The organism is Dactylosporangium roseum (assembly GCF_025264685.1).
In the GTDB taxonomy this organism is placed as follows: Bacteria; Actinomycetota; Actinomycetes; order Mycobacteriales; family Micromonosporaceae; genus Dactylosporangium; species Dactylosporangium roseum.
Window position 1 is genome coordinate 285,856 of sequence record NZ_CP073721.1, and the last position, 115,343, is coordinate 401,198.

Annotated in this window: 100 protein-coding genes, 1 tRNA gene and 4 pseudogenes (2 of these 105 only partly in view); 51 read left to right on the forward strand and 54 right to left on the reverse strand. The window is 68.7% G+C overall.

All coding sequences use genetic code 11. The features are described from left to right. Positions 1–468 carry the 3' portion of a hypothetical protein gene (locus Drose_RS01300; RefSeq protein ID WP_260726343.1) on the forward strand. Its footprint begins 408 nt before the window's first position, so only the last 468 of its 876 coding nucleotides appear in the window; its start codon lies beyond the left edge, outside the window; its stop codon occupies positions 466–468. Here the strand turns inward: Drose_RS01300 and Drose_RS01305 are convergent. Together Drose_RS01305 and Drose_RS01310 are read right to left on the reverse strand one after the other, a co-directional pair. After that, entirely contained in the window at positions 456–1,385 is a 930-nt protein-coding gene (locus Drose_RS01305; protein ID WP_260726344.1) for a polysaccharide deacetylase family protein, read from the reverse strand. The two genes, Drose_RS01300 and Drose_RS01305, sit on opposite strands and share 13 nt — an antisense overlap. A gap of 86 nt (positions 1,386–1,471) precedes the next feature. Next, positions 1,472–2,350 (reverse strand): HhH-GPD family protein, encoded by an 879-nt coding sequence (locus Drose_RS01310; protein ID WP_260726345.1) that lies wholly within the window; start codon positions 2,348–2,350, stop codon positions 1,472–1,474. A 10-nt stretch (positions 2,351–2,360) separates the two neighbouring features. Between Drose_RS01310 and Drose_RS01315 the strand changes: the two genes are divergently transcribed. From Drose_RS01315 to Drose_RS01325, 3 genes are read left to right on the forward strand one after another with little or no spacing between them, the layout of a single operon-like run. Continuing rightward, a complete protein-coding gene (locus Drose_RS01315) occupies positions 2,361–2,879 on the forward strand; it encodes a glycine cleavage system protein R (protein WP_260726346.1) in 519 nt (172 codons plus the stop codon). Continuing rightward, on the forward strand, positions 2,876–3,394 hold the full coding sequence (locus Drose_RS01320; protein WP_260726347.1) for a peptide deformylase: 519 nt from the start codon (positions 2,876–2,878) through the stop codon (positions 3,392–3,394). Before Drose_RS01315 ends, Drose_RS01320 begins: the two co-directional genes overlap by 4 nt. 60 nt (positions 3,395–3,454) lie before the next feature. Further along, positions 3,455–4,117 carry a hypothetical protein gene (locus Drose_RS01325; RefSeq protein WP_260726348.1) on the forward strand — a complete coding sequence of 221 codons (663 nt, stop codon included), beginning with the start codon at positions 3,455–3,457 and terminating at the stop codon, positions 4,115–4,117. 3 nt (positions 4,118–4,120) lie between these two features. Here the strand turns inward: Drose_RS01325 and disA are convergent, their stop codons facing one another. Then, positions 4,121–5,173: a DNA integrity scanning diadenylate cyclase DisA gene (disA, locus tag Drose_RS01330; RefSeq protein WP_260729566.1), complete on the reverse strand. Its 1,053-nt coding sequence runs from the start codon at positions 5,171–5,173 to the stop codon at positions 4,121–4,123. A gap of 198 nt (positions 5,174–5,371) precedes the next feature. On the opposite strand from disA, the gene Drose_RS01335 reads away from it, so the two are divergent. After that, a complete protein-coding gene (locus Drose_RS01335; RefSeq protein ID WP_260726349.1) occupies positions 5,372–5,806 on the forward strand; it encodes a hypothetical protein in 435 nt (144 codons plus the stop codon). On the opposite strand, the gene radA is transcribed toward Drose_RS01335, so the two are convergent. The 3 genes from radA to Drose_RS01350 form a co-directional block, all read right to left on the reverse strand. Further along, on the reverse strand, positions 5,767–7,173 hold the full coding sequence (gene radA / locus Drose_RS01340; protein WP_260726350.1) for a DNA repair protein RadA: 1,407 nt from the start codon (positions 7,171–7,173) through the stop codon (positions 5,767–5,769). The two genes, Drose_RS01335 and radA, sit on opposite strands and share 40 nt — an antisense overlap. Before the next feature lie 37 nt (positions 7,174–7,210). Beyond that, the gene (locus Drose_RS01345; RefSeq protein ID WP_260726351.1) at positions 7,211–7,969 is read right to left on the reverse strand and encodes a hypothetical protein; all 759 of its coding nucleotides are present in this window, start codon (positions 7,967–7,969) and stop codon (positions 7,211–7,213) included. A gap of 119 nt (positions 7,970–8,088) precedes the next feature. Next, entirely contained in the window at positions 8,089–8,910 is an 822-nt protein-coding gene (locus Drose_RS01350) for a UbiA family prenyltransferase (protein ID WP_260726352.1), read from the reverse strand. Positions 8,911–8,955: 45 nt separating this feature from the next. Here Drose_RS01350 and Drose_RS01355 point away from each other — a divergent pair, with 45 nt between their 5' ends. Continuing rightward, positions 8,956–9,666, forward strand: a complete 711-nt coding sequence (locus Drose_RS01355; protein WP_260726353.1) for a methyltransferase domain-containing protein — start codon at positions 8,956–8,958, stop codon at positions 9,664–9,666. A 20-nt stretch (positions 9,667–9,686) separates the two neighbouring features. Next, the gene (locus Drose_RS01360) at positions 9,687–10,703 is read left to right on the forward strand and encodes a type III polyketide synthase (RefSeq protein ID WP_260729567.1); all 1,017 of its coding nucleotides are present in this window, start codon (positions 9,687–9,689) and stop codon (positions 10,701–10,703) included. A 5-nt stretch (positions 10,704–10,708) separates the two neighbouring features. Here the strand turns inward: Drose_RS01360 and Drose_RS01365 are convergent, their stop codons facing one another. Continuing rightward, positions 10,709–11,488 carry a hypothetical protein gene (locus tag Drose_RS01365; RefSeq protein ID WP_260726354.1) on the reverse strand — a complete coding sequence of 260 codons (780 nt, stop codon included), beginning with the start codon at positions 11,486–11,488 and terminating at the stop codon, positions 10,709–10,711. A 366-nt stretch (positions 11,489–11,854) separates the two neighbouring features. On the opposite strand from Drose_RS01365, the gene Drose_RS01370 reads away from it, so the two are divergent. Further along, the gene (locus Drose_RS01370; RefSeq protein WP_033363204.1) at positions 11,855–12,340 is read left to right on the forward strand and encodes a CarD family transcriptional regulator; all 486 of its coding nucleotides are present in this window, start codon (positions 11,855–11,857) and stop codon (positions 12,338–12,340) included. 39 nt (positions 12,341–12,379) lie between these two features. Further along, the gene (ispD, locus tag Drose_RS01375; RefSeq protein WP_260726355.1) at positions 12,380–13,063 is read left to right on the forward strand and encodes a 2-C-methyl-D-erythritol 4-phosphate cytidylyltransferase; all 684 of its coding nucleotides are present in this window, start codon (positions 12,380–12,382) and stop codon (positions 13,061–13,063) included. 502 nt (positions 13,064–13,565) lie between these two features. Here ispD and Drose_RS01380 read toward each other — a convergent pair. Then, positions 13,566–14,315 (reverse strand): TVP38/TMEM64 family protein, encoded by a 750-nt coding sequence (locus Drose_RS01380; protein ID WP_260726356.1) that lies wholly within the window; start codon positions 14,313–14,315, stop codon positions 13,566–13,568. Between the two features lie 102 nt (positions 14,316–14,417). Here Drose_RS01380 and ispF point away from each other — a divergent pair, with 102 nt between their 5' ends. Next, the gene (gene ispF / locus Drose_RS01385) at positions 14,418–14,894 is read left to right on the forward strand and encodes a 2-C-methyl-D-erythritol 2,4-cyclodiphosphate synthase (protein ID WP_260729568.1); all 477 of its coding nucleotides are present in this window, start codon (positions 14,418–14,420) and stop codon (positions 14,892–14,894) included. Next, entirely contained in the window at positions 14,895–15,272 is a 378-nt protein-coding gene (locus Drose_RS01390) for a PPOX class F420-dependent oxidoreductase (protein WP_260726357.1), read from the forward strand. A 301-nt stretch (positions 15,273–15,573) separates the two neighbouring features. On the opposite strand, the gene Drose_RS01395 is transcribed toward Drose_RS01390, so the two are convergent. Beyond that, entirely contained in the window at positions 15,574–16,743 is a 1,170-nt protein-coding gene (locus Drose_RS01395; RefSeq protein WP_260726358.1) for a homogentisate 1,2-dioxygenase, read from the reverse strand. An 85-nt stretch (positions 16,744–16,828) separates the two neighbouring features. Here Drose_RS01395 and Drose_RS01400 point away from each other — a divergent pair. From Drose_RS01400 to Drose_RS01410, 3 genes and pseudogenes are all read left to right on the forward strand, one after another. Next, a pseudogene (locus tag Drose_RS01400) lies at positions 16,829–17,647 on the forward strand (hypothetical protein); the annotation flags it as partial. A 200-nt stretch (positions 17,648–17,847) separates the two neighbouring features. Continuing rightward, entirely contained in the window at positions 17,848–19,050 is a 1,203-nt protein-coding gene (fahA, locus tag Drose_RS01405; protein ID WP_343871432.1) for a fumarylacetoacetase, read from the forward strand. Positions 19,051–19,194: 144 nt separating this feature from the next. Beyond that, positions 19,195–20,517 (forward strand): outer membrane protein assembly factor BamB family protein, encoded by a 1,323-nt coding sequence (locus Drose_RS01410; RefSeq protein ID WP_260726359.1) that lies wholly within the window; start codon positions 19,195–19,197, stop codon positions 20,515–20,517. 84 nt (positions 20,518–20,601) lie between these two features. On the opposite strand, the gene hisC is transcribed toward Drose_RS01410, so the two are convergent. From hisC to hppD, 5 genes and pseudogenes are all read right to left on the reverse strand, one after another. Continuing rightward, positions 20,602–21,639 carry a histidinol-phosphate transaminase gene (gene hisC, locus Drose_RS01415; RefSeq protein WP_260726360.1) on the reverse strand — a complete coding sequence of 346 codons (1,038 nt, stop codon included), beginning with the start codon at positions 21,637–21,639 and terminating at the stop codon, positions 20,602–20,604. After that, a complete protein-coding gene (locus Drose_RS01420; RefSeq protein WP_260729570.1) occupies positions 21,636–22,451 on the reverse strand; it encodes an RDD family protein in 816 nt (271 codons plus the stop codon). The genes hisC and Drose_RS01420 overlap by 4 nt, the downstream gene beginning before the upstream one ends. 351 nt (positions 22,452–22,802) lie before the next feature. After that, positions 22,803–22,913 (reverse strand): annotated as a pseudogene (locus tag Drose_RS39320) (DUF2510 domain-containing protein); the annotation flags it as partial. Then, positions 22,862–23,380 carry an RDD family protein gene (locus Drose_RS01430; protein WP_260726361.1) on the reverse strand — a complete coding sequence of 173 codons (519 nt, stop codon included), beginning with the start codon at positions 23,378–23,380 and terminating at the stop codon, positions 22,862–22,864. The gene Drose_RS01430 and the pseudogene Drose_RS39320, both read right to left, overlap by 52 nt. A 142-nt stretch (positions 23,381–23,522) precedes the next feature. Further along, positions 23,523–24,680, reverse strand: coding sequence for a 4-hydroxyphenylpyruvate dioxygenase (gene hppD, locus Drose_RS01435; protein ID WP_260726362.1), 1,158 nt, complete (start codon positions 24,678–24,680; stop codon positions 23,523–23,525). Between the two features lie 92 nt (positions 24,681–24,772). On the opposite strand from hppD, the gene Drose_RS01440 reads away from it, so the two are divergent. The 3 genes from Drose_RS01440 to Drose_RS01450 all read left to right on the forward strand — a co-directional run bounded on the left by Drose_RS01440 (position 24,773) and on the right by Drose_RS01450 (position 28,197). Further along, on the forward strand, positions 24,773–25,267 hold the full coding sequence (locus Drose_RS01440; protein WP_390891302.1) for an Lrp/AsnC family transcriptional regulator: 495 nt from the start codon (positions 24,773–24,775) through the stop codon (positions 25,265–25,267). A gap of 67 nt (positions 25,268–25,334) precedes the next feature. Continuing rightward, positions 25,335–26,660 carry a PQQ-like beta-propeller repeat protein gene (locus Drose_RS01445; protein ID WP_260726363.1) on the forward strand — a complete coding sequence of 442 codons (1,326 nt, stop codon included), beginning with the start codon at positions 25,335–25,337 and terminating at the stop codon, positions 26,658–26,660. A 127-nt stretch (positions 26,661–26,787) separates the two neighbouring features. After that, positions 26,788–28,197 carry an alpha,alpha-trehalose-phosphate synthase (UDP-forming) gene (locus tag Drose_RS01450; RefSeq protein WP_260726364.1) on the forward strand — a complete coding sequence of 470 codons (1,410 nt, stop codon included), beginning with the start codon at positions 26,788–26,790 and terminating at the stop codon, positions 28,195–28,197. A 128-nt stretch (positions 28,198–28,325) separates the two neighbouring features. On the opposite strand, the gene Drose_RS01455 is transcribed toward Drose_RS01450, so the two are convergent. From Drose_RS01455 to Drose_RS01470, 4 genes are all read right to left on the reverse strand, one after another. Then, positions 28,326–28,562, reverse strand: coding sequence for a hypothetical protein (locus Drose_RS01455; protein ID WP_260726365.1), 237 nt, complete (start codon positions 28,560–28,562; stop codon positions 28,326–28,328). 205 nt (positions 28,563–28,767) lie between these two features. Continuing rightward, positions 28,768–30,402 (reverse strand): fumarate hydratase, encoded by a 1,635-nt coding sequence (locus tag Drose_RS01460; protein WP_260726366.1) that lies wholly within the window; start codon positions 30,400–30,402, stop codon positions 28,768–28,770. 14 nt (positions 30,403–30,416) lie between these two features. Then, the gene (locus Drose_RS01465) at positions 30,417–30,725 is read right to left on the reverse strand and encodes an AzlD domain-containing protein (RefSeq protein ID WP_260726367.1); all 309 of its coding nucleotides are present in this window, start codon (positions 30,723–30,725) and stop codon (positions 30,417–30,419) included. After that, positions 30,722–31,408 (reverse strand): AzlC family ABC transporter permease, encoded by a 687-nt coding sequence (locus Drose_RS01470; RefSeq protein ID WP_260726368.1) that lies wholly within the window; start codon positions 31,406–31,408, stop codon positions 30,722–30,724. The genes Drose_RS01465 and Drose_RS01470 overlap by 4 nt, the downstream gene beginning before the upstream one ends. A 74-nt stretch (positions 31,409–31,482) precedes the next feature. On the opposite strand from Drose_RS01470, the gene Drose_RS01475 reads away from it, so the two are divergent. From Drose_RS01475 to Drose_RS01485, 3 genes are all read left to right on the forward strand, one after another. Next, on the forward strand, positions 31,483–32,040 hold the full coding sequence (locus Drose_RS01475) for an XRE family transcriptional regulator (RefSeq protein WP_260726369.1): 558 nt from the start codon (positions 31,483–31,485) through the stop codon (positions 32,038–32,040). 362 nt (positions 32,041–32,402) lie between these two features. Further along, positions 32,403–35,312, forward strand: coding sequence for an AfsR/SARP family transcriptional regulator (locus Drose_RS01480; RefSeq protein ID WP_260726370.1), 2,910 nt, complete (start codon positions 32,403–32,405; stop codon positions 35,310–35,312). Positions 35,313–35,341: 29 nt separating this feature from the next. Continuing rightward, positions 35,342–36,733: a class II fumarate hydratase gene (locus Drose_RS01485; protein WP_313899989.1), complete on the forward strand. Its 1,392-nt coding sequence runs from the start codon at positions 35,342–35,344 to the stop codon at positions 36,731–36,733. A 94-nt stretch (positions 36,734–36,827) separates the two neighbouring features. Here Drose_RS01485 and Drose_RS01490 read toward each other — a convergent pair whose 3' ends face one another. The 5 genes from Drose_RS01490 to Drose_RS01505 form a co-directional block, all read right to left on the reverse strand. Further along, positions 36,828–38,159, reverse strand: a complete 1,332-nt coding sequence (locus Drose_RS01490; protein WP_260726372.1) for a WD40 repeat domain-containing protein — start codon at positions 38,157–38,159, stop codon at positions 36,828–36,830. Beyond that, positions 38,156–38,650, reverse strand: coding sequence for a SigE family RNA polymerase sigma factor (locus tag Drose_RS01495; RefSeq protein WP_260726373.1), 495 nt, complete (start codon positions 38,648–38,650; stop codon positions 38,156–38,158). The genes Drose_RS01490 and Drose_RS01495 overlap by 4 nt, the downstream gene beginning before the upstream one ends. A gap of 372 nt (positions 38,651–39,022) precedes the next feature. Further along, the gene (locus Drose_RS01500; protein WP_260726374.1) at positions 39,023–39,904 is read right to left on the reverse strand and encodes a type IV toxin-antitoxin system AbiEi family antitoxin domain-containing protein; all 882 of its coding nucleotides are present in this window, start codon (positions 39,902–39,904) and stop codon (positions 39,023–39,025) included. A 75-nt stretch (positions 39,905–39,979) separates the two neighbouring features. Beyond that, positions 39,980–40,528 carry an SMI1/KNR4 family protein gene (locus Drose_RS38950; protein ID WP_343871434.1) on the reverse strand — a complete coding sequence of 183 codons (549 nt, stop codon included), beginning with the start codon at positions 40,526–40,528 and terminating at the stop codon, positions 39,980–39,982. Then, entirely contained in the window at positions 40,413–41,114 is a 702-nt protein-coding gene (locus Drose_RS01505) for an IclR family transcriptional regulator (protein WP_390891303.1), read from the reverse strand. The genes Drose_RS38950 and Drose_RS01505 overlap by 116 nt, the downstream gene beginning before the upstream one ends. 119 nt (positions 41,115–41,233) lie before the next feature. Between Drose_RS01505 and cysS the strand changes: the two genes are divergently transcribed. The 4 genes and pseudogenes from cysS to Drose_RS01525 all read left to right on the forward strand — a co-directional run. Then, positions 41,234–42,643 carry a cysteine--tRNA ligase gene (gene cysS, locus Drose_RS01510; protein WP_260726376.1) on the forward strand — a complete coding sequence of 470 codons (1,410 nt, stop codon included), beginning with the start codon at positions 41,234–41,236 and terminating at the stop codon, positions 42,641–42,643. Between the two features lie 5 nt (positions 42,644–42,648). After that, positions 42,649–43,737, forward strand: coding sequence for a 23S rRNA (guanosine(2251)-2'-O)-methyltransferase RlmB (gene rlmB / locus Drose_RS01515; RefSeq protein WP_260726377.1), 1,089 nt, complete (start codon positions 42,649–42,651; stop codon positions 43,735–43,737). A gap of 289 nt (positions 43,738–44,026) precedes the next feature. After that, the gene (locus Drose_RS01520; protein ID WP_260726378.1) at positions 44,027–46,804 is read left to right on the forward strand and encodes an Hsp70 family protein; all 2,778 of its coding nucleotides are present in this window, start codon (positions 44,027–44,029) and stop codon (positions 46,802–46,804) included. 87 nt (positions 46,805–46,891) lie between these two features. After that, positions 46,892–47,629 (forward strand): annotated as a pseudogene (locus Drose_RS01525) (class I SAM-dependent methyltransferase); the annotation flags it as partial. 231 nt (positions 47,630–47,860) lie between these two features. Here Drose_RS01525 and Drose_RS01530 read toward each other — a convergent pair. Further along, positions 47,861–48,952, reverse strand: coding sequence for an ABC transporter ATP-binding protein (locus tag Drose_RS01530; RefSeq protein WP_260726379.1), 1,092 nt, complete (start codon positions 48,950–48,952; stop codon positions 47,861–47,863). Positions 48,953–49,203: 251 nt separating this feature from the next. On the opposite strand from Drose_RS01530, the gene Drose_RS01535 reads away from it, so the two are divergent. Next, positions 49,204–49,276: transfer RNA gene (locus Drose_RS01535), tRNA-Thr, on the forward strand. A gap of 328 nt (positions 49,277–49,604) precedes the next feature. Next, on the forward strand, positions 49,605–51,308 hold the full coding sequence (locus tag Drose_RS01540) for an IS1634 family transposase (RefSeq protein WP_260726380.1): 1,704 nt from the start codon (positions 49,605–49,607) through the stop codon (positions 51,306–51,308). 183 nt (positions 51,309–51,491) lie between these two features. Here the strand turns inward: Drose_RS01540 and Drose_RS38955 are convergent, their stop codons facing one another. The 5 genes from Drose_RS38955 to Drose_RS01560 form a co-directional block, all read right to left on the reverse strand. Further along, positions 51,492–51,920 carry a very short patch repair endonuclease gene (locus Drose_RS38955; protein ID WP_390891304.1) on the reverse strand — a complete coding sequence of 143 codons (429 nt, stop codon included), beginning with the start codon at positions 51,918–51,920 and terminating at the stop codon, positions 51,492–51,494. After that, positions 51,898–52,995 (reverse strand): DNA cytosine methyltransferase, encoded by a 1,098-nt coding sequence (locus Drose_RS01545; RefSeq protein WP_260726381.1) that lies wholly within the window; start codon positions 52,993–52,995, stop codon positions 51,898–51,900. Before Drose_RS01545 ends, Drose_RS38955 begins: the two co-directional genes overlap by 23 nt. A 146-nt stretch (positions 52,996–53,141) precedes the next feature. Next, entirely contained in the window at positions 53,142–58,523 is a 5,382-nt protein-coding gene (locus Drose_RS01550; protein ID WP_260726382.1) for a DEAD/DEAH box helicase, read from the reverse strand. Beyond that, positions 58,480–59,493, reverse strand: coding sequence for a hypothetical protein (locus Drose_RS01555; RefSeq protein ID WP_260726383.1), 1,014 nt, complete (start codon positions 59,491–59,493; stop codon positions 58,480–58,482). The genes Drose_RS01550 and Drose_RS01555 overlap by 44 nt, the downstream gene beginning before the upstream one ends. Beyond that, complete coding sequence (locus Drose_RS01560) at positions 59,494–61,539, reverse strand: hypothetical protein (protein ID WP_260726384.1); 2,046 nt, start codon at positions 61,537–61,539, stop codon at positions 59,494–59,496. A 355-nt stretch (positions 61,540–61,894) separates the two neighbouring features. On the opposite strand from Drose_RS01560, the gene Drose_RS01565 reads away from it, so the two are divergent. The 6 genes from Drose_RS01565 to Drose_RS01590 all read left to right on the forward strand — a co-directional run bounded on the left by Drose_RS01565 (position 61,895) and on the right by Drose_RS01590 (position 68,012). Beyond that, on the forward strand, positions 61,895–63,088 hold the full coding sequence (locus Drose_RS01565; protein WP_260726385.1) for a hypothetical protein: 1,194 nt from the start codon (positions 61,895–61,897) through the stop codon (positions 63,086–63,088). Between the two features lie 166 nt (positions 63,089–63,254). Then, on the forward strand, positions 63,255–63,860 hold the full coding sequence (locus Drose_RS01570; protein WP_260726386.1) for a DUF6308 family protein: 606 nt from the start codon (positions 63,255–63,257) through the stop codon (positions 63,858–63,860). 10 nt (positions 63,861–63,870) lie between these two features. Next, positions 63,871–64,719: a DUF3883 domain-containing protein gene (locus Drose_RS01575; RefSeq protein WP_260726387.1), complete on the forward strand. Its 849-nt coding sequence runs from the start codon at positions 63,871–63,873 to the stop codon at positions 64,717–64,719. 159 nt (positions 64,720–64,878) lie between these two features. Beyond that, positions 64,879–65,694 (forward strand): hypothetical protein, encoded by an 816-nt coding sequence (locus Drose_RS01580; protein WP_260726388.1) that lies wholly within the window; start codon positions 64,879–64,881, stop codon positions 65,692–65,694. Then, positions 65,681–66,862, forward strand: coding sequence for an XRE family transcriptional regulator (locus tag Drose_RS01585; protein WP_260726389.1), 1,182 nt, complete (start codon positions 65,681–65,683; stop codon positions 66,860–66,862). The genes Drose_RS01580 and Drose_RS01585 overlap by 14 nt, the downstream gene beginning before the upstream one ends. Positions 66,863–67,025: 163 nt before the next feature. Further along, positions 67,026–68,012, forward strand: a complete 987-nt coding sequence (locus tag Drose_RS01590; protein WP_260726390.1) for a hypothetical protein — start codon at positions 67,026–67,028, stop codon at positions 68,010–68,012. 676 nt (positions 68,013–68,688) lie between these two features. Here the strand turns inward: Drose_RS01590 and Drose_RS01595 are convergent. Together Drose_RS01595 and Drose_RS01600 are read right to left on the reverse strand one after the other, a co-directional pair. Beyond that, complete coding sequence (locus tag Drose_RS01595) at positions 68,689–70,137, reverse strand: tyrosine-type recombinase/integrase (RefSeq protein WP_260726391.1); 1,449 nt, start codon at positions 70,135–70,137, stop codon at positions 68,689–68,691. Beyond that, positions 70,134–70,436, reverse strand: a complete 303-nt coding sequence (locus Drose_RS01600; protein ID WP_260726392.1) for a helix-turn-helix transcriptional regulator — start codon at positions 70,434–70,436, stop codon at positions 70,134–70,136. Before Drose_RS01600 ends, Drose_RS01595 begins: the two co-directional genes overlap by 4 nt. 430 nt (positions 70,437–70,866) lie before the next feature. Between Drose_RS01600 and Drose_RS01605 the strand changes: the two genes are divergently transcribed. Beyond that, positions 70,867–71,082: a hypothetical protein gene (locus Drose_RS01605; RefSeq protein ID WP_260726393.1), complete on the forward strand. Its 216-nt coding sequence runs from the start codon at positions 70,867–70,869 to the stop codon at positions 71,080–71,082. 149 nt (positions 71,083–71,231) lie between these two features. Further along, positions 71,232–71,840, forward strand: coding sequence for an AfsR/SARP family transcriptional regulator (locus Drose_RS01610; RefSeq protein ID WP_260726394.1), 609 nt, complete (start codon positions 71,232–71,234; stop codon positions 71,838–71,840). Between the two features lie 64 nt (positions 71,841–71,904). Here the strand turns inward: Drose_RS01610 and Drose_RS01615 are convergent, their stop codons facing one another. The 4 genes from Drose_RS01615 to Drose_RS01630 all read right to left on the reverse strand — a co-directional run bounded on the left by Drose_RS01615 (position 71,905) and on the right by Drose_RS01630 (position 75,775). Then, on the reverse strand, positions 71,905–72,438 hold the full coding sequence (locus tag Drose_RS01615) for a hypothetical protein (RefSeq protein ID WP_260726395.1): 534 nt from the start codon (positions 72,436–72,438) through the stop codon (positions 71,905–71,907). Positions 72,439–72,571: 133 nt separating this feature from the next. Further along, a complete protein-coding gene (locus Drose_RS01620; protein WP_260726396.1) occupies positions 72,572–73,282 on the reverse strand; it encodes a DUF2637 domain-containing protein in 711 nt (236 codons plus the stop codon). 343 nt (positions 73,283–73,625) lie between these two features. After that, on the reverse strand, positions 73,626–74,495 hold the full coding sequence (locus Drose_RS01625; protein ID WP_260726397.1) for a replication-relaxation family protein: 870 nt from the start codon (positions 74,493–74,495) through the stop codon (positions 73,626–73,628). Positions 74,496–75,466: 971 nt separating this feature from the next. Next, complete coding sequence (locus Drose_RS01630; RefSeq protein WP_260726398.1) at positions 75,467–75,775, reverse strand: helix-turn-helix domain-containing protein; 309 nt, start codon at positions 75,773–75,775, stop codon at positions 75,467–75,469. A 357-nt stretch (positions 75,776–76,132) separates the two neighbouring features. Here Drose_RS01630 and Drose_RS01635 point away from each other — a divergent pair, with 357 nt between their 5' ends. From Drose_RS01635 to Drose_RS01660, 6 genes are all read left to right on the forward strand, one after another. Further along, on the forward strand, positions 76,133–76,642 hold the full coding sequence (locus tag Drose_RS01635; RefSeq protein ID WP_260726399.1) for a hypothetical protein: 510 nt from the start codon (positions 76,133–76,135) through the stop codon (positions 76,640–76,642). A 3-nt stretch (positions 76,643–76,645) separates the two neighbouring features. Beyond that, complete coding sequence (locus Drose_RS01640) at positions 76,646–77,302, forward strand: nucleotidyl transferase AbiEii/AbiGii toxin family protein (RefSeq protein WP_260726400.1); 657 nt, start codon at positions 76,646–76,648, stop codon at positions 77,300–77,302. A gap of 477 nt (positions 77,303–77,779) precedes the next feature. Further along, entirely contained in the window at positions 77,780–78,091 is a 312-nt protein-coding gene (locus Drose_RS01645; RefSeq protein WP_260726401.1) for a hypothetical protein, read from the forward strand. After that, positions 78,070–78,654, forward strand: coding sequence for a hypothetical protein (locus tag Drose_RS01650; RefSeq protein ID WP_260726402.1), 585 nt, complete (start codon positions 78,070–78,072; stop codon positions 78,652–78,654). Before Drose_RS01645 ends, Drose_RS01650 begins: the two co-directional genes overlap by 22 nt. 453 nt (positions 78,655–79,107) lie before the next feature. After that, positions 79,108–79,404, forward strand: coding sequence for a hypothetical protein (locus tag Drose_RS01655; RefSeq protein ID WP_260726403.1), 297 nt, complete (start codon positions 79,108–79,110; stop codon positions 79,402–79,404). Between the two features lie 307 nt (positions 79,405–79,711). Then, a complete protein-coding gene (locus Drose_RS01660) occupies positions 79,712–80,260 on the forward strand; it encodes a DUF4352 domain-containing protein (protein ID WP_260726404.1) in 549 nt (182 codons plus the stop codon). Positions 80,261–80,463: 203 nt separating this feature from the next. Here the strand turns inward: Drose_RS01660 and Drose_RS01665 are convergent, their stop codons facing one another. The 5 genes from Drose_RS01665 to Drose_RS01685 form a co-directional block, all read right to left on the reverse strand. Then, entirely contained in the window at positions 80,464–81,297 is an 834-nt protein-coding gene (locus Drose_RS01665; RefSeq protein WP_260726405.1) for an HIRAN domain-containing protein, read from the reverse strand. Positions 81,298–81,801: 504 nt separating this feature from the next. Then, positions 81,802–82,356 (reverse strand): IS630 family transposase, encoded by a 555-nt coding sequence (locus Drose_RS01670; protein WP_260726406.1) that lies wholly within the window; start codon positions 82,354–82,356, stop codon positions 81,802–81,804. Continuing rightward, a complete protein-coding gene (locus Drose_RS01675) occupies positions 82,353–82,934 on the reverse strand; it encodes a helix-turn-helix domain-containing protein (RefSeq protein WP_260726407.1) in 582 nt (193 codons plus the stop codon). The genes Drose_RS01670 and Drose_RS01675 overlap by 4 nt, the downstream gene beginning before the upstream one ends. A 174-nt stretch (positions 82,935–83,108) precedes the next feature. After that, positions 83,109–84,266 (reverse strand): hypothetical protein, encoded by a 1,158-nt coding sequence (locus Drose_RS01680; RefSeq protein ID WP_260726408.1) that lies wholly within the window; start codon positions 84,264–84,266, stop codon positions 83,109–83,111. Beyond that, positions 84,263–86,053: a DEAD/DEAH box helicase gene (locus Drose_RS01685; RefSeq protein ID WP_260726409.1), complete on the reverse strand. Its 1,791-nt coding sequence runs from the start codon at positions 86,051–86,053 to the stop codon at positions 84,263–84,265. The genes Drose_RS01680 and Drose_RS01685 overlap by 4 nt, the downstream gene beginning before the upstream one ends. A gap of 169 nt (positions 86,054–86,222) precedes the next feature. Between Drose_RS01685 and Drose_RS01690 the strand changes: the two genes are divergently transcribed. Next, positions 86,223–87,926, forward strand: a complete 1,704-nt coding sequence (locus tag Drose_RS01690; RefSeq protein WP_260726380.1) for an IS1634 family transposase — start codon at positions 86,223–86,225, stop codon at positions 87,924–87,926. Between the two features lie 19 nt (positions 87,927–87,945). On the opposite strand, the gene Drose_RS01695 is transcribed toward Drose_RS01690, so the two are convergent. Continuing rightward, on the reverse strand, positions 87,946–89,232 hold the full coding sequence (locus tag Drose_RS01695) for an AAA domain-containing protein (protein ID WP_260726410.1): 1,287 nt from the start codon (positions 89,230–89,232) through the stop codon (positions 87,946–87,948). Then, positions 89,226–90,863 (reverse strand): serine/threonine-protein kinase, encoded by a 1,638-nt coding sequence (locus tag Drose_RS01700; RefSeq protein WP_260726411.1) that lies wholly within the window; start codon positions 90,861–90,863, stop codon positions 89,226–89,228. Before Drose_RS01700 ends, Drose_RS01695 begins: the two co-directional genes overlap by 7 nt. A 350-nt stretch (positions 90,864–91,213) precedes the next feature. On the opposite strand from Drose_RS01700, the gene Drose_RS01705 reads away from it, so the two are divergent. From Drose_RS01705 to Drose_RS01720, 4 genes and pseudogenes are all read left to right on the forward strand, one after another. Then, positions 91,214–91,339 (forward strand): hypothetical protein, encoded by a 126-nt coding sequence (locus Drose_RS01705; protein ID WP_260726412.1) that lies wholly within the window; start codon positions 91,214–91,216, stop codon positions 91,337–91,339. Next, positions 91,336–91,731 carry a hypothetical protein gene (locus tag Drose_RS01710; RefSeq protein ID WP_260726413.1) on the forward strand — a complete coding sequence of 132 codons (396 nt, stop codon included), beginning with the start codon at positions 91,336–91,338 and terminating at the stop codon, positions 91,729–91,731. Before Drose_RS01705 ends, Drose_RS01710 begins: the two co-directional genes overlap by 4 nt. Further along, entirely contained in the window at positions 91,724–92,101 is a 378-nt protein-coding gene (locus Drose_RS01715; protein WP_260726414.1) for a helix-turn-helix domain-containing protein, read from the forward strand. The genes Drose_RS01710 and Drose_RS01715 overlap by 8 nt, the downstream gene beginning before the upstream one ends. A 149-nt stretch (positions 92,102–92,250) precedes the next feature. Then, positions 92,251–92,639: pseudogene (locus Drose_RS01720) on the forward strand (transposase); the annotation flags it as partial. A gap of 535 nt (positions 92,640–93,174) precedes the next feature. Here Drose_RS01720 and Drose_RS01725 read toward each other — a convergent pair. From Drose_RS01725 to Drose_RS01740, 4 genes are all read right to left on the reverse strand, one after another. Next, the gene (locus tag Drose_RS01725; protein WP_260726415.1) at positions 93,175–94,227 is read right to left on the reverse strand and encodes a hypothetical protein; all 1,053 of its coding nucleotides are present in this window, start codon (positions 94,225–94,227) and stop codon (positions 93,175–93,177) included. Beyond that, on the reverse strand, positions 94,224–94,715 hold the full coding sequence (locus Drose_RS01730; RefSeq protein WP_260726416.1) for a SigE family RNA polymerase sigma factor: 492 nt from the start codon (positions 94,713–94,715) through the stop codon (positions 94,224–94,226). The genes Drose_RS01725 and Drose_RS01730 overlap by 4 nt, the downstream gene beginning before the upstream one ends. Positions 94,716–94,788: 73 nt before the next feature. Next, positions 94,789–95,613, reverse strand: coding sequence for a DUF4878 domain-containing protein (locus Drose_RS01735; RefSeq protein ID WP_260726417.1), 825 nt, complete (start codon positions 95,611–95,613; stop codon positions 94,789–94,791). Positions 95,614–95,685: 72 nt separating this feature from the next. Beyond that, entirely contained in the window at positions 95,686–96,459 is a 774-nt protein-coding gene (locus Drose_RS01740; RefSeq protein ID WP_260726418.1) for an SAM-dependent methyltransferase, read from the reverse strand. A 497-nt stretch (positions 96,460–96,956) separates the two neighbouring features. Between Drose_RS01740 and Drose_RS01745 the strand changes: the two genes are divergently transcribed. From Drose_RS01745 to Drose_RS01755, 3 genes are all read left to right on the forward strand, one after another. Next, the gene (locus Drose_RS01745; protein WP_260726419.1) at positions 96,957–97,307 is read left to right on the forward strand and encodes a hypothetical protein; all 351 of its coding nucleotides are present in this window, start codon (positions 96,957–96,959) and stop codon (positions 97,305–97,307) included. Further along, entirely contained in the window at positions 97,307–97,735 is a 429-nt protein-coding gene (locus Drose_RS01750) for a DUF7691 family protein (RefSeq protein ID WP_260726420.1), read from the forward strand. Before Drose_RS01745 ends, Drose_RS01750 begins: the two co-directional genes overlap by 1 nt. 131 nt (positions 97,736–97,866) lie before the next feature. Beyond that, the gene (locus tag Drose_RS01755) at positions 97,867–98,364 is read left to right on the forward strand and encodes a DUF6398 domain-containing protein (RefSeq protein ID WP_260726421.1); all 498 of its coding nucleotides are present in this window, start codon (positions 97,867–97,869) and stop codon (positions 98,362–98,364) included. A 102-nt stretch (positions 98,365–98,466) separates the two neighbouring features. On the opposite strand, the gene brxL is transcribed toward Drose_RS01755, so the two are convergent. From brxL to Drose_RS01790, 7 genes are read right to left on the reverse strand one after another with little or no spacing between them, the layout of a single operon-like run. Further along, positions 98,467–100,563: a BREX system Lon protease-like protein BrxL gene (gene brxL / locus Drose_RS01760; RefSeq protein ID WP_260726422.1), complete on the reverse strand. Its 2,097-nt coding sequence runs from the start codon at positions 100,561–100,563 to the stop codon at positions 98,467–98,469. A gap of 15 nt (positions 100,564–100,578) precedes the next feature. Then, the gene (gene pglZ / locus Drose_RS01765; protein WP_260726423.1) at positions 100,579–103,077 is read right to left on the reverse strand and encodes a BREX-1 system phosphatase PglZ type A; all 2,499 of its coding nucleotides are present in this window, start codon (positions 103,075–103,077) and stop codon (positions 100,579–100,581) included. Further along, positions 103,070–106,585, reverse strand: a complete 3,516-nt coding sequence (gene pglX, locus Drose_RS01770; protein WP_260726424.1) for a BREX-1 system adenine-specific DNA-methyltransferase PglX — start codon at positions 106,583–106,585, stop codon at positions 103,070–103,072. Before pglX ends, pglZ begins: the two co-directional genes overlap by 8 nt. After that, entirely contained in the window at positions 106,585–110,049 is a 3,465-nt protein-coding gene (gene brxC / locus Drose_RS01775) for a BREX system P-loop protein BrxC (protein WP_260726425.1), read from the reverse strand. Before brxC ends, pglX begins: the two co-directional genes overlap by 1 nt. A gap of 5 nt (positions 110,050–110,054) precedes the next feature. After that, positions 110,055–110,654: a DUF1788 domain-containing protein gene (locus Drose_RS01780; protein ID WP_260726426.1), complete on the reverse strand. Its 600-nt coding sequence runs from the start codon at positions 110,652–110,654 to the stop codon at positions 110,055–110,057. A gap of 10 nt (positions 110,655–110,664) precedes the next feature. Next, complete coding sequence (locus Drose_RS01785; protein WP_260726427.1) at positions 110,665–111,282, reverse strand: DUF1819 family protein; 618 nt, start codon at positions 111,280–111,282, stop codon at positions 110,665–110,667. 50 nt (positions 111,283–111,332) lie between these two features. Further along, positions 111,333–111,539 (reverse strand): helix-turn-helix domain-containing protein, encoded by a 207-nt coding sequence (locus Drose_RS01790; RefSeq protein ID WP_260726428.1) that lies wholly within the window; start codon positions 111,537–111,539, stop codon positions 111,333–111,335. Positions 111,540–111,972: 433 nt separating this feature from the next. Between Drose_RS01790 and Drose_RS01795 the strand changes: the two genes are divergently transcribed. The 3 genes from Drose_RS01795 (at position 111,973) to Drose_RS01805 (ending at position 115,280) form a co-directional block, all read left to right on the forward strand. Then, positions 111,973–113,529, forward strand: a complete 1,557-nt coding sequence (locus Drose_RS01795) for a methyl-accepting chemotaxis protein (protein WP_260726429.1) — start codon at positions 111,973–111,975, stop codon at positions 113,527–113,529. Positions 113,530–113,661: 132 nt separating this feature from the next. Then, complete coding sequence (locus Drose_RS01800; protein WP_260726430.1) at positions 113,662–114,078, forward strand: YciI family protein; 417 nt, start codon at positions 113,662–113,664, stop codon at positions 114,076–114,078. Beyond that, a complete protein-coding gene (locus Drose_RS01805) occupies positions 114,072–115,280 on the forward strand; it encodes an RNA polymerase sigma factor (RefSeq protein ID WP_260726431.1) in 1,209 nt (402 codons plus the stop codon). The genes Drose_RS01800 and Drose_RS01805 overlap by 7 nt, the downstream gene beginning before the upstream one ends. A gap of 26 nt (positions 115,281–115,306) precedes the next feature. On the opposite strand, the gene Drose_RS01810 is transcribed toward Drose_RS01805, so the two are convergent. After that, positions 115,307–115,343, reverse strand: partial view of a glycosyltransferase gene (locus Drose_RS01810; protein WP_260726432.1) — the final stretch only. 1,121 nt of this gene lie beyond the right edge of the window; only the last 37 of its 1,158 coding nucleotides appear in the window; its start codon lies beyond the right edge, outside the window; the stop codon is at positions 115,307–115,309.

Consider the following 115,343-nt stretch of genomic DNA (forward strand, 5'->3'; position numbering starts at 1 on the left):
GACGAGACGTATCAGGTGCTCGCCGCCGCCTTCGGGGACGCCGCCGCGGCCGATGCGCTGGCGCCGGACCTGCACCTGCTCACCAACGGATGGCCGGCGCTCGTCGGGCTGGCCGCCGCCTGGCTCGCGCAGCAGCCGGCCGGTGAACGGGCCGCGCGTCTGGCGGTGCTCGCCCGGGTCAGCGGGTCGTTGCAGGACCATCTCGTGGGCGCGGTACTCGACGGGCTCAACCGCGACGACCGTGACCTGGTGCGGCGGCTCGCGCAGCTACCGGGCGTCGACGCGGCCACCGCCGACCGGCTCGGCCTCACCGAGGATCTTGCCGCCATGCCGCCGTTCGTCCAGCCGGTGGCCGGCAGGCCGGACTGGTTCGCCGTACCGCGCGGATTCCGTGACGCGGTCCGGCGGCACCTGCCCATGTCGGAGGCCGCCCGGTTGGCTCTCACCACGGCGTATCAGGGAATGTAGTCCTCCAGCAGCGCCGGGGTGAGGCCCGCGGCGCTGATGGCCTGCAACGTGGCGATGAAGTCGTCGACGAAGCGGTCGCGGAAGTGCATGAGGATGATGTCGCCCCGCTGGACCGTGTGGCCCTCCTGGAAGCGCACGGTGCCTTTGTCGACCGTCTCCTTCCAGAAGAAGCCGGCTTTGAGCCCGCAGTCGTGCGCGACCTTGAGCGTGGTGGCGTCCTTCTCGCCGAACGGCGGGCGGAACAGCGTCGGGCGCTTGCCGAACATGTTGCCGAGCTGGTCCGCGGAGCCGCAGACCTCCTTGCGCTGGAAGCTGTACGGCTTGCCCCGCAGGCTCGGGTGGCTGACCGTGTGCGCCTCGATCCTCGCGCCGGCGTCCTGGAGGCGCTTGAAGTACGCGGGATCGTCCTTGATCGCGTTGATCGTCAGGAACAGCGTCACCGGTACGCCCGCCTCGCGGAACAGCTCGAGCGCCTCCGGCCGTTTGATCCAGCCGTCGTCGATGGTGATGAAGGCGACCGGCTGGTCGGTGGGAATCCGCGCGAAGTACGCCGCGCTCGTACTCTCCGGCAGGTTGACCCGCTGCGGCTGCGGCGGCTTGGCGAACTTCGGCAGCCGGCCCTGGTAGGTGCTGCCGGGCGGCGGCTGCGAGGACGCGGCGCCGGTCGGGCTCTTGCCGGGGTTCGTGGCGGTGACCGACGGTGCCCTGGACGGGTCACCGGACGGTTCGGCCGAGGTCGTCGCCGTTACCGACGGCGACGCGGTGACGGTAGGCCCGGCACCAGCGCCGAGCGACTTCGGGTCTTCGTTCTTCGGCGAACCACAGGCGGTGAGGGCGAGCGCAGTGACAAGCGCGAACACCGCCGTGAACCGCCGCGCCCGGGTCAGGCCCCCGGCGGGCGCGGGAGGGATCAGCACGAAGGGAGATTATCGGGATTTGTGTACGCCGAACCGGTGAATATGACCACCTGATCGGATGGCAACCGGCGAAATCACATTCGACGTCACCCCGGGAGGGTAACCATGGCGCCCCTCCGGCGGACCAACCCGTCGGCGAGCAACCCGTCGAGTGCCCGCTGCCGCTGCTGCGCGTCGGGCCAGACCTCGTCCAGCCGGCCGAGCGGCACCGGCTCGTCGCTGGCGCGCAGGACGGCCATCATGAGGCCACGCACGTAGCGGTCGGTCCCGTGGTACCGCTGGGTGCGGCGGCTCGGCCCGTCAGCAGGCGGCGAACCGGCCAACCGCCAGGCGCACACCGTCGTCAGTGGACAGGCGGCGCACCGTGGCGCACGCGCGGTGCAGATCATCGCGCCGAGTTCCATGAAGGCGACCGAGGCGCGGGCCGCGGCCTCGTGGTCGTCGGGCAGCAGCACCTCGACGGCGCGCAGGTCGGCCGGGGTCGTCGCGGCGCCGCCGTCGGCCGCGCCCTCGACCACCCGCGCGACCACGCGGCGCACGTTGGTGTCGACGACGGGGTGGCGCTGGCGGAAGGCGAACGCGGCGACGGCACGGGCCGTGTACATGCCGATGCCGGGCAGGGCCAGCAGCGCGTCGACGTCGTCCGGGACCTCGCCGTCGTGGCGCTCGACGATGGCGGTGGCGCAGGCGTGCAGCCGCAGCGCGCGGCGCGGGTAGCCGAGGCGGTCCCACGCCCGGATCGCCTCGCCGGGCGGGTCGGCGGCCAGGTGCGCCGGGGTCGGCCAGCGCTCCATCCAGCGGTGCCAGGCGGGCTCGACCCGCGAGACCTGGGTCTGTTGCAGCATGACCTCGCTGACCAGCACGCTCCACGGCGACGCGTCCGGCTGGCGCCAGGGCAGGTCGCGGGCGTTCGTGTCGTACCAGTCGGTGACGGTCTGTGCGATGGCTTCGGTAGCGATACGCAAGGATAAGCCGGTGAACGAGTACGCCGTCACCGTCATCGGGCACGACCGGCCCGGCATCATCGCCGACGTGACCGAGGTCCTCGCCCGTCTCGGGCTCAATCTCACCGACTCCACGATGACCCGCCTGCGTGGGCATTTCGCGATGACCCTGGTCTGCCTCGGGCCGCCGAGCGCCGAGGAGATCGAGGGGGCGCTGGAGTCGCTCACGGCCGAGCGGACGCTGCTGGTCACCGTGCGCCGGGTGGCCGAGGAGCCGGTCCACGAGACGACCGGGACCCACCACGTGCTGACCGTGCACGGGGCGGACCGGCTGGGGATCGTGGCGACGCTGAGCCGCACGATCGCCGAGTCGGGCGGCAACATCACCGACCTCACGACGCGGCTCGCCGGCACCCTGTACGTCGTGGTGGCCGAGGTCGACCTTCCCGAGGGGGTCGACGCCGACGCGCTCGGCACGGCGCTGTCCGCGGCGGCCCAGCGGCTCGGTGTCGAGGCCACGTTCCGCCCGGCCGAAGCGGACGTGTTGTGACGTTGCCCGAGGGCACCGTGCTGCCGGTGGTGCACGCGCCGGCCGCCGTGCTCGGCACGCCGAGTGAACCCGTCGACCCGGCCGCGCCGGACATCCTGCGGCTCGCCGCGGACCTGCTGGCGACGATGCGGGTCTCGCCCGGCTGTGTCGGGCTGGCGGCGCCGCAGGTCGGCGTCGGCGCCCAGGTGTTCGCCGTGGACGTGACCGGCCACCCCAAGGCCCGCACCGTCAACGGCGCGTTCGTGCTGTGCAACGCGCGCATCGTCGAGGCGTCGCAATGGCAGAAGGGCCGGGAGGGCTGCATGTCGGTGCGGGACCTCACCGGTGACGTGAAGCGGGCCAACCGGCTCGTGGTCGCCGGGTTCGTGCCCGGCAGTACCGAGGAGATGCAGATCACGACGGATGCCTTCGAGGCGAGGGCACTCCAGCATGAGATCGACCATTGCGCTGGGTTACTGTTCCTCGATCGTGTCGCCGGGGCACATGCCGTGTACGCCCGCAAGGTCTATCTCTGAGCGGATATCACGGCGCGCCGCCCCGATCACCCCCCGTTCCCCCGATACGGTGAGTGCATCATGAAGCTGACGGTTGGCCCGCTGCCTGCTGGCGTCTACTGGCGACGCCGGGCAATCGTGGGCGGCGTGCTTCTGGTCGTCGTCCTCATGCTGTGGGCCTCATGCGGCAACGACGCGGGCGACGAGAACAAGACGCCCATGGGCGCGTCCGTGCCGCCGGCGTCCGTCGAGCCGACCACGACGCTGCTGGTGCCGACCACCGGTGATCCCGCGTCGTCCGCGCCGTCGTCGGGAGCGTCCTCGTCCTCCGCGTCGCAGCCGTCGGTCGACTCGACGGTGCCGGCGTGCGCCGACGCCGACCTGTCGCTGATCGCCTCGCCGGAGCAGCCGGTGCAGTTCCGCGGGGCGTACCTCAAGTTCACGCTCAAGATCAAGAACATCTCGGCCCGCGACTGCGCGCGGGACCTCGGCGCCGATCACCAGGAGATGTACCTCCAGGTCGGCGCGGTGAAGATGTGGTCGTCGGACGACTGCGACGCGCCGCACGGCAGCAAGATGATCACGCTGAAGCCGAACATCGAGCAGTCGTTCAGCCTCGACTGGAACGGCAAGGCCTCGAACAACGGCTGTGCCAACCGGGAGATCCCGCCGGCCGGGAAGTATCAGCTCGTCGGTCGTCTCGACACCAAGATCAGCGAGCCGGCCCAGGTCCAGTTGACGTAGGCCTCAGACGTACCGTTCGAGGATCGACGCCTCGGCCAGGCGGGACAGCCCCTCGCGGATCCCGCGGGCCCGGGCGTCGCCGACGCCGTCGACGGCCTGGAGGTCCTCGACGGTGGCACCGAGCAGCCGCTGGAGACTGCCGAAGTGCTCGACCAGCCGGTCGACGACCAGGCTCGGCAGCCGCGGCACCTTGGCCAGCAGACGGAAGCCGCGCGGCGACACGGCCGCGTCGAGGGCGTCGCTGGCGCCCGGATAGCCCAGCGACTTCGCCACCGCGACCAGGTCGATCAGCTCGGTCGCGGAGAGCGCGTCGAGCTCTTCGAGCGCGTCGTCCGACGAACGGGTGCGCCGACCGGCGGGCAGGTAGTCGCGGATCACCAGCGTGCGGTCGGCCTCCACCCCCGCCATCAGCTCCTCGAGCTGCAGGGCCAGCAACCGCCCGTCGGTGCCCAGCTCGACGACGTAGCCGGCGATCTCGTCGGCGATGCGGCGGACCATTTCCAGGCGCTGCACCACGGCCACCGCGTCGCGCACCGTGACCAGGTCCTCGATCTCGAGCGCCGACAGGGTGCCGCTGACCTCGTCGAGGCGCAGTTTGTATCGCTCGAGCGTCGCCAGCGCCTGGTTGGCCTTCGACAGGATGGCCGCGGAGTCGTCGAGGACGTGCCGCTGGCCGTTAACGTAGAGCCCGATGATGCGCATCGACTGGCTGACCGAGATGACCGGATAGCCGGTCTGCTTGGCGACCCGCTCCGCGGTGCGGTGCCGGGTGCCAGACTCCTCGGACGGGATCGTCGGATCGGGCATGAGGTGCACGGCTGCCCGGACGATCCGCGTGCCGTCACTCGACAGGACGACGGCACCGTCCATCTTGCACAGCTCGCGCAGCCGGGTGGCGGAGAACTCGACGTCGAGCGGGAAGCCGCCGGTGCAGATCTGCTCGACCACACGGTCGTGGCCGAGAACGATCAGGGCGCCGGTGCGCCCACGCAGGATGCGCTCGAGCCCGTCACGCAGCACGGTTCCCGGCGCCATCAGGGCGAGCGTCGCGCGCATGGGGTCGGCGCCGGGCAGCGCGGCGGCCCAGCCCCCGATGAGGCCGGTGTTGCCGCTCCTGCCGGGCTCGCGGTCAATCGGCACCCGCACAGTCTACGGATCGTTGGTCGTTCGGTGCCGGTGCGGTGTCGATCCCCAGCCCCTAGAGTGGGCGGACGCGATCACTGTATGGATCGAAGTAGATGTCTGTGAGGTTCGGTGTCCCGTCCGGAACGGATCGAGTGGCCGCGCGGCTTCCCCTCCCGGTCGCTGTCGACCCTGGTGTGGTACGTCGTGTCCGCCGGCCTGGTCGTCCTCCTCGTCCGGGGCCTGTTCGCCGACGAGCCCGAGATCCTCGTCTCCGGCGCCGACAACCCGCTGGCCGACGCTCCCATGTGGACATTGGTCCTGGCCGTGGTCGGGGCGATCCCCATGCTCCTGGCCGTCGTCCGCCGTCCCCGGGTCGGTGCCGACCACTTCGCCCTGACGGTCCGCCCGGGCTGGATCCGCACCCTGGTCCTGCCGTGGTCCCGCGTCGCCGACGTGGCGATGGTCGAGATCGAGGAGGAGCGCTACCTCGTGGTGCGCCTGCGCGACAGCCTGGACAGTCGCCGTCAGCCGTCGTCGGACTCACTGGTCGCCTTCGCCGCGTAGTGCAGCGCCGTCCGCACGTCGCCCACCTCCAGGATCCGCATGCCCGGCGGGGTGACGCCCGTCGCGGCCGGGCCGCAGCCGGGCGGAACGAGGGCGAAGCGGAAACCCAGCCGGGCGGCCTCGGCCAGCCGCCGGGGGGCGGCGCCGATGCGGCGGACCTCGCCGGTCAGGCCCACCTCGCCGATCGCGACCAGGTCGGGCGGCATCGGCAGCTCGTGAGCGGCCGATGCCGCGGCCAGGGCGAGGGCCAGGTCGGCGGCGGGCTCGGTGACCCGCAGGCCGCCGACCGTCGCCGCATAGACCTCCCGGTCGTGCAGTTGGATGCCGGCGCGGCGCTGGAGGACGGCCAGGACCATGGCGAGGCGGGCCGAGTCGAGGCCGCTGACCGTGCGGCGCGGTGAGCCGGGCATCTGGGCGCCGATGAGGGCCTGGACCTCGGTGACCAGCGCGCGGCGGCCCTCCATGGCGACGGAGACGCAGGTGCCGGAGACCGCGTCCGCATATCGCGTCAGGAACAACCCGCTCGGGTCGGGCAGGCTCGTGATGCCGCCCTCGTGCATCTCGAAGCAGCCGACCTCGTCGGCGGCGCCGAACCGGTTCTTCAGGCCGCGGACCATGCGCAGTGAGGAGTGCTTGTCGCCCTCGAAGTTGAGCACCACGTCGACGAGGTGCTCGAGGACGCGGGGACCCGCGACGTTGCCGTCCTTGGTGACGTGGCCCACGAGCACCGTGGCCAGGCCGCGCTCCTTGGCGATCGCGACCAGGGCGGCGGTCACGGCACGGACCTGGGTGACGCCGCCCGCCACGCCGTCGGTGCCGGGCGCGGAGACGGTCTGCACCGAATCGAGGATCAGCAGGCCGGGCTTGACGGCGTCGAGGTGGCCGAGCACCGCGGAGAGGTCGGTCTCGGCGGCGAGATAGAGCCGCTCGTGCAGGGCGCCGATCCGCTCGGCCCGCAGCCGGACCTGGCTCACCGACTCCTCGCCGCTGATCACCAGCGAGGGACTCTCACCCTGCAAGGCCCACTGCTGGGCCACGTCGAGCAGGAGGGTGGACTTGCCGACACCGGGCTCGCCGGCGAGCAGGACGACACCCCCCGGGACGATGCCGCCGCCGAGGACCCGGTCGAACTCGCCGACCCCGGTCGGGCGGGCCTTGGCCGGTGCGGCGCTGATCTGGGCGATCGGGCGGGCCGGCTCGAGCGGGGCGCGGGACGGGACGGCGCGGAGCGCGACGGGACCGGTCGGGCCGCCGACGGCCTCGATGACCGAACCCCACTCACCGCACTCCGGGCACCGGCCCATCCATTTCGGCGGCCGATGCCCGCAGACGTCGCACTGGTAGATCGCGCCCTTGCTCTTCGTCACACCCGAAAGCTAGCCGACGGGTATGACAGAAACCGCGCTAGTGGTGCCCTTCCTCGCCGCCCCCCACAACCGCGCTCGGCTTCGGCAGCGGGCTCAGCGGGGTGGTCATCGGCAGCTCCGCCAGCTTGAGGGTGGTCGTCGTGCCGTCGGCGTAGGTGAACGTGAACGTGATATCGGGCAGGTTCTGGCCGGGCTTCAGCGGCTCACCGGTGAGCGGCGAGACGGCCAGGTAGGTGCCCGCGTCATGGGTCAGCGCGACCATGCCCGCGACCGGGATGTCGATGCTGATCTGCGAGGTGCCGGGCGACGCCGGCGACGGAGCCGCGGCCGACTTCGAGGGGGATGCCGAGCCCGGCACGGAGGCCGACCCGGAGGGGCGCCGCGAACCGGACGGCGAGGCGTCGGCCGAGGAGGGAGCCGCCGTCGGCGCGGCCCCGGCCGAGGAGGGAGCCGCCGTCGGCGCGGCCCCGGCCGAGGACTTGCCGACCAGCACGACCGTGCCGGCGGGCGTGGTCACGCCGGTGAGCTTCACGGCCTGCTTGCTGTTGTTGAACAGCCGCACGCTGAGCGGCACCGTCGAGCCGGCCTTGTACCCGTCGGCGAACACCACGGCGGCGTCGCGCAGTGCGAGGTGTCCGTCGGCGCTGTCGGCGTTGACGCCGGGAATGGCGGGCACCTGGGTGTCGGTTCCGGTGATCTGTCCGGCACCGCACCCGGAAAGCAGGCCGACGCTCAGCGCGGCGGAAGCCAGGAGCGCGGCGCCGAGCACCGTGCGGCGGCGAAACGAACGCGTCACCTTGGGGTCCTCCATCTGGTGTCCCATCTACGGGTGGCCGCACTACAGCCTAGATGCCCTTGATCTGCCGATTACGCGCACCCTGAGCAAAGTGACCTCGGTCCAGTTCCGGCCGGGGATCAGCCCAGGCTCAGGCCGCTGACCAGCAGAAATACCACATCGATCAACGCCACCGCGATGACGGACAGGAAGGGGACGCGGGACGCCGGGTCGCGGCGCATCGCATACCACCCGAACGACAACGAGGCCAGGGCGAGTGCGAGGGCCGGCCAGAAGAGTGCCGGGGGCGGGCCGGGCGGACCGACGGCGAGGGTGACGGTGGCGGCGAGCAGCAGCACTGCGGCGGCGGCCAGCGATCCCCGCCGGCCGAGCAGGTGGGGCAGGCCCTGGACGCCGGTACGGACGTCGTCGTCGAGGTCGGGCAGGGTGTTGACGAAGTGCGCGCCGGCCCCGAGCAGCCCGCCTGCGGCCAGCAGCCACAGCGGCGGGGTCTTGCCCGCGCCGAGGGCCACGAACGCGGGCAGGCACGCGAACGACACCGCGTACGGCAGCACCGAGACCTGGGTCGACTTGAGCGGCCAGTCGTAGAGCAGCGCGGACACGAGAGCGAGCGTGGCGACGAGCCCCGCCGTCCAGCCGGACAGGAACCCGAGCGGCACGGTCGCCACCGCGGCCGCCGCCCCGAGCGTCGCCACCAGTCGCCGCGACACCGTCCCGGCCGCGACCGGCTTGTCCGTGCGCCCGACGGCCGTGTCCCGGGGCGCGTCGATCGCGTCGTTGACCCAACCGATCGACAACTGGCTGGCCAGCACCGCGGCCGCGGCCGCGACCACGCCCGGCCAGGGCCGATCGAGGCCGATCGACAGCAGGGCCGCGACCGCGGTCACGCCGACGGCCGGTTCCGGGTGGCTGGCGCGCAGGAGCGGGATCGCAACCGACATTCGGCAAGTGTGGCCGCCGGAAGGGTTCCATGTCAGGCTCGTTCCATGCCAGCGGTGCGGCGAGCTCGCAACGACCCGGGTCAGTATGACGACCTGGCCGGCGAATGGTGGCGCCCCGGCAGTCCGCTGTCGATGTTGTACTGGCTGGCGCGCGCCCGAGCTCACCTGATCCCACCCGCCGAGCGTGAGGGCGCGGTCCTCGTCGACCTCGGCTGCGGTGGCGGCCTGCTCGCCCCGCACGTCGCCGGCAAGGGCTATCGGCACATCGGTGTCGACCTCATCGTCTCCGGCCTCGAGCAGGCCGAGCAGCACGGCGTGGTGCCGGTGCTGGCCGACGCCGCCCGGCTGCCGTTCGCCGACGGCAGCGCCGACGTGGTGAGCGCGGGTGAGCTGCTGGAGCACGTGCCGGACGTGCCCCGGGTGATCGCCGAGGCCTGTCGCATCCTGCGCCCGGGTGGCTGGCTGGTCCTCGACACGATCAACGACACGCTCCTGGCGCGGCTCGTCGCCGTGCGCCTCGCCGAGGCGGTGATCCCCGCCGTCCGCGGCATCCACGACCCGAAACTTTTTGTCGACCCGCGGCGGTTGCAGGCAGAATGCGCCCGCCACGGGGTACCCCTCGACGTCCGGGGGGTCCGCCCGACCTTGCCCGCGCTCGTCCGCTGGCTGGTGACCCGCCGCAACGCTGTGCCGATCGTGCCGACGTTCTCGACCGCGATCCTCTACCAGGGGCGCGGCAGGAAGGGGAATCAGTGACGGGTGCCGCTATCGCGGGGATGGGTGTGACGTTCCCCGGGGAGATGCGCCAGGACGAGGTGTGGGCAGGCTTCTTCGCGCGGCACTACAACGGCTCCCGCCGGGGGCTGGCCAAGCGGATCTTCGCCAATTCCGGGGTGGTCAGCCGCCACGGGGCGGTGAACCCGCTGGTCGAGGACGCGTCTGGCTGGTCGACGGCGCGCCGGATGGGTCGGTACCTCACCGAGGCGCTCCCGCTGGGCAAGGACGCCGTCGGCAGCGCCCTGAACGCCGCGGGGCTGCGCCCGGACGAGATCGGGCTGTTCGTCGTGTGCTCGTGCACCGGATACGCGACGCCGGGCCTGGACATCCTGCTGGCGCGGGACCTGGGCATGGCCGCCGACACGCAACGGCTGTTCGTCGGGCACATGGGCTGCTACGCGGCGCTGCCGGGGCTGGGTGCGGCGTCGGACTACGTCGCCTCCCGGGGCCGGCCGGCGGTGCTCTTGTGCCTGGAGTTGACCAGCCTGCACGTACAACCGCCGAGTGAGGATCCGCAGCAGATCGTGGCGCACGCGTTGTTCTCGGATGCCGCGGCCGCGCTCGTGCTGGTCCCGGACGCGACGGGCACGCAGGTGGCGGACATCGCCGCGGTGACCGACACGGCGACGGCCGACCACATGACCTGGGACGTGACCGATCTGGGGTTTCGGATGGGGCTGTCGCCGAAGGTGCCGGACGTGTTGTCGGCCTACGTCGGCGACCTGGTCGGCGGGCTGCTGGCCCGGCACGGGTTGACGTTGTCCGATGTGGACGGGTGGGCGGTGCACCCCGGCGGTCCGCGCATCCTCGACGTGGTGCGGGACCAGTTGGAGCTGCCGGACGCGGCGCTGGCCGAGTCGCGCGGGACGCTCGCGGCGCACGGGAACTGCTCGTCGCCGACGGTGCTGCTGATCCTCGACGCGCTGCGCCGCCGGGCCCGCGGGCGGCCTCGGACGACGGTGATGCTGGCGTTCGGCCCTGGCTTGACGTTGTACGGCGTGTTGCTGCGCGGCTGAACCTCTCAGTGCAGTTTGGCCAGGTCGTCGGCGAAGTCGTCGGCCGACGTCACGGCCTTGGTCGCGCGGATCACGGTGCCGTCGGGGGCGACCAGCACGGCGGCGGTGGTCCGGTCGGTGGTGAGGTCCGGCACCGCGGCCCGCACCGAGTTGTTGGGGTCGGCGACCGCCTTGACCCGCACCGCCTCGTTGAGCCCGCCCGGCAGGGTGGGCAGCCGGGTGGCCACGACGAGCACGGTCGTGTGCCTCGCCGGTGACGATGCCGGGGTCGCGCCGGCTGCCACGGCGTTGACGGTGCTCGTGATCAGGTGCTCGCAACTGCATCCCTCGACCAGGAGGACCACGGCCGGGGAGAGGTCCTTGACCGGCAGCGCGGTGCCGTCGGCGTCGAACAGGCTGAGCCTCGCCAGGGACGCCGCGGGCGCGCTCGCCGCCGGGGCGACGTGCGGGGTGACGGGGCGGGGCACTCTGCCCGGCCACGCTACGGCGAACAGGCTGACGAGTGTCGCGATGACCGCGATCGACATGATGAGCAGCGGCACGGCCAGGCCGGGTGAATCGTCGGTGGTGCGGCGGACGGGCTCCGGCTTGAGGTGCAGACGGCGGCGCCAGCGGCGGCGCAGGGTGGCACGGCGGAATTGCTTGCGGATGTGCGTGCCCTCGTCGTCGAGAGCACCCGGATCGTCGGGAATGATGATCGTGCCCCACTCCGGGGGGAGGTCAGGCAGGCCACCGCCCTCGTGCGGCCGATCACCACCGCCGTTGTCGCCGCGCAGCGTGCCCATCGCTGTTCTCCTCGCACCTGCCTCAACTTTCCCTCACACAGCGCCTGCGCGCCAGAGGGACTCTCCATCGAGATGTGTGCGTATTCTCCCACGCTCCGCCGCTGGCGGCGTCACTCAGAGTGGCGATCTGGCGGGCCGTGTGCGGCGTGGGAGCCACTTGCGACAATCAATCAGAAATGTCCGACTGGCTGGTCATTTGTGCGTGCTGCGGGTTGTTGATCCGTTACACAGCAGGTTCCACGATTCCTGTCAAGCGGGAGAAAGGGGACTCACATGTGTTCTGACCTGCGCGAATGCTGCTCTCCGGGATGGGACGACAGCGCGTGACCGTGTTACCCTAGACACAGCGAAAGGGGTTTCGAACCTATGGTTTTCAGTGTCGGCGAGACCGTTGTCTACCCCCACCACGGGGCCGCACTCATCGAGGCAATCGAGACTCGGGTCGTCAGGGGCGAGGAGAAGCAGTATCTCGTCCTCAGGGTCGCTCAGGGTGACCTGACGGTGCGGGTGCCCGCCGAAAACGCCGAGATCGTCGGCGTGCGTGAAGTGGTTGGCGAGGAAGGCCTGACGAAGGTCTTCGACGTCCTCCGCGCTCCGCACACCGAGGAGCCGACCAACTGGTCGCGGCGTTACAAGGCGAATCTGGAGAAGCTGGCCTCCGGCAATCCGCTCAAGGTCGCTGAGGTCGTGCGTGACCTGTGGCGTCGCGACCGGGAGCGCGGACTGTCGGCCGGCGAGAAGCGCATGCTCGCCAAGGCGCGGGACATTCTGGTCGGCGAGGTGGCGCTTGCCGAGAAGAGCACCAAGGACGAAGCGGAGACGCTGCTCGACAAGGTGTTGACCGAGGCCTGACATTCCAGCCTGGCTATCACTTCGACCGAGGACCGCGACGTGACGGCGCACTCGAACGTGCGTGGTGACGTCGCGGTCCTCGTGCCTGCGGCCGGATTGGGGATCCGACTCGGACCCGGCGGCCCCAAGGCGCTTCGACTCCTGCGCGGCGAGCCGCTGCTGGTTCACGCTGTGCGACGGGTGGCGATCGCGCCCTGTGTCGGCCGCATCGTCGTGGCCGCTCCCGCGGACGCCGTCGACTTCGTGGCCTCGCTGCTGGCACCGATCGCCGATGTGACGGTCGTCGCGGGCGGTGCCACCCGGCAGGCTTCCGTGTCGGCGGCGCTCGCCGCTGTGCCGGCGGAGTTCGACATCGTGCTCGTCCACGACGCGGCGCGCGCACTGACCCCACCGGAACTGGTGGAGGCGGTGGCGTCGGCTGTTCGAGGAGGGCACGGCGCCGTCATACCCGTTCTGCCGGTGGTCGACACCATCAAACAGGTAGACAATTCGGGCATCGTGCTCACGACCGTCGACCGTTCAGCGCTGCGTGCCGTGCAGACTCCGCAGGGTTTCCGCCGCGACGTCCTGGTGAAGGCTCACGAGGCGGCCGTCGACGACCACACCGACGACGCCGGCATGGCCGAGAAGCTCGGCGTCGAGGTCCACACCGTGCCCGGCTCGGAGGCCGCGCTGAAGATCACCCGCCCGTTCGACCTGGCGGTGGCGGAACTCCTGCTGTAGCTCGCCCGATGATCCAGGGAAACGTCCGGTCGCCCTGGCACAAGCCCCGCACTTCAGCCGTGTGGTCGTCGGTCAACCTCCGGTGTTGCGCTATGGGACGGTGACGCACGGTCGTGCGGGTGGGTGTCTTCCGCTCGTGATCGCAGTTGGACCCGGGTGGCGCGTTCCGGGTCGGGGTGACTCCTTGGTCATGGGGTCGAGTGGCGTGGCGGCGGATGCGGCGGAACGCGGGCCGGCCGGCAGGCCCCGGCGGTGACGTCACTGCCCCGAATTGTCGGCCTTGCCCAAGTTGGCAAGGGGTCCCGGAGCTGAGCTTCGCGACCTTGCGTCCTGACAGCGCAAACGCTCCCTGGATCATGGAGTCGGTTGTGTTCGGGCTCGGCGGGCGTGTCAGGTCGAGTTGGCCTTGGTCGCTTTCCGTGACCAGCCAGTCTTCGGGGCCACGGAAAGTCGCCAAGGTCAACTCATTTCCGGGGCCTTGGAAGGGCGGCTGCGGGTGCGTTCAGGCGGTCGCTGGAGCGGCCGGGGAGACCGGGGTCGCTGCCGTGGCCGCCGGCGAGCAGTGGTGCTTGCGGGGGCGGCGGCGCCAGACCAGGAAGCTGCCGATCGAGCCGCCGATGCCCAGCGTCAGGATCACCCCGCCGGCGATCGACATGCCGGCCGCGTCGCCGCGAGCCGTCGCGGAGCCGAGGGCGGCATAGGCCAGCGTCGCCGGCAGGGCGCCCAGCGCCGTGCCCGCGATGAACGAGCGCAGCCGCACCCGCGTCGTGCCGAACAGATAGTTCGAGACGCCGAAGGGCACCAACGGGATCATTCTCGAAATCACCACCGCCAGGATGCCGCGCTTGGCCACGGCCTGTTCGACGAGCAGGAGCCGGCCACGCAGGTGGCGGACCATGAAGTCGCGGCCGAGGAAGCGGCCGATGGTGTGCGCCAGAAGGGCGCCCAGGGTGACACCGACGAGGATGTACAGCGCGCCGTTCGAGAAGCCGAACACCAGGCCCCCCACCGCCGACAGCAGGGTCCTCGGCAGCAGCGCGGTCGTCAGCAGAGCGGCACCGAACACCGCCACCACCGGGGCGAACGGGTGATCGGGCCCGATCAGGTGGGTGAGTGACGTGCGGTCGGGGCCGAACGCGAGCATCACCGCGAACAGCGTCGCCACCAGCACGGCAAGCAATCCGAAGCGCAGAGCGGCTCCGGTGCGCCACCATCGCTGGGGGCTCTTCGGGGTCGTCAGATAGCTGCGCACCCGACCCAGCCTAGGCCCAGATCGCGGCTCTGCCGAGTCCGGTGACGCCCAGGCAACCGGAAGTTCACGGTCGCGCACCGAACGTCGTACCCTCCGCTGGTGATGTTGATCGGGACCGGGACAGACGTCCACGCCTACGAATCCGGGCGCGAATGCTGGGTCGCCGGGCTGCGGTGGGACGGTGTCGACGGGCTGGCCGGCCACTCCGACGGCGACGTCGCCGCTCACGCGATGTGTGATGCGCTGTTGTCGGCCGCCGGCCTGGGTGATCTCGGGGCGAACTTCGGCACCGGCCGGCCGGAGTGGGCCGGCGCGTCCGGGATCACCCTGCTGCGCGAGACGGCCAGGCTGGTCCGTGCGGCCGGCTTCGAGATCGGTAACGTCGCGGTGCAGATCATCGGCGTGGCGCCGAAGGTCGGCAAGCGGCGGGCCGAGGCCGAGGCGGTCCTGCGGGAGGCGATCGGCGGCATCGTGCGCGTCTCCGGCACCACAACCGACGGCCTGGGCTTCACCGGCCGGGGTGAGGGACTCGCCGCCACCTCCGTAGCATTGATCTACCCTGTGCAGAAAGAGGCCTGAGTGAACGACACGCTGCGTGAACTGCTCGACCGCCGGGCGTTCCTTGTGCTCAGTACGATCAACCCCGACGGAGCGCCGCAGTCCAGCGTGATCTGGGCGAAGCACGACGGCGGCGACCTCGTCTTCTCCACCATCCGCGGCCGCCGGAAGACCCGCAACATGGAGCGGGACCCCAGGGTGTCACTGTGTGTGTACGATCCCGCGAACCCCTACCGCTACGTCGAGGTCCGCGGGACCGTCTCGCTCACCGAGGAGGGCGGGCCGGAGCTCATCCAGGAGCTCAGTCGTGCATACGGCGGCCAGCCGTTCACCGAGCCGGTGCCCGGCGTCACCCGTGTGGTCTGCCGGGTAAGCGCGACCAAGATCATCGAGCACTAGGTCCAAAGGCCGCCGATTGGGGCGCGGGGCTCGGAGGTGTCGTCGCCGGGGTGCGCGTTCCGCCGTAATCCGCCGCCGTGCCGCTCGACCTCATGATCATGGGAAAGATCTGGCTATCGGGGCAGCCGGATCTTTCCCATGATCTGGAGTCCCGACCTGGAATGCGCCAGCGGCGCGGCGGTCTCGGCCATGGTGCGCCGGGAGGACGGGTTCGTCCGTCCCGGGTTCGGTGGCGACCGCGAGCGACAGGCACCCACTCGCACGACTGTGCGTCACCGTCCCATAGCGCGACACCGCTTGTCTACGCGGTCCTGGCGCCAGCCCAGGTCCAGGCGTAGCCGGCGTCCTCGATCGACAGTGCCGGTTCGCACAGGTCCAGCGGCCGGAACGTGTCGACCATCACCGCGAGCTCGTCGAACGCCTCGGCGCCGATGGCGCGCTCGACCGCGCCCGGCTGCGGGCCGTGGGTGAAGCCGCTCGGGTGCAGCGAGATGGAGCCCTGCTCGATGCCCGAGCCGCGCCGGGCCTCGTAGTTGCCGCCGGTGTAGAACAGCACCTCGTCCGAGTCGACGTTGTGGTGGTTGTACGGCACCGGGATCGCCAGCGGGTGGTAGTCGACCTTCCGCGGCACGAACGAGCAGATCACGAAGTTCGGCCCCTCGAACGTCTGGTGTACCGGCGGCGGCTGGTGCACCCGCCCGGTGATCGGCTCGAAGTCGTGGATCGAGAATGCCCACGGGTAGAGGCAGCCGTCCCACCCGACGACGTCGAACGGGTGATTTGCGTAGATGTGCTCGGTCCAGCCGCGGCGGTGCTGGACGAGCACGGAAATGTCAGACCCCTCCGTGAGTATGGGCGCCGTGGGGGCACGCAGGTCGCGTTCGCAGTAGGGCGCGTGCTCCAGGAACTGTCCACGCACAGACAGGTAGCGCCGCGGGGGGCCGATATGTCCAGTCGCTTCGATCGTCAGCAGTCGCACCGGGCCGTCCACGGGGATCAGCCGGTGGATCACCGAGGTGGGAATGATCGCGTAGTCGCCCTCGGTCAGGTCGAGCACGCCGAAGGTCGACTCGACGGTGAGCCGGCCCGCGGAGACGTAGAGGCACTCGTCGCCGACCGCGTTGCGGTAGAGCGGCGAGGGCTGGGACGCCTCGGCGAAGGAGATGCGCACGTCGTCGTTGGCCAGCAGGTGTTGCCGGCCGAGCACCGCGTCGACCGGCTCGCCGCCGAGTTTGCCGGTCTGGAAGTGCCGCGGTTTGAGCGGCAGGTTCGGGATGCGCGACCAGGCCGGCGGCTCGAAGACCGTGGCGGAGACGATCGCGGTCGGTGCGTTGCGGTGATAGAGCAGCGAGGAGTCACTCGAAAAACCCTCCTGCCCCATCAGCTCTTCCCTGAACAGCGAGCCGTCCGGTTGACGAAACTGGGTGTGGCGCTTCGGCGGCACGTCGCCGACGCGGCGGTAGTACGGCATCACGGCCTCCAGAGGGAAACGTTGGAGTGTCCGGATAGCGGACGAAGTTGTCCGCCCTGTATAGCGTCCACTAGATTCGGAAGCCGTGTCAAACGCAGTGCCGCCCCTGCTGACAGCCCTCATCGACGACGCCGCGGTGTTCCCGCCCGGCAGCGCGCCACTCGCTGACGCTGTCCCTGCCCACGCCCGTCACCGCGAGAGTTGGTATTCGCCGCTGATCGGCCCGTTGTTGCTGCCCGTCGCCGACCTGGGCAGCCCGGTGCTGGCCGCCCACAGCACCGGGATCGGCGTCATCGGCGAGCCGGCCGCGATCGAGCGCGCCCTGCCGCAACTGCCGGCGACGGTTCGGCAGGTCGAGAGCCCGGTCGCCAAGCGCGGCGAGGATCCGAGCCCCGGCATCAAGCGACTCGCGGCGCTCATGCGGAGGGGCGCCGAGCCCCTGGAGTGGTATTTCGAGGTGCCGCTGGCCTGGGGACTCATGTCCGCGCTCGACGAGCTGGCCGACCTGCGCGCCGAAGGGCTGCGGGCGTCGGCGAAGTTCCGCACGGGCGGTCTGGCGGCCGAGCTGTTCCCGTCGCCGGTCGAGCTGGCCGCGGTGATCTGCGGCTGCCGCGACCGCGAGCTGCCGTTCAAGCTGACGGCCGGCCTGCACAACGCGGTCCGGCACACCGATCCGGAGACCGGGCTGGTCCACCACGGGTTCCTCAACGTGCTGGTCGCCACGCTCGCCGCCGCCGAGGGCGCCGAGCCCGCCGACCTGGCCGAAATTCTCGCCAGCACCGACGCGCTGCCACTGGCCGACGCCGCCCGCGCCGCGCTCGACCGCGAGCGGCCCCTCTGGGCCGGCTTCGGCAGTTGCGGCGTCGAAGAGCCGGTCAGCGACCTGAGCATCCTCGGACTGCTGCGCCGGCCGAGATCTCCGGACCTGTCGGTGGGCGGGCACTCGACCTCGGGTCCGAGCGGTTCCGGCCTGACCGGCGTCGGTCCGTCGGGCGCCGGGTCATCGGCCGCCGGTCAGCAGGGTTCGTGCGTGACCGGCCCCGGGCCGGCGGGTTCCGGGCCGGGCACGACACAGGGACCGGCGCGGGAGATGGAGGAGGGCGCGTGACCACCTGGTTGGAGCTGGCGGACGACGATCCGTTCGGGGTGCACAACCTGCCGTTGTGCGCGTTCGGGGCGGGGTGCTGCTCGTGGGTCGGGGTCCGGATCGGGGACCGGATCCTCAATCTGGCCGGGGCCGAGCACGAGGGGCTGGTCGACGCCGGAGGGGCGTTCGACGGGGAGCACACGCTCAATCGGTTCCTCGCCCGGGGTCGGCCCACGTGGACTCGGGTCCGCGAGCAGTTGACCGAGCTGTTCACCGACCCGAAGCGCCGCGGTGCGGTCGAGCCGCTGCTGTTCAACCTCGCCGGCGTGCGGCTCAACCTGCCGTTCGAGGTCGCGGACTACGTCGACTTCTACTCTTTCGAGGAGCACGCGACGAACCTCGGGAAGCTGTTCCGGCCCGGGGCGGAGCCGCTGCTGCCGAACTGGAAGCACCTCCCGGTCGGATACCACGGGCGGGCCGGCACCGTCGTGGTCTCCGGCACCGACATCCCCCGGCCGTGGGGGCAGCGGAAGCGGCCCGACGAGTCCGCGCCGACCTACGGGCCCTCCGAGCGGCTCGACATCGAGGCGGAGCTCGGGTTCGTCGTGGGGGTGGACTCCGAAGGGGCGGTGAGCGTCGACGACTTCCGCGAGCACGTGTTCGGCGCGGTGCTGGTCAACGACTGGTCGGCGCGGGATCTCCAGGCGTGGGAGTACCAGCCGCTGGGGCCGTTCACCGGCAAGTCGTTCCGCACATCGATCTCGCCCTGGGTGGTGCCGCTCGACGCGCTGGACGCCGCCGAGGTGCCCGGCCGGCGGCAGGATCCGGAAGTGCTGCCCTATCTGCGGGGGCGCGAGCACTACGGGTACGACATCCGTCTTGAGGTCTTCTGGAACGAAACGCTCGTGGCGCGTCCGCCGTTCGAGGGCATGTACTGGACGCCGGCGCAGCAGTTGGCACATTTGACCGTCAACGGGGCATTCGCCCGAACCGGTGATTTGTACGCGTCGGGGACGATCTCGGGGGCCGTCGCCGAGGAGACCGGATCGTTCATCGAACGGACCTGGAACGGCGCACAGCCGGTCCGGCTGGCGGACGGTTCGACCCGTAGCTTTCTCCTCGACGGCGACACCGTCACGATTTCAGCGACCGCGCCCGGGGTAGACGGTGCCGTGGTCGCCTTCGGTGAGGTGACCGGGACCGTTGTGAAGCAGTCGTGATGAAGGTGTGAGTCTGCTGTCGATAGACGGTCACCGTGAGCAAGTCGCGACAATCGCCGGGTATGGTGCCCGGCGGAGGTGGTTATGGGGACGGGTCCGGCAGAGCTTCGGCGGCTCGTGCGCCCTAGCGGTTGGTCACGCCCTGTGCGCAGAGTGCTGACGGGGCTGTTCGCGGTCGTGGTCGTGTCCGCGATGGGGATCACCTCCTATCGCACCCTGAAACCGGCCGAAACGGTCAGCAGCGCGAAGAAGCCGGTGCCGTCGCCGGAGCCGATCAAGTCGATTCAGTACGCGGAGCTGCCGTCCGCGCCGCTGATCGTCGAAGGGCGGCTGCGGGTCTACACCGAGCAGCGGCGTGTCTTCGCCGACACACCGGTGACCGCGCTGCGGGAGATGACGCCCCACTGGGCGTATCGGCGCTGGCCGGCCGAGGTCGTCTCGGTCGTCGCCGTCGAGAAGCCCGCCAGCGGCGTCGGGATGTCCGTCGTCATCACGAAATGGTCCGACGGTGAGATCGTCGCGCTCGACGCCGAGAAGGGTGACATCGTCTGGCAGGTCCGCATCGAGCCCGCCGACGGCGAGACGTTCAAGGGGCGGCGCACCGGCGCGAAGACGATGTACGAGCCGGAGGACCTGTTCGTCACCGCGTCCTCGATCGACAAGCAGCCGATCGTCCTCGCCACCGGCAAGGACGCTGTCCACGCCTTCGACCCGACCGACGGGCACGTCAAGTGGGAACATTCGTTCACGAACGAGCCCGGCTGCCGCACCATCGACTGGACCGGCACCGACGCGTACTTCGTGAAGGACACCTGCAGCAAGCCGGCGACGCTGGAGATCTACGACGCGGCGACCGGCGTGATGCTCAACACCTGGCGCCCGCCGGGCGCGTCGATCGGCCCGCCGAACGTCACCAACTGGTACCTCGAGCCCGCCTCCTGCCAGATCGGCCGCTCGGGCTGCGCCGTGTTCAAGGCCGCGCCGACGGGTGACGTGGTCAGCTTCGCCGACGCGGCGTCCGGGGTGGGCACGATCACCCCGACGTACTGGTCGCTCGGCGCCGACCACCTGATCCGTCCCGAGTCGGTCGTGGACAAGGACACCATCGTCATCGTCGGCGACACCGTCGCCCAGCAGGTGACCGGCGGCTACATCTGGGCATACTCCCGCACGACCGGAAAGCGGCTGTGGATGTCGGAGGTCGCCGGCGCGCTCATCGGCGGCGACCAGCGCAACGTCTACATCATCAACAGCCAGTACCAGTTGCTGGTGCTCAACCTGGAGACCGGCGCGGTCACGTCGAGCACCGAGCTGCGGATCCGTCCCGAGGACAAGTTCGTCTACAACGAGTACTACCTGCACGCCGGCTATCTGGTGGTCGAGCGGCTGCAGACGACGAAGGAGTCCGAGATCGACGACAAGTACTACTTCAGCATGAACACGGTGGTGCTGGTCGGCATCGGCTGACCCCGCTTGCCGGGTGACCCTGGTGGGTTGCCGGGGTCCTGGCCACGGCAACCCACCATGGGCAACTTGAAGCCGGCGGAGCGGCTACAGGACGGCGGCGAGGAACTTGTCGTTCTCCTCCGGGGTGCCGATCGTGACGCGGACGCCGTCACCCTGGAAGGCTCGCACGATCACACCCGCGGCTTCGCACTTCGCGGCGAAGTCGGCCGACTTGTCGCCCAGCGGCAGCCAGAAGAAGTTGGACTGCGTCTCCGGCACCTCGGGGTACACCTTGCGGACCGCGGTCAGCACGCGCTCCCGCTCGGCGACCACCAGACCGACCCGGCGGCGCATCTCGTCCTCGGCGGCCAGGGCGGCCAGGGCCGCGGCCTGGGCGGCGCCCGACGTCGAGAACGGGGTGACGACCTTGCGGACCGCGGCCGCCACCTCGGGCGAGCCGACGAGGTAGCCGATACGCAGGCCGGCCAGGCCCCACGCCTTCGACAGGGTGCGCAGGACGACGACGTTCGGGCGGTCACCGTATTCCACCAGGCCGTCAGGCACGGTGTCGTCGGTGACGAACTCGCGGTACGCCTCGTCCAGGGCCACGACGATGTTGTCCGGCACCTTGTCGAGGAACGCGTCGAGCTCGGCCTTGCGGACCGCGGTGCCGGTCGGGTTGTTCGGGTTGCACACGATCACGAGGCGGGTCCTGCCGGTGATCGCGGCGGCCATCGCGTCGAGGTCGTGGCCGTGGTCGGCGGTGTTGGGCACCCGGACGCTGGTGGCGGCCGTGGTGGCGCCGATGATCGGATACGCCTCGAAGGAACGCCACGCGTACACGGCTTCGTCACCGGGCAGGCAGGTCACCCGGAACAGGTGCTCGAAGAGGGCCACCGAGCCGCAGCCCGTGGCGACCCGGTCGGCGTCGACACCGAGGCGGGACGCGATCTTCTCGCGGAGCGCGACGACGCCCATGTCGGGGTAGCGGTGCACGCCCGCGATCGCCTCGGCGACGGCGTCCACGACGCCGGGCAGCGGACCGTAGGGCACCTCGTTGCTGGCCAGCTTGATCGCGCCGGGGACGCTGCGGCCGGGCACGTAGGCGGGAAGGGCATCGAGGTCGGGGCGGGTGAGGCTCATCGCTGTTCTCCGGCGTTCTCGGACGGTGAGGGTGTGGAGGATTCCGCCCGCACCACGACGGTGCCGGCGGAGCGGTCGTGGAACGCCCGGCGCAGCGGCCAGTCGATCACCGGGGAGAGGCTGTCGAGGAACTGGAGGACGAAGCCGATGCCACAGGTCCACAGCAGGACCGACAGGCCCAGTGGGTTCCAGCGGCGGATGGCCCGGCCGAAGCCGATCGGCTCCTCACTCTCCAGACGCATCACCTTGATCTTGAGCAGGCGTTTGCCGACGGTCTGCCCGCTGTTGGCGATGGAGGGCACCTCGTACGCGAACCAGAGCGCCGCGATCAGGATGAGGATCACGATCTGCAGCGAGTTGGCGCGATCCGGGGCGACGATGTCGCTCATCGACTCGTTGGCGGTCCAGCGCCGGTAGAACTCGCGATAGTACGGCATCATCTCGTCGATGTACTGATAGACGAACCAGCCGGTGACGGCCACGCTGAGCATCGCGACGATGGCGATGTCGATGAGCCGGGCGAGCAGCCGGGCACCGAGTGGCGCGATCGGCCGGCCGTGCGGCTCGACGGCACCCTGGCCCGGGAGTCCGGGCTGCGGGGGCAGCAGCACCTGGACGGCGCCGGTGGGCAGGGCGCCCTGCTGCAGCAGCCCGGGCGGTGCCGGTGTGCCGGGTGGCAGGACGATCGCGCCGGGCGGGAGCTGCCCGGGCGGGAACCCGCCGGGTGGCACCGGCGTGCCGGGCGGGAGGACGACGGCTCCGTGCGGCAGTGGCGTGCCGGGCGGGACGGGCGCCGGCGGCCGGCCCGGCACGGCCGGCGAGCCGGGCGCCCCTGGCGCCCGTGGCGCACCTGGAGCGCCGGACGTGCCTGGAGCGCCGGCAGGACCGGGCGCGCTCGCGGAAGAGCCCGGGGCGCCGAAACCACCCGGAGCGCCCGAAATGCCGCCGTAGGGCGGTGGCGCTGCCGGAGAGGCGGGCTCGGACGACTCCGGCGGAGCGGACGAGGGCTGAGTCGAGGCTGAAGAAGACGAGGCTGAAGAAGACGAGGCGGAGGAAGACGGCGGCGTGGACGTGGGTTTGGCCCAGGAGGGCGGTTCGGCACCCGGCGGAGGGCCGGACGGCGCCGGTCCGGACGCCGGGATCGGCTCTCCGAGCCACCCTTCCCCGTCCCAGTACCGCTGGACGTCAGGGTCGACCGGATCCTTGTACCAACCGGGTTCTGTCACGTGCTGACCTTTACCACAACCGTCTCCGCCACCTTGTCGTGCAGGCACTGCTGATACGGCTTGTCCCAAAGCTGCCACAGTCCGTCAACCCAGGAGAACAGTGGCACTATGCCGCCGACCAGGAACTGCATCGCCCAGCGCTTCGCGGCGACCCCCCGGGTGATCGGCGCCGCAGGGTTGTCCAGCCGGATCAGTCGCAGTTTCATCGCCCGCTTGCCGAGCGTAACCCCCCGGCGGCTCGGGAACAGCTCCACGTGGTAGAGGTAGACCGCCACCATGAACAGCGCGATCAGGCCCAGCTCGACGGCCAGGAGCGGTCCGAAGATCATCGCGAAGTTGGGCTCGCCGATGATCTCGCCGGTCTCCGGGTCGGTCGGCAGCCCGGCGACCTGCGCGCCGATGATCGCGATCACGCCGAACATCGCGGGGATCGCCAGCAGGAAGAACACGCCCATCAGGACGGCGCTGTCGATGAGGTAGGCGAGGAGCCGGTCCCCGAAACCGGCCAGTGGCATGCCGTTGGGCGCCCGCGGCACGGGCGGCGCGGCCGTGAATTGTGGTCCATATTGTGGATAAGCCTGTGGATAACCGGGTGGTGGCCCATAGCTGGGGACACCACCCGGTCTCGGCTGGCCGGGGTAACTCACCCGGACAGTGTTACAGGTTTCCGCGACGTTCCTGTTCTCGCTCGATGGCCTCGAACAGCGCCTTGAAGTTGCCCTTGCCGAAGCCGAGCGAGCCGTGCCGCTCGATGAGCTCGAAGAAGACGGTCGGGCGGTCCTGCACCGGCTTGGTGAAGATCTGCAGCAGGTAGCCGTCCTCGTCGCGGTCGACGAGGATGCCGCGGGCCTTGAGCTCCTCGATCGGGGCGCGGACCTCGCCGATGCGGGCACGCAGCTCCGGGTCGTCGTAGTAGGAGTCCGGCGTGGTGAGGAACTCGACACCGGTGGCGCGCATCTCGTCGACGGTGCGCAGGATGTCGTTCGTGGCCAGGGCGATGTGCTGGGCGCCGGGCCCGCCGTAGAACTCCAGGTATTCGTCGATCTGCGACTTCTTGCGCGAGACCGCCGGCTCGTTGAGCGGGAACTTCACCTTCCGGGTGCCGCTGGCGACGACCTTGCTCATCAGCGCCGAGTACTCGGTGGCGATGTCGTCGCCGACGAACTCGGCCATGTTCGTGAAGCCCATGACCCGGTGGTAGAACTCGACCCACTCGTCCATGTGGCCGAGCTCGACGTTGCCGACGACGTGGTCGACGGCCTGGAAGTACCGCCGTGCCGGCGGGGCGACGATCGGCTGCCGCGCCACGAAGCCGGGGCGGAACGGCCCGGAGTAGCGGGAGCGGTCGATGAGGGTGTGCCGGGTCTCGCCGTACGTGGCGATGGCGGCGACCCGGACGACGCCGTGCTCGTCCTGCTCGTCGTGCGGCGTCTCGACGCCGGTGGCGCCCTGCTTGAGCGCGAACGCATAGGCGGTGTCGACGTCCGGCACCTCCAGCGCGATGTCGACGACGCCGTCGCCGTGGCGCTCGTGGTGCTGGGTCGCCTCGGCCTGCCGGTGCACGCCACCGGCCAGTACGAACACTGCGGAACCGGACTTGAGCACGTATTCGGCGTGGTTGCGGTAGCCCTGCTCGGGTCCACGACAGGCGATCAGCGTCATGCCGAAGGCCGTCGAATAGTAGTGCGCGGCCTGCTTGGCGTTGCCGACGTAGAACCGGACGTGATCGAGGCCGGTGAGCGGGAAGGGGTCGTGGGAGGTGTCGTGTTCGACGGCCCCGATGAGCTCGTTGAGGTCTTCGACAGCGCGGGTCATCTCGTCAGATTCCCGCCCGGCGGGAGGCTGGGCAAGGAACGCTATTCTGCATGGTCAGGTTGACCATTTCGCGGCAGATTTGGCGGGTACTGGTGAGCAGATTGCCCAGTGAAATCGACACTCTCGATGCACGGCTGATCGCGCTGCTGAAGGCCGAGCCGAGGATCGGCGTGCTGGAGTGCTCCCGGCGGCTGCGCGTCGCGCGTGGCACCGTCCAGGCGCGGCTCGACCGGCTCGCCGAACGGGGCGTGATCCGCGGCCACGGACCCGAGATCGACCCGGCGGCGCTGGGCTACGGCGTGACCGCGTTCGTGACGCTGGAGATCCGCCAGCGCTTCGGCCACGATCCGGTCGCCGCCCACCTGGCCGAGATTCCGGAGGTCCTCGAAGCGCACACGATCACCGGCTCCGGCGACCTGCTGTGCCGGATCGTGGCCCGGTCCAACGCCGATCTGCAGCGGGTGATCGACCGGGTGATGAACTTCGAGGGCATCGTGCGCTCGTCGACGATCATCGCCCTGGCGGAGCAGATCCCGTATCGTGTGCTTCCGCTGGTGACGGCCGCCGCCGCTCGCCCGGAAGGGTGAATCCTCGCGACACGGGCATTCCCGGCCATCCATCGCCGTATCATCCGCCGCCGGTACCGTGCTTGCCGTGGCGAGGAGAGGAGCGGTCCGCAACTTCGAGACGGCGCTCGGCGCGATCGGCGTCCTGGCACTGATCATCACGGGCATTCTGGTCACCGGCTGGAACCCGGTCCCCAAGGTCACCGACTGGTGGGAGAAGGTCTCCGCCAACGCCGGCAAGCTCTCCGCGCCGGAGACCTCCTGGACCGACCGGGTCGGCGGCCAGCCGTCCGCCGCGGTCGTCGCCGGTGACGCGGCGATCGTGACGATGCGCGGCACCATCGAGGCCCGCGGCCTGAGCACCGGCACCGTGCTGTGGACGAAGGAGGCCGACTGGGCCGGCGTGGCCGGCGACGACGCGAACGTCGTCGCGATCGTCGGACGGCGCGGCCAGGGCCTGCAAGCCCTCGACCCGTCCAGCGGCAACCCGAAGTGGAAGGACGGCGACGCGATCGGCGCGTGGACCTACCGTGACGTGGTCCTCACGCTCGCCTGTGCCGCGATGGCGGACTGCACGCTGACCGCCCGCGCCCCCAAGGACGGCGCGCAGTTGTGGAAGCTGGCCCTGCCCGGCATCGGCCGCGTCCACAACGGCGTCAACAGCGACCTGCTCGGCACCCGGCTGTTCTCCGACACGTTCGAGGACGCGGTCTCGGCGATCCCCCGCTCGGTCCCCGCGATGCTGGGCTTCCCGATCGACCAGCGGGTCCAGGTCGTCGACACGGTCAACGGCAAGCGGCTGCGCCAGGAGGAGCCGAGCGCGACGTCCCGCGTGGTCGTGGCCGGCGGCCGCGTGCTCGTGTCCACGGCGACGCCGAAGGACGGCAACTGCCGGTACAGCCTCGAAGCACGCGACGCCTCGACCGGCAAGTCGGTCTGGAAGAAGGACGGCTACAACCTGCGCACGTCGTCGGGCGTCGGCTGCGAGCAGCGCAAGGACCCCTCCGGCGCCGACACCGTGATCGTGGCGACGCGGGGCGACAACCGCGAGGTGTTCCTGTCGCCGCGCGACGGCAAGGAGCTGTGGGCCGGCAACGACGGCGACGAGATCGTGGCGGCCGACAGCCAGTACGGCCTGGTGCGCACGAACGGCGGCAAGACGCTGGTCGTCGTGAACCTCACCAAGGGTGGCAAGGCCTGGGAGCACGGGATCTCGGCAAAGTCCGACATCGCGGTGACCCGCTGGGCGGTGCTGGTGCGCGACTCGTCCGAGGGCGGCAAGCTGCTGGCGTACGCTCCGGACAGCGGCCGGCGATTGCTGGACGCGAAGACCTCGTCGGACGTGCTGGGCGTCGGCGAGAAGGGTTTGATGATCGGCCGCGGCCGGACGATCGGTTACCTGCCGTTCTCCTGACCGCCCCGGGGTGACCTGACCGAGGTGGTGGACATCGCCGCCGCGCTGCGCCGCCTCGGCGTCGTCGACCGAGGTCACCGGCGCGACCGGAACGTTTCCGGACCCGCCGGTGAGGTAGACGTCTGCTGTGGAACGGCGCAGGTACGGCTTTGTGGTGGTGGCCAATCGGCTGCCCCTTGACCGCATCACCGACGAGCGGGGTGAGCAGCACTGGGCCCGCAGTCCCGGTGGGCTGGTGAGCGCGTTGGAGCCGATCGCGCGGAGCGCCGGCGGGGCCTGGGTGGGTTGGACCGGCGGTCCGGACGACGACACCGAGCCGTTCGAGGCCGACGGAGTGTACCTGCGGACGGTGCCCTTGAGCGGCGAGGAGGTCGACCGCTACTACGAGGGGCAGTCCAACTCGACGATCTGGCCGCTGTTCCACGACGCGGTCGAGCAGCCGGCGCACCGCCGCGAGTGGCGTATCGCGTACGAGACGGTCAACCGCCGCTTCGCCGAGGCAACGGCAGAGGTCGCCGACGACGGCGCGACGGTGTGGGTGCACGACTATCAGTTGTTGCTGCTGCCGAAGCTGTTGCGCGACCTGCGGCCCGACCTGCGCATCGGCTTCTTCCTGCACATCCCGTTTCCGCCGGTCGAGCTGTTCATACAGCTCCCGCGGCGCGCCGAGCTGCTGCGCGGGCTGCTCGGCGCCGACCTCGTCGGCTTCCAGCAGCCGCTGGCGGCGCAGAACTTCCTGCGGCTCACCGCCCAGCTCCTCGACCTGCGTCCGCACGGCGAGCAGGTCGAATACCAGGGCCGCACGGTCACGGCCCGGGCGTTTCCCATCTCGATCGACGTGTCGGAGATCGACAGGCTGGCCGCCGACCCCGAGGTCCAGGCGGAGGCCTCGCGACTGCGCCGGGAGCTCGGCGGTGACCGGCGGCTGTTGCTCGGCGTCGACCGGCTGGACTACACCAAGGGCATCGACCAGCGCATCGAGGCGTACGGCGAGTTGCTCGCCGACGGCACGGTGAGCAACGACGAGGCCGTCCTCGTCCAGGTGGCCACCCCGAGCCGGCAGCGTGTCGCGCAGTACCAGCAGCTTCGCGAGCGGGTGGAGCGTGAGGTGGGCCGGATCAACGGAGAGTTCGGCGACGTCGGCCGGGTGCCTGTGCAGTACCTCTTCCAGTCCCGATCCCGGGAAGAACTGGTGGCGCTGTACCTGGCGGCCGACGTCATGCTGGTCACCCCGTTGCGCGACGGCATGAATCTCGTCGCCAAGGAGTACGTCGCGGCCCGCCGGGACGAGGGCGGTGCGTTGGTGCTCAGCGAGTTCACCGGCGCCGCCGACGAGTTGCACGGCGCGTTCCTGGTCAACCCGTACGACGTGGAGGAACTCAAGCGCGGCGTCAGCGCGGCACTGCGGGCCGACCCCGAAGAGCTCACCGACCGGATGCGCCGGATGCGTGAGCAGGTCTGGGAGCACGACGTGGACCACTGGGCCCAGGAGTTCCTCCGGGCGCTCGGCCGCCACCCCCTGAGCGCCACACCCTGAGCTGCCGCCGTCCTCGTGCTCGCCGGCGCGGCGGCGAGCCGTGCCGCGTCGAGCGCAGGTTCTTGCGGCATGGTGCACAACAGCAACCGGCGCATCCGGGCGGCCGGTGCTCCGGACGGGCGTGTCGTTCAGCGGTCGCCGATACCGCCGAGGGCGAGCGCCGCAATCACCGCCAGGAAGAACCCGAGGATCACGAACTCACCCGTCTGGCTCCATGCTGCCTTGCCGGCCCCGGTCGCGGTCTCCTTCGCCGCGGCGACGTCCCGCCAGGCGCGGCGGGCGATCGCGTATAGAACCCCGATGCCGAAGCCGACGACACCACCCGCCAGGAACCCGCCGAGGGTGACATGCGAGGAGTGGTCCATCCACCGAGCATGACAAAGATATAGCCGGACATGAATCGACCGGGACGGGGAGCGATTCCGGGTCCGCGCCGCCGCGGAGGCGGCGACGGGGCACACGTCGATGGATGGAACAGCTACGATCGGCCGCCATGGGGGCGATCAAGCCGTGGCGGCTACTGAGCGGCACGGGGTCGTTGGGCTGAACTTCGCGGTCCGGTCGACGGTCCTACCGCCGGCCGATCTGCAGGGTCGGCTGAGGACTCGTCACCTCGGCGAAGAAGTCGTTGCCCTTGTCGTCGACGACGATGAACGCCGGGAAGTCGACCACGTCGATCTTCCAGACCGCCTCCATGCCGAGTTCCGGATACTCGATGACCTCGACGTGCTTGATGCAGTCCTGCGCGAGCCGGGCCGCGGGGCCGCCGATCGAGCCGAGGTAGAAGCCGCCGTGGGTCTTGCAGGCGTCGGTGACCTGCTTGGAGCGGTTGCCCTTGGCCAGCATGACCATCGAGCCGCCGGCGGCCTGGAACTTCTCGACGTAGGCGTCCATCCTGCCGGCCGTCGTCGGGCCGAACGAACCCGAGGCGTAGCCCTCGGGGGTCTTCGCCGGGCCGGCGTAGTAGACGGCGTGGTCGCGCAGGTACTGCGGCATCGGCTCGCCGGCGTCGAGGCGCTCGGCGATCTTCGCGTGGGCGATGTCGCGGGCCACGACCAGCGGGCCGGTCAGTGACAGGCGGGTCTTCACCGGAAGCTGGGATAGCTGGGCGCGGATCTCGGCCATCGGCCGGTTGAGGTCGACGGTCACCACGTCGTCGTCGAGGTGCTCGTCGGTGACGTCGGGCAGGAACCGGGCCGGGTCGCGCTCGAGCTGCTCCAGCCAGACGCCCTCGCCGTTGATCTTCGCGACGGCCTGGCGGTCGGCGGAGCAGGACACCGCGATCGCGACCGGGCAGGAGGCGCCGTGCCGGGGGAGACGGACGACGCGGACGTCGTGGCAGAAGTACCGGCCGCCGAACTGGGCGCCGATGCCGAAGTTGCGGGTCAGCTCCAGCACCTCGGCCTCCAGCTCCAGGTCGCGGAAGCCGTGGCCGACGGCGGTGCCCGACGTGGGCAGTCCGTCGAGGTACTTCGCCGAGGCCAGCTTCGCGGTCTTCAGCGCGTGCTCGGCGGAGGTGCCGCCGATGACGATCGCCAGGTGGTACGGCGGGCAGGCGGCGGTGCCGATGAGCCGCAGCTTCTCCTCGAGGAACTGCGTCATCCGTGTCGGGTTCAGCAGGGCCTTGGTCTCCTGGTACAGGTAGCTCTTGTTCGCCGAGCCGCCGCCCTTGGCCATGAACAGGAACTTGTAGGTGTCGTCGCCCTCGGCGTAGAGCTCGATCTGCGCCGGCAGGTTGGAGCCGGTGTTCTTCTCGTCCCACATCGTCAGCGGCGCGAGCTGCGAGTACCGCAGGTTGAGCCGCGTGTAGGCGTCGAACACGCCGCGGGCGATGGCCTCCTCGTCGCGGCCGTCGGTGAGCACGAACCGGCCGCGCTTGCCCATGACGATCGCGGTGCCGGTGTCCTGGCACATCGGCAGCACACCGCCGGCGGCGATATTGGCGTTGCGCAGCAGGTCGAGGGCGACGAACCGGTCGTTGGGCGAGGCCTGCGGGTCGTCGATGATCGAGCGAAGCTGCGTGAGGTGCGCCGGGCGCAGAAAGTGCGCGATGTCGTGCATGGCTTCGTCGGTGAGGCGGGTCAGCGCCTCCGGCTCGACGGTGAGGAACCGCCCGTCGCGTCCGACCCCGTCGCTGGTGACGAGGCGGTATTCGGTGGTGTCCGGGCCGAGGGGCAGCAGGGGGGAGAACGCGAACTCGGGCATGACCTCGACTGTAGTTACTCGATTCCGGCAAGCCTGAGCAGGGCCGCTGTCAGTGCGGCGGCGACCACTACGACGACGAACGGCAGCTTGCGCCAGGCGAGCACCGCGCCGACGAGCACACCGGCGGGCCGGGCGATCCCGACGAACTCGGCGCCGTCGAGCAGCGCCGCGGTGCCGATCAGCGCGGCCAGCAGGGCGACGGCGGCCAGTGTCAGGTACCGCTTGACGGCCTCGGACACGGTCAGCCGCTCCCGCAGGACGGGCCCGGCGAAGCGCAGCGCGTAGGTGCCCGCGGCCAGCGCGATGATGACGACCCAGCTCATCGTTCCGCCTTTTTCCGCCTCGGTACCGGCAGCGCCAGCGCCAGCGCGACGAGCGCGACGAGCACCGGCAGCCCGGCGGGCAGGAACGGCGTGGCCACCAGGGCGAGGGCGGCACCGGCGACGGCGACCTTGACGGAAATCTTGTCCTTCAGCGACGGCAGCGTCAGGGCGAGCAACGCGGCCGGGAAGGCGGCGTCGATGCCGAACGTGGCCGGGTCGCCGAGGGCGCTGCCGGCGACGGCGCCGACGGCGGAGGCGATGTTCCAGGTGACGAACAGGCCGATACCCGTCATCCAGTAGGCGCGGCGGTGCCGGACCGGGTCGTCCTGGGCGAGGGCGAACGCGACGGACTCGTCGGTCATCAGGTGGCTGCCGAGCAGCCGGGCCCCGCGGGTGTCGCCGAGCGGCTGGCTGCCGATCGCGAGGCCGAACGGCAGGTGCCGCGCGTTGAGCAGCAGCCCGGCGAGCACGATGGCCAGGGCCGTGGCGCCCGCACCGGCCAGGCCGACGGCGAGGAACTGGGCGCCGCCGGCGTAGACGACCAGGGACATCGCGATGATCTGGGACAACGGCAGGCCCGCGGCGGAGGCGATCGCGCCGAACGACAGCCCGACGACCACGCCGGCCGCACACAGCGCGGTCACGTCCCGGGCGATCGGATCTGTTCGGAGTATCGAACGCATAGTTCGGTATGCTGAACCTGTCGGCATCGTTCGTCAAGCCGAATAAATCGTTCGCCACACCGAACGGATCCTGCATGGACATCCGCAAGCCACCGCTGGAGCTCATCGCGACCGCGTTGAAGCGCGAGCGGGAGCGGGAGAAGCTGTCGCTGAGTGAGGTGGCGAAGCGCGCCGGCATCGCCAAGTCGACGCTGAGCCAGCTCGAGGCGGGCGCCGGCAATCCGAACATCGAGACGCTGTGGGCCCTGGCGGTCGCGCTCAACGTGCCCTTCAGCCGGCTCGTCGAGGCGCCGCCGACCGCGCCGCACGTGATCCGGGCCGGCACCGGTCCGGTGTTCAAATCCGAGCAGGCCGACTTCGTCGGCACGCTGCTGGCGACCTGCCCGCCCGGGGCCCGGCGGGACATCTACCTGATGACGATCGAGATGGGCGGCGCGCGCAAGGCCGAGGCGCACCTGCCCGGCACGGTCGAGCACGTGGTGATGATCGGCGGCCGGTTGCGGGTCGGCCCGGAGGATTCCCCGGTCGACCTCGACGTGCACGACTACGCGTCATTTCCCGGCGACGTCGCGCACGCTTACGAAGCGCTGCTCCCGGGGACGTCATTCGCCCTGGTGATGGAGCACCGCTGACCGCCAGGAAATCGCGTTGATCTTGCAGTTGTGGTGGGTGATAAACCCGGACATCGTGGGAGTTTCGCGGCACCACAACTGCAAGATCAACGCGGAAAGAGGGGGGTGCGCGGACCGAAATGTCCCCGTTCGTCCAGGGCGAGAACAGCACGCCCGCCCGGTAAGAAGGCGGGCGCTCCGAGCAAGTCCTGGACGCATTTCGGCACGCGCATGCCGACCCCGGAAAAAGGGTCGCCGCCCCGGCTCTTTCGACGCTCTCATCTGACTACCATCGGGGTGTTCAGTGTGCGCTTCGGGAGGGGGCGGCAGCCGCGCAGAGGGTGGTTATGCGCAATTCGACCAGGTTTTCGATCTTGGGGCCGGTGCAGATCCGCACACCGGTCACCGAAATCACGGTCGCGGCGCCCCGCGAGCGAATCCTGCTCGCCCTGTTGCTGCTCCGCGAAGGCCAGCTCGTCCCGGTCCAACAGGTCGTCACGGCGCTGTGGGACACCCACCCACCGCCGACCGCGCGAGCGCAGGTGCATAGCTGCGTCTCGCGGCTGCGGCAACTGCTGCGCCGCGCCGGCCTGCCGGAAGACCTCGTCATCACCGAGCCCACCGGCTACCGGATCAAGGTCGGCCCCGAGGATCTCGACGCGGCGCTCTTCGCCACCCGGGTCGAGCGCGGCCGGGCCGCCGCCGCGGACGGGGACCTCGCCGGAGCGCGGGACGAGCTCCGCGCCGCCCTCGCGTTGTGGCGAGGACGTCCCCTCGCGGACGTTGATTCCGATGTCGTACGAGCCGCCGCGGCACACCTCGACGAGCAGTGGACCGCCGCCATGGCGTTCTGCCTGGACCTCGAACTGCAACTGGACCTGGCCGAGGAGATCCTCGCCGAAGTCGCCGACCTCGTCGAGCGATTTCCGCACCACGAGCAGTTCCGCGGCCAACTCATGACGGCCCTGGCCCGCACCGGTCGCCGCGCCGACGCCCTGGCCGTGTTCCGCCGCGGCCGGGCGCTGCTCGCCGAGGAACTCGGCATCGAGCCCGGCGCCGACCTCGTCGAGCTGCACCGGCGCATCCTCACCGGCGACGTCAGCCTCCTGCTGCCCCAGCCCCAGCGCACCGGCCTGCGCCGCCCGGCCCGCTGCCTGCCCCGCGACATCGCCGACTTCGCCGGCCGCGCCGACACCGTCCAACGGCTCCTCGGCGCGCTCAGCAACGGCCCCCAGGCGGTCCTCGCCATCGACGGCATGGCCGGCACCGGCAAGACCACCCTCGCCGTCCGCGCCGCCCACGCCGTCTCCGACCGGTACCCCGACGGGCAGCTCTACCTCGACCTGCGCGGCCACAGCGACCGGGCGCCGCTCGACCCCGGCGAAGCGCTCGGCGCGCTGCTGCGCCAGCTCGAAGTCCCCGCCGAGCGGGTCCCGGCCGCCCTTGACGACCGCGCCGTGCTGTGGCGCACCGAACTCGCCGACCGGCAGGTCCTCGTCCTGCTCGACAACGCCCTCGACACCGCCCAGGTGCTGCCGCTGCTGGCCGGCACCGCGAACACCGGCGTCATCATCACCAGCCGTCGCCGGCTCGGCGGCCTCGACGGCGCCCAGCCGGTCTCCCTCGACGTGCTGCCCCTCGAGGACGCCGTCGAACTGCTGCGCCGCACCGTCGGCGACCGAGCCCTCGCCGACCCCGAACGCACCGAGGAGGTCGCCGAGCTGTGCGGGCGGCTCCCGCTCGCGGTCCGCCTCGCCGCCGCCCGGCTCCAGCACCGGCCCACCTGGACCGTCGCCGACCTCGCCGCCCGGCTGCGCACCGCGGACCGGAGGCTGCCCGAGCTCGCCGTCGACGGGCGAACCGTCGCCGCCGCGTTCACCCTGTCGTACCAGCAACTGCCCGTACCGTTGCAGGGCCTTTTCCGGGTTCTTGGACTGCACCCGCCCGGCGACTTCGAGCCCGCCGCCGCGGCGGCCCTGGCCGATCTGCCCGTCGCCGAGGCCGAGGCGCTGCTCGAGGACCTCGTCGACGTGCACCTGGTCGAGGCGCCCGCCGCCGGCCGGTACCGGCTGCACGACCTGCTGCGCGACTACGCCGCCCAGCTCGCCACGGCCGAGTCCCGCGCCGCCGTCGAACGGCTGCTGGACCACTACCTCTACAGCGTCGTCAGCGCGACCAGCTACATGGAGCTGTCCGACGCGCGGTCACTGCTGCGCCTGGGCACCCCGCCGCCGACCGCGAAGGAGTTCAGCGTCGTCGCCGAGGCCCGGCAGTGGCTCGACCGCGAGCTGCCCAACGTCCTCGGCGTCGCCCGGCTCTCCGCCGAACACGGCATGCACCGGCACACCTGCCTGACGACCCGGGCCGTGTCACCGTTCCTCTACGGGTTCGGCTACGGCGAAACCCAGCTCGACCTGTACGAGCGGGCGATCGCCGCCGCCGTCGCCCTGCCCGACCCCGAGCTGGAGGCCGAGTCCCGCAACTACCTCGCCGCCGTGTACTTCCGGATGGGCCGCCTCGCCGACGCCCTCGCCACCCTGCAGATCGTCGTGCGGATCGCCGAACGGGAACGGCTGCCCCGGCTCGTCGGCACCGCCCTGACCAACCGGGCGATGCTGCACAGCAAGCTCGGCCAATACCCGGAGGCGATCGCCGCCGCCGAAGCCGCCGCCGAGGTACCCGTCGGATACCCCGGCTACGAGGTGCCGCCGAGCCTCGAGTTCAAGCTGCACAGCACGATGGGGCTGGTCCACACCCAGGCCGGCAACTACGCCCAGGCCCTCACCGCCAACCGCCGAGGCCTCGCCGTCGCCCGGCGCATCGGCGGCATCCGGCCGGTCGGCATCATGCTCGGCGAACTCGGCCTCGTCCACCTGCATCTCGGCCACCTCACCGTCGCCACCGCGCTGCTGCGCCGGGCGCTGCTGCTCAAACAGGACGCGTTCAACCAGTACGGCGCCGCCGAGACCCTGAGCAAGCTCGGCACCGCGCACCGGCTCGCCGGCCGGATCGGCGACGCCATCACCTGCCAGCGCACCGCCCGGGAACAGATGGAGCGCGTCGCCGACGTCTCCGGCCAGTGTCTCACCGCCAACGACCTGGCCCTGTCGCTGCGCGCCGCCGGCTCCCACGCCACCGCCGAACGGCTGCACCAGGAGGCGCTGGCCAAGGCCGCCGGGATCGGCGACCGGTACGAACAGGCCCGCGCCCTGGCCGGCCTGGGCCGCATGGACGAGGCCGTGGCGCTGTTCACCTCCCTCGGCGCCCGCGATCTTGCCGCGTTGACGCGCTGAGCGGCCCGCCGAGGAGCACCATGGGCTCCATGGAATACCGCGTGGAACACGACACGATGGGTGAGGTGCGCGTCCCCGCCGACGCGCTCTGGCGGGCACAGACCCAGCGGGCTGTGGAGAACTTCCCGATCTCCGGCGGGCGCCTCGAAAGCGCGCACGTCCGCGCGCTGGCGCAGATCAAGGCCGCCGCCGCGGCCGTCAACGCCGAGCTGGGCGTCCTCGACTCCGACATGGCCGACGCCATCATCGCCGCCGCCACCGAGATCGCCTCCGGCGTCTACGACGGACACTTCCCGATCGACGTCTTCCAGACCGGCTCCGGCACCTCGTCGAACATGAACATGAACGAGGTCATCGCCACCCTCGCCAGCCGGGTCCTCGGCCGGCCGGTCCACCCCAACGACCACGTCAACGCCTCCCAGTCGTCCAACGACGTGTTCCCCACCTCCATCCACGTCGCCGCCACGTCGGCCCTGGTCAACGACCTGATCCCGGCCCTGTCGACGCTGGAGCTCGCACTGCGCAAGAAGGGCGGCGAGTTCGCCACGGTCGTGAAGTCCGGCCGCACCCACCTCATGGACGCCACCCCGGTCACCCTCGGCCAGGAGTTCCACGGGTACGCCGCACAGGTCCGCTACGGCATCGAACGCGTCAACTCGGTCGTTCCCCGGGTCGCGGAGCTGCCGCTCGGCGGCACCGCGGTCGGCACCGGCATCAACACCCCGCCCGGCTTCGCCGCCGCCGCGATCCTCGCCCTGTCGTCCACGACCGGGCTGCCGCTGACCGAGGCTCGCAACCACTTCGAGGCCCAGGGCGCCCGCGACGCCCTCGTCGAGGCGTCCGGCACGGTCCGCACGATCGCCGCCGGCCTGTACAAAATCGCGAACGACATCCGCTGGATGGGCTCCGGCCCCCGCGCCGGCCTGCGCGAACTGCACATCCCCGACCTCCAGCCCGGCTCGTCGATCATGCCCGGCAAGGTCAACCCCGTCGTCCCGGAGGCGGTCCGTCAGGTGGTGGCCCAGGTGATCGGCAACGACGCGGCCGTCGCGTTCGCCGGGACCCAGGGCGACTTCGAGCTCAACGTCATGCTGCCGGTGATCGCCCGCAATCTCCTCGAATCGATCCGCCTCATGGCGAACGTCTCCCGCCTCCTCGCGGAGCGGTGCGTCGCGGGCTTGACGGCGAACGTCTCCGTGCTGCGCGCCTACGCGGAGGGCTCGCCGTCGATCGTCACCCCGCTGAACAAGTACCTCGGGTACGAGGAGGCGGCGTCGATCGCCAAGCAGGCCCTGAAGGAGAACCGCACGATCCGCGACGTGGTCCTCGAACGCGGCCACGTCACGGCGGGCAAGCTCACCGAGGCGCAGCTCGACGCCGCGCTGGACGTCCTGGCCATGACCAGGCCGCCAGCGGTGTGACCCGTGGCCCGGTCCGTGGGCATGGCACCAGTCGCTGCGGTTGCCGCCGTTGACGACACCGCGGGAAGGTCAGGACCCCGGAGCGGTCGGGCGGTTATCGCCGCCGGTGTGCGCGGCGGCGGCCGAGCACGACGGCCAGCAGTACGGCTGCCGCCACCGATGCGGCGGCAGCCGACACGAACACGACCGGGTGGCGCAGGGCGCCGTAGTCGGTGGGCCCCGTCCCGTCCCGGAAGGCGCCGGCCAGGGCCAGGTCCGCGGCCACGTCCAGCTCGCTGATGCCGTCCGGCGTCTCCAACAGCACCTGCTGCGCGGTGGCGCCGGGGCGCAGCGCGACCAGGCGGGCCCGGGCCGAGCCGTGATCGGTGAACGGGCCCCAGGCGTGGTCCCACACCAACTGAGCCGGTCCCGCACCGGGCCGGGGCACGCCGGTGATCGCGACCGCGGTGCCGTCCGCGCGCCAGCCGAGCAGCCGCACGTACCGGGCGCCGGTGGCCGCGGGCGGCGCCGGGTCTGCCGGCGTGGCGGCGTCCGCCGGCAGGCCGGTGCGGGCGTCGCGGACGACGAGCCGCCAGCGGTCGTCGGCGTCGCGGTGCGCGGTCGCGACGGCCGTCCCGCCGGGCAGCCACGCGCCGGGGCCGGCGAGTGTCTCGGACGAGAGCCGGATCGTGGCGTCCGGCGTGTCGCGGCCCACGGTGTACAGCCGCAGCTCGTCACCGACCTGCAACGCGAGTCGCCGGTGGTCGCCGGACAGGGCCGCGGACCAGCCGGGGACCAGCCACCGGTCACCGAGGTCGAGACTCGCGACGTCGGTGCGCCGGGCCAGGTCGTACACGCCCACGCGGCTCTGCCGCGGCTCGCCGTTGCCGGTCTCGTAGACCACGAGGGCGCCGTCGGGCGAGAAGGCGCGGATCTCGCCCGGGACCGGGATCCGCTCTCCGGAGACGAGTGAACGGACCTGGTGGTTGCGGGCGATGTACCGGCCGTCGGGGGAGAGCAGCGCCTCGAAGCCCGGCGGGGTGTAGACGGCGTCGTCGAACACGCGGTACCGGTTCCCGGCCGCGGCGACCGCACCGAAGCGACCCTCGTTCCAGTCGTCGGTGGTCGCGGCGCCGCCGAAGATCGCCGCGACCGGGCCGATCGCGGCGACCTCGACGGCGGCCGTGTACCAGGGCGGCGGCGTGAGCGTCGTCGGGATGCCCGGTGCGGTGGTGCCCGCGGCTGTACTGGCTGGGCCGGCCGGGCGCACGGCCCAGCCGATCCCGACAACGAGCAGCACGACGACGACGGCCACCGTGGCGGTGGCGGCGGCCCTGGCCCGGCGGGCGCGGTGCCGGGCCCGGGCCAGGTCGAAGAAGTCGGCCGGCAGCGTGGCTCGCGGCGCCTGTTCCGCGAGCGTGCGCAGCCCGTCCTGCAGCCGTGTCACCGCAGTACCCCCATCTCGAACTCGTCCAGCAACTCAGGGGCGACCACGCGCAGCCGCGCGAGCGCGCGGCGGGTCTGGCTCTTCACCGTGCCGACCTGGCAGTTGAGGCGGGCGGCGGTCTCGGCCTTGGTGCAGTCCTCGTAGAACCGCAGCACCAGCACCGCCCGCTGCTTCGGGGTGAGCCGGGCCAGTGCCTGCCGCATCAGCAGGGCCAGCTCCGGCTCACCGCCCGGCGGCCCGGCCCGTTCCGGCACCTCCGCGGCGAGCGTCTCCACCACGCGGGAGCGTCGGCGCCGCCACCAACTGACCGACTGGGTGTAGAGCGCGCGGCGGGCGTAAGCAGCCGGATTGTCGATACGCTGCCACCGCACGGCCAGCCCGGCGAGCACGGTCTGCACCAGATCCTCGGCGTGCTGCCGGTCGCCGGTCAGCAGGTACGCCGTGCGCAGCAGCGCGTCGAGCTGACCGCGCACGAAGTCGTCGAACGTCACCCCGGTCCCTCCCTCGCCTGCTATGACGCACGGGCGGGCGGCCTCGGAGGGCGGGTCAACCGGCGACCGCTCAGTCGTCGCTCCAGCGTCGCTGAACGGGATCCCACCTGCCGATCTTGATTTGACCGCTGAGGACAGGGTTGAGGCACTCGCCCACGAGTTGCAGAGCTTCGTGGAGGTCATGAAACTGCGGCGGAATGAGCGTCTCCTTGGCCGCGAACTCCGGGTACCCCGTCTCCCACTCAGCGCCCGGGACGTGCATGGAATCAGGGAGAGTCAATGGGCTGCGCGCGACCTGCTGACGGACGGCGAGTGCACAACTGATCATCGATCGATGCCCGGAAGGCGCTGGGGTTCTTGAACGACCGTGGCTCAGTTGCGGGCATGTGGGTCCTTGTCAGTCTGGTCATGCAACTGTGCCGCAGCAGCCCTGGCTTCTGCGGCAAAGTGGGAAGCGAGGACGCTCGCACGCCAAGCGGCGATTCTGTGTAGGAGTTCGGGGTCGAGTTGAGCTGTGATGGCTCGCAAGGCTCCCGGGTCCACGCTCGACGTGATTCCCTGCATGACTGCGTGATCAATGCTTCGTAGTGCTCCAGTGAGCGGCGATTCCCATGTGTTCGTAATGCCTGCTTCTTCGACCAGCACTCGCAGCAACCCCTGGCCGTCCCCGGTGCGTGCTCCGTAGCCGCGGGCATGGCGTGCCAAAGTGTTCGGCAACTCGTCTTCCATGACCTGATGTCGATATAGCGCGTCCCGCACGATGCCTGCCAGGTGGCCGCGATCGATCCGTTCTCCAGCGAGGTCGTCGATAGTTCGCTGGGCTGTTGCCACAGGCAACCCGTCAACCAGGCTCCAATCGTTCTCGGCCACTGCTCCTCGGTGCAGCCGTACATCAGAGCGCCGTGTCTGCCGACGCCGCGGAACTGTGAACTCCATGACGTCCGCGCCAAGATCGCCAAGGCCGCGCACCCATGCTGCCGAGCGGTGTGAGACGACGTCCACATCCGACGCTGCGATCCGTTCGCTGGCTGTACGCGTTGGGTCCAAGCTCAGCCATGCGACTCGGAGCTCTTCATGTTCGTTGATGGGGCTGCCCGCCAAGCGGTACACGCCATGGGCCAACCGGACGAGGTCTCCTGCCTTGGCCAGCCGTGCCATGGTCTGGGGGGTGACTCCGACCAGGCGCCCTTGACTCGTGGTGACCAGTCCCCATTGGTCGACCGCGAGTTCAGCAAGTTGAAGCTCTTTGGCCATAACCTGTCTAGCTGGATGCTGCAAAAGTTACATCTGGTCTTCCAGACTAACTTGTGACGATATTTTTGCAGCACACTAACGAGTTTTGCAGGTCCTACCGCTATCTAGGCGATCCGTGTCTGCCAAACTATCATAGGGGGTTAGTTTTGCAGACGTCAGAAAATTTTTGCAGCACATCACACGCTGTGAGTGCTCCGTCCCGCTGGGCCGCCGAATGCCACTCAGCCAGTACGGCCTTGCCACGTGACTTGGGTAAGCCGCCGGAGGCCCGTTGGACGCGGCGTTGGACATTCCGGCGATGATCGTCGACCTAGGGCACCGCCCGCCGGGGTTGAGCAGGAACTGGCGGTACTCCTCCGGCAGGCGCACGCCATGGGACGCCTCGAACGCCAGCAGGTCTGATTCGGACAGTGGCGGGCGGAGCTGGAAGCCATGTTCTTCGGCGCCGAACGCCGGTCGGGACTCGGCTCGAGGCCGGGCCCGCCTGCGCGCGATCTCGTCCAGCGTCTCAGGTGAGCGCCTTCGCGACCGCTGAGGCCGCCGCCTCGACCTGCGGCGGGACCGTCGACGGGTCCAGCTCGGCGAGGGCCACCACGCCGACGCTGGCCTCCAGGCCCTCCACATGAGGTACCGCCGCGGCGACACCGAACGCGCCGGGCTGCAACTCGCCGGAGGTCGACACCGCCGAGTGGTTGCCGGTTCGTCCGGCCAGGATCGCCTTGCCGGCGGCGCCGGACTCCAGCGGGTGGCGGGAGCCCGTGCGGTATGCCACGTGGAACTGGGTCCAGCTCGGCTCCACCACCGCCAGGGCGTAGGCCTCGCCACCGTCGGCGATCGTCAGGTGGGCGGTGGCGCCGACCGTCTCGGCCAGGCGGCGCAAGGCCGGCAGGGCGGCGTCGGCGACCAGTGGCTGGGCGCGCCGTGCCAGGTGGAGCACGCCGGCGCCGAGGCGGAGCCGGCCGGTCGGGTCGCGGCGGATCATGCCGTGGTCGCCGAGGGTGGCCACCAGGCGGTAGACGACCGCGCGGCCGACGCCCAGGTGGGTCGCCGCCTCGGTCATGGTCAGGCCGCCGGGGGCGTCGGCCACCAGGTGCAGCAGGCGCAGGCCGCGGTCCAAGGTTTGCGCGGTCTCGGTCGCCACGGAAACCAGCCTATTCGAACGGTGGAGCGTCCCGCACCGTCTCGCAGGTCCGGGAATGTCGCGGAGCATGCCGACAGCAGCGGGAGCCCGCACCGGCGAGCCGGCGGATCGGCACGTGGACGACGCTGCGTGGATCGGCGGGGTGCGCGCGACGTCCGGTCACAATGCCGACCGGTACGCTTGCATCTGTGACCCTACGCCTGTATGACACCGCCACCCGATCGGTCCGGGACTTCGTCCCGATGACGCCCGGGCGGGTCGGCGTCTACCTGTGTGGGCTCACCGTGCAGGCCGGCCCGCACATCGGGCATCTTCGCTCCGGCGTCAACTATGACGTGCTGCGCCGCTGGCTGCTGAGGTCCGGCTACGAGGTGACGTTCATCCGCAACATCACCGACATCGACGACAAGGTGCTGCAAAAGTCGATCGAGGCGGGCAAGCCGTTCTGGTCGATCGCCTACGCCAACGAGCGGCTGCTGTCGGCGACCTATGACCGGCTCGGGGTGCTGCCGCCGACCTATGAGCCCCGGGCGACCGGACACGTGCCCGAGATGCACGAGCTGATCAAGCTTTTGATCGACAAGGGGTACGCGTATCCGGCGGTCGACGGCAGCGGCGACGTGTACTTCGACGTGGCCGCGTTCCCTTCATATGGGGCGCTGTCCGGTCAGAAGCCGGAGGCCATGGAGCCGGCGACCGACGGGCCGGCGCGCGCCAAGCGCGACCCGCGCGACTTCGCCCTGTGGAAGGGCGCCAAGCCGGACGAGCCCGCCGAGGCCTACTGGCCCTCGCCGTGGGGTCCGGGCCGGCCGGGCTGGCACATCGAGTGCTCGGCCATGTGCTGGCGGTATCTCGGCGAGGAGTTCGACATCCACGGCGGTGGCCTCGACCTGACGTTCCCGCACCACGAGAACGAGATCGCGCAGTCGCACGCGGCCGGGCACCCCTTCGCGCGGTTCTGGGTCCACCACGCGCTGCTCAACCTGGGCGGCTCGAAGATGGCCAAGTCGGTGGGCAACGTGGTGACGCTGGAGTCGCTGGTCGAGTCGGGGGTGCGCCCGGTCGAGGTGCGGTACTACCTGCTGGCCCCGCACTACCGGTCGGTCATCGACTACTCGCCGGAGGCCCTGGCGGAGTCGGCGTCGGCGTTGCGGCGGCTGGAGAACTTCGTGACCCGCGCGGCCGAGCTGGTCGGCCCCGGTGCGCCGGGCGAGCTGCCGGCCGCGTTCGCCGACGCGATGGACGACGACCTCAACACCTCGCGCGCCCTGGCGGTGCTGCACGACGTCGTCCGCGACGCGAACGCGGCCCTCGCGGCGGCCGACGTCGCCGGCGTCGCCGGCGCCCTCGCGTCGGTCCGGGCGATGCTCGACGTGCTGGGGCTCGACCCATTGAGTCCACAGTGGAGCGCCGGCGCCGGGGCCGGTGACCTGTCGCGGGTCGTCGACTCGCTGGTGGCGCTCGCGCTGGAGCAGCGGGCCGCGGCCCGCACCCGCAAGGACTGGGCGGCCGCCGACGCGGTGCGTGACCAGCTCAAGCAGGCCGGTGTCGCGGTGGAGGACACCCCGACCGGGCCCCGATGGACGTTGGAGCACTGAAGCAGATGCCAGGCAATTCCGAGCGTCGCGGCAAGCGCGTCGTGTCGAAGAAGGGCGCCACGAAGGGCTCCGGCGGCAAGAACCGCCAGTCCCTGGCCGGGCGCGGCCGCACCTTGCCGGCCGACGAGCGGCCGTGGCACAAGGGGTATTCCGGCGACGAGGCGCTGCCTGAGCGCACCGCGTGGAAGCAGGACAAGGAGCGCCGGGCCGCGGCTGCCCAGGGGCGGGCCCCGAAGGTCGGGCAGCCCGGCACGAAGCGCACCGCCGGCAAAGGACCGTTCGGAGCCAAGAAGGCGGCCCCGGGCAAGTCCGGGCCTCGCGTCTCGCCCGGGCGGAAGGCGGCGGCGCCGAAGGACGCGCCGGAGCTGCTCGTCGGGCGGAACCCGGTCGTCGAGGCGTTGCGGACGCACGTGCCGGCCACGGCCTTGTACGTGGCGCTGGGCATCGACATGGACGACCGGGTCAAGGAGGCGGTGCGTATCGCCGCCGAGCGTGGCATCGCGATCCTCGAGGTCACCCGGACCGAGCTGGACCGGATGACCGGCGGGGTCCTGCACCAGGGCCTCGGCCTCCAGGTGCCGCCGTTCGCGTACGAGCCGTTCGACGACCTGCTCGCCGCCGCGCTGGAAGCGCCGGTGCCGCTGCTGGTCGCGCTCGACGGGGTCACCGACCCGCGCAACCTCGGCGCGATCATCCGGTCGGCGGCCGCGTTCGGCGCGCACGGGGTGTTCCTGCCGGAGCGCCGTGCGGCGGGCATCACCGCCACGGCGTGGCGGACCAGCGCGGGCGCGGCGGCGCGGATGAAGGTGGCCCAGGTGACGAACCTGACCCGGTCGCTGAAGGCATGCCAGGAGGAGGGCTTCACCGTGGTCGGTCTCGACGCCGACGGTGAGGCCTCGCTGTACGCCCTGGAAGCCGCGGTGGGGCCGCTGGTCGTGGTCGTCGGCTCGGAAGGGCGGGGCATGTCCCGGCTGGTCGGGCAGACCTGCGACATGCTGGTCAGCATCCCGATGGTGTCCGAGGTCGAGTCGCTCAACGCGTCGGTCGCGGCGGCGGTGACGTTGGCCGAGGTGTCGCGGCGCCGGTCGCTGTAGTGTTCGGCACCCGTCGATACGGTGGGTGTGGTGGTCGGCATCATCGGGCGTGCGAACGGCTTCGAGCAGTCGGACTCCAGACACACGAGCCGCTGACGGTGCGCGTCGGCGAGGTCGGCACCTGCCTGCCCGATGCGCCCGGTATGCCACGATCCAGGCCGGTGGATACGGCCCACGATCGGCGAGTCCCGGCACACCAACGTCGAGCACGGGTTCACGCGCCGTGACGTGATACCGCACCTCGGGCTGGGCTCCACGGGCAGGTGCGGCGGCTTTCTAGGATGGGGCCGTGACTGAGCCTCAGCAGGGCTTCGCGATCGGCGTCGACCTGGGTACGTCCAATACCGTGGCCGTGCTCAGGTGGCCCGACGGACGGACCCGGCCCCTCCTCGTCGACGGTGCCCCGATCATGCCGTCGGGTGTCTACGTCGACGAGCACGGGCGGCTGCACGTCGGCCGGGACGCCGCGCGCATGGCCGGGCTCGACCCGTCCCGCTTCGAGCCCAACCCGAAGCGGCGCATCGACGAGCCGACCGTCCTGCTCGGGGACCGTGAGGTCGCCACCGTCGACCTGCTCGCGGCGATCCTCGCCGCCGTCGCCCGGGCCGCGGTCGAGGCCGTCGGGTTCCTGCCGACCGCTGTGCTGACGTATCCGGCCGCCTGGGGCAGCCGCCGCCGGGACGCCCTCGCCACCGCCGCCCGGCGGGCCGGCTGGCCGCCGGCCATGCTCGTCCCCGAGCCCGTGGCCGCCGCGCGGTACTTCGCCGACGTCCTGCGCCGGCCCGTGCCCGTCGGCTCCGCCCTCGCCGTGTTCGACTTCGGCGGCGGCACCCTCGACATCGCCGTCGTCCGCAACGACAACGGCCGGTTCTCCGTCGTCGGCGCCGGCGGCATCGAAGACCTCGGCGGCCTCGACGTCGACGCCGCCCTCGTCGAGCACCTCGGCCAGGTCATCGGCGAAACCGCCCCCGACACGTGGGCAGCGCTGCAGAACCCGGCCACCACCTCGCAGCGGCGCGACCGGCGGCTGTTCTGGGACGACGTGCGCGGTGCGAAGGAGATGCTGTCGCGGACCACCGTCGCGCCGATCACGGTGCCGGGCCGCGACCAGGCGATCCACCTGACCCGCGAAGAGCTCGACAAGGTCATCGAGCCACTGGTCCGGCGGGCCGTGTGGGAGACCGGCGCGGTCATCCAGCAGGCCGGGCTGCGCGCCGACCAGTTGGCCGGACTGTTCCTGGTCGGCGGATCGTCGCGGCTGCCGCTCGCGGCGCGGCTGCTGCACGCCGACCTCGGGATCGCGCCGACCGTGCTCGAGCAGCCGGAACTGCCGGTCGCCGAGGGAGCCCTCGCAGAGTTGGCGCCGGTGGGCGGCGCCGGGTTCGGGGCGGCGCCCGGGCAGTACCAGACCGAAAGCATCAGCCCGAGCAGCGCGATGCCGGTGTCGGGCCATCCTGGAGCGGGGCATCCCGCCGCGCCGGCGCCGGTCTCGCCCGGCTTCGGCGGTGTCACGGCCGCGCATTCCACACCGCCGGCCGGGTTCGGTGGTCCGGCTGTGCCGCCCAGGCCGCCGGCTGGGCCTTCCTCGCCGCCGGCCGGGTTCGGTGGCGCTCCGGTGGCGCCGCCGACCGCGGCCTATCCCATGTCCGCGGCGCAGGTGATACCGCCGGGCCAGACGGTTCCCGCGCCGCCGACCGTTCCTGCGCCGCCTGCTCATGCCCGGAAGTCGCGGACCGGGCTGCTCGTCGGCGTCACGGCGGCCGTGGTCGTGCTGGCGCTTGTCGCCGCCGGCGGGTACTACTTCTTCTTCCGCGACCGCGACACCGTCGTCGACTTCAAGACCCTCGCCAACGCCGGCTCGCTCGGCCTCGGCGACCCGAACAAGATCGATGACGTCATGACCGCTACGCTCGGCGATCGCACGTACGTCGGGTGGACGGCCGACGGCACGTTCAGCGTCGCCGCCTACGACCTTCCCGGCAAGAAAAAGGCGTGGGGACCGAAGACCGTCACCGGCGAGAACACCACGTGGCGGCTGCTCGCGAATCCTGGCGGCGTCATCGTGACCGGCACCGGGGACACGGCCGGTGGGACCGCCGTGCTGTTCAACACCGACGGTGAACAGCGGCGCAAGGAACTGTTCAACTCGCAGGACTGGCTGAGCGTCCTCGGCAAGGTCTGGCTGCTGCACTCGGCCGCGAGCAAGACCACCAAGGCGTTCGCCTGGAACGGCGACCCGAAATGGGAGCGCAAGGACCACGCGAAGGGCTCCACCGTCATCGTGTCGACCAGCCCCGGCGACGTACGTGGCGCGAGCAACTTCGGCGGCTCGACAACCGACCGTGACGCCAAGGAACGCAAGGACCTCATCAGCGTCGACGGCGACGGCAAGGTCCGGCTGCTCGACGCCGGTAACGGCAACAAGGTCCTGCGCACATGGAACGACGTCGGCGACTCGTCCTCCCGGTACTTCGCCGACGCCGGCCGACTGTTCGTCGCCGGTGGAAGCACCAGATTCAAGATTCAGGTGTACGACCTGGCGAAGGAGTCCGAGCCGATCCAGGTCTACAGCGCGGCCGACGAGAAACGGGAAATCATCCACATGACCCCATGTGGGCAGGACCGGCTCTGCGTCCTGGACGGCGCCGAATCCGACGGCTCGGACACGGTCGTGCGCGCCATCTCCCTCGCCGAGCGCAAGGAACTCTGGCGCGCCGACGCGAAGGGAACCAAGCTGCTGGTCCAGGTCGGCAAGCAGCTACTGGCGACCGCAAACTCCGGCACGCTGGCGAGCGCGCTGTTCGACGACAACGGCAAACAACTGCTGCGCGACGAGGACAAGAAGTCGCTCGGCGTGCGGGTGACGAACGGCAGCCTGCTGTTCTTCGACAAGGCCCCGAGCACGACCGGCGAGAACCTGGCCCTGGTCGGCGTGACCGCCGCGACCGGCGAGCGGGTCGCCCTGGGCACGCTGCCGGACGTGATCGGTTCGAGCTGCTCGTGGAACGCCACCCACATCGGCTGCGTCTCGCAGGGCAAGCTCCAGGTCTGGCAGTTCGTGTCGTGAAGCGTTGGACGTCCAACGGGCGACGCCAAGCCCCTGTGCGCGGCGTTGGGTTTGGGTGACAGTCAGGAAGGCGGCGACATGTCCAGTGCGCAGTTGTACGACACCATCGGCGCCACCTACACCGTGACGCGGCGCACCGAGCCGCGGATCGCCGCAAAGGTCTGGGCCGCGCTCGGCGATGCGCGGACGGTAGTGAACGTCGGGGCCGGCACCGGCTCCTACGAGCCCGCCGACCGTGACGTCACCGCGGTGGAACCGTCGGCGCTCATGCGCGCGCAGCGTTCCGCAGGCGCAGCGCCGTGCGTGGCTGCCGCCGCGGAGAGCCTTCCGTTCGAGGACCAGTCGTTCGACGCGGCGATGGCGTTCGCCACCATCCATCACTGGCAGGACCCGATCGCGGGCCTGCACGAGATGCGGCGCGTCGCTCGCCGCGTGGTGGTGTTCACGCACGACACCAGTGACGCCGGATGGCTTTGTCGGTTCTGGCTTACTCGGGACTACCTTCCCGAAGTCGCGGACCTCGTTGTCGGCCGGCCTTCGCTGACCGAGTTGGCCGGCGCGATCGGAGCCCGCGTGGAGCCGGTGCTCATCCCGTGGGACTGCGTGGACGGCTTCTTCGAGGCCTACTGGCGCCGGCCTGAGGCATACCTGGACGAGAACGTCCGGCGCGGGGTGTCGGTCTGGGCCAGAGTCGGGCCGGACGCCGAGCAGAGGGCAGTGCGCGGCCTCCGTGACGACCTCGCATCAGGCCGGTGGGCAGAACGTAACAGCGATCTCGTCGAGCTTGATGCGGCAGAGCTTGGTCTGCGCCTGCTGATCGCCTGACCCGGGCGCGCTGTCGGCGCTGCTCGCGGCCACGCCGCCGCCGGCCGGCACCCCGGATCTGCTGGCGCTCGCCGCGCCGACGGCCGCTGCCGGCGCCGTTCCTGGGCCGGCGGAGGTTGCCGCCCGGCCGGGCAGCAGCCGACCGGTGACCGAGGCGCGCAGGCTGGCCCGGGTGCTTGAACAGTAAAGGGGCGACGCACTCAGCGCCGCCCCTTTACTAGCTGTTCGCGGTCAGATACGGCGGCCCGTGGCGGCGTTGAACGCGTGGTGCGTGTCGGCGTGCGGGCGGACGTGCACGATCTCGGTCAGGCGCGGCGTGCGGCGCGGGTCGGCACGGACGACGAAGCGCTCGTCCTGGCCGTCCAGCGCGACCGTGCCGTGGACGTAGGCGTCGGAGCCGAGCTCCTCGACCAGGTCGACCGTGATCGGGATGCCGCCGTCGTTCGGGCCGACCAGGTCGGTGTCCTCGGGCCGGAACCCGACGGTGACCTTGCCGCTGGCGCCGTCGGACTGCGCGGCGGCGATCTGCTCGCGGGTCAACGGCAGCACGACCTCGCCGAAGCGGCCACCCTGCTCGGTCAGTGGCACCGTCTTGATGTTCATGGCCGGGGAGCCCATGAAGCCGGCGACGAAGACGTTCGCGGGCCGGTCATACAGTTCACGCGGGCTGGCGACCTGCTGCAGCACACCGTCGAGGAGCACCGCCACGCGGTGACCCATCGTCATCGCCTCGACCTGGTCGTGGGTGACGTAGACGGTGGTGATGCCCAGCTTGGCCTGCAGCGTCGCGATCTGCGAACGGGTCTGGACACGGAGCTTCGCGTCGAGGTTCGACAGCGGCTCGTCCATGAGGAAGACTTGCGGCTCCCGCACGATGGCGCGGCCCATGGCGACACGCTGACGCTGACCACCGGACAGCGCCTTCGGCTTGCGGCCGAGGTAGTCCTCGAGCTGCAGCATGGCGGCGGCTTCCTTCACGCGACGGTCGATCTCGTGCTTCGGCGTCTTGCGCAGCTTCAGGGCGAACGCCATGTTCTCGTACACCGTCATGTGCGGGTACAGCGCGTAGTTCTGGAACACCATCGCGATGTCACGAGCCTTCGGAGGCAGGTGCGTGACGTTGCGGTCGTTGATCAGGATGTCGCCCTTGTCGACGTCCTCAAGACCCGCGAGCATGCGGAGCGAGGTCGACTTGCCGCAACCCGAGGGGCCGACGAGGACGAGGAACTCGCCGTCACCGATCTGGAGGTCGAGCTGGTCGACCGCGGGACGCGGCGTGCCCGGGTAGATGCGGGACGCCTTCGCGTACGTGACCGTAGCCATGGCAGAGTGCCACCTTCCACCGGCAGGAACGTGCCGGACGATCCGAGTAGAAAGTTGCCCCGGCAGCGTCGTCGCTGGTCGGAGTTGTGGCAACAGTACGGGCTGAGCAGCCGGCTGCCAAGGTGAGGATGGTTTTTTGGGGGATTTTGGGCGGCTCTGGCCGGCTGTCCTGGTGGGTATGTCGGAGGCGGAAGGCGGTAGGAGGCAAGTACGATCAGTGCGGCAGGTCGGCATCGTCGGCTTGCTGGCCAGCCGACGTGGCGCAATTGGTAGCGCACCCGACTTGTAATCGGAAGGTTGCGGGTTCAAGTCCCGCCGTCGGCTCTCCCAATCAAGCCCCTGACCTGGCGTTATGCGTAGGCTGTCGATTGAAGTGGTTCCGTGCGACCGTGCGGCTGTGCTCATTCTGTGCCCGGATGGCCATACCCGGCCGCTACCGCGTGGCCAAGATGCGCGTGGTTTGTACGGCCGGGAGGTTCCCACGTTCCACAGTTGAGCGGCAGTTCTAGGCACGGGCGGCGGTGAAGCTGCAGGTCACCGGCTTGGCTGAGTGCCGGAATGGCTGAATCGCCTAGTGACACGCCATCAGCGACCTCATGCCGTCTAGCTGGCGCTTTGGCCGATCTCATAGCCACGTGTAAGGTCCTCGGCCGTGTATGTGCGGACCTCGACACGGAAGACCAGCGACGGTCGCAGCGTGCGCTACCTGCAGTTGGCGCACAACGAGTGGGATCCCGCGGTGCAGCGGTCGCGCACGAAGGTGCTGTACTCCTTCGGCCGGGAAGACGACCTCGACCGCGCCGGCATCCAGCGCCTGGTCGCAGCGCTGTCGCGGCTGCTGGACCCGGCGGCGGCCGCGTCGGCGACCGCGCCGGGCGGGCTGGAGTTCACCGAGGCCCGTCCCCTCGGCGGCGTGCATGTGCTCGACGCGCTGTGGCGACGGCTGGGCATCGACGCGGCGCTGCGCGCTCGACTGAGCGGCCGCCGACTGGGCGAGCGGGCCGAACGGATCCTGTTCGCGCTGGTCGCCAACCGCGCCCTGGCCCCGTCCAGCAAGCTGGCCGCCACCTCGTGGATCGCCCACGACGTGCACATCGACGGGCTCGACACGGTCGTCGACGAGGCCTGCTACCGGGCGATGGACTGGCTGCTTGAGGTCGAGCCAGCCCTGGCCGAGGAGGTCTTCCACGCCACCGCGCACCTGCTCAACCTCGAGGTGGACCTGCTGTTCTTCGATACCACCTCCACCTACTTCGAGACCGACGAGGCCGACGACCCGGTTGGCCGCGACGAGCACGGCCACCGCGTCGGTGACGACGCCGAGCCGGTCAGCGAGGCCGGGTTCCGCAGCTTCGGCAAGTCCAAGGACCACCGCGACGACCTGCCCCAGGTGATCGTGGGCATGGCCGTGACCCGCGACGGGATCCCGGTGCGCTGCTGGTGCTGGCCGGGCAACACCGCAGACTCCGCCCTGATCCGCCAGGTCAAGGCGGACATGCGCGCGTGGAGCCTGGCCCGGGTGGTGTGGGTCGCCGACCGCGGGTTCGCCTCCGCGGCCAACCGCCGCTTCCTGCAGCAGGGCGGTGGGCACTACATCCTTGGCGAGAAACTGCGTGGCGGCACCCCGGCCGCCGACGCCGCCCTGTCCCGGCAGGGCCGCTACCAGACCGTCCGGGACAACCTGCAGGTCAAGGAGGTGCGCCTCGCCCCCGACCTGGCCGATGACCGGTTCGTCGTCTGCTACAACCCGGCCGAGGCCGAACGCGACGCCGCTACCCGGGCCCGGCATGTCGCCGCGTTGACCGAGCTGATCGACGGCACCGACACCCTGCCCCGCAGCCGACGCGACGAGCTCGCTGGGGTGATCTCCACCAAGCCGCATCTGAAGCGCTACCTGCGCCGCACCCCCGGCGGACTGCTGCGCGTCGACGCCGCTGCCATCAAGACCGAGGCGAACCTCGACGGCAAGTACCTGCTGCGCACCTCCGACCCCACACTGTCCACTGAGGACATCGCGCTGGGCTACAAGCAGTTGCTCGAGGTCGAACGTGGCTGGCGCACTATGAAGCAGGTCATCGACCTGCGGCCGGTCTACCACCGCAAAGAAGACCGTATCCGCGCCCACGTGATCCTGTGCTGGCTGGCCCTGCTGCACATCCGCATCATCGAGACCACCACCGGCCGGACCTGGCCCACCGTCCGCGACGAGCTGCAACGCCTCCAGGCGATCACCTACACCGGACCCGCCGGCACCTTCCGACAGACCACCACGCTGACCAAGACCCAACGTGACCTCCTCACCGCGCTCGACATCGAGGCGCCCAAGAAAATCCTGGACCTAGCCACACGCGGCTGACCAGCACGAACACCACCGCCTAGTGACACGCCCCGTCACTGGGCCAAGCAGTGTTTCCCCAGTTCAACGCCTGTTTTCGCGGACTAGGACTGCTACTCATCTGTGGAACCCGGGCGAAACTAAAGGAGGAGCGCCGAACGAGTTAGGTTCTCTCCGTGCGGCGCCTTTGCGAACGCGGAAGCTCTAGGTTGCTGGCGGCAATGCTCGGCCTGATAGGACGGCCGCAGCGGCGGCTCCTGGGTTCTTCCGGATTGAGCATTCCCAGAGGCGGACCACGGTCCAGCCGGCCTGCTCCGCAAGTTGGGTGCTGCGGCGGTCCCGATTCCGGTTCCGTTCGAACTTTTCTGCCCAGAGGGCGGCGTTCGGTCCGGCTATTGGTGTCCTGCGGCCGTGCACCGGGCAGGAATGCCAGTAGTCGCCGTCGACGAAGACCGCGATCTTGTGTTTGGGCAGGACCAGATCTGGTGTGCAGCCGGGCGTGAGCTGACGGTGGAGGCGGAACCTGGCTCCTGCGGCGTGCAGGGCTTTGCGGAGGAGCAGTTCCGGTTCTGTGTTGGTCTTTCTCCTGCCGCGGAGGTGGCGGCCCTGGTCAGTGCTCTGCCACTGGTGCATCGTCGTTCCGTGGATCGTCGGGGTGGAACGCTGCGACGACTTGGCGGGCGAGCCGTGGTGGTACGCAGTTGCCGATCTGGGCTTGCACGGACGACCGGCTGCCGACGAACTCGAAGTTGTCTCGGAAGGTGAACAGGCGCTTGAGTTCATTGACTCGGAGGCGGCGGTTCTCCCAGTGGAAGGGGCCGATGTATGGACCTGGCTGGGCTTGGACCGTCGGTGACGGGCGGTCGGGCGACAGTTTCAGCAGGAAGGACCAGTACTTGCTGCGCCAGCGGAACTGAGGGTTCGGGTGGCCGCGCTGTTCGGTGTAGAAGAGATAGTTGTCGCCCGGTGGAATGTCGGGCAGTAGGTGGCCGTACTTGCCGCCGACCTGCTCGCTTGGTTCTGGTTCGGAGATCACGCCGAGGAGCGCTTCTCCAGCGGTGACGTGGGGTCTCGCGACGACGCCGGTGGCGCGTCGCTCCCACTGGCCACCGTGCGTTGCCGCAGGATGCTCGGGTAGAGGGAGTTTGGACTTGCGGCGCACGCCGAGGATGAACAGCCGAGGCCGGGACTGTGGGACCCCGTAGTCGGCGGCGTTGAGTACCTTCGGTACGGCGTCATAGCCGGCTTCGTCGATCTCGCGCAGGAGTCGTTCGTATGCGGGTCGGCTGGCGGTGTTGTTATAGGTCAAGGCGTAGACGTTCTCGAGGACGAACCGGTCTGGCTGGGCCTCGCGCAGGACACGTGTGTACTCCTGCAGCAGGGAGGCGGTGGGGTCCAGTCCTTGTCGTTTCCATTCGAGCCAGAAGCCCGACTTGGAGAACGGTGTGCATGGAGGGCCGCCGATGAGGAGGTCGGGTCGCTCGCTTGCGGCGAGGCCAGCGGCGGTGAGGATCTCTTCGGTGGTTACCTCGACGATGCTCCGGTTGATCACGGGTGAGTGGAGGTGGTCGAAGTTCTTCTCCATGGTGGCGGCAGCGTCGCGGTCCCACTCCACCGCGGCCCGTACCTGGTAGCCCGCTTGCTCCGCGCCCTCGTCCAGGCCGCCCGCGCCAGCGAACAACGATATCGCCACGCCATGCATAGCCATGCCGCCGATCATGCCAGACTTGCGGTGAACAGCAAGTGACCCATGCCGCGCCTATGACGAGGTCACCGCCGCAGCCCGCCGTTCGGCGTGGTTTTTCTTGCTGATCTTGCCGGTTCCACCGGAGTATGCCGGTGAAGCTCTGTGGGTCACAGCCCGGCCAGGCTGCTGAGCTTGGAGTAGATGTGGCCCTGTCGGCGGAGCAGCTCGTAGCTGGACACGACGGTGAACATGCGGGGTGGGGCAACGGCGGCGTCGCCGAGCGGCTGGTAGCCGTCGCGTCGCAGCTGGTCAAAGGCTCGGCGGAGCCGGGTCGACGGGTTACGTTCTCCTTCGAGTGGGTGACTTACCAGGACGACTTGTTCGTCGTACTGGTCGCGGAGTGCTGGCATGTCGCAGACGATGTCGGCCTGCCAGCCGGGGAAGCTTTCGGCGAAGCGATGTACCAGGGTTGTTGCGCGTTCGGCGTCCTCCGAGAGGTCAGCGGGTTTGCCCTGTATGAGGTCGAGCACGTTGAGGGCGAGGCGCCAGTCGAGCATGGGATGATACGGGCTGTTGGCATGGTCTCGGAGGCAGTCGTAGCAGGACGAGTCGCACGGGCGTGGCCGTCGGCCGTCGGTGACGGGTTCGGTGTGGCTGCGAAGGTCGTCGCTATGCCGTACGGCTTCGCTGAGCAGGTCGTGAGGGTGCTGGCCGAGCCAGGTCGCGTAGCCGGCACCGTTCTCGAGAGCGTCGGCGAGGAAGACGTCGGCTCTTACGTGGCTTCCGTCGCCGCGAGGGTGGATGCCGACGACGAGTTCTCGGGACTCCACGTCGAGCAGGCTGGCGGCAGCTCGGCGCAGCAGCGTGCCGACTGAAATCCACGCGGCCCTGGCCGCAAGGCGTCGTGGGTCGAGGTCCAAGCCGTGGTCTTCCTCGGCGAGGCCGATGAGCACGGCGTCAGTGAGCTTGACTGCGGCGAGCGTGAGCTGGTGCGTCGCGCTGGGCGTAGCGGTGGCAAGGCTGGTCAGCCCGAGGTCGCGGGCGCGGTCAGGGTCAGCGATCAGGTCGAGGTCGAGCAGGCCGTCGTAGCTGTTGAACTCGCCGAAGCGGTAGCCGTCGCCGCGGCCTTCGTTGACGCGGACGGTGCGGGCTTTGGCGCTGCGCAGGCGCATGTTGAGGTGTTCGGTCGTCTCGAGGTGCGTGCCGTGGTCGACGGACAGTCGAGCGGACCCGGCGCGGGGTGCGTACTCGAAGGTGCCGTCGTAGTCCTGCGGGGTGTAGGACGTGCGGAACCCGAGGGGCTGGCATGCGTCGACGGTGCGGAAGAGACCTTGGTCGGCTCGGGCGCCACATTGCGGGCACTGGGTTTGTTGGGCGTCGTCGAGGGTCAGTGCCAGGCAGTCGTCGCAAAGGCCGATCTGGCGTCGTTCCCCGATCGGGGGGACGGGCTGCCATCGTGGACCGCGCTGTTCGTAGGCGACGAGGCCGACAGCGGTGTGCAGCGCCTTGTCCTTGACGATTTCGGCGCCGGGCGCGAACTCGGAGACGGCGATGTCGATGTCCCTGTTAATCAGGCCGGTAGGGTCGCTACCTGCCGGCCGCTCGGTGTAGAGGTCGCGGGAGCGGGTCGGGAACCCGAACATTGGCAAGATGCCTGCCTCTGCCAGCCGCTGTGCCAGGGCGTCGGCGCCGATCGGCTGGCCGGCCACCTGGTCAACGTTTGACACTAGTTGGCTGGTTGCCCATTCGGTCATGGCTTCGCGCTGTGGCAGCAAGGGGTGCCTTTCGTCGATCAGCACCTGGCCGATGCGCCGGATCTCCTCACGGTTGTCACGCACCCAGTCGCTGACCTGGTCCTTCACCAGCGGCCAGTCGGCCGCGAGCCCGAACTCGCCGTGGACGTTCCGTCCGACCTGCCAGCCGAGTGTCGAGGTGGCGCTGGCGAATGCTTGACGCAGGACTTCGGCGGCGAGTGACCGTCGGATGATGTCCGCGCTGTTCATGTCGACGTACGGCGCGGGCGGGGGGTCGCCGGTGATCCGGTCGGGGTGCTGAAAGTAGTGGTCGTCGTGTGAGCGGGTGCCGCGGCACAGCGTCAGCGCGACCGACAGGTGCTGGCCGCGTCGGCCGGCACGGCCGACGCGCTGCTGGTAGTTGAACCGTTGGGGTGGCATGTTGGCCATGACCACGGCGTTGAGCGGGCCGATGTCGACGCCGGCCTCCATGGTGGTGGTGACGCTGAGCAGGTCGATCTCGTCGACCAGGCGGATCTCGTCGTTGAGGAACACTTCCTGGAAGCGTGCCTGGCGTGACTGTGCCTCGAGCTTGTCGGTCTGGCCGGTGAGTTCCTCGCAGTGCAGCCGGAACGGCGCGCCGGCGGTGGTGGCGAGATGTGTGTAGTAGTCCTGGTCGGGCTGCAGCGGTTCGCCTTCGGCGTCGAGCTTGGCGTAGCACAGCACGCAGGTCCCGGCTGAGGCGTGCAGGTGCCGGCGGCGGCAACGTGGGCACGTCCACTGGTGGGTGCCGCCGGGCAGGATCCGGACCTCGCTGCTGCTGAGCCGATGGCCGTCGGTGGCGACGCGCAGCGCGGCCGTTACGTTGGTTATTAGCTCCTGCTCGTTGACGGAGTGTCGGGCTGCGACGGCGCGGAGGTACTTTCGGGCCGCAGAGTGGAGCTGGTCGGAGGGTGGTCGGCGCTGTTCGGGAAACTGTCTGCGCAGGCCGAGCAGCCGGACGGTAGACAGGCATGCCTGACGGAAGGCGTCCTCGGAGAGTCCGGCCGTGCCGGTAGTGGCCAGGTGGTGTTCGACCATGCCGAGGCCGAGAGACTCCAGGTCGCGTCCTCCGCCGGCGAAGCAGGCCTGCTGGACCTCCCGCATCAGCATCTCATCGATTTTTGCCTGGAGGCCCTGGAGTTCGGGGGCGAGGGAGTTCGTGGGCTGTCTGGTGGCTGGGGTCTGGTTCCAGTCGTAGAGCTTGGTCCAGGCGCGGCCGTCTCGGCCGTATGCGGAGATCGCTGGTCCGGCCGGGTTGACGCCCAGCGCAAGCAGGCTGGCGGCACAGGTGTTCGCGAGCTCGACGATGGTCCGGCTGCGGCGACGCCGCTGTTCGGCCTCGACGAGCGCTTGGTCGGCCGGGGTGGCATTGCCGTGGGCGACGCTGATCACGGCCATCATGACGTCGGGAGGCAGCTGTTGCAGGGCCTGCTTTGCTGCTGGGTCTACCTGTGGCTGGAACGCCTGGAGGGCGAGCGTTACGGCGTCGGGCTGGGCCAGGGCGCTCACGACGAGCTGGCGCACGAGGTCCTGGTAGTGAGCGCGTTCCAGCCCTGCTGAGATCCGTGCTGACTCTTGACGGCTGTCGCTGAACACCACGAGCTTGCTGTTTAGCCGTCGGCGCAGCGCGTCGGCCAGGACCTGATTGGTCTTCTCGAAACCGGTACCCATGGTTCGGATCGGAGACCGGGAGCGTGACGGGTCCTCGAGACGCCTGGTGTTGCGGAACATCTCGCGGTCTTCGTCGCATGCGGGGCAGACGGTCGGCAAGGCGGGCAACGAGGCCTTGGCCTGGTCTGGGTTGGCTGCCACGACGTAGGCGTAGCCGTTGGGCTCAGCTGACGCTCGCAGCTCTCCGCTGAACGGGTTGAGGTGAGCCGCGGCGAACCCCAGTGTGTAGGTCGGCCGTGACCGGTCACCAGGCCGGCCGCCTTGTCGGGTCCGTTGGGCGAGGTTGAGGTCGGTGCGGGACCCGTCGGTGGGCAGGAACACCGAGTAGTTCGCGGCGGTCCGCTCCGTGGAGGCCCGGTCAGGGATGCGTTCCAGGTTGGTCACCGTCGACACGAGGTAGCGGCTGGGCTGGGCGCCGACAGGCTCGCTGTTGTAGCCGCCGAGGTACAGCTCTCCGCAGGTGTCGCAGTAGAGCAGCTCGAGGACCTGTCCGCCGCAGTCGCAGCGGTACTGCGGCCGGGAGAACAGCCGGCCGACCAGACGTCGTACGCCTGGTGACGGCAGGCCTGGGGGGACCTGGTCGCAGTTTCGGTTCGCGCACGCCCAGATGCCGGTGATGTTGCGGAAGAACATGTGGGAGCGTAGCCGGATGTCGGCTTCCGGCATCCCGTCGAGACGGCCGATGAGGGCGTCGAGAGCCGAGCGCTTCGCTTGGCTGTCGCCGTCCGCCGTGCTGGAGAAGACCGCCTCGGCCACGTCTGCGGTGGCTCGGGCTCGGGTGGCGCCTTGTGCGTCGACGAACGCTGCCTGCAGGGCCGAGCGGACCTCGTCGAGCGGCGGCAGCTGGCCGGCGTCCACACGGTCGGCCCAGCCAGCAAGGTTGGCCGGTCCGGCATGGTTGACCTGCTGACCGGGCAGGACGACGAACCGGTCGGCTGGGCGGGCGAAGAAACTGGACAGAAACCGCATGTCGTCGGCGCGGGTGGCGTCGAGGGATGCAGAAGTGGCGACGACCGACAGCTGCGGGCTGTCCCCGGACAGGCCGACACGGTCGAGGAACTTACGCAGCAGGTAGCTCACCTCGGTGCCCTGCGTGCCGCGGTACATGTGCAGCTCGTCGACGACGACGGTCAGCACATGGTCCGGTGACGCGGCGATCCAGGCGCGGGTCGCGTCGAAGATCGGTGCCTCGTCGCTGCGCATGAGCATGATGTTGAGCATGCTGTAGTTGGTGATGAGGACGTCTGGCGGTGCGTCCTGCATGTCCCAGCGGGTAACCATCTCGGCGCCGGCTGGGCGTTGCAGGTAGTACCTGTTGTCCTTCGGGGTGCGGCCCGGGTCGCTGGCGATCTGTGCCTCGAGGGCACGGTACCGGTTCTCGATCGCCACCAGGTGCTCGCGCAGCTTCGTCGTGTTGTGCGCGTTGCGCACGCCGGAGACAGGCGTCCGCCCGGTGTACCTGCCGAAGTAGAACGGTTGGCCGGAGCGGTGGCTGTCGAACCAGGAACGGGCTGCCGGCGAGTCCAGGCTGCGCCGAAGTCGCATCAGCTGGTCCTCGACCAGCGCGTTCATCGGGTACAGCACGAGCGCACGCACGGCGGCAGGTCGTGTCGCGGACGCTTGCCGCTGCGGTACATAGTTGGCGCCGGTCTGCCACCAGGGCTGTCCAGCCGTCTGCCGGCCGCCCGACCATCGCTGTGATTCTTTCGCCAGCCGCGCCAGGACGGGAAGCAGGAACGACTCGGTCTTGCCCGAGCCCGTCCCGGACGTAACGACCACGTCGTGGCCTGCCATGCTGGAGCGCAGCGCCTGCGCCTGGTGCGTCCAGGGCTGCTGGACACCGGCCAGCAGCCCCGCCTGCAGCAGTCCGGCAAGGTCTGCGACGCCCACCTCGGCGCACAGCTGGGCCACATCGGCGCCGTCCTTCGCCCATGCGGGCAGCATCTCGAGGTACGGCTCCTGCAGCATGGTGGCCGGCTCGTGCAGCAGCTGCCACAGCTCCTCGGCGACCGACACGTCGCGCACGGAGTACGCGGTGCTGTAGTACCGGCTGAAGAAGCTATCGAGCTGCCCTTGGACGGCCAGCGGCGACAAACCGGACACTTGAGTCTCCCTGTGGCATGAGCTGGAGCGGCTGTTCGAGCGACGCAGCCACCGCGCGGGCGAACGGCTCGTCGATGTTGGCATAGCGGACGTAGCGTGCCAGCCCGCGCCAGCCCGCCGTTGAGGCTACCTCGACGGGCACCGGCAGCAGGCCACTCTTCAACACTGCGCACCGGCCCTGCGGTAACGGCAGCTGGTGGCGGGCGGGCACGAGCAGCTCCCGTCGACCCGGGTTGAAGTGCAGCACCTGCCGCCGGATCCGGGCAAGCTCCGCGTAGACCACGGTCCGCTTGTCAGCGACAAAACCGACACCACCGACCCGGTAGACGTACCTGGGCACGCCGTAGCGCTGGTACTCATATGCGCCGCTGCGTGAATCGTCAGTGCATGGGCGCCACTCGAGCTGTCCGGACGTCTCCGAGACGACCAGCCGTCGAGGCTCGATGCCGGCCGGGCCGCGCAGGCTTGGACGGGCCCGAAGCATCTGCGGCAGGGACGGCAGCATCGCAACGAGCCGGTCGGCCGCCCAGGCGCCATGGTGGATGCCGAGCAGCTCGCACAGGCACTGTGCGGCGGCTTCGTCCTCGACAGCTACATAGCGCGCGGACGGCCCGTTCGGCTGCGGGACGCGCGGATGGAACAGCACACTGGCCGAGAGCGCCACGACCCGCGCGTCAGGATCGCACTCGAGACTGTCCAGCCGTTGCAACAGGTACCGGGGCTGCGCACCGACCAGCAGGGCCAGGCCGCCACTGTTGGACATCGTCGTCAAGGTGGGCGGTGCGACAGCCCAGTGCTGCTGCTCCCAGTCGACCTCGACATGTCCCAGGTGCTGGAGGTTGGTCAACGCGACCGCCCACGACAGCTGAGCGCTGGCCGCCCGGCCTGCAAGCCACTCATACGTCTCCCGGAACGCGCGCATGGAACCTTCGCCACGCTCCGAGCACCACAGCAACAGCTTGTCGAACACCTACAGTCCACCATCCACGTACGCACGCCAGCGAGCTTCCTCGTCAGGCCCGGCGGGGAAGGTGGCTGGCCGCTGCTCATCGGTCACCAGCTGGCGCCAGCGCACCCTGGTGAGTACGTCCGGTGCGCGGGTCGGAGCGGGGCCAGGTGCTGGGCGCGCGCCGCCGACCCATTGCACCCGGCGAGACCGGGCCAGCACCGTGACGACCCACTCGACCGGGAACGGCACACCGACCAGTGCTGGTTCGAGGTCCACGTCCGAGGGCGGGAGGCCAAGGTCTTCGAGCCAGCGGGGCGCGGCCGGATAGATACGGGCACACTCACGTCTCGCCGAGCTGCCCAGGACATGCACTTCGCCACCGACCCGCAGCAGGGCCCGCTGCACCGGGTCCGTCTCGCCCAGATCGTGGATGCTCATCGCCGCTGCGCCGCTCCACCACCGCGCCGGGCAGCTGGCAGCCTCGCGTAGGTCGACAGGGAGTGGGTCAAGCCATCCATGTCCTGTCGCGGTGACGTGCACCGCGTGTCCCATCATGGGCCGTGGCGCGGTCTCCCGCAGCCGGTCGACCAGCCTGATGGTCATCTTCCGCGGTCCGACTGTAATCTCGTGCGCCGCCGCAGGGAGCTCCAGGCCGGACAACTGGAGCGCCACCTCGATTGTTGGGTCGACCAGGTGCTCTTCGCCGGCCACGGTCACCTTGGCGTCTCCGCCGGCAGGTACGACCACGTCGGGTGGGCCATCGGTGAGATAGACGGGCTCGTGTGCGTGGACTCGGAGGCCGCCCTGCAACGTCGCTAGACGTCCGGCCCTTGGCGAGAGCACCGCCAACGGCGGCGGAAGTGACGCACTGCGTTGGGGCACGAACCGGGCGAAAGCCACCCAGCCTTGTGGAACCACGGCCCGCCGCGCCAGCACAGCCTCCCCGTCGGTCGCTGCAGCAGCAGCCGGAACCTCGTCGGCCAGGTGGGTCCGCACCAGTATGCGGTGCTCCACGCCTGCCTCCGCGTCGTCGACGCTGGCCCAAGCACCGAGGAAGTCGTTGATCCGGAACAGGTAGCAGTCCCGGCTGGGCAGCAGCAGCCGCAGCGGACCAACAACACGGTCAACGTCCAGCCCGGGTCCGAGTAGCCATGACGCCGGAAGCCAGTTCCACTGCCCTGCCTGCGGCTGCCAGCCCCACGCCGAGACATCCGGCAGAGCGGCCCCTGGCGGCACCTGTACCGCGAGGCCGAACGGCTCACCACCGGCCTGCGACGTCAGCGCGACGCGCAGGCACAGCCGTCCGCGCTCATCCCGGGCGGTACCGTCGAATCGAAGCAGCTCGGCATGCAGCATGTCCGCCAGCAGCCATTCCGCCTCAGCATTGGCGGCCACCTCCGCGAGCCGGCCGCCACGGCCAGCTGTCTTGCACCACTCCCGAAGCCGCAGCAACAGCTCCATGCCGTCGATGTCCTCATGCGGATGGGCGCCGATCGCCCGGAAGAACACCGCCAGCCGTCCCCGGTCCGCTCCTCGCAGCACAGCCTGCGACAGTGACCACCCGATGTTCTCCATGTTGGGACGGGTCCGCGCCGTTGGCAGCCCGAACGCGCCTCCAGCTGCCTCCAGCCACTCCTGGAGGTACTCCCACAGCATCGGCACCACGTCGCCGTAGCTAGGAACGGTGCCCGCACCACTCAGGTCCAGCACCTGGCGCAGCGGCCAGTAGTACGAGTAAGCACCGCGGCCGCCACCCTCCCGCGGCCCCATGCGGCTAGCAGCAAGCACCGTTGCGCCAAGCACCGCCGCAAACGGCGGTGTCCCCCTCGATCCCCTGCTACGCCAGCGAACCGCATCCTGCAACGGGTTCACAAATGGCCGTGGACCGTGCACAACCGACCGCACTGCCGCCTGAAAGTCGTCCACAGCCGTTGCTGCTGACCAGCCCTGCTCCTCAGCTATGACCCGAAGCGTGTCATCGTCAACCGAGAGATACACCGGCGTCTGCGCCATGCTCGGGGCGAAGAAGTGGGCCACGATCGCCTCGTTCCAGCTCTCGTAGTCCACAGACCACCTCCCACCACGACGCAACGGCTCGGAAGCCGGGCACAAACCCATGCAACAATCTCGGCGCTCCATCCTCCCGCGGCTAGACCTGGAACGACATACGAACTTCAGACATTTACAACGAGCACAACGGGCCTTCGAAGACCGGCCTCACGCTCGATAGGGCCGAGTTGACGGCCTCCGCCCGACTCGTCTGCGGACGACGCCGTACGTCCCGCCGGCACGCGCCTCGAGCACGTGGCGGGCACCCGACACGGCCTGGCACGACCAGGTCCAGGGAGCAGCACCTGGTGGGCCGTGAGCTTGCCGCCAACCCCTGCGCTGGACCCGACGGTGTCCTTGGCAGAATCCGCTTATGGCGGACACCGTCGCAGGACGCTCCTACGCAAGGGTTTACAGAACACTCAAAAAGGACGACCTGCACAGGTACCTGACCGACGCGGTCGAACGGTCCGGCGGACGCCTGCTGTACGCCAGCGCACCCAACCGCGCGCCCGTCTTCCTCGGAGTGGAGACACCCGGTGGAGAGCGGATCGGTGTCATGGTCTACCCCTTCAGGGCAACACACAACAAGATCAAGAACCGGCCACAGGACGAACATCGCCTGCAGATCCGCCTCGGCGAGGACAAGAGCTGGAAGCAGGTCCATCCGCTCGGCAGGGACGTCGGTCTGGTGGACACCACGCTGGTACTCGGCATCCACCTGGAAGCCGACCTCTTCGTGGGCTTGGACGCCAACCTGTACGACCCGCTTCCTATGGGCATCTCAGTCGAGTTCAAGCAGGCGCACGTCGACGCCACCCAGCGACCGAGCGGATGGCACGTATTCGAACGCGACAACGTCAGTGGCTCGCAGCGTCCCACCCCGCGGGCCCCGCAGGGCCTCGAGACCGTCGTGCTGTTCAAACCGGACCGCCTGCTGGACTTCGTACGTCTCGAACGCAAGGCGTCGGACCTCGGCCTCGACTCGGCGCTGCGGTTCGCCACCGCGCAGGCCGCAACCACCCCGGACAGCACGACGGCGCGCACCGTCGCCACGGTCCACGACCTGGAAGAGCAATTCGAGATGACAGCCGCCGAGATCATGGAGGTCATCAGCAACCGGTCCCGTCTGGCCGTCGCAGTCCGAGGCGGCGTCGCGGAGCACCATCTTGGGCGAGCCCTCGAAGCCGACCCCAACGTCGCCGCATACACGCCGCTGGACAAGGACGGCCAACATGACTTCGACGTCGTGCTCCAAGACGGCCGAACAGTTCGCGTCGAATGCAAGAACGCGTCTCCCACCGTGTACAGGAACGGCGACATGAAGGTGGAGGTGCAGAAGACCCGCGCCACCCAGAACGACCCTGCGGGCCGGCTGTACCGCCATGACCAGTTCGACATCGTCGCGGCCTGCTTGTTCGCGCCCACTGGCCAGTGGCGCTTCGTGTACCGCTCGACCAGCCTGCTCACGCGTCATCCCCGCTACGACGACCGGCTGGCACCCGTGCAGCGCATCACGGACGGATGGTCAACCGGCGTCCTGGGCGCGACCGAGTCCCTGGGCTGACATCACACCACCACAAGGGCTGACAACCGGCGACGTCCCCCACACCTGTCGGCTGCCACGGTCGCATCTGGGCGTGCCGCGAGCCCAACCCCATGACATTCATGGATCGCGTCGGCCATGCACGGCGCGTCCGGAAAGCCGCGCGCTCGTCGGCTACCGTGCGGGCATGGATCCTTTCGCCCGCGCCCGGTCCGCAGCGCTGGACGCGTTGACGGGAGACGTAACCGGTCGGATCGCCTGGTACTACCACCACGGCGGCAATTACGCCGGGGGGTCGTTCCTGTCCATCGAACCGAACGACCCGGCGCGTGTGACGGCCGCCGACCTGTTCGCAGTGGCGTTGCCCAATGCCGACATCGGCCCCCGTGCGGCACGCCGCGTCCTCGGTGACCGTCAGCTTGCTATCGAGCTGCAGGCCGTGCCGACGAACGTCCGCCTCGAGGACACTGACGACACGACGCTCGACGCAGTGGACCGATGCTACGAGACAGTGAAACGGCTGTTCGTTGACTCGACAGCCAGGCAGTCGGAGCCATGGGTAGCACCGGCGAAGCTCATGGCTCGGAAACGCCCCTGGCTGCTGCCAGTGCGTGACAAGAAGGTCCGGCGGTTCCTAGGCATCGAACAACCCTACTGGTACCGGACGGACTGGAAGATCTACCAGAGCCTCATGCGCGACGAGGAGGTACGAGGACTGCTCAACGACCTGGCCGCCCCCGACCCACCGCTGCGCGTACTCGACGTGGCACTGTGGACGAAGGCGAGGCAGTAGCATGCCGATCTTGCTCAAGCACCAGCCCTGGAACAACGGAACACAGGAGGAGCGCGACTACGAGGTCGAATGGAACATGTGGCAGCGCAGACAGCCGCCGTTCCATGACCTCGAGGTCGGCACCCAGGTGGTTCTCGTCAGCGCGGGCGGCCCGAACGCGGGCAAACTGACCTGGCAGGTCGAGGTCGTTGACGTCATCAAGGGCCGGTACGAGACCCATGACGAAGCCTGGCGCCTGATACGGCCGCTCGGGGTTCCGAAGGCCGTTTTCATGAACCAGGACTACACCGTCAACGCTGCTCCGGCTGGCTGGCTTCTGGCCTGGGCCTACCGGCCGGTCCGGAAGATCATGCAGCCGCGTACGGCGGAGCACCACATCGGGCGAAACGGCTGGGGCGTCACCGACGCTGTGCAGGTCGGTGGTGGCAATGCCGGAGACGGGCAGGGTCGGCTACCTGATCCGCAGCTGCGACGGAAGGTCGAGCTCGCCGCGATGCGTAAAGTCCGGGAGTGGCTGGTTGACCAAGGGTACGGCAGTCGCAGCATTCGTGACACGTCGGCGACCTGCCCATACGACTACGAGGTCGGACCCGCCCATGCACCGAAGCTCCGGGTGGAGGTCAAAGGCACGCTTGGCGGACGCGGGCCGGTCATCGTCACGGCCGGCGAGGTGTTGTCGGCGCGCCAGGGAGGCGTCCGCACAGCGCTCGCTGTCGTTCATGACATCGAGCTGACCCTGCGAGTTGACGGCACCTGGGAGGCCACCGGCGGCCAGGTCTGGGTCGACGAGCACTGGGTGCCCACCGACGAGACCCTCGAGCCGCTGCAGTACCGGCACCAGCCTGACTTCGGTCGTTGACAGCACGGCGCCCGGGAAGTCCTACGAGCAAGTGCGGCCGCCCGAGACGAGTCGGCTTGAACGTTGGCCGCCGCGCTGTGATGGCCTCTTGCGTAAAACTAAAGTGCTGATGGTAGATTGCCGGCAGTAGATAAAGATCCGCACCCATGCGGAGGTGTGATGGAGTCGGTCGCTGGTCTGTCCCAGTGGGCGGCCGCCAAGTTTGGGCGGTACGCCGACGTGGTGACGCAGCTGGCACCGCAGGCGATCGCCGCTGCAGTCGCCCGGCAGATCGACGCACATGAGGCCTCGGGTCTGCGAACCAGACATGCGTACGGTGGTGCATGGCCTGTTCAATACGAGGAGCTGGTTCGGCAACTGGGCAGGCAGGAAGGCGTCGAAGTCGTACGTCCACGCGGGTCGGCGGTCCACATGGTGCTGGTCAACGGCTGTCTGCTGGTGCCGTTCCGCTATGCCGACAACCTGGCCACGAATGTGACGGATCCCCGCGTCGCCAGCAAGCTGAGCAAAACGTGCCGCGAGCTTCTGGGCCAGTTCGGGCCGCAGCTCGAGACCGAGCAGCCGACTTTGTCGGATGGGCTGTTCCCGCTGCCTGCAAGCGTCGTCGAACCGTCAGAACCGCGTCTTCTCGGAGATGCAGAGCCGGACGCGATTGTGCTGGTCGTGTTCGCGGCGAACGAGCAGGCCGGGCTTCTGCGTGTCGGCTTCGCCGAAGCGGCGCTGCACGACAGTGGTGACGTGCAGTGGCAGCACATCGAGTGGCTACCGCTGCCAACAACGCCCTCCGAGGCAGAGTTCGGACGTCCGCTCCTCGCCGCCGGGCCGCTACGCCCGACAGCGGCCGGCACACGCTTCGACGACGCCCCACTGCCAGAGCCGATCGTGAACCCGCGGACCGCCCAGGAACGCCTCACCCGCCCGACCGGCGAGCAAGAGGGCGGCACTCCGCCGCGAACCAACGATGACCGACGCTGAGCACCTGCACCTCGCCTTCACTCATGACGCCGCCGACAACAGGCAGCTGCCAACGGCTGCATCAGTGGCGCGCGTCTTCGACCCCTCCCGGTTGACCCAGGCCCGGCATCTGGCCGGCAGGACGAAGCGCCAGGTCGCCGAGGCCATCGGTGTCACCCCGGCCGCGGTCGGCCAGTACGAGGCCGGCACGAAACCACGAGCCGAGCTGGTCGAGCCGCTCGCGGCGTTCCTGAACGTCCCCGTGCAGTTCTTCGCCGCCGGCCGACCACACGCCAAGCTCGACACATCCGCCGCGCACTTCCGACACCTGCGCTCATCCAAGGCCTACCAGCGAGCGAAAGCAGTAGCGTTCGTCGAGCAACTGTGGGAGCTGACCCATGCACTGGAACAGTGGGTGCGGCTACCTCAGGTCGACGTGCCCGGCTTCGCGGGCGGGGAGGTCGAGCCAGGCGTGGAGCTGCCGGCGGCACCAGCAGACGCCGCGCGAGCGCTGCGCCAACACTGGCAGCTCGGCACCGGACCAATACCCCACCTGGTCCGAACCTTGGAGATGCGCGGAATCATCATCGCCTTGGCGCCCCTTGCCGACGGGGACGCCGCCACCGTCGATGCCTTCTCGACCTCCCGGCTACCACGCCCGACCATGGTGGTCACCAGAGACCGTGCCGATGATGTGTACTGGCACCGGTTCACGGTCGCGCACGAGCTCGGGCATCTCGTGCTGCACGGCGACACCATCCCGGGCGACACCGCCCAGGAACGCGAAGCAGACGCCTTCGCCGCGGAGTTCCTCACGCCACAGGCAAGCATCCTGCCGGACCTGCCGGGCCGGCTGAACTTCACGATCCTCGCCGAGCTGCAGTCAATCTGGGGTGTGTCGATCAACAGCCTGCTATACCGCTGCCGAGAGGTCGGACTGTTCTCCGACTCGACCGCAGCACGGGCATACCAGCGCCTGAGGCAGCTGCGCAACGACGGTGCGTTCGCGCCGCAGCCAATCGCAGGGTTCACCGGCGAGCAGCCGACACTCCTCGCCCGAGCGTTCGCCGTCGCTGCGGAGCAAGGTTTGACGATGCCCACACTGGCCGAGCAGCTAGCGTGGCCGCTTCCGCGGGTGCGTGAGCTGCTGGGCACGAGTGATCATCGTCCGATGCTACGTCTCGTCTGAGACGGCTGGCTCGTCACGGCAGAGCTACCAACTCCCCCCACCAAACGGTACAGGTCATCAGGGGCACCACTGCCCTGATGCTCAGCACCGACCAATAGTAGGAAGAGCAAAGTGGCACCCACACGGACGTCCGCGAAGGACTCGCAGCTGGTCCTCCAGGGCTGTGTACGACAGCTTCCGCCGAGATGGCGTATGGCCGGAGTTCGACCGAGTGGACCGACAGCTTCTGCGGGCAGCGAAGGTCGATGTTGCACAGGTGGCGGCTCAGATTCCGCCCGACCTGATGGCAACGGACGGCCCGCGCGGGGTCCCACCGCGTGGACATGACCGGATGCGGCTTACGGTTGCTGGCATCGCCTGTTGTGAGGGCGGCCGGGAGGACCTGGACTTGTTCTTCCATGCCCTGCGATGGATGGCGCAGCACGAGGCGAGACACTACCCCGAGCCCGGTAAGACCTCAGTCAAGGTCACGCGAGCAATGCTCGCCAAGGCGTTGCGGATACCTGCACGTGACGCCGTTCGACTGCGTCGACTGTCCGTGCTCCTTCGCGACGAACGGTGGGGCTCGGTGGGAAGCTGGCGCTCGACCGACGACCAAGACTGGTCCGTGAACGTCGGTCGCGACGTGCGGTACTTCCGGCGCGTGAGGAGCACCGACGACTTCATTGCCGCGACGACGGCCTGGCTGGAGCCCGTGACCGTTGCTACGCCGGCCGCGGACCTGCCGGGCGCGGCTTCCCCGCAGTCACCCGCAGAGCACGGCAGCTATGTCGACGAGCGGGTCTTCGACCTCGTCAGGCAGTCCGACGGCGCCCGCTGGGACTGCACGAAGCTTCTAGCCCTGCTGCGCGAACTGGACGACAACTACCGAGCCGGTAACGCCTACGCGGCCCACGCGCTGTTGCGCGCCGTGATGGACCATATCCCGCCACTGTTCGGCGAGACGACGTTCGCGCCTGTCGCCAACAACCATCCGTGGGGCAAGACAGACGGCAGATACATGAAGCGACTCGTCCACTTCCGCGATCAGGCCGACGACGTCATGCATCGACAGATCAGCCGAACCCCATGTGTGCTCACGATGGAGGACATGCCGGCCCGCGCCGCAGTCAACCGATTCCTCCTCGGCTGCGTCAGCAAGCTTGCGTAACCGCTGACAACAGACCGCCCGAGGACCCCACCAGTACGGCCGCACCTCCTGACACCGACGCGACGCGAACCGAACAGTGCCGGGCGGGCACGCGCACGGCCGGAGCCTTCACGACCTCCGACCCGGCTTCGCACGCTCGTGTCGGTACTTGCTGAGTAGCGCGGCGTGCGGTGCGCTGTACCCAATCGAGCAGCACAACAGCCCGACTGCACCATAAGCAGGCCGGCGTGTCGTTATGGTGCGGCGACGCCGTTCCGGGCCCGACGCCCTGTGCCCCGACGCGTGCACAGACTACCGCCCGACCTCCGGATTATCCTCATGAGAGACTCCGCGGGAACGATCAGGATCTCTGCGGCGAACGCGGCCGGCCCGCGGACGATGGCAGACCGAACCCTGGGTTAGCGCGGGTGACTACAGCGACCCCTGGTGTCGGCCGCCATAGTCACCCGCCCGGGCCGCGAGCTGCTCGTCGAGGCTGCGCCCGGAGCCGGCCCCGGGACGGCAGCCTATTGCCGCGCCCGCGGCAGCTCCGCGCATGTGGCGGCTCGGCGGAGCCTGGCATGTAGCCGCAGCCCGGCGACGCGTTTCCCGCCAACATCGGCACTCATCCGGTGACCTTTACCTCGGCAGAATCGGTGACCTCGTACCAGGTGCTCGGGTCGACGAATGAAGACGATCATCGGGCGCGAGGAACCAGCGCGGCCGCAGCCTCTGCCGCTTCGCGAGCCACCTGCGGCAGGACCGACGTGTACGTGTTCGCGGTCAGCACGATAGTGGAGTGGCGCAGCATCGCCTGGACAGTCTTGATGTCCGCACCTCCGGCGAGAGCAAGCGTGGCGGCGCCATGGCGCAGGTCATGCAGCCGTATCGGTGGTAGGCCGGTTTCGGCGATGGCTTCCTTGAAGTGGCGGGTGACGTAGTCGGGGTGGATCATGCTGCCGTCCTCGCGGGTGAAGACGAGGCCGGTCTCGACCCAGGCCACGCCTGCTCGCTCGCGGAGGTCGTGCTGGTGTTCGAGGTGTTCGCGGAGCAGCCGGGCGGTGGTGGTGTCCAGGGCGATGGTGGCTTCGCTGCCGTCGGTCTTCGGGGCGGTGAGGTTGAGTTTCCACGCCTCGACGACGACCTGGTGCCGCACGGTCAGCGTGAGCGCGTCGAGGTCGAGATCGGCGCGGTGCAGGCCGCACGCCTCGCCGCGGCGCAGTCCGCGCAGGGCGATGAGGTGGTACATGGCGTACAGCGGGTCGTCGATGATGTGGTCGAGGAACGCGCCGGTCTGCTCGGCGGTCCACACCATGACCGGCGACGGGATGTGGCCGGTGCGCCGCCATTCCGCGACTCGCTGGTCGGTCCAGATGAGTGGCTTCACCGACCGTACCGGCGGCAGTTCGACGTGAGTGGCGGCGTTGTAGGTGATCATCTGGCGGCGCATGGCGGCGTTAAGCGCGGCCCGCAGGGCAGCCTGGATCCGTCGCTGTGCGGCCGGTCCGGCCGGCTTCATCGTGCGGCGGTCACCGTCAAAGCGCTGGCCCAGGTTCAGGTCGGGGTCGGCGAGGTACGCCTGGAACGCCTCATTGTGGGCGTTGATCGCGTCGAACATGGCGGCGACGTGCTTGCCGGTGAGCCGGACCAGTTTGATGTGGCCGAGGTGCGGCTTGAGGTACTTGCGGATGTTGTCGGCGTAGTTGCGGCGGGTCGTCTCGCGCAGTGAGCGGCGCCCGGCGAGCCAGGCGTCGAGCCATTCGCCGACGGTGACGTCGTCGTGTTCGCCGTCGCTGTGCAGCAGCCGGCGGACGGTGGCCTGGTCGGGGAGTGGCTCGCGGCGGCTGATGGCGCCGGCGATGAGGTCGCCGACGCGGGTCGCATCTGAAGGTTCGTCGGCGAGGGCGAGCAGGGTGCGGATGCGGTCGAGTTCGGTGTCGGCGTCGGCTTTGGTGGCGAAGCCGCCGCGGCGTAGTGGGCGGCGTTTGCCGTCCGCGGTTGGTGGGAGTTCGCATTGGTACTGCCAGATGCCGTGCGTCGGGTGCCACGAGCCGCCCGGTCGGCGCAGTTTCGGGCACGCGCGGCCGTAGGGGCGGCCGGTGGCGGGGTTGGTGCAGCTGCACCGCTTGTAGGTGGTGCCGTTCAACCATGCCTCCTGACAGGCGTTCGGTGCGGGTCGCGGGTCGTGTCGATCGACGCTCCGCTTCGTGGGGTGGTCAAGTCGCCGGTACCGGTGGGGTCGACGATGGCGAGCAGGTGGACGACGGCGACGCGGTAGCGGCGGCCGACTCGCAGGACCGGGACGGGGAAGTCGCCGGCGGCGGCGAGGGCGTAGGCGGTGGAGCGGCCGATGCCGAGTACGGCGGCGGCGGTAGGCAGGTCGGTGACGGCGCCGAGTGCGCGGATGTCGTCGACGGTCCAGATGCGTGCTTCGGTGGTGGACACGGTGGTTCCTCTCAGGCATGGGCTGGGACGATTGCGTCATGCATGACCCCGCGCGGCTGGTTGATCGCGAGAACTGGTCCGGTGGCTTCTACGGGCTGGACATCGAGCTCGGCAACGTGGGTCCGCAGCGGCTGCAGTCGGCACTGACGCGGCTGTGGGCTGCCGGGCGCATTGAGGGCTGCTACGCCGATCCGCGGACGTTCGGCACGGACCGGCTGGTTTCGTTACCGCTGCGGGTGTCTTCACTCGAGGAGCACGGACTGATTGCGGGGACGACTGCGTTGCCGTCCGGCCGTCGGGTGGTTTGTGCGTGTACGTCGGTCGAGTTTGACGGCGGGCAGCGGTGGCTGACGTTAATCTGCCGCTCGGCGCCCTTGCTCGTACCGATCGGCGGATCGGTGCCTTTCCGTTCGGTGATGACGGTGGCCCGGTGTCGTTGCGCTGGCGGCACCCGCTCGACGCGTGGCTGGGCACCATCGCGGATGCCGTTCACACGGAGGTCGGCATCGCCTGCGCGGTCATCGGGTTCGAGATCGACGCCGGGAAGGACGCCGCCTCGTTCGCGGCCGGGCTCCCTGAGCAGCGCTGGGAGGCGATCGCACTGCCAGGACCGGACAGCTTGGTGCACACGCCGGCTAACCGGTGAACCGGCGCGGCATAGCATGCCGGCGCTACCGTCTTGTCCATGGGAAGCGGGGGCACAATCGGCGGTGTCTGGGCCGCCGCAGATCTCCGTCCATCGGCTGAGCCGTTCACCGAGGAGTCGACAAGAACCGGCCCCACGGGGCGGATCTAGTGACGGGCGATCAGAGGCACGTCGCACCGCCCGTCCGGCTGCGGGTGCTTGGCCGGCCGACGATCGAGGGCGTTCCCGAGGACCATCACGTCCGCCCGCAGTCGCTGGAGTTCCTGACGTATCTCGTTGTCCGGGGAGGCTCGGCCTGGCAGGAGGACATCTTCGATGACCTGATGCCGGAGCCGTCACGGCGGCTCGCGGCGCAACGGCTGCACACGTACACCTACAACCTGCGCCGCACCTTTGCGCTGGTCGGTGGCGAGCGGCCGTACCTACGCTTGAAGCGTCACCAGTACGTCCTGGACCGCGACGCCTTCGACGTCGACCTTTGGACGTTCCGCGACGCCCTCGCCGCGGCGGAGATGGACGCCGGGGCGGTGTACCGGGCTATCGCCGCGTATGGCGGACCGTTGGCCGCTGGCACCCGGTACCTGTGGATCGAGCGGTTCCGCGAGTCGGCCCGCCGGGCGTACGTTGACGCGGTAGTCGCCCTCGCCAAGGAACTGGCTGGACGGTCCGACGACGCTGGACGAGTTCTCAACGAGGCGCTGCGACACCACCCGGACGACAGTGAGCTGTTGGACGCTCTTGCACGGGTGCGCAGGTGAGCCCGCCCGGTGCCGCTGTTTGGACGGGCTCACCTGTTTCCGCACACGCCGACCTACCGGCGGGTCACGCGGTGGCGCTGACGGCGGCGGATCGGTCTTCGCGGACCAGGACGCTCAGCACCCGAACGGTGCGCCGCAGGCGTTCGTAGACCTCCTCCGGCCGGACCTTGACGTGGAGCATGCTGCCCAGCAGACCCTCGACGAGAGCGACGACCGGTTCGGTCCGGATCGTCTCGGCCGGATCTCCGCGCAGCCAGTGGTTCGCGAAACGGACCGACTCCACGGAGCTGGTCACGTCCTCCTCGTCGAGGACCCGGTCGTGCACGCGGATGTGCTCGATCGCGTCGCGGTCATCGCTGCGGGCGTTGCCGGTGAGCGCGCCGAGCAGCCGGACCGCGCGCCGCGCGGCGAGCAGGGCCTGCGGCGCCGGAACCGACTCGTCGCGGAGGATGGTCAACAGCTCCCGCACCAACGCGATAACCGGCGCCGACCGTACTGCGAGATGCCGGGCACCGCGCAGCCACTGGACCGCGAACGCGGCCGCCTCGTAGTCGACGGGCGGCTGGGCCGAGATGGCAAGCCTTGTAGGCGTGGTCATGATGTATCACCTCCTTCCTGTGTGAATTCAGCGCCGGCCTCATGAAGCGGTGGACGGCGCAGCTGGTACCGCCCGCTGGGCGTGGTGCACCGCAGCGGGCGAAGCAGGTGGGACCCGGAAGACGGAGGCGCCGTCATAGTGACTCCTCGGCGTTGAGAGTCTTCAGCAGCGTGGACGCCCGGTTGTTGGAAACGCGGTGGCCATCGGCGCGCAGCTGACGAGCCAGCGCGCCCCGGGTCAACGGGTCGCCGTTCGCTGTAAGCCGGTCCCGGGCGGAGCGGGCCGCAGGCAGCAACGCGCGGACCGCGTCGTGGTCCCCGTTGTGGGACCGTTTCGCGGACCGGTCCTGGGAGTCGGTCCGCCGGACGGGCGGACCGGCCCGTTCCCGGCTGACCGGCGGTCCCGGTTCGTCGACCTGGGACGAGGCACGAGGGGACCGGGGACCCTCGATGGCGTCGGTCCGCTCGTACGACTCGTGGACCGGCTGCCGCCGGTCGGGGTCCGTGGGCGGCTTGGCGGCGGTGTGCCCGAGCGCGATCTTCACCATGACCAGGAAGCCCAACGCCGGGATCGCGGCGGCGACCCAGCCGATCAGGGACGCTTCGGCCTGCACGACCTGCGCCGCCAGGGAGAGCGCGACGGCGCAGCCCAGGACGACCGCGGGGAACGTTGTGGCGTTGCCGGACCGTTTACGGCGGCGGAGTTCCAGGCCGGATGCGACCGACATCAGTTCGAGGACGACGGCGTCGGCCCAGGCGAGCCACCCAGACTGGCCGTGGTCGCTGGCGACGTTGTGGACGTGGGTGAAGCTCGCCGGACCGGCGGCTCCGGCGACGACGAACATGATGAGGACCTGGACCGTTCCCTCGACCCGGCCGGTCCGGGACTGTTGGTCCCGCGGGGTTGCGGCTGTTACGGGACCACCCCCGTCCGCGGTGCGGGTCGGACTCGTGGATGGAATGCGGAACGCGGGCGCCGGCTCATGGCCGCTGCGGACGTGGACATCAGAACCTTCCGGTAGAGAGAAGTGCGGACGGGCAGTTGGGCAGTGCGACGGCGACGGACGGTACCTCTGGCCTCTGTCACGGCGGAGGAGTTTGCACCAGCGCGGTCGCAGTAGCGCGGTTCCGGCGTCGTTGACAGACCGGTGACAGATCGCGGGCCTGGTAGTCGACCGCGGTGGAGCGCTACAGTCCGCGATCGGCCGGGGAGGGTTGCCCGGCCACGTCGACGAGGCGCACAGGTGCGCCGGGCCGCTGGTGCACCCACCACACCGGCTCGGCCGGGTTGCCTGCGCCGGGTTCGTGCACGGCGGTGGCGACCGGGTAGCGCACACCGCAGCGGCTCAGCTCCTGCTGCAGGTGCCGCTCGCGGGCAGGGTTCGGCAGCCGGAACAGCACCGGCCATACCCGCCGGGTGACCCGCGCCAGATCGGCGTAGCCGTCGAGCTTGTCCACCAGCCGGCTGATCGGCCGTTCCGTACCCAGGTCGAACTCAAGGAAGAACGCGGCTGTGCGACCGTTCTCGGCCCACATGCCGTGCCCGTCGGGCCGTGAGCGCGGTGTGTATGCGCGGACGTGCACGTCGTCGTGCTCCTCCGCGAACTCGCCCATCCGTTGGCACCGCGCCGCGGACCACCAGCGGAGCAGTTCACAGCCGGCGCGGGTGCGCGCGTAGCCGGCCAGCTGGGTGAAGAACTCGTTGACGCCCAACAGGTGCGGCAGGTTCGCGCGGTTCGTCAGATGCCAGCGCCGGCGCTTGGCCCGGTCGCGGCGCGGCAGTTCCTCGCCCCGCTGGGCCGACACGACCTCGACACCGAGTTGGGAGAGCACGTAGTGGTAGGGATACGAGCCGCCGTCGGCCCGCTGCGGGCGGAACCGGTCCAGCAGACCGACCTGGACCAACTTCCGGAGCCGTTCCTGCGCATAGTCCAGCGACGGGAACAGCGCATAGGCGATCTGGAAGGACGTCAGCACCCCATGGTCGGCCAGCCAGCCGAGCAGGACGTGATCGCGGTCGGTCAACTGGGACTGGACCCGCAGGACCGGGTCGATCATCGGCGGTCCCCGGTCACGAAGCACGTTCCCCGGGGGAGAGACCCAGACCGGGGGGTCTGTCGCAGCGGAGCGGCGAACGCTGACAGAGGCCTTGCGCTGGGCTGTGAGCTGCCGGACCGGTCCGTTCGGAGGTCCGGTTCAAGGCGGAGGTCAACAGGGACGGCAAGGCCGGCCCCGCAACGGAGGGCAAGCAGGTCGGCTGCACGAAAATCTCCTGGTTTGTCGTGAACGGATCCCGTAGATCTGAGGTGCGACGGCGCGCCGCCACCGCGAGGGCTACCTCGGCGAGGAACGGCGCAAGGAGGCGGAGCAACGACGCCGATGCCAGGCCGCCATTGAGCGGGCCCGGCCGAAGACGACTGAGGCGCTGCGACTGCTGTGCCGCTCCAGCCGCGCCGGGAGTACCGCTACGGACGAGACGAGGAGCGGCTGACCGGCGCCCGGCGACAGGGTGATCTGGCGTGGCATTCGCGGATGGCCAGCCTGCTGGCGGGAACGCTGACCGAGGCAGCCGGGTCACGTCGTCACGTATCTCCGCACCTCAAACCGGCTTCTGTCAGATTTCGCGGACACCTGTGTTGCGAATGTGGTGCAGGACACACGGACCGACCGACGGTACCGGCTGAGGAGGTGACGGGCAGCTCTGCTGATCGGAGCCCAGCGGGAAGCACGGGCGGGCTACTCACGGCACCGCCACCATAAGGTAGAGGTGGCGGGTCTCCTTGCGGACCGCCTACGCACCCCTATCGGCTCTTGTCAGATTCTGCGAACGCCCCTCCGCGGGAAATCATCCGTTCGGCCGATGCTAAAACACGCTGTAACGGACATTCATGGCAGCGGTCTCAGGGAAGGTCGATAGCGCCGGTTGCGCCTGCGGAAGCGGTGCGGCAGCGTGTGCGACTGACCGCCAGTGGTGATCCCGGGCGCGGTACACCTGCGGAGGGTTTGTCACGCGTCGGCGTGCAGGCCGATCACCCGGGACGGCGTGGTTCCACGGCGTCCTCGCGCCGGCGCCGCGCCAGCGTCGCCTCGATCGCATCGGTGAGCGAGGCGATCGGCACGTTCAGCACGTCGGCCAGCACCGCGATCATGGGTCGACTGGGCAACCGCGCGCCGCGCTCGTACCGCGACAGCTCGTGCCTGGTGACCGTTGGCCGCCCGGACACCGCGCATACCCGGTCGGCGAGATCGCGCTGACTCATGCCGAGCCGTCGTCGACGGTTCGCGACAAGCACGCCGAAGTCATTGGCGACGGCGGTACCGGTGATGATCTGCTCCATCGACGCTCCTGCAGGACGGCTAGACGTCGATGAACGCTCGCCTTTCCGCGAAGGTCAAGTCGTGACCAGGGACGCGATGGGTGTTGCGAGCCGTGCCGCTGGCACCTCGAGGTTGGAGCGACGTCGGCTGTGCGGGGCCAGGCCGTGGAGGTGTACAGCGGCGTCGCGACGCGGTGACGCTGGTGAGCAGTCGCCGTGCTGAAGGATGCGCAGGGACCCCGGTGATCAGACCGTAGAGGCCGCCTAGCGCTAGGCCTAGTGGTTAGCTATCGTTGGACCGTGACATCCGGATACGACCTCAGTCGTGTTGACTCGCTCGGCCGGCGACGTGCTGAGCTTCGTGCCGAGCTCCGGCGCGTGAACGACGAACTCGACGCCGAGGTCGTGAAGGCCGCTCCGCATGTGTCCCAGGCGGACCTCGCGCGCCATAGCGGTCTGACTCGCGAATCTATCGCTCAGAAGGTGCTGCCGCCGCACCGGCGGTGGAAGCGCGGCGCGCGAGGAAGAGGCCAGGCCACACCGGCGTCTGCCCCGCCCGCCGACTACACGCCGTACAGTGAACGGAAGCCGGTCGTCGTCGCGGACAGTCTCTCCCAGCTGGTCGGGCCGGTGCGCGGGACGGTGACGCTCCCGAGTCATCTCGACTGGTCCGGCCATGCAACCTATGACCTTGATGACCCCAAGCGGTTGGTCACCATGTACAAGGTCGTCCTGCAGGAGGCGCAAAGCGTCAACGACCTCGCCAGGTGGCTGAACCACGAGAGGCTCGAAGCCGAATGGGCCGGCATGTACCTGCCGCCGAAGGTCCGCCGGCTTTGGGAAGCTCGGTTTCCTCAGCTCGGTCACGCCGGTGCCGGGCAACGATAGCCGGTGCATCCCTTCCACGAACGGCTGGCTCGCGTCGGACTCGCGGCCGCGGATAGGTACGGTTTCGCTCTGGCGGGCGGCTATGCCGTGCAGGCGGCTGGCCTTCTCGACCGGCCAAGCGAAGACGTCGATCTCTTTACGGCGTGGAACCGAACTGACGAGTTTGACGTCGCCGTCGGTGCAGTCGTGAATGCCTATGGTGGCGACGGCCTTCATGTGGCGGTCGAGCTTCAGCACGCTGGTTCGTTCGCGCGGCTTCGTGTCACTGACCCGGTAGACGGCAGCAACGCCAAAGTCGAGATGGGTGTTGACTGGCGAGCGAACGACCCGGTCCGCATGTCCATCGGCCCGGTCCTGCACCCCGATGATGCCGTCGCAAACAAGATGTGCGCTCTCTTCGGCCGCGCGCTTGCTCGGGACTTCATCGACGTCGATGCCGCAGCTGAGTCCGGTCGATACAGCCACGAGGACCTGCTGTGGCTGGCCCACCGAGCCGACAACGGGTTCGAGCCGCGCGTGTTCGCCGACGCGCTCGGGGCGATCGAGCAACTTTCGACCACCGACTTCGCCGAATACGGGGTGACTGGCCGAGCGCTGGACGGTTTGCGGGCTCGGTTCGCAGAGTGGCGCGTCAAGCTGATCGACAACGACCAGTCTTAGAGCGGGTGTCCACTGTGGATCTGAGCGGGCTCGACGCGTGCTCCGCCGTTTCTGGACACCGCCCCGCCGTCTTGGACTCGGGCCGTCCGGCTGGACCGGAATTCGGACAAGGCCGTACTAAATAGCACACGCAATACTCGTAAAACTGGACATAACTCGCCTTGTAATCGGAAGGTTGCGGGTTCAAGTCCCGCCGTCGGCTCTCCCGATCAAGCCATTGACCTCGTGCTTTGATTCCGCGCTGAACGGTCGCACGGCTCAATCGCCAGAATTGGAGACCAGGCGGAGACCACCCGGTCGCTGCTGACGCTCGACGAGGCCCGCGACAAGACCGGCGACCTCGCCGCCGAGAAGGCGCAGGCCGACCGGGACGGCGTTGAGGGCTCCGATCAGGTACAGGCGGCGCTGGAACGGCAGCGGGAGGCTATCGAACGGGTCGCAGAGGCGCAGAAGTCCGCCGCGGCGAGCAGCGGGGCGGTGACCCAGGAGCTGACGAAGCTCGCTCCGGCCGCGCAGGCGACCGTCGACAAGCTGAAGCAGTTGAAGCCGGTCTTCGAGGAGATCCGGCTCAGCGTCCAGCAGGCCCTGTTCCAGGGTGTCCCGGACGAGTTGCAGCGACTCTCCGACGCCTGGAAAGAGCCACTCAAGAACACGCTGACCAGCTACGCCAGCACCGTCAACGGACTATTCCTGAACCTCGGTAGCAGCGTCCGGAACTCGTCCTGTTCAACATCGCGTGGAGCGTCTCCGCGGCGATCTTCACGACCATGCTCAATGTCCAGACCGTGATCAACGATGCTATCGGCGTCGTGAAGGACGCGCTCAGCACTGCGTTCAGATGGATCGGCGGCAAGATCGACGAAGCGGTCGGGTGGTTCAACGGGCTACGGAACCGCTTCGACTTCGGCGACCTGTTCGGCGGCATTCGCACCGCGTTCAAGAGCGCCCTGAACTGGATCATCGGCAAGTGGAACGGCCTGCAGTTCGCCACCCCGTCGGTTGAGTTTATGGGGGTGCGCACCGACGCAAGGACGATCAGGGTGCCGCACATCGAGCCGTTCGCGAGGGGCGGCGTCGTGCAGCCCCGGCCGGGCGGCTTGGTCGGCCGGATCGCCGAGGCGGGCCAGGCCGAGGCGGTCGCCCCGATCGAGACGCTCAAGGAATACGTCGTCGACGCAGTGACGACAGCCATCGGGCAGAACGGCGGCAACGCCCCGATCATCGTCGAGGCACACATCTATCTCGATGGACGGGAGCTCAAACAGACGGTCGTGGAGACGATCGCCGCAAGTCCCGACACGGTCGCCAAGGCGAACCGGGCGGGCGCCAAGAAGCTCAACTACGCGGGATGATCCGCGCTGCCGGTCACGCCGGATGGCTTAGCCTGTCCGGCTGATCCCCCGGTACGGTCCATGGCACGCAGGGCCCGCCGCGGGCCGCATCCCGATGCGGACCGTTTACCGACCCTCCGGGAGTTGCCGTGTCCTACCCCGACCAGCGCAACCCGCAGCCGGGGCCGCCGATGGACTCAGCTGGCGTGTACCGGGCGAGCGCGTTTCCGACGCCGCGCCGGCCCAGCCGGCGACGCCGGGCAAACACGATCCTCGTCGTGGTCCTGGTTGTGGTCGGCTTCGCCGCTGCCGGTCTGGCGACCGTGGTCCTGCTGCAGAGGTCCGGTACCTCCGTCCTGGGCTTGCTGGCCGCGAAACCTAGCCCTGAGCCGAAGACCGTCGACGCGGCCAAGGCCGCAGCGCAACGCGTCGTTGACCGGGCCGCGGCCTGGGGACGCCGGCGGCGCGTGGGACATGCTGTCGGCGCACGGCAAGGCCCTCATTTCCCGCGAGGACTACATTCGCTACGCCAAGGATTGCCCAGGCGTGACCGGGATGGCCGCACAGGTGACGGATGCCCGGCTGGAGACGCCGGAGAAGGCCGTCGTGGTCATCAAGGTGCTTGGATTCACCGTCTCTACGACCATGGTCTACGAACGCGGCGCTTGGGCATGGGAACCAAGTCCCGAGCAGACTGTGGACTGGTCAAAGCCGCTCGACCAGCGGATCGCCGAGGGGAAGGCGAGCGGCTCCTGCGGGACACCTAAGTAGCCGCCCGCCCGGGCGGTACCGGGTTGCCGACGGCGTGGACTCGCCAGCCGCCGAGTTCGGGCCGGTGCAGCAGCGTCACGAAGTGCGCCATCATTTGGGTTGGGCGGCTGGGATCGACGACTCGGCACCACGGCGGAGCGGAAAGTCCACAGTGGACGGCACCATGGTGCCGTACGGCCCGCAAGGAGCAGCCGTTCCGGCGAACCGTTCCGTCTAGCACCCGCCGTGCCGCGCGGTAGCGTGCCGCTACACGCAACCAGATGCGTCCAACCACCCCGGATCGCTCACCCGTCAGGAGCAATTCACCATGCGCAAAAACACCATCCTCGCCATGCTCGCCATCCCACTGGCCGGCCTCGTTCTCGCCTGCGGCAGCACCGGCAGTTCGTCCAATGCCGGCAGCTCCGGCAACAGCGGCAACACCACCAAGCAGGAAGCCAAGAGCGCCCCGGTCACCGTCAAGGCCGGCGAAACGATGACGCTCACCGAAAGCCTCTTCGGCTCCAAGACCGTCGTCGAGATCACGCTCGCGAACGTCAAGCTCAACGCCAAGTCCGGCAACCAGTTCATCACGCCGGGCCAGGGCCAGTTCATCACCGCCGACGTCACGGCCGTGGTCAAGGAAGGTAAGGCCTCCATCAGCAGCGGAGATTTCAAACTCGTCGCCGCCGACGGAACCGCCTACAACACGACGATGTCCCTCAACGGCAAGGACCTCATGGGAAGCGACCTCACGCCGGGCCAGAAGACGTCCGGGCAGATCGTTTTCGACGCTAAGAAGGGCGCTGAACAGGGCGGAAAGGTCGCGATCAAGAGCTGGCTCGCCGAGGGCGACGCGGGCTACTGGACTCTCTGACTCGCGGGTCCGCCGGCCGTCTACTGACGGGTGGCGGCTGGCAGGTCAACCGCGGAGCGCGGGCCGGCACCGGTTGGTGTCGGCCCGTTCTTTGTGCCCCCAGCCGCTGACGGCGGAGGGTGCTGGCCGAGGGTCGACGGGCGCAGCGGGAACGGGGTACGGATGGGCGCGCGCCGGACCAGCCCACGGACAGCCCGGGCTCGTCAGTCCATCACCCAGAACTGCCACCCGGCGGGCGGTGGCGGCCACGACGGGTCGGGCTGCCAGCCCGCAGGCGGCACCCAGCCCGCAGGTGGGGCAGGCCAACCTGGCGGGACAACGAACCGCCACTGCTGCGTCGGGGCGACCTCGATGCTCTGTTCCGCCTGCACCGTCGGTCGCACACCCTCAGCCGCGGGCGGCGAGTTCAGCCAAGCGTCCGTCAACGAACTCGCCTTGCACACGTCCAGCGAGATGTCGGCCTTGATGCGGTTTCCCCTCAAGACCGCCCGTGCCGCTGCCACCATCCCCATGCCGCCGAGGTGGGCGAGCACCGGCAGCAGGTCGTTTGAGGTCGCCGGGCTCAGCGTTCCGGCTGCGACCCCGTTGACTCGAACCTCGACCAGGGTCCGTGTCGATCGCGCCCGCTGCTCCTCCAGTTCGTGGAGCGTTACGTATATCGACGACTCGCCACGGGTGCTGACGAGTTGCGCGCTGTGGGCCATGTGCTTCACCTGCACAGTGCGGCCGGCCGGAATCAGGGCGTGCAACTCGGACGGCGGCATGTTCGCCGGGACGATCATGTGGGGTTCGGCGAGATCGAGGCTGACTGATCCGACGAAGCGGCGGTCCCGCCCTTCCCAGTCTTCGTCTTCGCGTCCCCAGACGCGGGCGCCCACCTGAGGTGTCCAGCCTTGGCCAATGAGTACGGCCAGCACTGGCGAGTAGCGTTTGGCCTGCTCTCTCGGCAGGTAGCCGACGGTGTGTCCGGCGCAGACGACCCTGACGGCGTTCGGGTCGTAGCGGTTGGCTGGTTCCGGGATCAGTTGCGCGGGCATCCATATTTCGGCGCCGTACGGGTCGAAGTTCTGCCCCAGGGCGGCGCGGATCTCCTGTGTGTAGTTCGACTCGCCTACCACTTCCTGCGCAAACGATGTTCCACGCTGGCCCCACAGGTCGAATGGTCGAGTCATTGCCGCAGGCTACCGTCGATGTCATGCGGTATGGAGTGGTGTCGGGCGCGAGGCTCGATGACGAGCCGGTCGGGCCGCTGTTCTCCATCTGTGCCAAGGCGCACGTCATCGCGCGGACCGCGATCGCCGGCGTAAGCACGGTTCAGATCCTGCGGGACAGTCCGGGCGGGTGGCTCGAGGTGGCCGGTACACGGACTCGGGCCGCTATCCGGCGCCGAACCGGTTCGGGTTCGGCCTCTTCTTCGACCGCGACCCCGACCCAGCGAACTCGGCGGCGGGCCGTTCGTAGGGGACCGCCGGCGCAGACAGCGTCGCGGCGGCCCCGCTCGTAACCTTGACGACTACGGCACCTTGTTACTGCATAGTTCCTCAAAGGCAGTACACGAACTTGCGGCGTAGTGTGCGGGTCGGTGGTGCCGGGCGTCCCCAGATCCAGGGCTTGGCGCGGGTGTTGAGCTGGGCGGTGGCCACGTCCACGGCGTGGGCGATCTCGTCGGTGTCGACAAAGGACTGTCCGGCGAACGCGGCCCGGCGCAGCAGCCGCCACCAGCCCTCCGCCATATTCAACCAGCAGGCCCGTTTCGGGATGAAGACCTGCTGAATCCGGGGGTGGCGGGCCAGCCACCGCTGTACCTTGCCGCTGCAGTGGCTGGACAGGTTGTCGGTGATCACCCGGATCTGCCCGCGCGGGTTGGCCCCGGCGATCTTTGCGAGGAGCTGGATCCAGCCGTCGCTGTTACGGGAGGGGGCGCAGCAGGTCACCTCGGTGCCGTCGCGGATGCGTAGCCCGCCGTAGACCCACAGCTTGTCCGGACCGCGGGAGTATTCCAAGGGTGCTTTGATGCGGTGGCCGTCGGGTGACCAGCCCGGCGCCGGCGGGAACGTCCGCGGGATCACCGGCCCCAGTTCGTCGGCGCAGATCACCGTGGTCCGCGCCGGCGGGTGGGTGTAGAGCCCGACGACCGCCGCCCTTTTGAGACGAAGTCAGGATCCTCGCTGTGCGCCCAGGAGCGGGTGTGCCGCCAGCGGACCTTCTCCGCCAGCAGGATCCGCCGCACCTGGCTGCGGTGCACATCGATGCCTTCGGCCTGGGCGGCCTCGGTGAGGCTGTTCAGCGTCCACCGCGGCGGGCCGTGCTCATCCGCAGCGGCCAACTGCCCGGCGTCATCACGGACCGGCCGGCCCGCAGGATCCGAACGAGCCAACGCGATGATGCGACCACGCTGCTGTTCGGTGATCCGGCGTTTGCGTCCCGCTCCGGGCAGGTCACCCAGCCCGTCGACACCTTCGGCGTTGAACCGGGCCAGCCGTTCCCGCACCGTCTGCATGTGGCAGCCGAGCTGGGCGGCGATCGCACTGGTACGGGCTCCGTCCCAACTGGCCGCGATCATCTTCGCCCGCATGATCCAGTCCGCTGGGGCGTGCCGCGACCCCGCCAACTTCCGGATCTTCCGCTCCTCCTCCGCATCCGCGGGAGGACGCGCGTACAGCAACTTCGGCATGACAGATCGCCTCCCCACCAGCATCCCACCAGCAGGGCCGATCTACACCCCCAAAGAGGAACTATGCACTAGGTGCGATGCGGCATGCGGCGTGAGGCTCGACACCGTCACTACTCTCCGTCGGGCATCTGTAACCTACCTAGAATTCTTCTAGATAGGCTACATGCACTCGAGCTACTCGATCCTACTGAGTGCCACCAAGAGGATGTCGTCGTTCCGGCTTTTCGCGTACTTCCGGAGCTCAAGCGGATCGGGCGTGGTGACTTCTAGCTGTGCGGCGAGGTCGGCCAGCCTACCGGCGAGCTCCCCGATGCCGGGCAGAGATCCGGCTCGCACCATGGCGCCGGCCCGTTCGAGAACGGCGCGCCGTCGCATCGCTGGGTCGTCGCACCAGAGCTGAAGGAACGTCTGCCGTCGGACCTCAAACGAGCCCAGCTTGGACCAGGCGAATCTGGAGGGAAACACCGATGCCGGCAACACCGCCCGCCACATACCATTCGCTGTGACCTGCGGAGTCACGTCGGCGAATCCGACCCCGTCGAGCCACGTCCGCCACACCTCGCGGGGGTCGACAGGTAGCTCGCCGGCCAGGATGTCACGCAGGTAAGGCGCGAGCACGCGGGCCAGATACTCGTCGGGACCATCGATGGCCTTGACGAACACGAGGACCGTTGACTCGCACTCCATCACGTACGCCGGCAGCCACTGCTTGTGCACCTCACGCGGTTTCGCGGCGGTGAGGCCGGCCGGCAGGTTGAAGTCCTCCCGGTCCGCCCGGCGGGCAAGCTCGTCAACGGCCTGGCTCCGGAACGGGGCCGGTCCGTTGATCAGATGGAAGATGGTGCCGTCGGCTAGCTTCAACTCGTCCGCGTCGAGCCATACCGTCCCGGAGTAGTGGCTGCGCGGCAGCGGTTTGCCGGTGAAGCCGTCGAAGTACAACCATTGCCGGTCTTCCTTGAGCACATACCGGAGGCCTTCTGTGACCGAGCGGGCGCCCAATGAGGTCAGGGATAGGGCGTCCCCGGACCGCTGCACGTGACCGATCGTGGCGAGGTACCGCACGCCCCGCTCGACCAGGGCGGGCTCCATACCGAAGAAATCCGCCAGAGTCGATACGTTGCGTAGCTCCGCCTCGCTGATGGCTCGCGAGAGGTAGCGATCGAACACCTCGTACGGCTGGGCTTCGGTGACTGTGGCCTCGATCTCGACCGCCCATACCGGCAGAAGCAGTGCGAGCAGCCGAATCGGCCGGGCAGCGGGGTCGGTGGCGACCCGCTCGACGATACGGGTTGCCGGCCAATGGGCAGCCGCTTTGCGGGTCTGCGCCGTCATGCCGGCCGCTCGCAGGCCAATCGATCGCGCAGGTCGCGGGAAGCAACGATGTCGCCGTGGCGCTGCGAGTAGTGGTACAGCTCACCGGCCAGGTGTCGGAAGCCGGGATCGTCGGCGCGGACCAACGTGCTGAAGTCACCGACGAGCACAAGCTGCTCCCGAGCGCGAGTTATGGCGACGTTCAGGCGCCGTAACTCGCGCAGGAAGCCGACCCGGCCGCCGGCGTTGCTGCGGGTGAAGCTGTAGACGACGATGTCGTACTCCTTGCCCTGGAATGCGTCGACGGTGCCCACACGGTCGCGGACGGCGGTGTCGCCGAGCATCCCCCGCAGCCGCTGATCGAGCAGTTGTACCTGCGCGCGGTACGGCGCGATGACCGCCCACTGCCGGTCGTGCCGGGCGTACCACTGCACCAGGTCCAGTACCAGTTGGGCCTCCGCGAGGTTGTCGCACCCGGCGGCCTGCCACGTCTCGGTTCTGGCCCGCGTGCGCTCGGCCCGTTCCCTTGGCGGAATGTCGGAGGTATCGATGAGAGCGAGCGGGCTGCGGAACACCGGCGACGGCGGCCCAGGCTCGGTCGCGGTTGCCAGCTTGCCGCCGTAGAACTGGGCCGATGCGAAGTCGGCGACGACGGCCGGCATGCGGCGCTGCCGGCGCAGGACCACCTGGCTGGTCGACGGCGCCTGCGCGATGAGCCGTTCGAACGCGCTGCGGGCGAGCAGGTCGGTCAGGAGTCCAGGCTCAACGCTGGACTCCGTTGGCCCGCGGCGTGCCAGCCACTGGCGTACGTCGTCGTCGACGAACGGAGGGAGCTGTTTGTGGTCGCCGACCAGGATCGCCCGGCGGGCGCGGACCAGCGGCACGAGTGTCGTGGTCAATGGAATCTGCCCGGCCTCGTCCACGATGGCCAGGTCGAAGTCGAGATCGCTGAGCCGGTTCTTCCGGATTCCGGCGCCGATGCAGGTCGTGCCGATGACGTCGGCGTACTGGATCAGTTCGTCGTGCAACTGGTCGCTGTGCTTGGCAAGCTGTTGCTGCCAGTCGTCGAGCAGGCGGGCGCGTTGCTGGAGTACGGGATGCCACTGCCCGCACCAATCGACGAACTCGCCCATCGCGTTGGCGTCATCGGGGATGGGCCGTACCGCGAGGATGCCGGCGAGCAGCCGTGCGTATTCTTGCGCGGCCCACCGGGTGGCCTTTTGCGTCCGGCCGATTGCGGCTTCGGCGGCGGCCACCTGCGCTTCGGTTCTACGGATTGCCGGATCGGTGTCAAGGGCCCGTCGCAACTCGGCGTTCCACGTTTGCAGGTCTTGTTCTGCGCGCACGAACGCGGCGTGCGTTTGAGCGCCGAGCGGGGTTGCCTCGGCCAGCCGTTCCCGGCAGCGGTTGGCCCGCCAACGGTGAATGAACCGAAGCGGTCCGCCGCGCTGTTCAAGGTCGCGCAGGCGGAAGCCCAGGTTCCGGATCCGTTCCGCGGCCGCTTCCGCGTCGCGCTTGGCCGCCTCCCGCGCTCGCTCAGCCGCCTCGATCGGCGGCCGAAGCCGGGACTCGACCACGGCCAGGGCCCGACGGTGCGCGTCGGCGGCCAATGCCGCCGCCGCACGGGCCTGGTTGAGCTCGTCGAGGGCTCTGCGCATCTGGCCGAGCCAGCCCTCGGCCGGGGACGGCGCGGCCGACCAGGGAGCGAGGCGCTGCGCCGTGGACTGCGTCCGGGACAGTACCTGATCCTGCAGGGCCGCGGCCGTCGCCGACAGGGTCTTGTGGGCAACTGCGCTGGAGAACCCCACGTTCCACAGTTGAGCGGCAGTTCTAGGCACGGGCGGCGGTGAAGCTGCAGGTCACCGGCTTGGCTGAGTGCCGGAATGGCTGAATCGCCTAGTGACACGCCATCAGCGACCTCATGCCGTCTAGCTGGCGCTTTGGCCGATCTCATAGCCACGTGTAAGGTCCTCGGCCGTGTATGTGCGGACCTCGACACGGAAGACCAGCGACGGTCGCAGCGTGCGCTACCTGCAGTTGGCGCACAACGAGTGGGATCCCGCGGTGCAGCGGTCGCGCACGAAGGTGCTGTACTCCTTCGGCAGGGAAGACGACCTCGACCGCGCCGGCATCCAGCGCCTGGTCGCAGCGCTGTCGCGGCTGCTGGACCCGGCGGCGGCCGCGTCGGCGACCGCGCCGGGCGGGCTGGAGTTCACCGAGGCCCGTCCCCTCGGCGGCGTGCATGTGCTCGACGCGCTGTGGCGACGGCTGGGCATCGACGCGGCGCTGCGCGCTCGACTGAGCGGCCGCCGACTGGGCGAGCGGGCCGAACGGATCCTGTTCGCGCTGGTCGCCAACCGCGCCCTGGCCCCGTCCAGCAAGCTGGCCGCCACCTCGTGGATCGCCCACGACGTGCACATCGACGGGCTCGACACGGTCGTCGACGAGGCCTGCTACCGGGCGATGGACTGGCTGCTTGAGGTCGAGCCAGCCCTGGCCGAGGAGGTCTTCCACGCCACCGCGCACCTGCTCAACCTCGAGGTGGACCTGCTGTTCTTCGATACCACCTCCACCTACTTCGAGACCGACGAGGCCGACGACCCGGTTGGCCGCGACGAGCACGGCCACCGCGTCGGTGACGACGCCGAGCCGGTCAGCGAGGCCGGGTTCCGCAGCTTCGGCAAGTCCAAGGACCACCGCGACGACCTGCCCCAGGTGATCGTGGGCATGGCCGTGACCCGCGACGGGATCCCGGTGCGCTGCTGGTGCTGGCCGGGCAACACCGCAGACTCCGCCCTGATCCGCCAGGTCAAGGCGGACATGCGCGCGTGGAGCCTGGCCCGGGTGGTGTGGGTCGCCGACCGCGGGTTCGCCTCCGCGGCCAACCGCCGCTTCCTGCAGCAGGGCGGTGGGCACTACATCCTTGGCGAGAAACTGCGTGGCGGCACCCCGGCCGCCGACGCCGCCCTGTCCCGGCAGGGCCGCTACCAGACCGTCCGGGACAACCTGCAGGTCAAGGAGGTGCGCCTCGCCCCCGACCTGGCCGATGACCGGTTCGTCGTCTGCTACAACCCGGCCGAGGCCGAACGCGACGCCGCTACCCGGGCCCGGCATGTCGCCGCGTTGACCGAGCTGATCGACGGCACCGACACCCTGCCCCGCAGCCGACGCGACGAGCTCGCTGGGGTGATCTCCACCAAGCCGCATCTGAAGCGCTACCTGCGCCGCACCCCCGGCGGACTGCTGCGCGTCGACGCCGCTGCCATCAAGACCGAGGCGAACCTCGACGGCAAGTACCTGCTGCGCACCTCCGACCCCACACTGTCCACTGAGGACATCGCGCTGGGCTACAAGCAGTTGCTCGAGGTCGAACGTGGCTGGCGCACTATGAAGCAGGTCATCGACCTGCGGCCGGTCTACCACCGCAAAGAAGACCGTATCCGCGCCCACGTGATCCTGTGCTGGCTGGCCCTGCTGCACATCCGCATCATCGAGACCACCACCGGCCGGACCTGGCCCACCGTCCGCGACGAGCTGCAACGCCTCCAGGCGATCACCTACACCGGACCCGCCGGCACCTTCCGACAGACCACCACGCTGACCAAGACCCAACGTGACCTCCTCACCGCGCTCGACATCGAGGCGCCCAAGAAAATCCTGGACCTAGCCACACGCGGCTGACCAGCACGAACACCACCGCCTAGTGACACGCCCCGTCACTGGGCCAAGCAGTGTTTCCCCAGTTCAACGCCTGTTTTCGCGGACTAGGACTGCTACTCATCTGTGGAACCCGGGAGAACCGCGCTTCGTTACCGACCCGGATTCCGGTGAGCGCCGTGGGCAGGCGCTCAATCACGTTGTCTACCGCGGTGTTGGTCTGGGACGCGATGAGGACCCGCTCGCCTCGCGCCGCTGCGGCCGAGGCGATCTGCACGATCGTCCGGGTTTTTCCGGTACCGGGTGGACCGAGCACAAGCAGCAGGTCGGGTACCAGCAACGCCCGATGGAACGCCGTGAGTTGATCGCCGTCCAGCGGCTCGGCGGGGTTCGACGCCGGTCCACGGCTTTCGTCGTACAGCGTGAAGTCGAGGTCGACGAGTAGCGGTAACAGCCGGGAATTGAGTGCCGTGCCGGCTCGGAGTTTGGCGATGGCGTCCTGCTGGATGCGCGGGATGAGGTCACCGCCGCTGACCACCAACTCGCCCTGTTCGGGGATGCGTCGGCGGTCCACCGGCGTGTCGAACTCGACGATCAATCGCTCGCCATCCGCGTTTCTGACCTTGCCGCGCAAGTCGGGTGCCTGTCGCAGCTCCACCAGGTCGCCCTCCCCCACCTCACCCGGCCTGGACAGCAGGAATGTGTAGATGCCCGCCGTCGTGCGCCGGGCCTCGCTCGACGCTCGTACCCCGTAGAAGGCCAGAGCGGGGCGGCCGGCGTTCTTCGCCGACGTGATCTGGCGGGCGCCCTCGGCGACCACATCGAGCGCGTCGCAGAACGCCTCGTACCGCGGGTCGCGCTGCTCCGTCGAGGACGCACGTCGTGCTTCCCGCTGGAGGCGATGCCATGCCTCGCGGATCTGCGCGTCCGGTGCAACGCAGCCGGGCGGCACGGCAGAGAGGTCCGCACCGTACAGCCATCGTGGCGGTGCGACCCGCAGCGCGCTGCGCGCCAGGCGCCCGTGGTTGCGCAGGTGCATCGGCTCGATGTACTCGATGAGAAATACGTCACCGCGCCGCGAAGACCGTACACCAACGCAGCTTCGGTTGGCGTAACACCGGATCCAGCCGCCACCGCCTTGACGCTCATCGACACTGACCGCCACTCCGCCTCGGTGCGTCAGCTCGTTCAGCTCCGCCACAAGGGCTGGGACGTCCGGCAGGAACGGATACCGCTGGCGTTCCCGTGCGTGCTTTTCCGGAAATGCCCGGCCCGGAACAAGCGCGATCGGTGCCGGCGAGCTGAGCGTGAACGGCTCGCCGATCAGCATGCCAATGCTCCGCCCGAACGCAGCACGGCGGTGCATTTGTCGATCAGATCTAGAAGCGTCAGCCGGTCGCCCGGTTCCGGCAAAAGAGCAGCCATCAATGCTCTGTCGATTGCTGGGGAAAGTTCTGGTCGCAGGATGCTCGGCGGCGGAGGGTTGGGACCGGGAAGCTGTCCGACCGCCAGGTGATAGATGATCGCGGCCAGTTGGTACACGTCCGTGGCAGCCGCGGGCGCACGTCGCGCCGGGCGTTCCTGCTCGGGCGCGCGGTAGAACGGCGTCCCCTCGCCCATGACCGGCGGTACTGCGGCGAGTCCGGCGTCGAGCAGGCTCAGCTTATGGCCGGCTAAGAACAGCGCCTCCGGGCGCAGCGCCCGGTGCGCCAGGCCGTTGCTATGGAAGTCGGCGAGCGCGCGGCCGAGGCTGGGTAGCGCTCGCAACAGCCCGTCCAGCGCTGTGGCCGAATAGGGCGGTGGTCCGAAAGCCGCCGGTAGCGACCGTCCCTGAGGAATGGCAGTGACGTAGCCGATCTGTCGGTCGCTACCCCATCGATCGATCAACTCCGGCAGGTTTCGCAATTGAGTGTGCAGGTCAGCTTCCCGAATCACCTGTTGCCGCCGCTGATCGGCGGACCGGTCGGGGCGGACAACATCAAGCCGCACGACCCGTACATCCCGCTGCCGCGGCACGAGCTGGCGGCCGTTCGACCGCTGCTCGCGGTATGAGCGGTCCGGCGGCCGATGGACCTCGACCGGGTCGTGGATGAGGACGCTATAGCCGTCGAGTTGCAGCTCGAGTCCGCCGTACCACTCATCGGTGTCCCGAAGCGGCGCCGTTCGGGGCCGGATTGCTCGCAACGGTATGGTGGGAGCGGCCGGACGTGCGGGCCGGCGCACGCACTCGTCGTGGGTACGCAGGACCAGGTCACGCAGGTCCGCGATGCGCACGGTCTGGTCGGCCTGCCGCGGCCGCTGCCGCTCGTTGACCGCGCGCATTGAGCCCGTCAGCCGCGCGATCCGCTGCTCGGGGCGGTCCGGCTGCTCGCTCGCCGCGGCGCCGATCCGATCGACCAGAACTTGGTAGCAGTCCTCCGCATATCGGGGATCCCGGTCGAGTAGGGATAGCGCGCCCATCATGTCACGGACGCCGACTGCGGTGATCTCGGTACGTCGTGGAAGCGGTGGGTCGGGCATGGCGAGCACCGTTTGGAATCGAGCCACCTCATCGGGCTGTACTCCGGCTGGAAGATAGTCGCGGAGGCGGTTCGTCAGTTTGTCCGAGGCGTCGGGCGTCAGGCCCGCGTTCGAGGCGAAGGTGCAACGGCATTGCTCCGTCATGGCCCGCCAGACCATGTGCAGATCCAAGATGACGTGCCGGAGTTGGCTCATCTGCCAGTCGCCTTGCCCCGGGTCCCGGTGCTTTATCGATACCAACTCCGGTTGTTCATCGGCCAGAATGGCGATGTAGTCCGTCGACCACTCCACAATGATCTCGGTAACGCCGCCGTAGACCAGGTTGGCGATGCAGCGGAGGGCGACGCACTCATCCTGGTAGCGGAACCGCCCTCGGGTAGGCCGTGCCGTGTTGCGGGCGTCGTAGAACAGGTCGCCAGGATCGGAGAACACGGCCGCCATGCCCGACACTTTAAGTCAACGCAATGGAGTTTATCAATTACTTTCGGCCATGAAGCCCCTCGGTGGGGCTCGGCTCGGTCGCCGGCGAACGCGAGCTACTGCGTGAGGAGGCGTGGGTGGATCGCGGCGTAGAACTCCGCGAAAATCCGGCGGCGAGGGCATCCGGCCCGGGGACATCCCTAAGCCGAGTTCCTCTTCGACCCCTATGCCGCGCCGCGTCGTGTGGTGACTCGTCGCCGTCGATGGTGCACCCCCTCGGAACATCTCCTGCCGTCGGTCGTCACCGCTCGACCGAGGTTGGCGAGTGCGGCGCGGATCTTGGTGCAGCGTGCGCAGGTTGCCAGCCGGCGGTGCCGGTCAGCGCCCGCGGCGGCATGCTGGCCCTGCGCGACCTGGAACTGGGGAACAAGATGCTCGTGTTTCGCCTGGCCCGCACCGTGAGCAATATGCTGTCTGTGCTATATTCGGGAAGTTGATCGACTGGTCGAGCGAGTTCGACAGGTGGCTGACCGACCTCGAACGTCGAGTGGAGGTTGGGCATGGTCGAGCGCAGGAGCAGCTCGATGTTGTCACGGCACAGTTGGAGTATCTGCAGGACATCAAGGAACCGCCGACGGATGACACGCCAACGTTGCGCCGGGTGCGGCAGCCGGGCCGGTACCAGGTCTGGCGGCTGTCGCATCCCTTCCGAGACGGGATCGCGATCCGCTTGATCGTCTGGTTCCCGTCGGAGGCTCCACCGATGATCGTTTTGTTCGGTAACGACAAGGCTCGGATGGGCGATGTGTTCTACAGCAGTGTCGGCAGCCGCGCCGACCAGGTGATCGCGGCCTACCTCAGACAGACCGATGGAGGCGAAGATGACTGACCAGTCGAACCATGTCGAACACGCCACCTTCGTCGGCACCGACGCCGCCGGCGCGCGCATCGCCCGGCTCCGGGCGCGACGCGGTGCCGCCGAGCGTGTCGACAACATTCGCGCCGAGATGGCCGCGGCCGATCGCATCTACGCCGAGAACCTCGCCGCAGTGCGTAAGGCTGCCGACCTCACGCAGGTCGAGCTGGCCAAGGCGATGGGAGTGGCGCAGTCGGAGATCAGTCGCATCGAGAGCCGCCCCGACATGCTGCTTTCCACTCTAGCCAGTTACCTCGCCGCCACCGGCGACCGGCCGCGTGTCGTTGTCACGATCGCCGGCCACGATGTCGAAGTTGACCTCACGCCACTGATCAAGCACTGATTAGGCGCGGGCGCCCGACGATGCGGAGCGCCGACGGCCTCTCCATCTGGCTGAACGGTGGGCAGCTCGTAGCCGAATGGCCTGACGCGATACCTGCCGTGGAAGTTGCTGGCCCTGGCGGTCGGTGGCCACGCTTCGCCGCCGACGGCGAGCGTAGCGACGAACGGGTCAACCAGCGCAACGGCTACCGGCCGCGGGACTGGGACACCCGTGCCGGCACCGTTGAGCTGGCGATCCCGAAGTTGCGGCACGGCTCGTACTTCCCGGACTGGCTGCTGACCCACCGTCGCCGCGCCGAACAGGCCCTCGTGTCGGTGGTGGCCACGGCGTATCTGCTGGGGGTGTCGCCCGGCGGGTGGAGAAGCTCGTCGAGCAACTCGGCATCGCGTCACTGTCGCGCAGCCAGGTCTCGGAGATGGCCGCCCATCTGGACGCGCAGGTCGAGGCATTCGGCTCCCGGCCCCTCGACGCGGCGCACTACACGTTCGTGTGGATGGACGCCCTGGTGATCAAGGTCCGCGAGCACGGCCGGACGGTGGCACCGCAGACGCTGACCCAACCTCGTGCGTTCGGTCTGCCAACGCCGACGCCGATAGCGGACCTTCCGATGTTGAATCCGAGGGCGACGCCTTGCCGACCGGCAGACCTTGGGTGGGTGCCATCCGACTGCGTGATCGCACCGCTGAGCAGCTACAGGCTGACGGCCGCAAGTCATCAGACGACGGGTGGGCTCGACGAGGAACGTCGACGCCTCCGCGATCACGGCCGGCAACGCCGTCAGTTCCGCCGGGCTCGGCAGCCGGAACACCCGTAGCTCCTGCACCTCAGCCTACCCAGTCGACGACTCGGTGATGAACTCGTGCCGCCCGCAGTCCTCGCCTCGGGCCGCTTGGATACCGAGGCGCTCAAGTGCTGTAGGCAGGCGGCGGGCGATCTTCCCGCGCCCGCGGTACCTTACGGGCCGCCCGGTCAGCGCCTGACGGCCCGTAAGGTGCTTACCCGAAGACCCGCGCCGATCTGGCGACGCCATCGGTGACGATTTACATCTCGCGATAGCCCGGGCCCCCTGATGGTCAGCGCGATGACAACTCCAGGCCGCCGGCGACGAGGAGTACGTCGTTCAGGCCGAATCCGCCTTGCGCCCATACCACCAGATAGGGGTTGGGAATCCGGATGTACGCGGTGAAGTGCTGCGTGTTTGCCGACGGATCGAGTTCCTCGTACGGCCAGCCGTTGGCGAGGGTGGGCAACTGCGGTGCGTCTCCGACGCCTGCGGTGGCGCCGCGGTCGAATACGGCGACGGCCGACACGGAGATGGAGATCGTGCCTTGGGGGCCGCGGATGGTCAGGTCGCCGCGTAGTGAATCGGCCATGGTCGAGCAGCCGGTTACGTGTGCCCCATCGGGTAAGGCGGTGGTGCGTACGAGCAGGTTGCATCGGTGGATGACGTCCAGGCGGAGCGTTCCGGCGAATGCCAGGGCCTTGTCCACCGGCACGGGACCGCGGACGGACAGTTCGGCGCGGGCGCCGGCCATCGGCTGCCAGGTGATGCGGGTGGCGCCGAGTGTGCTGTTCGGTTCTTTTCCGGTGACGACGAGTGCCGGCTGCCCTCCGACGGTCGCTGGCGAACTGTGCGGTTGCTGCAGCGTTCCCGGCAGCGCCGTGGGATTCGGAGTCGGTGAGGTGGTCACGGGCGTCAGCGTCAAATCTGCGAAGAACTCGGTGTCGTCATGCGCTTGCGGATCGTCGAACGTGACCGTGTTGCCCCACAGCGACAGCCTTTCGACGCCGTCTAGCACCGCCCAGGTGGTCGTGCGCACCGGGTAGGGAAACCGTCCCACGCCGAAGTGAATCGTCTGCGGGTCGGCGCCGATCGCCGCTGAATCAGGGTTGGGGTTCGCGGCCGACGGCGCCCCTGGAACGGCGTACCCGCCGAGAGGCAAGCGCGGGACGAGCACGGCCACCAGCCCGGTCAGCGCCAGCACCGCAGCCATCGCACCGATGGCCCGGCGGGCGCGGCGCCGACGACGGGCCGGACCGATCCGTGCGAGCAGTTCCTCAGCGTCGGTGTCGGCCTCCGCGCGTGCCCGTAGCGTTCCTTTAAGGTTTTCCAGGTCCATGGTCATCGGTGGGCCTCCTCCAGGTCGTGCATCTGGATGCGCATCGCGGCCAGTGCGCGCATGGCGTGGGTGCGGACAGTGACCCGCGAACAGCCGAGGATCTCGCTGATGCGGTCATCGTCGAGGTCCTCGTAGTAGCGCAGCGCGATCACCGCACGCTGGCGCGGCGGGAGTGCTCGAACACGCTCCCAGAGGGCAAGCCGCTCGGCGGCCTGCGGGCCGTGGTCGGCAGAGTCGGGTCGCAGGTCGGCGCCCAGATCCACCGGTATCTCCCGGCTCGCACGGCGACGCCACCAGGAAACATTGAGGTTGATAAGAATACGCCGGACATACAGGTCCGGCTGGTCGGCGCGTAAGATCCTTGACCAACGTGGGTAGGCCCGCACGAGCGTGTCCTGCACGAGGTCGTCGGCTCGATGGACATCGTCGACGAGCAGACGCGCGAGGCGGAGTAGAGCAGGGCCGCGGGCGAGCACGTATTCCTCGAAGGTCACACCCTACTGACTACCGATCGGGTCTGACCTGTTGACACGCACGAACTCGTTGCCGCCGGGGTGTTGTCCTGTGTCACCGGTCGGTGCGCAGGTTGCAGATTTTCCATTCGTCGTCTTCTTTGACGAGTGTGATGATGACGGTGGCGGACTCGACGTTGCCGTCGTCGCGGACGCTGACGAAGGTGCGTACTTCGGCGGTCTGTTCGCCCGCTGTCTCGCTTGTCACCTTCCATTCGATGAGGCTCTGGCGGTCGTGGTCATTGAGGATGAAGTCGTCGCGTTCCGTTGCCTTGGCGCGCTCGGACGCGCAGATGAGGTCGAGGGCTTTGGTGCGTTCGCCGTCGCGGGCGGCCTCGATGAACTCGTTGACGACGTCGGTCGGCGAGTCGGCGGTGAGCTTCTGGATGCCGAAGTACAGGCTGGCGCACAGGATGAGCGCGGTCACCAGCGCGCCACCGATGACGAGAAACCACTTGATGGCGTTGGTGTCCTGGTCGCCGCCGGTCGGCGGTTGGTGGGGTGGGGAGCCGGGCTGTTGGGGGTACGGCTGCTGTCCGTATCCGGACCCGGAAGGGTCCGGCGGTTGCTGGTTGGCCTCTGGCGGGTAGGTCACCGGGGGTTGCCTCCTGAGAACGGTCAGCCGGGGCATCGCAATCGTATCGACATCGCCGAGGACCCAGGGTACGTGCGGACCGTCACGCGCAATGTCCCCGATGACGCCCGAAGGTCGCGACGGAGGGGCAGGTACCTGAAGATCGGTTCGCGGAGTGGCGTAGCGGGCTGACCGGCAACGGCCGGTCGTAGTGCGGATCGTCGCGTAAGAATTGTAGGAGATCGGACCGGCGAGGAAGAGGGTGTCGAGCGCGAGGGCGTCGAAGCCTTCAGGGTCTGGGGTCACGGCGGTGGCTGCTCGTCACCGCGTGATCGATTCAAGATAATTGTCGACAGCGGACCGCGCGGAGCTTGCTCATCAGTTCTTCCTCGCTGTCACCATCGCGAAGGTGAGGAACTCGCCGGCGTCGGCGGCGAGCAGGTCGATCACCGCCTGGCGATTGTGTTGTGGGCCAGCCCGGTCGCCTGTGTGCTCGGCCACCGCCTGTGTCCATAGCAGCCAGTCCCGCCAGCCATCTTCCTGCAGTCGTGCCGATGTGACGGTCACGAGTTCGGTGACCTCCCACTGAAAGCGCCACCACTCGGCGGTGTGCCAGGCGATCGGCTCCCAGCCGAACAGTTCCTTGATGCGCTCCGGGATCGCCCCGAGTTCTCGGACCTCCCGGGTCATTCCCGGCGTCGCCACGCCGAGTTGGCCGCCACGCCGCAGGAACCCCACGAGGTATGGCAGGTACCAGTCAGAGGTGCCGAAATACTCGAATGCGTCGATGCTTACGATGGCGTCGAAGCTGTCCTTCCCGAACGGCAGGTTGTGCGCCTCGGCCCGCACGGCGGTCACCTGGCCGGAAACGCCAGCGTCGGCGAACACGGCCGCTGCCTCATCCGGCGCGATCCACCAATCGGCCGCCACGACCTGGACGCCGTACTCACGGGCCAGGAACACGGACGTCGCTCCCTTGCCGGAGCCCAGGTCCAGGACCTGCATTCCCGGGCGCAGGTCAAGATCCCGGGCCAGGTCCTCCAGCAGCCACAACGGGTTCGGCCCCATGTCCAGGTCGAGCAGCCAGGCCGGGTCGTACCGGGACGAGCGCGGATACCGATCTGGGCAGGCAAGCTCATCGAATATTGTCACGGGTGCGATCCAAGCTGGTCACACGCAGGCGTGCAATCCCTTTGCTCACCCTGCCGACAAGGACCTGTAGGCGTCGATGTCCAGGCCCGCCGTGCACCGACGGCCTGTCCAACAGCAAGGTGTCGCGACGGCTCAGGACACTAGAGGATCGCGCGCAGGTTGGGCGCGTGGATCTGTTTCGCCGACGAGGCGGGGCAAACGCTGAGACCAACCAGGGTCCGAACCTGGGGCCCACGCGGCCAGACCTCGATCGTGAAAGTCACCGCGAAGGGCTCCGGGAAGCCGACTTCGCCGCACTGGTCATGTGCGTTCACCCAGCGTATCTGACCCGGAAGCGTCGCTACGTCGACCCGTGGATGCGCCTGCCGGTCGCTGCGAACCTGGTCGCGCCGTCGCCCGATCGTCGTCCAAGATAGGTGAGCAAGCGCCGGCACCGGAGCATCTCGTCCGCCGGAGTCCGTCAGCGCCGCGGCGAGTCGGGCAGTACGGTGACCGTTGTGATCAAGAGCAGCGGACAGTTGCCGGACCGGGTGAACGTGACACTGAACGTCGGCGGTGACGATCTCGGGTTACCGTTTCTCACCAGGTCGATGCTGGACCTGTGGGTGCACGCGCTGCACGGGCCGAATCCGTTCCTGATCGTCGGCCGGGCCGACGACGAGATGCGGTTCATCCAGATCTACCGCAACGCACCGGCCGACTTCACCCTGGAGTACCGCGACGGGGCCGGGACCGACGTCATGTCCACCACGGTGGACGCACCCGGCACGGTGGTCAGCCTGATCTGGGGCTGGATCCACGACGACCGGACCCGACTGAACCGTCTCGACGGATGGGAGGCCCGCTGATGAGCTACGCGATCATGCCCTTCAAGATCCGTCTGGACGCGTTGAACGATGTGCTGGCAGTCCGCGACGAAGCGCTCTGTGCCTGGGTCCGCGACCGCTGCCGGGCCGACCTCACCAACCTCGACGACTGGTCCCACAGCACGCGGCCGGCGGCCGACTTCCTGGCCGACCTGATGCTCGGACGTCCCCATGCCGATCAGGATGCCCACCTGTACGGGTACTGCCTGAAGGCGCTGTGCGACCTCTGGGGCGCACGGCTGCCGAACGAGGGATGGTGGGGAATGCGGTGCTGCTGCAATGCCGCCAGTACGACACGGACCTGGTCTGCTTCTACCACTGACGGTTCGGCGAACGGACGGTGGCGCGCCTTCGGCGCGCTGTCGGCGCCCGGCCCCCGTCTTCGGCCCGTACTCCGACGACGACACTAGAAGGGTGTACAACGCCGCCGACAACGCCTCACCGTGGCGGCGTACGGTGTCCGCTGAACGACCCTCCGATCCGAGAGGATGTCATGACAGGACAGAACCGGACCGCCAGCGTTCCGATCGCAGTGCGGCAGGTGTATGACGAGATCATTACCGCGACTGATGCCTTCTGCCTGCGGCATCTTGACGAAGAGTACGCCGCGCTTTGCGCCAAGCTGTCGGCCAAGCTCGCCCGCAAACGCCCATCCCCGCTCGTACGCGGCGATCGCCGCATCTGGGCGGCCGGCATCATTTACGCCATCGGCCGGGTCAACTTCCTCGCCGACCCCAATCAGGAACCGCACATGCGCACCGACACAATGGCGGACCTGCTCGGCGTCAAGCAGACGACGATGGCCAACAAGGGCAGGCTCATCATGGACACCCTCAACATCGGCCTGATGGACCCGGAGTTCAGCCGGCGCGAGATCATCGACAACAATCCGATGACCTGGCTCCTGGAGGTCGACGGTCTGATCGTCGACGCCCGCAACCTGCCGGAGCCGTTGCAGGTGGAAGCCTGGCGGTGCGGGCTGATCCCGTACGTGCCCGCGCAGGCTGCGACGAGCAGAGCGTCGACGCCGTCAGAGTAGGTCCCGCCAAACCGTTCGACATTGACGGGTTATCTCACCTCCGCCAGTCGTACCGCAAACGCGCCGGCATGGACGAGGCCGCATGACCGAGCAGCCGAGGTCCTACTCGTCGGATTCGCGGAGGTACGTGATGCCGAAGCCCTTCAGCTCGCGATACTTCTGATACTTCGTGGCGAGGTCGAACGGGCTGTCGGACATGCGCTGGAAGATGTCGAGTCCGCGGCCGAGCAGGATCTTCCAGCCGGTGTCGGTCGTGATCCAGCGGTCGTGGATGGCCTGCGGTGCGACGAACTCGACGTCGAGGACGATGCCGAGCACTGCCGCGCTCTTCTTGATCTGGAGCAGGTACTCGTACTGCTTCTGCAGCTTCTCCGGGCCGTCTTGGTTCTCGACGGTTACGAGCTTGAGGGTGACTTCGTCGGCTGGGTCCTTGTGACGTGCGATCCCCTCGATCAGCTCCATGAGGTTCCTGGCCTGGTGGAACATCCGCACATAGGGGTCGACGATCGTGATCTGCGAGGCACCCCGCAAATACGGGACGAGCAACGAGTCGTACGAAACGCCACGCTGACCTTCCTGGTAGGCCCGGTGGCCTTGGAACAGTTCGGGCTCGGCCGGTGCTGCGCCACCGCCGAGCGGGTCAGCATCGGTAGGCGCTTCCCTCGACTCGGCCGCCTCCTTGTGTCCCCGGTGGTAGTAGGCGGGATACTCGTCTTCCTCCAACGTGGCGACGCCGTGCCAGGTGCCGCCTTTGTCGAGGTAGCCGAACTCGACCTCCGCCATGGTCGAGTCGATGCGCAGGATCTGGTCCTTGACGCGCTTGCGGCCCTCGATGGCCAACCGAAGGATCTCCTCGATCTCCTCGCGGGTGGCCTCGCCGTCCGGGTAGAGAATCTTCATCAGGCCGGAGAAAGTCTTGTGGATGCTGTCGCGGTCTCGGGTCGAGATGTCCGGTGACAGCGTGAAGTGCTGCTGGTAGCGGTCCGAGCAGTCTTTCGAGCGCATCGACTTGAGCACTTCGGCGATGTAGTCGACGACGAACCCGTAGCCGTTCGAGAACATCTCGCCGCGGATGATGTCGACTTCCCAGCCGGGGATGTAGTGGTGCAGACGGTCGAGGTATGCCGGGTCGTGATAGGCCTCGGGTAGCTCGTCGAACAGGTCGGAGTTCTTGAGCATGTACGGCACCGTGTGCGAGGTGTTGCCGACGAAGACCATCGAGGCTTCGGCGCCGAGCGTCTCGACGCCACGGGAGAATGACTTGTTCGCCATGTAGTTCTTCATGATGTCGACGAGCGCTCTGTCGGTGCGCTTCTTCTTGCCGGCGAACTCGTCGAATGCGACGACGTCCCAGTACCCGACCAGGCCGATGCGTCCGTTGGAGTTGTTCACGAAGAGCTTCGGGACGGTGACCTCGCCGCCGGAGATCAGCATGCCGTGGGGCGAGAACTCCGAGAAGATGTGCGACTTGCCAGTCCCCTTGGGGCCGAGCTCGACCAGGTTGTAGTTGCGCTCGACGAACGGGATGAGACGCACGAGTTGGAAGAACTTCCCGCGCCGGCTGAACAGCCCGGGGTTGAAGCCGATGGACTGGATGAGCAGGTCGATCCACTCACCGGTGGTGAATCCGCGACGCGCTTCGAGGTACTGCTCCACGTCGAACTTCGAGAGCTGGATGGGCTTGATCGAGCCAAGGATCCAGGGCACGACGCGCTGGTCCTCGCCATGGAGGTACTCGATGTCGCAGATACACCAGACGCCACCGACCAGGAGCTTGGGATGGGCCTTGATGGTGGGTGACTCGACGATCACGCCCTTGATGCCCAGGTTGGCGAACTCGGCCTCGTAGACGTCAGCCTTCTCGTTGAGCGTGACGGTGACCTTGTCGATGATCCGGTGCCGGCCCCGCTCCTTGATGGTCGACTTGGCCAACTCCGACTCACTGCGGTGCACGTAGTGCTCGGCGAGGATCTTCCGGACGGTGTCGATGCCGGCCTGGATGGTGGCTTCGTCGTCTGACGCCGCGTACTGTCCGAGCAGGTACTCGAGGACGTACGACGGCACGATCGCGTTGCCCTTGACGGCCTTGACCAGGTCCTTACGGACAACGACACCGGGGAACAGAAGATTGATCTTGGAGTCGAGGTCACTCTGCCGCGGTGCGCTGGCGTCGGGCGCCTCGTGCTCGGTCTCGTCCATTGAGGTCCCTCCCCGTCAGAAGTCGAAGTCCGATGCGAACGAACGCTTCAGCGTGTAGATCGCCTTCGCATAGACGCGCCACTGGTTGGTGTTGGGGATGCGCTCCTCGAGGCGGAACTCGACCGCACGGTTGTTGTAGTCGTTGGCGTCCTGGCTGAGCAGCATCCGTGCGTTCTGGTACCGGTCGCGCTTGTCGGCCGAGGCCTGGTCGAAGGTCAGGCTGGCGACGTTCGAGATGAGGGTCTCGCCGACGTAAAGCCCGGCTCGGAGCGTGCGTGGCTGGACCTTGTCGCTGACCGGCTCGGACTGGAACAGCCGGACTACGACCTGCCCGGTGGTGATCTTGTCGGATTCGGGCCACACCTCGACGCTGACCAGCCGGGTGTCGCTCTTGCGCTTCTTGTTGACGGCGAGCACGGGGACGACGATCTCCTGGAGCGTCGCTCCACCGTGCACGAACCGTGACCCCCCACCGGCGAGCCGAAGGCGGTGGATCGACTTGGGGATCTGGGCCTCCAGGTCGCTCTCCAGTCCGAGCCGGGCAGCCTCGAAGGCCACGAAGGCGTTGTCGACCTTGAGGCCGCGCCCCAGTACATAGCGTTTGTTGACAACCTTGATGTCGTCACCCTGCGGCTGCGTGGAGAGGAAGAAGGAGTCGGCCAGAGCCTCGTCCTGGAACAGGAAACCGTGGTCAGCCGTGATGAAGATGTTCGTGGCGTTCGCGCTGGCCAGCTTCTTCACGAGGTCGACGAGGTCACGAAGCGCGTCCTCGACGGCCTCGAACACCTGCCGCTCGGTGCTGGGCTTGTCGCCGGTGGCGTCGATTCGATCGTGGTAGACGTACAGGACCCGGTTGGCCTTGTAGAGCTCGCGCCGCTCGTCGGCGTTCAGAGCCTTGAAGTCTTCGGCCTGGATCGCCGTGCCGCCGACGCTCTCGAGGATCTTCCCGCGGAAGGCGGTGCCATTCGTCGGCTGGTCGTCCGCGAGCACGACCCTGGCGTCGGCGGAGTGCTTGAGTGTCGAGTGCGGCAGCAGCGCCGCCATCCCGAGCTGGGTGTAGCTCGGCAACACGCCCAGGACGGCGTCGAGGGTCGCGTCGAAGCGGTCCTCCTGCCGGATGCGTGAGCCGAGTTCATCGGCCACTTCGTACCGGAGCGCGTCGGAGACGATGACGACGGCCTTCTTGTCGCCGTCGCGCACGAGCGGCTCCACGTAGCCGGCGTAGAAACCCGTTTGCGAGCGCAGTGCGGTTGAGCGCCACGTGTCCACCTGGTTCACCTGCTGCTGCCAGGCATTGCCCAGTTCGTAGACGAATTTGTTGGTGTAACGCTTCTCGACCTGCTCGCGCAGTGCTTCGAGAGGCTTCGGGTATTCGGCCGTACGTGCCGCGTAGACGAACTGCCGGTACAACTGGTCGATGCGGAACCACTTCCGACGGTAGCGCTCCAGCCCGTCGTCGAACGATCGCATTCCAAGATTCAGCGAGGACAGCTCGCCCAGCAGTTCGGAGGCGCTGGCAACTGCCGTGTAGAGCTGCCGGTAGCCGTTGATCCACACGCTGCTCTGCCGCGCGCGCACCACGTCGGCGACCTCGCGCGGGGTGACGGTCTGCTCCGCCACCGCACGCGCCAGGTCGCTGATGATTTTCTGGTCGACCTCCTGGAACAGGTCGACCGCGACCAGATCACGGAAGCTCGCGTCCTCGATCAGCGAAGCGTAGTCGAGGTCGCGCGCCGCGCGTTTGGCGAGCGTGGCGAGCGCCTCCTGGCTGCGCCGGTCGTTGCGCAGGCTCGCGAAGTCGAGCTGGATGTTCCGCAGGCCTCCCGGCCGGTCGGACTTGAAGCCGTCGGCGGCCTTGCGGAAGATCCACAGCACCAGATCGTCGATACTCGGCGAGGCCGATTCGTAGCCGTAGATACTGGCCGCGCCGCGCCAGTAGAAGCCGTCGAGTCCGTAGTCGACGAGTGCGTCGTACCTGGTGTGCTGCTCCTTGGCGTTCTCGATCAGCAGCGCACGGGTGATCTCCAGCAGGCTGTGGGAGTCCTTGAGGCCGAGCAGCACCGCGGACATCTTCGCGCGCAGGTCGATGGCATCGTCCTCGGGGCTCAGCAGCGCTCTGAGGCTTTGGACGCGTTTGGTCGCGTTGAAGAACCTCTCGTGGGTCTGGACGACCTCGTCGATGCCCTTGCCGGTGAGGCCGAGAGCCTGCACAACAAGAGCGGTGCGATCGGCCGTGAAGACTCCGTAGGCAAGCTCGAGATCAAGCAGCCAGTTCCCGATGCCCGCCGGCACCTGACCGGAGCGGTACACGAGGAACTTGCTCGTCGGCTCGTCGTGCAGGAGCCGACGCTTGATACCGAACTCGTCGTTGGCAACGCGGATCGTCTGGACTCCCGGCAGTTCGAGATCGTCCAGGTCCGCGGCGTACTGGCCGTCCAGGTCGTGCCAGAAGACGATCCGACGGTTCTCGAACCACCGCTCCAGGTGCGGGCGGACCGTGGCGGCGTCACTCATCGCTTGCCTCAAGGCCGGGGATCCTCTTCAGCGCGGCGCCGAACTTCGGGTAGTTCACCTTCACGCCGTCGTCCAGGTCGATCGAGAGCTGCCGGGACGCCAGCGGGTACAGGACGTCGTGCTCGTACTCCTCGAGTTCCAGCAGCACCTTGCGGAGCCGGTCAGCCTCCTTCTGGGCGGCCGCCTGCTGACGCGGCGTCCCGCCACCAGCGGCAAGACGTTCCTGCTGCCGCAGGCTCGCCGTCAACTTGGCCGTGAACTCGCGCAGGTACTCGTTGAGCACCGTCGAGACCGTGGAGGGCGTGTAGCGGTGCATGTAGACGAGCGTGTTGAACGAGCCCTTCGGGCTGGCGAACAGCCAGTAGACCGGGCGTTTCTTGTACCGCTGAACGTGGTCCTTGTAGAACGACTTCACGAAGTAGTCACGGATGTCCTTCACCTCGAGCGACGCTGACACGAAGCGCAGGTTCTCCTCGAAGTGCTGTTCACCGAAGGCGGCACGCAGGAACTCGCGGAAGCGCCCGACGATGTCGTCTTCGAACCAGTCGCCGTCCACGACCGGAATGACATTGTCCGCGTCCGGTGCGAACGTAGGCGCCGGAACCTCGGCGAGGTAGTCCCGCACGGTAGCGCCCTGGTCCGCCAGAACAAGCCCCGGCCGGTCGAGGCTGTACCGGCCGAACATGCATCCAACGGCGTAGGAGACCAGATCCGACACCGCGTCGGCGCAACGGAGCCGGTGGTCGCCGGCACGCGCGGGGCCGTATCGAAAGTTCGGGTTCGCCAGGAGTGTCACTTCAGCCACGCCGACAGACGGACTCAGCTCCGCACGCATTTCGAACGCATCGATGAAGAACGAGTTGTTCGCTTCCTCGAGCTGACGCTGAGCGTCGACCGACGCGTCTTGGCGCGAAGTCACCGCGTCGTAGACGTCGCTCAGTTGGCCATCGCTCGCCGCCTCCTCGACGAGTGGGTCGCGACTGAAGTTCCAGGAGATCTCCTGCCGGTCCCAGTCGCTCCTGGCGGAGGCGACGAGTTTCTCCACGACCCCCATGACCGCGGCGTCGTTAATCTCCTTCGGCAGCGGCAGCCGCGCGATGTCCCCAGACTGAAAGTTCAGGGTGGGAGCTATGGCTTCGAGGGCGGCGAGCGACACGTTCGAGTTCAGCAGTCCGAGAATGACCATCCGCTGCTCCGGCGTGTCCGCGAACAGGGACATGCCCGCGCCGTCGAAGACGAAGCCCGGCGGGAAATACCGGAAAGAGGGTGACGACCCGGCGACCTTCGACCACGACACCGCGGGTTGGAAGTAGTACTGACGCGACGGCAAGTGGTTCCCCTGCTTGCTGAGGATGTCGTAGCTCGCCGCGTCGAAAGCCACCACAGATTGTTGGTTGCCGTACCACTTCCGATAGGAGCCACCCTTGTTGTACGGGAACCACTTGCAGCCACTCTTGTGGGCCGCCGCGGTACTCTCGGCGTCGTAGAAGCTCCGCCCGCGGTCAACTTCCCACCAGTTGCGAACGAAGCGCGCATTCTCGCCGGTATTCATGCCGCAGCGCGGCTCGGAAATCTCGCCCAGCAGGGTATTGCCGGTCATGGCGTGCAGCAGCGTCGGGCTCATCCAGTAGGCGATCGCACCGCCTGGAAGGGCCGCCATGTTCGCGTTCAGCACCCGGTAGACGTCACCGCTCGAGGCTCCGGAGGAGACCGCCCGAAGGGCTGCCGCCTTCTCGGATTCGTTGGCACCGTGCACCAGCCTTACATAGGTGCCGACGACAGACTCTCGATAGGTCCTCGCGGCGACGACGAAGGCCGTTGTCGACACCACCTCGCCGCCGATGGTGTCGAACGCGCCGGTGCCCAGGTGTGCCAACGACTCAAGTTTGTGCTCCTGGGCGATGGCTTCCCTCAGCTTCGTGTACGAAGAGAGAAACATCCATGAGTGCATGGTGACCATGGCGACCCGGCCCTTCGGCCGGCACAGTTCAAGGCACCGCAGAATGAAGCAGGCATACAGGTCGGCTTTGCCGCGAGGATACTCAGCCTTGACGAATTCACTGAGCCGAGTATCCATGCTTCCAGTGCTCATGTACGGCGGATTCGCGATCACCACGGCGTACTGATCGGCCAGGAACGTCGCCTGAACCACGACCCGCCGTGCCCGCTCGATCACGCTCTGGAAAAGCATGTCGCCGTCGTCGACGGTGTTGTGCAGATGCGCCGTCAGTCGAGCAGCAAGGTCCTGGTCGGAACGGACCAGCGAGCCGAACGTGTCGGCGCAGGCGAACCGGTTCCAAAAATCCGCCTCGGCAGACCGGTCACCACTACCGGTGATCAGCAGATCAAGCTCCTCGGGCGAGAACGCAAGGGGTTCCAGGACGCAGATGCTCGGCTCCACCTGCTTGTTGAAGAAGGTGCGCTGCCTGGCCCGAGCCTTCATCATCAAGGCGAAAGCCGCGAGCGCCCCCGCGCGCCGGTCGATCTCGGTGCCGTAGAGGTTGTTGGTGAGGATCAGGCCCGGAATGTCCGCGGGCGCGTAGCCTTCCTCCTCGTAGATCGCGTACAGGAGGTCGAAGGCGTACGTAAGCATGTGGCCCGACCCGCAGGCCGGGTCAATGATCTTGAGTTCCTCGGGGCCGCTGATTCGCAGGAAGTCCGACGCGTCGTCGACCGGGGCGAGGTAATACTCCATCTGGTCGGCCACACGAGAGGACGGGCGGTTGAGCATCCAAAGTCGACCGAGCGAGTTCTCGACCAGGTAGCGCACGATCCAGTGCGGCGTGAAGAGCTGGGTGGCCGCGGGGATCTCAGCGGCGCCGGCCTTCTTGTTTCGCTTGAAGCCGGCGAAGACCTCGTCCTTCCGCTCCGAGATGTAGAACTGATACAGCCAGCCGATGACCTCGACGTCCTGGCAGACGTCGGCGGTCAGGACCGTGACGGCGCGGTTGAGCACCGAGTCGTCCGCCAGCAGGTTCGCGGGGATGAGCAGCTCGGTGAAGTCACCCTCCCGCTCGAACATGAACGGCATGGCGCGGTTCCAGTAACGGCAGTAGTCCGCGAGCAGCAGGGCGTAGGCCTCGCCCTGAGGGTCTTCGCTGCGACGGGTGTCGTTGAGCAGACCCGTGACCGTCTCGCGGGTCTTGGTGCCGACGACCGTCGCGTCGATGCTGCCGCGCTTGGCCTCGGCGAGGATCTCGGGCTGACCGCTTCCGACGCCGGCCTGTGGCGAGACGACGCCGATGCCGGTATAGCCGTTGGCGTCCATGAATCTCAAGGCGACGATGCGGTTGAACCAGGTGTAGGCGACCCGGTCCGCGACGGCCGCCCTGCCCGTGTCGCCGCCACCCACCGCGTCGATCGCCTGCTCCAGCGCTTCAACGGCGGCGGACCGCTCGATCCGCTCTGGTGACGCCGGCGCGAGCACCACGGCGACGCGAGCGGTCACCTCGCGGATGAGCGCCGCGCGCGCCCACGTGGCGAAGGACCTCAGCGGTGCGGTTTCCATCAGAGTGAGATTCGCTTTCCGTCGTTCAGGGTCTGGACGAGTGCGCCGCGGAGGGCGGCGAGATACCGATCGACGTCTTCCTCGGTCTCAAGAACCCCGGTGACGCCACTGGCCGAGACGGTCTTGACGGACACGGTCTGCTTCAGAGGTGGCGTGTCGTCGCGGCCCTCGCCCTGCTGCGAGGCGGCTAGCTGATCGAGCAGATCCGGGTAGGTGTTCTCCTCGAAGCTCGCCCCGAGCTCGCGGATGAGGGCGATGTGGTTCTCGAGGCGGACGCGTGAGATCACCTGGTCGATCTCCCGAATCACGCTCTCCTGGGTCGAGCTGGTCGCATTGGCGTAGTAGACGCTCGCTTCGAGCTTGGCCTTGCGTCCCTCGATGGCCGTGACGACATCGGTTCGATTTGCGGCGACCATCTCCTCGATCTGGGCGCGTAGCCGGTCGGATGCCTGCTTGAGCTGCGTCATCCGGTTGCCGCGGAAGGTGTTGGAGTCGACCAGCGCACTCCGGACCGCGGCGTCGCTGCCGGACGGCAGGTAGCCGAGGTTGCTGCTGTGGATGGTCAGCAAGTCGGCGGCCTCGTCGTAGATGACGCGCTGTCCGCCGTTGAGGAATGCCAGGATCGGGTCGATGACGCTCTCCTTGGCGTCGAGCAGGTCATCGCCGTGGCTGAAGTCGGTCAGGTACCAATCCTCGGGCTTGCCGATCACCTGGTCGAGCAGCTCTATCGGCGCGGTGAGCTGGGCCACGAAGGGGTACTTGGCGCCCGTGACGATGGCCTTGAGCTCGTCATGCCTGCTCTTGAGTCGGTCGGCACCATGCCGAGCGAGCTCGAGCGGGTCCCGGGGAGTGTTGGCCTCGTCGAAGAAGTCGGTGCAGAACTTTCGGAACGCGGCGACCTTGCGCTCGTCGAACGTCTTCTGGGAAGCCACGACGGCGTGCGCGTGCTTCTGCGTGTTGCGGAGCACGGTCGCGACCTCGGAACGCTTGAGGACGTTTCCGTCGACGGTGAGCGTGACTTTGGACATCCCGATGAGAAACGCGATCAGGACTTCGATCGAGGCGAGGTCCCACCCGTTCGGCTTGGCCTGGAAGCTGTCGACGATGGTCTTGACCGTGACCTGCTCTCCGAGTCCTTCCTTGCGGATGACGAAGGACAGCACTTCCTCGGCGGGAAGCTCGGTCAAGATGCCGGCTTCGAACAGACCGCTGTCCGGGTTCGCGGCCGAGGCGATCTGCTGCTCGCTGAAGGTGACGCCGCCGAGCAGCTTTAACTGTGTGTAGGTACGGTTGACCAGGTCCTGAAAGCCGTCGGTCACCCGGGTGAGCGCGTCCTGGGAGCCCGAGGTGACGTCCGCGGCGTTGATGATGAGGGCGGCCTTGCCGACCGAGCCGCGCACCCGCTGGATGAGCTCCTTCTCCCGACCGATGTTCTGCGCACCCTTGGAACGCAGGATCTGGTCCTCGATCGGGGAGATCGAGGTGCCCTGCTTGCGCTTGATGTACTTTTCGGTCTTGATCAGCAGCCGCAGGTCCGAAAGAACCCGAGCGTCCGGGTCGAGGACGACGCGCAGTTCGTCCTTTCCCGCGCTGTGCATGCGGATCTCGTCCGGGGAGTACGGGTACTCCGGCGAGATGAAGTGGATCGCCAGCTCCCGCTGGGCGCCGTGAGCCTGGTCGTCGAGCTTGAACCCGAAGGGGAAGTCCTGCCCGTTCTTGGCGTAGCGGATCTTGTTGGTTTTGATGACGTCGCCGGACAGGATCTTGAAAAGGCGGGAGCTGACCTCGAAGGCGTCGATGTCGACGTTCTTGATCTCTTCTTCGATGACCTGCTCTTCGTTGGTCAGGTACTCGTACGCGTTGCCGTCGCGCTGGATGTAGGTCTGCGACTCCAGCAGGGTCAGTGCTTCCTTCACCTGGTCCGACAGGGCGATGAGGTCGAGGCCGAAGCGGTCGTACACCAACACCGTGAGGTTGCGCGGGGTCGCCTGGAAGCTCTCGACGTACTTGACGAGGAAGAGCGCTTTGAGGAGTCGGACCGCCAGCGGGTTGTCGAGGTGGCGCTCGGCGACGTCGATCGAACGCTGCGCGGCGGCCTTCAGTGAGGCACGGATCCCGGCGAACATGCTGTCGAAGGTCGCGAGCCGGCCGACCTCGACGTTGCCGATGTCCTTGGCGACCTGCTGGACGACGCCGAGCATCGACCGCTCACCGACCGAGCTGTTGCGGCCCTCGAAGACGTTGTGGTCGGAGATGCCCTCGATCGCGGCCTGGAACAGCGGGAACTGGTAGCTGACGAACGGGTAGGTCCCGATGAACTGCGTTTCGTCGGTGTAGTTTCGGTAGGTCTTGCCCCCGCCGACGAAGTCGAACAGCGTCTTGAAGTTGGCGTGCTGGTCCGCGTGGATTTCGCTCAGTTCGGCCACGCCCGCGTAGTTCTTCTCCAGCAAACGCTTGCGGATGACCTCCTCGACATCGGCGCTGGTGAGCTTCAGGCGGGTCTTGAACCGGGCCTGGATCTTGGAAAAGTCATTGCCCTGCTGCCTGGTGCGGTCACCGATGACCCTCTCCATGTCCTCTTGAGAGGTCACGAACACCCACGAGCGGCCGGCGCACTTGGTGTTGAGCGACTCCGCGATGGTCTGCAGGTTGAGCATCAGCTTGGTGTCGGAGCCGATGAACTGGCCGACCTCGTCGACGAAGAAGTTGAGGCGAAGGTTCGCATCGCCCTGCTGGTCGAGCCAGGACTTGACCTCGTCGGCGAAGTCCTCGATCGAGACCGAGTAGGAGGCGCTGTACTGCTTGATGATGCCGTCGGCCGTCGCACCGTTGACCTCAGCGAAGGCCCGGTCGATGCTCGCTCCTTCCAGCGCGCTCTGCTCGCGTCCCCGCGCCCAGGGGATGCCGGCGATGTGCTCGAACGCCTCCTTGAAGGCCTGGTACTGTCCGCGGTTGTCCAGGTCGCGCTCGAAGCGGGCGACGTGTCCCTGGTTGCCGTAGTAGCCGCGGCTCTCGTCGAAGACCTTGACGAACACCTTCAGCAGGGCATCGGTCTGGTCCTTGCTGATCAGGGTGGCCTTCTGGTCGATATTGAACAGCAGGCTTCTGGCCGGGATGCGGTCGGCCTTGTCGAGCAGGCCGGGCAGGAAGGCGTCGGGCGTCTTGGCCCGGAAACTGTCGGAGACCTTCTGGCGCGGGTAGTGCTGGCCTTCGACGGCTCCCAGCAGGTGGGCAAGCATCTTGAGCATGTGCGACTTGCCGGAGCCGAAGAAGCCGGAGATCCACACGCCGTTGGCGTTGGTGTAGGAGGTGTACTCCTCAAGGAGGGTCTCCAGGCCCTTCGCGGCCTCGTTGGTCAAGACGTACTCGTCCACCTCGGTGCCCAGGTGCGCGACGTCATCGGCTTTGATGACGCCTTCGATCGGACGCTGGATGTCCTTGGCGAAGATCTCGCTGAGCCGCATCGCACTCACGCTTCCTGTTCCAGGATGTTCTTGGCTCGGTAGTACTGGTCGTCCTTGAGCCGACCGAACAACACGAGCGACGAGCCCAATGTGTCGGACTGCTCGTAACAGCCCGGGAAGAACATGAGCATCGGCTTGCCCTTGACCACCGACTGCAGGTTGTTCAGCACGTTGTGCGAGCGGATGTACGGGAACACCTCACCGATCCCGGTGAGGAAGAAGATGTCGAAATGGACCCGCGCGAGCCGGTCGCGGATCGCCGGGGCGATGTGTAGCTGCGGGTCGAGCATTCCCTGGAGCATCTCGCGAAAGTCGGCCTTGTCCTGATCCGGCTCGATGGCCAGGACCCGGTCCCAGACCCCCCGCTCCTTGAGCAGCTCGACCGACAGGTCGTAGAGGTTGACCTCGAAGACGCCGACCCCTGCGCTGGACAGCCGGTTTCTGATCCGCCTCCTGGCCGCCGCGACGACGAGCGCGTCCTCGGGCGGATACGGGTAGATGAAGAACGGAACCTCGTTGCTCAGGCCCTCCATCCGCAAGAAGCGCTGACCGCTGAGCACAGCGAACAGGTGCTCCTCCTGCTCGGGCAGAGTCTTCGGAATCACAGCGCAGCCACTACCCCTCGATCTGCTGGGCCGGGAAGAAGCGCAGGTCGCTCGGCGTGCGGGCGATGAGGACCGCAGCGACTCGCTCGGACAGCACGGCGGGCGTAATGTGGCCGGCCGCCGACAGGAGCTCCGCCTCCTGCATCATCTTGAACACGTTTGATCGCAGCTTCTGCATTGTCGAGTCCTTGATCTGCGCCAGCTCCTCGTACCAGAGCGCCTTGGCTCGAACGAAACTGTCGAAATTCTCGTGTCCCAGCGTCGAGGCGCGCAGGAGGAACCGCTCCCGCAAGACCTCCTCGGCAAACTCCCCGATGAGCTCGTAGCGGCGACAGGCCGCGGCCCACATGAGGTAGGCGCGCTCGGACGCCGTTGCCTCGAGCAAGAGTTCGACTTCGTCGTCAGCCAGCGCGGACAGGCGCTTCACCGTCTCGTGGACCAGCCGAATCCCCGTGCGGCGGGTTCGCGCTTGCAAGAGGTTGCGCTCCACGGCCTGATCACGGACCTGCTTCCAGTCGCGCCGCTCGACGTATACGGGAGCGAGCAGTGCGGCCTCACGCACGAGGAGAGCACCCGCGGTGAACGAGAGCGCATAGCGCCGAGGCGCAGCCGCCAGTGCGGCGTTCACCTGCCCCTCCTCACACTTCTGAGCACGTATCGACACCGGACTGCGCACGCTCACGTACCTTCGGGGGCGGCGTCCTGGCCCGACGAGGCAGCGCTACCGCTTCGGACCCAATCGTCGACGTCGCGCGTCTGGAATTTCCACAGCCGGCCGACCTTGTGAGCGGGCATACCTTTTTCCGCGATCCACGCGTAGACCGTGTCCTTCGTGACACCGAGATGAGCCGCGATGTCGTCGGCGGAGAGCCAGGGCTCAGACACGTCACGAATCTCCAGCCTGCTAGGGATCGGGCCATGGGTACACCGAACGAGATCCCGCGTCACCGGGTTTGGCCCGATCTTGCCGGATCATAGCCGGTCTCGTCGGCTGGACTCGTCTCTACCGGGGGAGATCGTCGGGCGAGCAGGCGCCCGGTGCTCCGGACGGCTTTCCCGCCCATGGGCTACATGACCCGGGACCGCCTCCGGTCGCACCTTGATCGTCTGGACGGCTCGACCTGGAACCGCTCTTGTGCCGCGCCGGTTGCAATTCGGGTGCGAACCGGTGGCATCGGCCCGCGTCGCCCGGCTCCAGTGCCCATATGGAGACTGCGGCGGTCACAGCCGACTCGGGATGGAGGCTGCGAGAATGATGGCTGGTGTTGCGGACGGCATCAAGAGTGGTGGCCGCGGTCGGCCGCTGGCCAATGCCGGTATGGGCCTCAAGATAGGACTGATCGTCGCGGTCCTCGCGGTGACGGCCATCGCCGTCGGCGTCGTCGCTGTGATTCGCCTGGCCGATGTCTACGCTCAAGGCGAGCGGATCGCCAACGACGGCCTGCGCGCTACTGCGGACCTGGGCCAGTTACGGGACCTGGCGCAACAGGCCCGCACCCTCTCCCGGGACGTGGTTCTCGCTCCGGACCCCGCCACGGCTCGTGACGTCAAGGCGAAGATGCAGAGCAATGACAGCAAGTTCGACGACGCTCTCGCCCGATACCGCGGTGAGGCCGCCGACCCGGCGGCGATCCAGCGGTTCGGGGAGCTGTGGGCGCAGTACCGCCAGATCCGCGACACCGTGCTGATGCCGGCGGCCGAGGCCAACGACTTCCGCGCCGCCGTCACCATCCAGAGGACTCAGACGTCACCCGTCACCACGAAGGCGTTCGCCGAGCTCGACGCGGCCAGCGCCGCCGAGCAGGCGAACGCCGACGCCATCATCGCCTCCGCGCTCGACACCTATCGCACCGCTCGCACCGTGATCCTTGTCGTGCTCGGGGCCGGCCTGCTGGCCGCCCTCGCCTTGGCCTGGTACGTCACCCGGCTGGTCCTCCAGCCACTGCGCACCGTCTCGCGGGTCCTGGACGCGGTCGCCGAGGGAAACCTGACCGAGATCGCCGCCGTCGGCAGCCGCGACGAGATCGGACGGATGGCCCACGCGCTGGACCGCGCCAACGAGCGGACCCGGCAGGTCGTGCAGGCCTTCACCGAAACGGCGAACACGCTCGCGTCCAGCGCCGAGGAGCTGTCGGCGACCAGCAGGCAGATCGCCGGCGCCGCTGACGAGGCTTCCGGGCGGGCCGGCGTGGTCTCCACCGCCGCCGAGCAGGTCTCGGCCAACGTGCAGACCGTGGCCGCGAGCTCGGAACAGATGACCGCCTCGATCGCCGAGATCGCCCGCAATGCCGCGGACGCGGTGAAGGTCGCCAATCAGGCCGTCGACACCGCCCAGGACGCCACGACGACCGTGGCGAAGCTGGGCGAGTCGTCGCAGGAGGTCGGCAACGTCATCAAGGTGATCACCTCCATCGCGGAGCAGACCAACCTGCTCGCGCTCAACGCCACGATCGAGGCGGCCCGGGCCGGCGATGCCGGCAAGGGGTTCGCGGTCGTGGCGAACGAGGTCAAGGACCTCGCCCAGGAGACGGCGAAGGCCACCGACGAGATCGGGCAACGGATCGTGGCGATCCAGGGCGACGTGCATCAGGCCGTCTCGGCCATCGCCCAGATCAGTGAGGTGATCGCGAGGATCGACCAGTTCCAGACCACCATCGCCGCCGCGGTGGAGCAGCAAACCGCCACCACCCAGGAGATCGGCCGCAACATCGCCGAAGCGGCCTCGGGCTCGGGAGAGATCGCCCGCAACATCCTCGGTGTGGCCTCCGCCTCGCAGACCACCACCCACAGTGTCACCCAGTCCCAGACCGCCACCACCGACGTGGCCCGCATGGCCACCGAACTGCAACGGCTGGCCAGCCAGTTCCGCGTGTAGCGCGGCGCTGTCTAGCGCGGCCAGCCGCGGCGGCGGACGTACCAGCCTGCTCTTCGACGCGGTAAGGCGCACTCCTTACGTGCGGGCCGACCTGCGCCGGCGCGGCCTGATCCGGGCCGGCGCACATTTTCGGTGTCGGGTGTCGATTTCTCGGCTCGCCGTTCGTCTTACTGCGAACCTGGTACCGACGAGGAGGCAGCGATGAAGTACATCATGCTGGTCTATCAGGGCTCGGCGCTCGATGAACAGGCCGCGCTCACCGAGGACGAACAGAAGCAGGTCTACGCCGACTACCATGCGATCAACCAGTCGCCGGGCGTCACTTCTGTGCCGCCGATGGGTCTCCCCGAGCACGCGACCACGGTGCGGGTCGAAGGCGGCAAGACCCTGACGACCGACGGCCCGTTCGTCGGGATGAAGGAGGCGGTCGGCGGTTTGTTCATCCTCGAGGCCGACGACATCGACGCGGCCATCGAGGTGGCCGCCCGCGTCCCGGCGGCACGCTACGGCGGAGCCGTCGAGATCCGGCCCTCGGAAGTGTATTGGTAGCGGCGCTCGACGAGATATTCCGCGAGGAATGGGGCCGCGTCCTGGCCACTCTGATCGGCATCCTCGGCGACTTCGACGTCGCCGAGGACGCCGCGCAGGAGGCGTTCGCCATCGCCGCTGATCATTGGCCGCGCGAGGGCGTGCCGGCCAACCCGCGCGCCTGGCTGATGAGGACGGCGCGCAACCGCGCCACCGACCGCATCCGCCGCGACCGGGTCCTCGCCACCAGGCTGGATATGCTCGTCGCTGCCCATCGTGTCGAGGTGCCCATGAACACCACCACGTTCCCCGACGAGCGCCTGGAGCTCATCTTCACGTGCTGCCACCCGGCCCTCGCGATCGAGGCGCAGGTGGCGCTGACCCTGCGTACCCTGGGCGGCTTGACCACCGACGAGATCGCCCGCGCCTTTCTCGTCCCGGAGCGCACCATGGCGCAGCGACTGGTGCGGGCCAAACGCAAGATCGAGGCGGCGGGAATCCCGTTTCGAGTCCCGCCGGACCATCTGCTCCGGGAGCGTCTCGACGCCGTTCTCGCCGTCGTGTACCTGATCTTCAACGAGGGCTACGGCGGTCGCGACGAGCTCGCGGCCGAGGCGATCTGGTTGGGACGCGCCCTGACCGAGTTGCTTCCTGATGAGCCCGAGGTGCGCGGGCTCCTGGCGATGATGCTCTTGCACGACTCCCGCCGCGAGACGCGGTTCAACGACGGCGAGCTGGTACTGCTCGGCGATCAGGACCCGTCACGGTGGAACACCACGCAGATCGGCCGCGGACGCGCCGAGCTCGACCGGGCGATCGCCCTGGGCGGCCGCGGGCCCTACGTCCTGCAGGCTGCGATCGCCTCGCTGCACGCCGAGAAGCCGTGCGACTGGGCGCAACTCGCCGCTCTGTACGGCGAGCTCGCCCGCCTGACCGCCTCGCCGGTCGTCGAGCTGAACCGTGCCATCGCCGTCGCCGAGATCGAGGGACCGGAGGCCGGTCTGCGTATCGTCGACGGACTCGGCCTGGACGACTTTCGCTACCTGCACTCGACCAGGGCCGAACTGCTGCGCCGGCTCGGGCGGACCGACGAGGCGCGCGACGCCTATCGACGTGCGAGAGAACTCACCGACGACGGTGCGGAACGACGCTTTCTCGAACGCCGGCTGACGGAACTCGCGGGCAGGACAGGCTCGGACAGTGACCCCGCGGCACCGCGATGACCCCTGGTCGGTGATGGACCCGTCGACTACGACCGCGGTTCCCGCGTGGCCGCGTCGAGTCGC

Excerpts from the sequence above, each read along its gene's own strand:
- Drose_RS01615 (WP_260726395.1), bottom strand. The coding sequence starts at position 72,438 with ATGACCACGCCTACAAGGCTTGCCATCTCGGCCCAGCCGCCCGTCGAC.
- brxC (WP_260726425.1), bottom strand. The coding sequence starts at position 110,049 with ATGCGGCTCAGCGAGATCTTCGCCAAGGACATCCAGCGTCCGATCGAA.
- Drose_RS01675 (WP_260726407.1), bottom strand. The coding sequence starts at position 82,934 with ATGCCGAAGTTGCTGTACGCGCGTCCTCCCGCGGATGCGGAGGAGGAG.
- Drose_RS01485 (WP_313899989.1), top strand. The coding sequence starts at position 35,342 with ATGGAATACCGCGTGGAACACGACACGATGGGTGAGGTGCGCGTCCCC.
- Drose_RS01695 (WP_260726410.1), bottom strand. The coding sequence starts at position 89,232 with ATGCTGATCGGCGAGCCGTTCACGCTCAGCTCGCCGGCACCGATCGCG.
- Drose_RS01700 (WP_260726411.1), bottom strand. The coding sequence starts at position 90,863 with ATGGCGGCCGTGTTCTCCGATCCTGGCGACCTGTTCTACGACGCCCGC.
- Drose_RS38955 (WP_390891304.1), bottom strand. The coding sequence starts at position 51,920 with ATGCACCAGTGGCAGAGCACTGACCAGGGCCGCCACCTCCGCGGCAGG.
- Drose_RS01505 (WP_390891303.1), bottom strand. The coding sequence starts at position 41,114 with ATGCTCCGCGACATTCCCGGACCTGCGAGACGGTGCGGGACGCTCCAC.
- Drose_RS01725 (WP_260726415.1), bottom strand. The coding sequence starts at position 94,227 with ATGACCATGGACCTGGAAAACCTTAAAGGAACGCTACGGGCACGCGCG.
- Drose_RS01395 (WP_260726358.1), bottom strand. The coding sequence starts at position 16,743 with ATGCCGTACTACCGCCGCGTCGGCGACGTGCCGCCGAAGCGCCACACC.
- Drose_RS01455 (WP_260726365.1), bottom strand. The coding sequence starts at position 28,562 with ATGGACCACTCCTCGCATGTCACCCTCGGCGGGTTCCTGGCGGGTGGT.
- Drose_RS01465 (WP_260726367.1), bottom strand. The coding sequence starts at position 30,725 with ATGAGCTGGGTCGTCATCATCGCGCTGGCCGCGGGCACCTACGCGCTG.
- Drose_RS01655 (WP_260726403.1), top strand. The coding sequence starts at position 79,108 with ATGCTGTCGGCGCACGGCAAGGCCCTCATTTCCCGCGAGGACTACATT.
- Drose_RS01460 (WP_260726366.1), bottom strand. The coding sequence starts at position 30,402 with ATGCCCGAGTTCGCGTTCTCCCCCCTGCTGCCCCTCGGCCCGGACACC.
- Drose_RS01355 (WP_260726353.1), top strand. The coding sequence starts at position 8,956 with ATGCCAGCGGTGCGGCGAGCTCGCAACGACCCGGGTCAGTATGACGAC.
- Drose_RS01430 (WP_260726361.1), bottom strand. The coding sequence starts at position 23,380 with ATGCCACTGGCCGGTTTCGGGGACCGGCTCCTCGCCTACCTCATCGAC.
- hisC (WP_260726360.1), bottom strand. The coding sequence starts at position 21,639 with ATGAGCCTCACCCGCCCCGACCTCGATGCCCTTCCCGCCTACGTGCCC.
- Drose_RS01325 (WP_260726348.1), top strand. The coding sequence starts at position 3,455 with ATGAAGCTGACGGTTGGCCCGCTGCCTGCTGGCGTCTACTGGCGACGC.
- Drose_RS01365 (WP_260726354.1), bottom strand. The coding sequence starts at position 11,488 with ATGGGCACGCTGCGCGGCGACAACGGCGGTGGTGATCGGCCGCACGAG.
- Drose_RS01650 (WP_260726402.1), top strand. The coding sequence starts at position 78,070 with ATGCTCAATGTCCAGACCGTGATCAACGATGCTATCGGCGTCGTGAAG.
- pglZ (WP_260726423.1), bottom strand. The coding sequence starts at position 103,077 with ATGAGTGACGCCGCCACGGTCCGCCCGCACCTGGAGCGGTGGTTCGAG.
- hppD (WP_260726362.1), bottom strand. The coding sequence starts at position 24,680 with ATGACCCGCGCTGTCGAAGACCTCAACGAGCTCATCGGGGCCGTCGAA.
- rlmB (WP_260726377.1), top strand. The coding sequence starts at position 42,649 with ATGCCAGGCAATTCCGAGCGTCGCGGCAAGCGCGTCGTGTCGAAGAAG.
- Drose_RS01370 (WP_033363204.1), top strand. The coding sequence starts at position 11,855 with ATGGTTTTCAGTGTCGGCGAGACCGTTGTCTACCCCCACCACGGGGCC.
- Drose_RS01795 (WP_260726429.1), top strand. The coding sequence starts at position 111,973 with ATGGGCCTCAAGATAGGACTGATCGTCGCGGTCCTCGCGGTGACGGCC.
- Drose_RS01470 (WP_260726368.1), bottom strand. The coding sequence starts at position 31,408 with ATGCGTTCGATACTCCGAACAGATCCGATCGCCCGGGACGTGACCGCG.
- Drose_RS01545 (WP_260726381.1), bottom strand. The coding sequence starts at position 52,995 with ATGGCTATGCATGGCGTGGCGATATCGTTGTTCGCTGGCGCGGGCGGC.
- Drose_RS01625 (WP_260726397.1), bottom strand. The coding sequence starts at position 74,495 with ATGATCGACCCGGTCCTGCGGGTCCAGTCCCAGTTGACCGACCGCGAT.
- Drose_RS01660 (WP_260726404.1), top strand. The coding sequence starts at position 79,712 with ATGCGCAAAAACACCATCCTCGCCATGCTCGCCATCCCACTGGCCGGC.
- brxL (WP_260726422.1), bottom strand. The coding sequence starts at position 100,563 with ATGGACGAGACCGAGCACGAGGCGCCCGACGCCAGCGCACCGCGGCAG.
- Drose_RS01475 (WP_260726369.1), top strand. The coding sequence starts at position 31,483 with ATGGACATCCGCAAGCCACCGCTGGAGCTCATCGCGACCGCGTTGAAG.
- Drose_RS38950 (WP_343871434.1), bottom strand. The coding sequence starts at position 40,528 with ATGTGGAGGGCCTGGAGGCCAGCGTCGGCGTGGTGGCCCTCGCCGAGC.
- ispF (WP_260729568.1), top strand. The coding sequence starts at position 14,418 with ATGTTGATCGGGACCGGGACAGACGTCCACGCCTACGAATCCGGGCGC.
- Drose_RS01680 (WP_260726408.1), bottom strand. The coding sequence starts at position 84,266 with ATGACGGCGCAGACCCGCAAAGCGGCTGCCCATTGGCCGGCAACCCGT.
- Drose_RS01580 (WP_260726388.1), top strand. The coding sequence starts at position 64,879 with ATGGAGTCGGTCGCTGGTCTGTCCCAGTGGGCGGCCGCCAAGTTTGGG.
- pglX (WP_260726424.1), bottom strand. The coding sequence starts at position 106,585 with ATGGAAACCGCACCGCTGAGGTCCTTCGCCACGTGGGCGCGCGCGGCG.
- Drose_RS01500 (WP_260726374.1), bottom strand. The coding sequence starts at position 39,904 with ATGGCCAAAGAGCTTCAACTTGCTGAACTCGCGGTCGACCAATGGGGA.
- Drose_RS01360 (WP_260729567.1), top strand. The coding sequence starts at position 9,687 with ATGGGTGTGACGTTCCCCGGGGAGATGCGCCAGGACGAGGTGTGGGCA.
- disA (WP_260729566.1), bottom strand. The coding sequence starts at position 5,173 with ATGCGCGCGACGCTCGCCCTGATGGCGCCGGGAACCGTGCTGCGTGAC.
- Drose_RS01630 (WP_260726398.1), bottom strand. The coding sequence starts at position 75,775 with ATGGAGCAGATCATCACCGGTACCGCCGTCGCCAATGACTTCGGCGTG.
- Drose_RS01715 (WP_260726414.1), top strand. The coding sequence starts at position 91,724 with ATGACTGACCAGTCGAACCATGTCGAACACGCCACCTTCGTCGGCACC.
- Drose_RS01585 (WP_260726389.1), top strand. The coding sequence starts at position 65,681 with ATGACCGACGCTGAGCACCTGCACCTCGCCTTCACTCATGACGCCGCC.
- Drose_RS01570 (WP_260726386.1), top strand. The coding sequence starts at position 63,255 with ATGGATCCTTTCGCCCGCGCCCGGTCCGCAGCGCTGGACGCGTTGACG.
- Drose_RS01565 (WP_260726385.1), top strand. The coding sequence starts at position 61,895 with ATGGCGGACACCGTCGCAGGACGCTCCTACGCAAGGGTTTACAGAACA.
- Drose_RS01350 (WP_260726352.1), bottom strand. The coding sequence starts at position 8,910 with ATGTCGGTTGCGATCCCGCTCCTGCGCGCCAGCCACCCGGAACCGGCC.
- Drose_RS01750 (WP_260726420.1), top strand. The coding sequence starts at position 97,307 with ATGAGCTACGCGATCATGCCCTTCAAGATCCGTCTGGACGCGTTGAAC.
- Drose_RS01530 (WP_260726379.1), bottom strand. The coding sequence starts at position 48,952 with ATGGCTACGGTCACGTACGCGAAGGCGTCCCGCATCTACCCGGGCACG.
- Drose_RS01665 (WP_260726405.1), bottom strand. The coding sequence starts at position 81,297 with ATGCCCGCGCAACTGATCCCGGAACCAGCCAACCGCTACGACCCGAAC.
- Drose_RS01620 (WP_260726396.1), bottom strand. The coding sequence starts at position 73,282 with ATGTTCGTCGTCGCCGGAGCCGCCGGTCCGGCGAGCTTCACCCACGTC.